The 94,291-nt window shown below is 64.6% G+C and carries 87 protein-coding genes and 1 tRNA gene (1 of these 88 only partly in view); 47 read left to right on the top strand and 41 right to left on the bottom strand.

The annotated features are described in order from the left end of the window. Positions 1-217: 217 nt before the first annotated feature. On the bottom strand, positions 218-508 hold the full coding sequence (locus GGQ90_RS14995) for a hypothetical protein (RefSeq protein WP_188082878.1): 291 nt from the start codon (positions 506-508) through the stop codon (positions 218-220). 40 nt (positions 509-548) lie between these two features. Between GGQ90_RS14995 and GGQ90_RS14990 the strand changes: the two genes are divergently transcribed. Beyond that, positions 549-7,376 (top strand): autotransporter outer membrane beta-barrel domain-containing protein, encoded by a 6,828-nt coding sequence (locus GGQ90_RS14990; protein ID WP_223178268.1) that lies wholly within the window; start codon positions 549-551, stop codon positions 7,374-7,376. A gap of 636 nt (positions 7,377-8,012) precedes the next feature. Here the strand turns inward: GGQ90_RS14990 and GGQ90_RS30005 are convergent. The 3 genes from GGQ90_RS30005 to GGQ90_RS14975 all read right to left on the bottom strand — a co-directional run bounded on the left by GGQ90_RS30005 (position 8,013) and on the right by GGQ90_RS14975 (position 9,576). Beyond that, a complete protein-coding gene (locus tag GGQ90_RS30005; protein ID WP_188082876.1) occupies positions 8,013-8,762 on the bottom strand; it encodes a hypothetical protein in 750 nt (249 codons plus the stop codon). 226 nt (positions 8,763-8,988) lie between these two features. Continuing rightward, the gene (locus tag GGQ90_RS14980) at positions 8,989-9,309 is read right to left on the bottom strand and encodes an Arm DNA-binding domain-containing protein (RefSeq protein ID WP_188082875.1); all 321 of its coding nucleotides are present in this window, start codon (positions 9,307-9,309) and stop codon (positions 8,989-8,991) included. A 190-nt stretch (positions 9,310-9,499) separates the two neighbouring features. Next, positions 9,500-9,576, bottom strand: a tRNA-Met gene (locus GGQ90_RS14975). Between the two features lie 296 nt (positions 9,577-9,872). Between GGQ90_RS14975 and GGQ90_RS14970 the strand changes: the two genes are divergently transcribed. The 4 genes from GGQ90_RS14970 (at position 9,873) to GGQ90_RS14955 (ending at position 13,953) form a co-directional block, all read left to right on the top strand. Beyond that, positions 9,873-11,282, top strand: coding sequence for a circularly permuted type 2 ATP-grasp protein (locus GGQ90_RS14970; RefSeq protein WP_188082874.1), 1,410 nt, complete (start codon positions 9,873-9,875; stop codon positions 11,280-11,282). Positions 11,283-11,373: 91 nt separating this feature from the next. Further along, a complete protein-coding gene (locus GGQ90_RS14965) occupies positions 11,374-12,306 on the top strand; it encodes an alpha-E domain-containing protein (RefSeq protein ID WP_188082873.1) in 933 nt (310 codons plus the stop codon). Positions 12,307-12,324: 18 nt separating this feature from the next. Further along, complete coding sequence (locus GGQ90_RS14960) at positions 12,325-13,188, top strand: transglutaminase family protein (RefSeq protein ID WP_188082872.1); 864 nt, start codon at positions 12,325-12,327, stop codon at positions 13,186-13,188. A gap of 27 nt (positions 13,189-13,215) precedes the next feature. Next, positions 13,216-13,953 carry a proteasome-type protease gene (locus tag GGQ90_RS14955; RefSeq protein ID WP_007706268.1) on the top strand — a complete coding sequence of 246 codons (738 nt, stop codon included), beginning with the start codon at positions 13,216-13,218 and terminating at the stop codon, positions 13,951-13,953. Positions 13,954-13,964: 11 nt separating this feature from the next. Here the strand turns inward: GGQ90_RS14955 and GGQ90_RS14950 are convergent, their stop codons facing one another. Then, on the bottom strand, positions 13,965-14,681 hold the full coding sequence (locus tag GGQ90_RS14950) for an alpha/beta hydrolase (RefSeq protein WP_188082871.1): 717 nt from the start codon (positions 14,679-14,681) through the stop codon (positions 13,965-13,967). Positions 14,682-14,885: 204 nt separating this feature from the next. Here GGQ90_RS14950 and trxB point away from each other — a divergent pair, with 204 nt between their 5' ends. After that, positions 14,886-15,848 (top strand): thioredoxin-disulfide reductase, encoded by a 963-nt coding sequence (gene trxB, locus GGQ90_RS14945; protein WP_004212146.1) that lies wholly within the window; start codon positions 14,886-14,888, stop codon positions 15,846-15,848. A gap of 189 nt (positions 15,849-16,037) precedes the next feature. Here the strand turns inward: trxB and GGQ90_RS14940 are convergent, their stop codons facing one another. Both GGQ90_RS14940 and GGQ90_RS14935 read right to left on the bottom strand, forming a co-directional pair. Further along, entirely contained in the window at positions 16,038-16,325 is a 288-nt protein-coding gene (locus GGQ90_RS14940; RefSeq protein WP_188082870.1) for an acyl carrier protein, read from the bottom strand. Between the two features lie 28 nt (positions 16,326-16,353). Continuing rightward, the gene (locus GGQ90_RS14935) at positions 16,354-17,358 is read right to left on the bottom strand and encodes a GNAT family N-acetyltransferase (RefSeq protein WP_188082869.1); all 1,005 of its coding nucleotides are present in this window, start codon (positions 17,356-17,358) and stop codon (positions 16,354-16,356) included. 47 nt (positions 17,359-17,405) lie between these two features. On the opposite strand from GGQ90_RS14935, the gene GGQ90_RS14930 reads away from it, so the two are divergent. From GGQ90_RS14930 to GGQ90_RS14835, 20 genes are all read left to right on the top strand, one after another. After that, on the top strand, positions 17,406-18,953 hold the full coding sequence (locus GGQ90_RS14930; RefSeq protein ID WP_188082868.1) for an acyl-CoA ligase (AMP-forming), exosortase A system-associated: 1,548 nt from the start codon (positions 17,406-17,408) through the stop codon (positions 18,951-18,953). Further along, complete coding sequence (locus GGQ90_RS14925; protein ID WP_188082867.1) at positions 18,950-20,182, top strand: pyridoxal-dependent decarboxylase, exosortase A system-associated; 1,233 nt, start codon at positions 18,950-18,952, stop codon at positions 20,180-20,182. Before GGQ90_RS14930 ends, GGQ90_RS14925 begins: the two co-directional genes overlap by 4 nt. 131 nt (positions 20,183-20,313) lie before the next feature. Then, positions 20,314-20,958 (top strand): XrtA/PEP-CTERM system exopolysaccharide export protein, encoded by a 645-nt coding sequence (locus GGQ90_RS14920; RefSeq protein WP_188082866.1) that lies wholly within the window; start codon positions 20,314-20,316, stop codon positions 20,956-20,958. 2 nt (positions 20,959-20,960) lie between these two features. Then, positions 20,961-22,481: an XrtA system polysaccharide chain length determinant gene (locus GGQ90_RS14915; RefSeq protein ID WP_188082865.1), complete on the top strand. Its 1,521-nt coding sequence runs from the start codon at positions 20,961-20,963 to the stop codon at positions 22,479-22,481. A gap of 14 nt (positions 22,482-22,495) precedes the next feature. After that, a complete protein-coding gene (locus GGQ90_RS14910; protein WP_188082864.1) occupies positions 22,496-23,434 on the top strand; it encodes an AAA family ATPase in 939 nt (312 codons plus the stop codon). Then, positions 23,431-25,035, top strand: coding sequence for a TonB-dependent receptor (locus GGQ90_RS14905; protein ID WP_188082863.1), 1,605 nt, complete (start codon positions 23,431-23,433; stop codon positions 25,033-25,035). Before GGQ90_RS14910 ends, GGQ90_RS14905 begins: the two co-directional genes overlap by 4 nt. Before the next feature lie 58 nt (positions 25,036-25,093). After that, on the top strand, positions 25,094-26,314 hold the full coding sequence (locus GGQ90_RS14900; protein ID WP_188082862.1) for an XrtA/PEP-CTERM system-associated ATPase: 1,221 nt from the start codon (positions 25,094-25,096) through the stop codon (positions 26,312-26,314). Between the two features lie 31 nt (positions 26,315-26,345). After that, entirely contained in the window at positions 26,346-27,194 is an 849-nt protein-coding gene (locus GGQ90_RS14895) for an XrtA system polysaccharide deacetylase (RefSeq protein WP_188082861.1), read from the top strand. Next, positions 27,191-28,261: a FemAB family XrtA/PEP-CTERM system-associated protein gene (locus GGQ90_RS14890; protein ID WP_188082860.1), complete on the top strand. Its 1,071-nt coding sequence runs from the start codon at positions 27,191-27,193 to the stop codon at positions 28,259-28,261. Before GGQ90_RS14895 ends, GGQ90_RS14890 begins: the two co-directional genes overlap by 4 nt. A 61-nt stretch (positions 28,262-28,322) precedes the next feature. Then, positions 28,323-29,396: a FemAB family XrtA/PEP-CTERM system-associated protein gene (locus GGQ90_RS14885; protein WP_188082859.1), complete on the top strand. Its 1,074-nt coding sequence runs from the start codon at positions 28,323-28,325 to the stop codon at positions 29,394-29,396. Further along, a complete protein-coding gene (locus GGQ90_RS14880) occupies positions 29,393-30,622 on the top strand; it encodes a TIGR03087 family PEP-CTERM/XrtA system glycosyltransferase (protein ID WP_188082858.1) in 1,230 nt (409 codons plus the stop codon). Before GGQ90_RS14885 ends, GGQ90_RS14880 begins: the two co-directional genes overlap by 4 nt. Beyond that, positions 30,619-32,154: an exosortase A gene (gene xrtA / locus GGQ90_RS14875; protein ID WP_188082857.1), complete on the top strand. Its 1,536-nt coding sequence runs from the start codon at positions 30,619-30,621 to the stop codon at positions 32,152-32,154. Before GGQ90_RS14880 ends, xrtA begins: the two co-directional genes overlap by 4 nt. 10 nt (positions 32,155-32,164) lie before the next feature. Continuing rightward, complete coding sequence (locus GGQ90_RS14870; protein ID WP_188082856.1) at positions 32,165-34,060, top strand: XrtA/PEP-CTERM system amidotransferase; 1,896 nt, start codon at positions 32,165-32,167, stop codon at positions 34,058-34,060. Between the two features lie 43 nt (positions 34,061-34,103). Further along, entirely contained in the window at positions 34,104-35,480 is a 1,377-nt protein-coding gene (locus GGQ90_RS14865; RefSeq protein ID WP_188082855.1) for an exopolysaccharide biosynthesis polyprenyl glycosylphosphotransferase, read from the top strand. A gap of 2 nt (positions 35,481-35,482) precedes the next feature. Continuing rightward, positions 35,483-36,610, top strand: coding sequence for a glycosyltransferase (locus tag GGQ90_RS14860; protein WP_188082854.1), 1,128 nt, complete (start codon positions 35,483-35,485; stop codon positions 36,608-36,610). 63 nt (positions 36,611-36,673) lie between these two features. Beyond that, positions 36,674-37,426: a methyltransferase domain-containing protein gene (locus GGQ90_RS14855; RefSeq protein ID WP_188082853.1), complete on the top strand. Its 753-nt coding sequence runs from the start codon at positions 36,674-36,676 to the stop codon at positions 37,424-37,426. Between the two features lie 14 nt (positions 37,427-37,440). After that, entirely contained in the window at positions 37,441-38,724 is a 1,284-nt protein-coding gene (locus GGQ90_RS14850; RefSeq protein ID WP_188082892.1) for a hypothetical protein, read from the top strand. Further along, positions 38,721-39,860: a glycosyltransferase family 4 protein gene (locus GGQ90_RS14845; protein WP_188082852.1), complete on the top strand. Its 1,140-nt coding sequence runs from the start codon at positions 38,721-38,723 to the stop codon at positions 39,858-39,860. The genes GGQ90_RS14850 and GGQ90_RS14845 overlap by 4 nt, the downstream gene beginning before the upstream one ends. Further along, a complete protein-coding gene (locus GGQ90_RS14840) occupies positions 39,857-40,603 on the top strand; it encodes an FkbM family methyltransferase (protein ID WP_188082851.1) in 747 nt (248 codons plus the stop codon). Before GGQ90_RS14845 ends, GGQ90_RS14840 begins: the two co-directional genes overlap by 4 nt. Continuing rightward, on the top strand, positions 40,603-42,345 hold the full coding sequence (locus tag GGQ90_RS14835) for an MFS transporter (protein WP_188082850.1): 1,743 nt from the start codon (positions 40,603-40,605) through the stop codon (positions 42,343-42,345). The genes GGQ90_RS14840 and GGQ90_RS14835 overlap by 1 nt, the downstream gene beginning before the upstream one ends. Positions 42,346-42,435: 90 nt before the next feature. On the opposite strand, the gene GGQ90_RS14830 is transcribed toward GGQ90_RS14835, so the two are convergent. Together GGQ90_RS14830 and GGQ90_RS14825 are read right to left on the bottom strand one after the other, a co-directional pair. After that, complete coding sequence (locus GGQ90_RS14830) at positions 42,436-44,139, bottom strand: amidohydrolase (protein WP_188082891.1); 1,704 nt, start codon at positions 44,137-44,139, stop codon at positions 42,436-42,438. Positions 44,140-44,147: 8 nt separating this feature from the next. Further along, complete coding sequence (locus GGQ90_RS14825) at positions 44,148-45,017, bottom strand: NAD(P)-dependent oxidoreductase (protein ID WP_188082849.1); 870 nt, start codon at positions 45,015-45,017, stop codon at positions 44,148-44,150. A gap of 97 nt (positions 45,018-45,114) precedes the next feature. Here GGQ90_RS14825 and GGQ90_RS14820 point away from each other — a divergent pair, with 97 nt between their 5' ends. The 3 genes from GGQ90_RS14820 to GGQ90_RS14810 all read left to right on the top strand — a co-directional run bounded on the left by GGQ90_RS14820 (position 45,115) and on the right by GGQ90_RS14810 (position 49,972). After that, positions 45,115-46,362: a threonine ammonia-lyase gene (locus tag GGQ90_RS14820; protein ID WP_188082848.1), complete on the top strand. Its 1,248-nt coding sequence runs from the start codon at positions 45,115-45,117 to the stop codon at positions 46,360-46,362. 123 nt (positions 46,363-46,485) lie between these two features. Next, on the top strand, positions 46,486-47,304 hold the full coding sequence (locus GGQ90_RS14815; protein ID WP_188082847.1) for an arginyltransferase: 819 nt from the start codon (positions 46,486-46,488) through the stop codon (positions 47,302-47,304). 121 nt (positions 47,305-47,425) lie between these two features. Beyond that, on the top strand, positions 47,426-49,972 hold the full coding sequence (locus GGQ90_RS14810; protein ID WP_188082846.1) for a sensor domain-containing protein: 2,547 nt from the start codon (positions 47,426-47,428) through the stop codon (positions 49,970-49,972). Here GGQ90_RS14810 and GGQ90_RS14805 read toward each other — a convergent pair. The 3 genes from GGQ90_RS14805 to GGQ90_RS14795 all read right to left on the bottom strand — a co-directional run bounded on the left by GGQ90_RS14805 (position 49,953) and on the right by GGQ90_RS14795 (position 51,862). Next, a complete protein-coding gene (locus tag GGQ90_RS14805; protein ID WP_188082845.1) occupies positions 49,953-50,330 on the bottom strand; it encodes a VOC family protein in 378 nt (125 codons plus the stop codon). The genes GGQ90_RS14810 and GGQ90_RS14805 overlap by 20 nt on opposite strands. Positions 50,331-50,397: 67 nt before the next feature. After that, on the bottom strand, positions 50,398-51,246 hold the full coding sequence (locus GGQ90_RS14800) for an RcnB family protein (protein ID WP_188082844.1): 849 nt from the start codon (positions 51,244-51,246) through the stop codon (positions 50,398-50,400). Between the two features lie 130 nt (positions 51,247-51,376). Further along, positions 51,377-51,862, bottom strand: a complete 486-nt coding sequence (locus tag GGQ90_RS14795) for a GAF domain-containing protein (protein WP_188082890.1) — start codon at positions 51,860-51,862, stop codon at positions 51,377-51,379. Between the two features lie 99 nt (positions 51,863-51,961). Here GGQ90_RS14795 and GGQ90_RS14790 point away from each other — a divergent pair, with 99 nt between their 5' ends. From GGQ90_RS14790 to GGQ90_RS14780, 3 genes are read left to right on the top strand one after another with little or no spacing between them, the layout of a single operon-like run. Continuing rightward, positions 51,962-53,194, top strand: a complete 1,233-nt coding sequence (locus GGQ90_RS14790) for a glycosyltransferase family 2 protein (RefSeq protein WP_188082843.1) — start codon at positions 51,962-51,964, stop codon at positions 53,192-53,194. 10 nt (positions 53,195-53,204) lie between these two features. Beyond that, positions 53,205-54,149: a glycosyltransferase gene (locus tag GGQ90_RS14785; RefSeq protein WP_188082842.1), complete on the top strand. Its 945-nt coding sequence runs from the start codon at positions 53,205-53,207 to the stop codon at positions 54,147-54,149. 2 nt (positions 54,150-54,151) lie between these two features. Then, entirely contained in the window at positions 54,152-54,544 is a 393-nt protein-coding gene (locus GGQ90_RS14780) for a GtrA family protein (protein ID WP_188082841.1), read from the top strand. A gap of 2 nt (positions 54,545-54,546) precedes the next feature. Here the strand turns inward: GGQ90_RS14780 and GGQ90_RS14775 are convergent, their stop codons facing one another. From GGQ90_RS14775 to GGQ90_RS14765, 3 genes are all read right to left on the bottom strand, one after another. Beyond that, positions 54,547-56,202, bottom strand: a complete 1,656-nt coding sequence (locus tag GGQ90_RS14775; protein ID WP_188082840.1) for a hypothetical protein — start codon at positions 56,200-56,202, stop codon at positions 54,547-54,549. A gap of 70 nt (positions 56,203-56,272) precedes the next feature. Then, entirely contained in the window at positions 56,273-56,698 is a 426-nt protein-coding gene (gene arfB, locus GGQ90_RS14770) for an alternative ribosome rescue aminoacyl-tRNA hydrolase ArfB (protein WP_188082839.1), read from the bottom strand. A 16-nt stretch (positions 56,699-56,714) separates the two neighbouring features. Next, the gene (locus GGQ90_RS14765) at positions 56,715-57,395 is read right to left on the bottom strand and encodes an RluA family pseudouridine synthase (protein WP_188082838.1); all 681 of its coding nucleotides are present in this window, start codon (positions 57,393-57,395) and stop codon (positions 56,715-56,717) included. Positions 57,396-57,481: 86 nt separating this feature from the next. On the opposite strand from GGQ90_RS14765, the gene GGQ90_RS14760 reads away from it, so the two are divergent. Continuing rightward, positions 57,482-58,441 carry an acyltransferase family protein gene (locus tag GGQ90_RS14760; protein ID WP_188082837.1) on the top strand — a complete coding sequence of 320 codons (960 nt, stop codon included), beginning with the start codon at positions 57,482-57,484 and terminating at the stop codon, positions 58,439-58,441. A gap of 65 nt (positions 58,442-58,506) precedes the next feature. On the opposite strand, the gene GGQ90_RS14755 is transcribed toward GGQ90_RS14760, so the two are convergent. The 4 genes from GGQ90_RS14755 to GGQ90_RS14740 all read right to left on the bottom strand — a co-directional run bounded on the left by GGQ90_RS14755 (position 58,507) and on the right by GGQ90_RS14740 (position 61,062). After that, on the bottom strand, positions 58,507-58,959 hold the full coding sequence (locus tag GGQ90_RS14755) for a hypothetical protein (RefSeq protein ID WP_188082836.1): 453 nt from the start codon (positions 58,957-58,959) through the stop codon (positions 58,507-58,509). Between the two features lie 143 nt (positions 58,960-59,102). Then, complete coding sequence (locus GGQ90_RS14750) at positions 59,103-59,657, bottom strand: hypothetical protein (RefSeq protein ID WP_188082835.1); 555 nt, start codon at positions 59,655-59,657, stop codon at positions 59,103-59,105. A gap of 89 nt (positions 59,658-59,746) precedes the next feature. Continuing rightward, a complete protein-coding gene (locus GGQ90_RS14745; RefSeq protein WP_188082834.1) occupies positions 59,747-60,607 on the bottom strand; it encodes a sigma-70 family RNA polymerase sigma factor in 861 nt (286 codons plus the stop codon). Further along, complete coding sequence (locus tag GGQ90_RS14740) at positions 60,607-61,062, bottom strand: carboxymuconolactone decarboxylase family protein (protein WP_188082833.1); 456 nt, start codon at positions 61,060-61,062, stop codon at positions 60,607-60,609. The genes GGQ90_RS14745 and GGQ90_RS14740 overlap by 1 nt, the downstream gene beginning before the upstream one ends. A 168-nt stretch (positions 61,063-61,230) precedes the next feature. Here GGQ90_RS14740 and GGQ90_RS14735 point away from each other — a divergent pair, with 168 nt between their 5' ends. Then, positions 61,231-61,416, top strand: coding sequence for a hypothetical protein (locus GGQ90_RS14735; RefSeq protein WP_004212193.1), 186 nt, complete (start codon positions 61,231-61,233; stop codon positions 61,414-61,416). A 119-nt stretch (positions 61,417-61,535) separates the two neighbouring features. On the opposite strand, the gene wrbA is transcribed toward GGQ90_RS14735, so the two are convergent. Both wrbA and GGQ90_RS14725 read right to left on the bottom strand, forming a co-directional pair. After that, positions 61,536-62,135 carry an NAD(P)H:quinone oxidoreductase gene (gene wrbA, locus GGQ90_RS14730; RefSeq protein WP_188082832.1) on the bottom strand — a complete coding sequence of 200 codons (600 nt, stop codon included), beginning with the start codon at positions 62,133-62,135 and terminating at the stop codon, positions 61,536-61,538. Between the two features lie 131 nt (positions 62,136-62,266). Further along, positions 62,267-62,986: a pirin family protein gene (locus tag GGQ90_RS14725; protein ID WP_188082831.1), complete on the bottom strand. Its 720-nt coding sequence runs from the start codon at positions 62,984-62,986 to the stop codon at positions 62,267-62,269. 109 nt (positions 62,987-63,095) lie between these two features. Between GGQ90_RS14725 and GGQ90_RS14720 the strand changes: the two genes are divergently transcribed. From GGQ90_RS14720 to GGQ90_RS29695, 3 genes are all read left to right on the top strand, one after another. Next, the gene (locus GGQ90_RS14720; RefSeq protein WP_188082830.1) at positions 63,096-63,989 is read left to right on the top strand and encodes a LysR family transcriptional regulator; all 894 of its coding nucleotides are present in this window, start codon (positions 63,096-63,098) and stop codon (positions 63,987-63,989) included. 288 nt (positions 63,990-64,277) lie between these two features. Then, complete coding sequence (gene ctrA / locus GGQ90_RS14715; RefSeq protein WP_188082829.1) at positions 64,278-64,985, top strand: response regulator transcription factor CtrA; 708 nt, start codon at positions 64,278-64,280, stop codon at positions 64,983-64,985. A gap of 156 nt (positions 64,986-65,141) precedes the next feature. After that, positions 65,142-65,759: a methyl-accepting chemotaxis protein gene (locus GGQ90_RS29695; protein WP_188082828.1), complete on the top strand. Its 618-nt coding sequence runs from the start codon at positions 65,142-65,144 to the stop codon at positions 65,757-65,759. A 91-nt stretch (positions 65,760-65,850) separates the two neighbouring features. Here the strand turns inward: GGQ90_RS29695 and GGQ90_RS14705 are convergent, their stop codons facing one another. Continuing rightward, complete coding sequence (locus GGQ90_RS14705; RefSeq protein ID WP_188082827.1) at positions 65,851-66,537, bottom strand: hypothetical protein; 687 nt, start codon at positions 66,535-66,537, stop codon at positions 65,851-65,853. Positions 66,538-66,636: 99 nt separating this feature from the next. Further along, positions 66,637-67,959, bottom strand: coding sequence for a S8 family serine peptidase (locus tag GGQ90_RS14700; RefSeq protein ID WP_188082826.1), 1,323 nt, complete (start codon positions 67,957-67,959; stop codon positions 66,637-66,639). 240 nt (positions 67,960-68,199) lie between these two features. On the opposite strand from GGQ90_RS14700, the gene GGQ90_RS14695 reads away from it, so the two are divergent. Both GGQ90_RS14695 and GGQ90_RS14690 read left to right on the top strand, forming a co-directional pair. After that, positions 68,200-68,688 carry an RNA polymerase sigma factor gene (locus GGQ90_RS14695; protein WP_004212209.1) on the top strand — a complete coding sequence of 163 codons (489 nt, stop codon included), beginning with the start codon at positions 68,200-68,202 and terminating at the stop codon, positions 68,686-68,688. Next, positions 68,685-69,371, top strand: coding sequence for an anti-sigma factor family protein (locus tag GGQ90_RS14690; protein ID WP_188082825.1), 687 nt, complete (start codon positions 68,685-68,687; stop codon positions 69,369-69,371). Before GGQ90_RS14695 ends, GGQ90_RS14690 begins: the two co-directional genes overlap by 4 nt. Before the next feature lie 145 nt (positions 69,372-69,516). On the opposite strand, the gene GGQ90_RS14685 is transcribed toward GGQ90_RS14690, so the two are convergent. The 6 genes from GGQ90_RS14685 to GGQ90_RS14660 form a co-directional block, all read right to left on the bottom strand. Next, complete coding sequence (locus GGQ90_RS14685; RefSeq protein ID WP_188082824.1) at positions 69,517-72,348, bottom strand: TonB-dependent receptor plug domain-containing protein; 2,832 nt, start codon at positions 72,346-72,348, stop codon at positions 69,517-69,519. Positions 72,349-72,466: 118 nt separating this feature from the next. Continuing rightward, positions 72,467-73,243, bottom strand: a complete 777-nt coding sequence (locus GGQ90_RS14680) for a metallophosphoesterase family protein (RefSeq protein ID WP_188082823.1) — start codon at positions 73,241-73,243, stop codon at positions 72,467-72,469. A gap of 33 nt (positions 73,244-73,276) precedes the next feature. Continuing rightward, positions 73,277-73,831 (bottom strand): dCTP deaminase, encoded by a 555-nt coding sequence (gene dcd, locus GGQ90_RS14675; protein ID WP_188082822.1) that lies wholly within the window; start codon positions 73,829-73,831, stop codon positions 73,277-73,279. A gap of 7 nt (positions 73,832-73,838) precedes the next feature. Then, a complete protein-coding gene (locus GGQ90_RS14670; RefSeq protein WP_188082821.1) occupies positions 73,839-74,312 on the bottom strand; it encodes a cytidine deaminase in 474 nt (157 codons plus the stop codon). Beyond that, positions 74,309-74,941 (bottom strand): GH25 family lysozyme, encoded by a 633-nt coding sequence (locus GGQ90_RS14665; RefSeq protein ID WP_188082889.1) that lies wholly within the window; start codon positions 74,939-74,941, stop codon positions 74,309-74,311. The genes GGQ90_RS14670 and GGQ90_RS14665 overlap by 4 nt, the downstream gene beginning before the upstream one ends. Before the next feature lie 64 nt (positions 74,942-75,005). Next, on the bottom strand, positions 75,006-75,488 hold the full coding sequence (locus GGQ90_RS14660; RefSeq protein ID WP_188082820.1) for a UPF0262 family protein: 483 nt from the start codon (positions 75,486-75,488) through the stop codon (positions 75,006-75,008). Positions 75,489-75,613: 125 nt separating this feature from the next. Between GGQ90_RS14660 and GGQ90_RS14655 the strand changes: the two genes are divergently transcribed. Continuing rightward, positions 75,614-77,098 (top strand): replicative DNA helicase, encoded by a 1,485-nt coding sequence (locus GGQ90_RS14655; protein WP_188082819.1) that lies wholly within the window; start codon positions 75,614-75,616, stop codon positions 77,096-77,098. Positions 77,099-77,135: 37 nt separating this feature from the next. Here GGQ90_RS14655 and GGQ90_RS14650 read toward each other — a convergent pair whose 3' ends face one another. From GGQ90_RS14650 to GGQ90_RS14605, 10 genes are all read right to left on the bottom strand, one after another. Continuing rightward, positions 77,136-77,531, bottom strand: coding sequence for an MAPEG family protein (locus GGQ90_RS14650; RefSeq protein WP_188082888.1), 396 nt, complete (start codon positions 77,529-77,531; stop codon positions 77,136-77,138). A 39-nt stretch (positions 77,532-77,570) separates the two neighbouring features. Beyond that, the gene (locus GGQ90_RS14645) at positions 77,571-79,460 is read right to left on the bottom strand and encodes a CocE/NonD family hydrolase (RefSeq protein WP_188082818.1); all 1,890 of its coding nucleotides are present in this window, start codon (positions 79,458-79,460) and stop codon (positions 77,571-77,573) included. Between the two features lie 76 nt (positions 79,461-79,536). Beyond that, entirely contained in the window at positions 79,537-81,348 is a 1,812-nt protein-coding gene (locus tag GGQ90_RS14640; RefSeq protein ID WP_188082817.1) for a DUF885 domain-containing protein, read from the bottom strand. 138 nt (positions 81,349-81,486) lie between these two features. Next, positions 81,487-82,272 (bottom strand): phosphoadenylyl-sulfate reductase, encoded by a 786-nt coding sequence (locus GGQ90_RS14635; protein WP_188082816.1) that lies wholly within the window; start codon positions 82,270-82,272, stop codon positions 81,487-81,489. Next, on the bottom strand, positions 82,265-82,705 hold the full coding sequence (locus GGQ90_RS14630; RefSeq protein WP_188082815.1) for a DUF934 domain-containing protein: 441 nt from the start codon (positions 82,703-82,705) through the stop codon (positions 82,265-82,267). Before GGQ90_RS14630 ends, GGQ90_RS14635 begins: the two co-directional genes overlap by 8 nt. A gap of 143 nt (positions 82,706-82,848) precedes the next feature. Then, positions 82,849-84,480 (bottom strand): nitrite/sulfite reductase, encoded by a 1,632-nt coding sequence (locus GGQ90_RS14625; RefSeq protein WP_188082814.1) that lies wholly within the window; start codon positions 84,478-84,480, stop codon positions 82,849-82,851. A 1-nt stretch (position 84,481) separates the two neighbouring features. After that, a complete protein-coding gene (locus tag GGQ90_RS14620) occupies positions 84,482-84,778 on the bottom strand; it encodes a DUF2849 domain-containing protein (protein WP_037520914.1) in 297 nt (98 codons plus the stop codon). Beyond that, entirely contained in the window at positions 84,775-85,563 is a 789-nt protein-coding gene (cobA, locus tag GGQ90_RS14615; protein ID WP_188082813.1) for a uroporphyrinogen-III C-methyltransferase, read from the bottom strand. Before cobA ends, GGQ90_RS14620 begins: the two co-directional genes overlap by 4 nt. A gap of 88 nt (positions 85,564-85,651) precedes the next feature. Further along, positions 85,652-87,085 (bottom strand): succinylglutamate-semialdehyde dehydrogenase, encoded by a 1,434-nt coding sequence (gene astD / locus GGQ90_RS14610; protein WP_188082812.1) that lies wholly within the window; start codon positions 87,083-87,085, stop codon positions 85,652-85,654. 246 nt (positions 87,086-87,331) lie between these two features. Then, on the bottom strand, positions 87,332-87,982 hold the full coding sequence (locus GGQ90_RS14605) for an RBBP9/YdeN family alpha/beta hydrolase (protein ID WP_188082811.1): 651 nt from the start codon (positions 87,980-87,982) through the stop codon (positions 87,332-87,334). A gap of 281 nt (positions 87,983-88,263) precedes the next feature. On the opposite strand from GGQ90_RS14605, the gene GGQ90_RS14600 reads away from it, so the two are divergent. After that, a complete protein-coding gene (locus GGQ90_RS14600) occupies positions 88,264-88,512 on the top strand; it encodes a hypothetical protein (protein ID WP_188082810.1) in 249 nt (82 codons plus the stop codon). 45 nt (positions 88,513-88,557) lie between these two features. After that, positions 88,558-88,806 (top strand): hypothetical protein, encoded by a 249-nt coding sequence (locus GGQ90_RS14595; protein ID WP_188082809.1) that lies wholly within the window; start codon positions 88,558-88,560, stop codon positions 88,804-88,806. Positions 88,807-89,172: 366 nt separating this feature from the next. Here GGQ90_RS14595 and GGQ90_RS14590 read toward each other — a convergent pair whose 3' ends face one another. Further along, a complete protein-coding gene (locus GGQ90_RS14590; protein WP_223178264.1) occupies positions 89,173-89,670 on the bottom strand; it encodes a YcxB family protein in 498 nt (165 codons plus the stop codon). Between the two features lie 323 nt (positions 89,671-89,993). Between GGQ90_RS14590 and GGQ90_RS14585 the strand changes: the two genes are divergently transcribed. The 3 genes from GGQ90_RS14585 to GGQ90_RS14575 all read left to right on the top strand — a co-directional run bounded on the left by GGQ90_RS14585 (position 89,994) and on the right by GGQ90_RS14575 (position 91,728). Continuing rightward, positions 89,994-90,305: a terminase small subunit gene (locus GGQ90_RS14585; RefSeq protein WP_188082807.1), complete on the top strand. Its 312-nt coding sequence runs from the start codon at positions 89,994-89,996 to the stop codon at positions 90,303-90,305. 258 nt (positions 90,306-90,563) lie between these two features. Next, positions 90,564-91,502 (top strand): right-handed parallel beta-helix repeat-containing protein, encoded by a 939-nt coding sequence (locus tag GGQ90_RS14580; RefSeq protein ID WP_188082806.1) that lies wholly within the window; start codon positions 90,564-90,566, stop codon positions 91,500-91,502. A gap of 31 nt (positions 91,503-91,533) precedes the next feature. Next, positions 91,534-91,728 carry a hypothetical protein gene (locus tag GGQ90_RS14575; RefSeq protein WP_188082805.1) on the top strand — a complete coding sequence of 65 codons (195 nt, stop codon included), beginning with the start codon at positions 91,534-91,536 and terminating at the stop codon, positions 91,726-91,728. Between the two features lie 56 nt (positions 91,729-91,784). Here the strand turns inward: GGQ90_RS14575 and GGQ90_RS14570 are convergent, their stop codons facing one another. Next, complete coding sequence (locus GGQ90_RS14570) at positions 91,785-93,182, bottom strand: protein adenylyltransferase SelO family protein (RefSeq protein WP_188082804.1); 1,398 nt, start codon at positions 93,180-93,182, stop codon at positions 91,785-91,787. Between the two features lie 37 nt (positions 93,183-93,219). On the opposite strand from GGQ90_RS14570, the gene GGQ90_RS14565 reads away from it, so the two are divergent. Together GGQ90_RS14565 and GGQ90_RS14560 are read left to right on the top strand one after the other, a co-directional pair. Next, complete coding sequence (locus GGQ90_RS14565) at positions 93,220-94,089, top strand: alpha/beta fold hydrolase (protein ID WP_188082803.1); 870 nt, start codon at positions 93,220-93,222, stop codon at positions 94,087-94,089. 13 nt (positions 94,090-94,102) lie between these two features. Then, on the top strand, positions 94,103-94,291 hold the beginning of the coding sequence (locus tag GGQ90_RS14560) for a glycosyltransferase (RefSeq protein WP_188082887.1). 945 nt of this gene lie beyond the right edge of the window; the window shows 189 of its 1,134 coding nt (coding positions 1-189); the start codon lies at positions 94,103-94,105; the stop codon falls past the right edge of the window.

Here is a 94,291-nt window from a genome sequence, read left to right as displayed (position 1 = left end):
GGCTGGCCGTGTAATAGATCCGACGACGCTGCTTCATCGCGACACTCCATCTTCCTCAAAAGATTAAAGTGTTGCCGTCACCCGTTGAACCCACCGTCAGGCGTTGGCTCCCGTTCGCCTCTTGACTCACATGGGATCACCTCGCCAGCGACTTAAGGCGCATAGTAGTTACATCCTCCGATAGATCCCAGGCAGTTTAAATGCTGCGACCAAATCACTAGACAAATACTTCATGGCTTTGCCATAGCGGCCTCATATGTTTTTTTTGGGGGGGTATTTGCATGCAATTTTCAGATAAGCTGCGTCGTGCCAGCGGCGTCAGCCTTCTTGTCTTGTCGGCAATGCTCACGGACGTTGCGATAGCCCAATGCCAGCCCGATCCGCCGGTCACAGGTGGGACGACCATTTGCGATGGCACCGATAATGATGGTGTTGTCATCACATCCGAGAATACGAGCGTCTCGCTATCCAGCGGTGCGCGTGTCTCTTCGTCCAGCAGCGATGCCATTTTGGTCCAGCGCGCGCATGGCGATGTCTACTCTAGCACCGTGCTGCTGAACATAGACGGTCATGTCGAGGGCGTAGGCCATGTCGGCGTCCGGTTTGATGCGGCAAGCCCCGTTTATGCATCCGACTATCTGGGTGTCGTGGTGGGATCCGGCGGTCGCATCGACGGCAGCACAGGCATTCTTCTGTCAAACGGGCCGGGCAATGCTTATGCCTCCATGACTCTGAATGTTGATAATAGTGGATCGATCACCGGCACCGATGGCTATGCCGTCCGGGATGACACCGCGAACACCGCCTACGCCTATATCAGCCTGGTCAATCGCCGGGATGGGGTCATGGGTGCGGTCAGCGGAAAGCTGACCCGATTGACCAATGACGGGCTGATCAATGGCGGGGCATGGAGTGCCATCGACGGCAAGATTGGCGATGGTTACGGCCCCAAGGCAGACCTGAACAATAACGGCATCATCCGCTCGGATAGCGCAAGTGCGACGATCGCCAACCTCGGTGCCGGGGCTGTTCTGGTAAACACCGGAACGATTGCCAATGGCAGCGGCGGCGCCGCGATCGAGGGCTATTATTATTCTGTCGATAACCAGACCGACGGCATTATCAAAGGCGGCATTATCGCGACTGGTGCGACGGCCAGTCTGCAATTGACCAATGCGGGTGTGATTGATGGCAATGTCATCACGCAGACTGCCTCCTCTCCATATTATTCGACAACGAGTAGCATCGATTCCCGCTTCGGCACGATCAACGGGGACTTGCTGCTGGGGGGCGGTCATGACTTGCTGTTTGCGACATTCGATCTGGTGGGCGGGTTGCATACCGGCGTCAGCGGGCGTGTCGATGGCGGCGAAGGGAATGACACGATTGATGTGCAGTTTGAGGCCGACGGCATCATCAATCAGCGCATCGCACTTCCCGGATTTGAACAAGTCCGCATCACAGCGCTGAACACGGCAAATGTTGCGCTAGTCGATGGTTTCGTCGCGAACGCTTCCCTGTTCATGGCCGGCAATGGAACTATCAGTAACCAGACCAGGATCATGCTGACGGAGCCGAACGCCACAATCTCGGCGGGCGACTATTATGGCTATGGCCTGACCTTCCGAAACGAGGGTATCATCAATGCCGCATACGCGGCCCCCTACACGACGGCTCTGTCGTTCGGTCAGATGACGTTCGACAATAGTGGATCGATCAGTGTCCAAGGCAATGCGCTGTCGCTCCATTCGACTAAATTCACCAATGAAGGCGATATAACCTCTACGAACCGGACGATCTACTTCGGATCGGGCAGCATGGTGAATTTCGGGACGATCCGTTCGACCAGCGATATCGCCCTGCACGTCGATACCTATTATGGTCCGTCCCTGATCAACAACGGACTGATTGATGGCGCCACCGCAGGCGTCTTGCTTAACGGCAGCCTCAAGAACAGCGGCACCATCTCCTCTCCCCAAATTGCGGTGGCGATGACCGGCGGCGGTTTGTTGAACGAAGCAGACGGTGTCATTTCGGGCGGGACTTTGGCGATTGGTCCGCAAAATTCCAACTATTCAGTCTATGGCAGCACGATTGCCAATGCGGGTACGATCAACGGAACCGTCAACCTCGCCAGCAATTCTATTTACGGCTATGGCAACAGCTACATTGCACTGCAGGGGGGGATCCTCAATGGCGACCTCATCCTGGGCAGCAGCGATACCCTCGCAGTGTCTCTACCGGTGTCGGGCGGCCCCATGTTCGATGGTTTCAACGGCACCGTCCATGGCAATGGCGCAAGTCTTCGTTACATGGCCGCAACCGATGCCAGTGCGACTCTCGGTCGCCTCGCCGGCTTCGGCGCGGTCAGCTATGAGGTCGCGCAGGATGCGACCCTCCTCCTCAGTGCGCAGGCAACACAAAGCGACAGTCTCGTTTTGGCCGGTCAAGGCACAGTCGAACTGGCTGCGGACTTCAATTTCGCGGAAGAGGGATTCCTCAGCATCGTTGATGGGATCAGACTGCCGGGCGAAAGCTACAATAATTCGGCACTGTTGGTCAGGAGCAGGGGGGCGCTGACGGCTATACGGAGCGCAACCGGCAGCTATCCTTCCTACGGCGCCATGGTCGCGCTGGGCTATGAAAGCAGCTTCATCAACGACGGCACGCTGACCTTCCAGAATTTCGCGATACCTCCATACGGCTATGTGGCCGCAATCAGTCGAGGGGTTGAGGTTACGAATAATGGCGTCATCCTTGTCGATGGCGCAGCGGCTATCAGCGGCGCGGGGCATGTATATAATAATGGCCTTATTGCCGAATTTGAAAACGGAACGACATCTGTTGGAGTTGTTGCACCATATTTGACCAATAGCGGTACGATCAGCATGAATGGTCGCGCCGTGGTTGCCGACTTTAATGCCACTAAAATCAACAACAACGGTGTGTTGCGCAGTACAAACGGGGTCGCGATCGCTGGCTCTGGATCGCTGGCTCTTGTTAACGGCGCCGATGGCACGATTGATGGCAAAAGCGGCGCGATCCAGGTCGGTAATGGCGGGTCGATCAGAAATGCGGGCATCATCACCGGCACTGTGGATATGGCCTACAGCGTTTACGGTCGCGGCTATGCCAGCGGCCTCTACATTTCCGATGGCGGTAGGCTGAATGGGGATCTGCTGTTCGGGGCAGCGAACGACATCTTTCTGTCAAAGGGGCAGGACATAGGCGTTTCGGGCATTATCGACGGGGGCGACGGATTTGACATTTTCGGCCAGACGTTTGAAAGCAGCGGGACTGTAACCCTCGGGACGGTATCGGGGGTGAATTTTGAAGCGCAGCTGGTTCGCGCGGAGGGGCTTGATACGGTTCTGACACTGGAATCAGCCGAACCCATCGCCAATGGTTTCGCGATTGGTGGCAACGGCCATATCGTCAATCGTGCGCAATCCGGCGGTGTCATAACCGGTAGTGTCTATGCTTATCCTTTCGAACTGGAGTTGGAGCCTTTAGCGAGTTTCTCCAATGAAGCGGATATTTCGGCATTTTCCGGTGCCGTGGGTGCCTTTGCAAACAGCGCGGTGATCGGAAAAGATGATACCGAATATGCGGGCGTGTCGATCACGAATATCAACACACTTTTATTTGGCAATTCAGGAATTATTAACGGCAACGATCATTACGGCCTGGCCGTTAGTTTGTATAGCAACCAACTGCGCGAAATAACCTTCAACAATGCAGGAGTAATCTCAGGTCGCGTAGAAGGCTATTTTTACGCTGACGAACCGGCCAATGTTGAAATCCGCAACGCAGGCAGGATCTCTACCGCGTTCGGGAGCGGGATAAACATCAGCCTTTCTTCCAGCAGTGCGGGAAGCGTTGTCGGTATCAGTAATAGCGGGACGATCGAATCCTCTGCCAAAGGGGGGGCGGCGATCAACCTGGATGACATCTTCGAATTAACCGGTAGTTTCATAGTTGCGAACAGCGGGGTATTACGTGCCAATAGTGGCGGTTCATTGATTTTCTACGACTATTGGGAGGATTATTTCTATACGGCACCTGCTTCGGCGATCAACGCTTCGGGGGTGTCCGGCTCGGTCTTGAAGGTCGCCAATGCGCAGGGCGGCGTCATCGAAGCGCTTGGCGATGCCTCGACCACCATTCTGTCGAGCCTGACAATCGACATCGACAACGGCGGCGAGATCAACGGTCGGACCGGGACGGTGCTCGCTTCGGACGATGGTCTGGCACTGCTGCTTGGCACGACACGTCTGGCCGGTGCGATCCAGAGCATCGGCGATCATGATGATCACCTTACCAACAGCGGCATCATCCGCGGCGATATCGACCTGGGCTTTGGCGACGATGTGATCGTCAACCGCGGCACGATCGTCGGCGATGTCTATCTGCGCGATGGCGATGACAGTTTCACCCAGCTCGCCAGCGCGATCATGCAGGGCATCGTCGATGGCGGCGCCGGCACCGACAGCTTCATCGTCGATGCCACCGGCGGCGGCGCGATCAATGCCGACCAGTTCGTCAATTTCGAGCGCTTCGCCCAGATCGGCGAAGGCGATGTCACCTATTCGGGCGACTTCAGCTTCGCCACGATCGGCCTTGACGGTGGCACGATCTCGGTGGCGGCTGGCGAAACGCTAAGCAGCGATGGTGCCTTCACCATCACCGGGGGCGCCGGCAATGACGGCGTGCGCAATGCCGGCACGATCAGCGGTGGCATCGACCTTGCTGGCGGCGATGACAGCATAGTCAATGACGGCGTCATCGGTGGCCCGGTCCTGCTCGGCGCGGGCAATGACAGCTTCACCGAAGGCGCCCGCAGCAGCGCTGGCCTAGTCGATGGCGGCGCCGGAACCGATCTGTACCGCGTCATGTTGACGGGCGACCACAGCGGCATCGGTGCTCAGGTCGGCTTCGAGCAATTGTCCGTGGAGGGACAGGGCACGCTGACGCTGGGGCTTGGCCAGGGCTATGATGCGATCACGCTGCTAGGCACGAACCTGAACCTGGCCACCAACGGCCAATTCGTCGGCCAGATATTGGGCAGCGACGGCCAGGAGCAGCTGCGCCTGACCGGCGACGTCAGTGCCGTGCAGTTCGGCGCCGGCAACGACGCGCTGACCTTCGACCTGACGCGTGCGGCAGGTCGCTATGATGGCGGCGTGGGCCAGGACAGTCTGACCTTCACCGCGCAGGGGCCGGTCACGCTGGCCGGTACCGCCATCGGCTTCGAGACCATCTCGCTGGCTGGCGGCCGCCTGACCGTCACTGGCCAGCTCGGCAGTGCCGATGGCGCGTTGCGCTTCGGCGAGACCGGCGAACAGCTCGACATCGCAGCCAGCGGCCGGCTGTTGGGGCAGATCGACATGGGTGGCGGTGACGATGTCGTGCGCCTCGCTGATGGTGCCCTGTGGCAGGGCATCTTGTCGGGCGGCGCGGGCCAGGACAGCCTGTCACTGGCGCTGGCCAATGCACGGACGCTGGACGGCCATAGCCTGAACGGGTTCGAGGCGCTCTTGGCGCAGGGCGGCGCTACGCTGACCCTGGTCAACGGCTTCACGCTGCAGAACCTGAGCGTGCAGGGCGACCTGACGCTCGCCACCGGCGCTTCACTGGCCGCCGATAGGCTGACCTTCGGCGACGGCGACAATCGCTTCACCATCAACGGCCTGTTCGCCGGCGCAGTGGATGGCGGCGGGGGCAGCAATCGCATCCTGCTCCATGGCGGCAGCGCCAGCGCCCCTGTGCGCTTCACCACCGTCAGCAATATCGCTGGCCTGGACATGGGCCGCGGCTATGCCACCGTGTCGGGCACCGCCGATCTCGGCGCGATCGACCTGAGTGGTGGTCGCCTGGTCGGTCTTGCCGGCTCGATCATCCGGGGCAGCAGCATCCTGGTGCGCCAGGGGGCGATCTTTGGAGCGGCGGGCACCGTGATTGGCGACATCCATGTTGCAGGCACGCTGAGCCCGGGCACATCGCCCGGCACGATGATCGTTACCGGCAATGTCGCCCTGGCCGGCGGATCGACCACCCTGATGGAACTGACGCCCGCCGTCTCCGATCAGTTGGTCATTTCCGGCACGCTGACGATTGCGCAGGGTGCGAGCCTGGTGTTGAGCGCCGATCAGCAAATCAAGCCCGGTACCACACTGGATCTCATCATCGCCCATGGCGGCATTTCCGGCAGCTACAGCGAAATCGTGAAGCCCGACACGCTGTTCGGTTTCATCGTCCAGGACGATGACCGCATCCGCCTGCTCGGCCAGTTCCTCAACAATGGCAGCTATACGCGGCAGGTCCAGCGGGCGATCGACTACACCAATGCCGTGATTGCATCGGGCACGGCCAGCGAAGGGCTGATCGAAGCCCTGCCCGTGCTGGCAACGGCATCGGGCGCATCCAGCGCGGCAGCCTTTGGGCGTCTGACCGCCGAACCCTATGCCTCCGCCAGCCAGATGGGCGTGGAGAATGGCCTTGCGATCGCCAATGCTGCGCGCAGCATTGCCCGCCTGTCAGCGGACGAAGCACCCCGCGCCTTCAGCATCGGCCAGTATCTGGGCGGCCTCGGTCGGATCTCGGCGGATGACCAGACCGGCCTGTCGGCCAGTCGTTCGCGCAGCTATGGCCTGCTCGGCGGCCTGGGCATCGGAACCGATCGCTGGTCGGTTGCCGGCTTTGGCGGCTATCTCGACTCCCGCCAGACGCTGCGCCAGCTGGGATCGCAGACCGATGCCGATGGTTGGCTGGCTGGCCTTGCCGGCAGCTATGCGCTGCGGGCGCTGCGGTTCGACGCGACGCTGGCCTATCACCAACTCGACGCCGACACCGATCGCCTGACGCCCGACGGCAGCAAGGCGCATGGCCGCTTCCGCCTCAAGAACTGGATCGGCGACCTGTCGCTTTCCTATGAGGCGGCGCTGGGCGGCGATTGGGCGGCAAACCCGGATATCGGTGTCACCTATGTCGCAACGACCCGCACGGGCCTCAGCGAAGGCAGCAGCAGCGTCTGGGCGCTTGACGTTGCCAAGGACGATCATGACGCACTGTTCGCCGACGCCGGCGTCGCCTTGGGACGCAGCCGCGCTTCCAATGCCGGCTTCCGTCCCTTCGTGCGGCTGGGCGTGCAATATCAGTTGCAGGGACGCAGTGTCGAAGCGCTGGCTGGCTTCTCCGGATCCGAGCAGGGATTGCTATCGCTGGGTGCCCGTCGGGGCGGCCTGGTTGGCAGCGTAAGCGGTGGCGCGGAAATGCGGGTAGGTTCGGCTCTCTCGCTCTTTGCCAACGCGTCGCAGACCTATAGCGAGGATGATCGCCGCGCTTCGGCCAATGTCGGGATGAAATTCGCCTTCTGAGATCGTGCCGATCGCAACATTGCAGCGGCGAGGCACTTTTCACGAATTTGCCTCGCCGTCTCCATGTTGTGCCAAGGCCAGCCGTTAGCAAACAATCCACCGGACCTGACCATAGACAATGGACCATGCCCGGCCGCTCCCGCCAGTGGTTGATGGTATATCTGCGAATGCCCAGTTCTGGGAACGGAGATCGGGCAATTAAATGGGGGCATGGGCGCGTTGCGGCCCTCAGTCCATCGGTGCGCCATATATGCTATGTCGGCTTATTCCGGTTCAAAACTTTTAAGCCGACGGTCTGCAAAGTCCCATTGTTTGCCGTTGGTAGTTTGGGCGCATGCCATCTGCCGATGCAAAAAATAACCCCGCCGGAGAAATCTCATCGGCGGAGCAATAGTTCAGGGAGGGGCGCTCCCCGGGGGGATGGGGGCGACAGGCCGCATATGGTGCGCTTTGATGGCATTTCAATGACATGGCGTGTCAGGCCGTTGACAGTCCCCATGGGATTGGGCGGTTCGGATGACATGTCCTGCTTGCTGCATTCTTGAAATTGGAGGCGAAATGCCTGCATGATCGCGGTCCGGACGTTGCTCGGTCGGCGGAGCGCGCAGGTGGATTCCCTTTTGTGAAACAATATGGTTAGAAGGAGAAATGAGGACCGACCTCGATTTCCTGCCTTCGCCCAAACAGCGTGAACTCGCGCATGCTGTGCGTGTGCTCTTCGAATAATTTGAGCAAGCCCAGGCTGGACGTAACCAGAAATGGAACAAACAGGCGTGTAGCCTGAAGATCGTGCTCTACGGCTCCTATGCGCGTGGCGGCTGGGTGGATGACCCGGTGGGCGGCTATAAATCCGATTATGACCTGCTGATCGTCGTCAATGACGAGCATCTGGTCGATTTCGAATTCTGGTCTGGCGCTGACGATCGGCTGATGCGGGTGCAGAGCCCGGCAGCCGATACTGTAGCACTGCGGACCCGGGCGCCCGATATCGCCATGCGCGACCTGGTGCGCTCGACCCTGCGCCCCGATCGCATCGACCCGTGGGGAGGGGATGAGCCAGCGCGCATTGGTCTGGGCGAGAAAACGTCCCCAGGCACCCAGCGCCACGAAGTTGGTTTCGCCATTCTTCGAGCGATCGGCAGGCAGCGTCCATAGCCAATTGGAGAATTCGCAGGCGCTTGCCCCGAAGAGCACTCCGCGCCGCGCAGCGGTCAGAAGGGGAAGGAGGAGCGCGCGGCGAACGTCGAGCGGTTCGGGCGCCAGCGCCCGGAGCCAGAGGCAGAGCTCGGGTTCATCCAGGAAGCGCTGGTTGGCTGCCGGCCCCGTATCGAACCAGTTGGAATTGAGCGTCGGGGCAGGGTGGGCGGCAAGCTCGATCGCCTCCATGCGTCCCTCGCGTACCGCGCACCATTTGAGAAAATAGCTCAGCTGCCGGCCATCTTGTTGGCGCGGTAGCGCGAACCCTTCGCCTTGTCATAGACCGCGTCCCAGCAGTCATTTTCCGTGAGTTCACTCAATATCTTCGCGCCGAGGCGAGGGCCTATGTCACGATCGTAGATGCCCTGTTTGTCACTGATCGTTTCTTGCGATCCCCGCGCCTGATGGCGGTGATTTAGGCCTGATGCGCCTTGTCGAGCGTCATCGCCGTGCGTACCGCTTCGGCGCGCTGGATCGCCAGAGGATTTTCGCCTCGCTGCGTCGCTTCATTGAGTTGCATTGCCCATTGGCGGGCCGCCGCTATGGAAAAGGCAGGAAATGCACCCAACTGCTTGGTTATGATCGTTTTTGCGCGCGCGATACGGCGTCTGTACCACCAGGTGCGCCGTCCCTTGTCGTCCACTTTTAGACACAGGCCGGGCACGGCGGGATCGGAATGGCGGCCTTGTCCCAACATTTCGATCTGCGCTGGAGCCAATGTTTTCGGGGTTTCCATGATGACCTCGATCGTCTCGAGGCGAAGAAAAGCATGACACAAATTTGCGCACAATTCCTGTCAAACCGGGGCCAAATCAGGCCAATCCAGTCCATCCGGGGCATTTGCGGGAAAATTCGACATAATGCTCAACATCGCCTGTAAGTCGCTGGAAAGCGACGGTTTTGCGATCATTTCGATGTCTTGGAAATGGTAGCGGAGGAGGGACTTGAACCCCCGACACGCGGATTATGATTCCGCTGCTCTAACCAGCTGAGCTACTCCGCCCCATGGGCCTCGCAGGGGGTGTTTCCCTGCGGTGAGGCGGCGCTATACGCAGGGGATGGACAGTGGTCAACGGGTCGATTGCAAAAATCTACATTCTTTTTTGAACGCTCGACCAGCGGCCCCGTCGCGCGCTCTTCTACGCGCGTATAAACGATCGGCGCGACCTATTTCCGCAATCCTGACATGGCCGAAGGAACGCTTTTTCGGCTCCGCCATTTTTGTCTTGCAATCGCAACGATGCGGCGCACTATTGTTGCAATGCACAACCGGCCGAGGGCCGAGGGAGGAACGACAACTTGCCCTTCCATGAAATGTTTGAGCCTGATGGTTCGCTGCGCCCCTGTTACGACGAAGTGCAGAAATGGGTGGAGCGGACAGGCATAGCCGGGCTCAATCGTCGCATGGATGAGGCGGAAGCGATCTTCCGGCGCATCGGCATCACCTTCGCCGTCTATGGCGAGGGGGGCGATCCGGAACGGCTGATCCCCTTCGACCTGCTGCCCCGCATTTTCACCGCGAACGAATGGCGCATCCTCGACAAGGGCATTCGCCAGCGCGCCCGCGCGCTCAATGCCTTCCTGCACGATGTCTATCATCGCGGTGAGATCGTGAAGGCGGGCATCATGCCGGCCGACATCATCTATCGCAACAGCGCCTATCTGGCAGAAATGGCCGACTTCACCCCGCCGGGGAAGGTCTACAGCCATATCGTCGGCATCGACATCGTGCGCACCGGGCCGGGCAGTTTCGAGGTGCTGGAAGATAATTGCCGCACCCCTTCGGGCGTGTCCTACATGCTCGAAAATCGCGAGATCATGACCCGCATGTTCCCCGAACTGTTCGCGCAGGGCGTGGTCGCGCCGGTCGATGACTATCCCGCCGAACTGCTCAAGAGCCTGAAGGAAGTCGCGCCGCCCGCCTGCAAGGGCGATCCGGTGGTGGTGGTGCTGACGCCAGGCTCGCTCAACAGCGCTTATTATGAGCACAGCTTCCTCGCTGACCTGATGGGCGTCGAACTGGTCGAGCCGGCCGACCTGTTCGTCGACAATGACCGCGTCTGGATGAAGACGACGCTCGGCCCCAAGGCGGTCGATGTCATCTATCGCCGGATCGACGACGAATATATCGACCCCCTGGTCTTCCGCCCCGACAGCCTGCTCGGCGTGCCGGGCATCTTCAGCGTCTATCGCAATGGCGGCGTGACGCTGGCGTCGGCGCCCGGATCGGGCATCGCCGACGACAAGGCGGTCTATATCTATGTGCCCGAGATGATCCGTTTCTATCTGGGCGAGGAGCCGATCCTCGACAATATCCAGACTTGGCAATGTTCGAAGCCCGACGAAATGGCCTATGTGCTGGAGCATCTGCACGAGCTGGTGGCCAAGGAAGTCCATGGTTCAGGCGGCTATGGCATGCTGATCGGTCCCAAGGCGAGCAAGGCCGAGGTCGAGGCCTATGCCGAGCGGATCAAGGCCAATCCCGGCGAGTTCATCGCCCAGCCGACGCTCGACCTGTCGACCGTGCCGACGCTCGGCCCGGCCAGCGTGGTCGGTCGCCATGCCGATTTCCGTCCCTATTGCCTGGTCGGCAAGCAATTGCGGCTGGTGCCCGGTGGCCTCACCCGCGTGGCGCTGACCGAAGGATCGCTGGTGGTCAATTCCAGCCAGGGCGGCGGGGTCAAGGATACCTGGGTGTTGCAGGACTGATGGGCGCGGCCGCTTCCTTCCTTCCGATATCCCTTGATGATGCAGGGGCGGGCGCAACGACGCCGGCCCCCACGGTGAAAAGAGCCAAGACATGCTGAGCCGGACCGCCGAAAATCTCTTCTGGATGGCGCGCTATATGGAACGCGCCGAGGCCACCGCGCGGCTGCTGTCGATGGGGCAGCGGATGGCGATCCTGCCGGGCGCCAATCATCGCGACGAATGGCGATCGGTGGTGCGTGCGACCGGGGCTGGGCATCGTTTCCCGGATGGTGTGCCGGTGACGGAAAGCGACATCGTCGCCTATCTGATGCTGGATCCTGACAATCCCAGCTCGATCCGATCCTGCCTGCTGAAGGCGCGCGCCAACGCCAAGTCGGCCCGCACCATGCTCACGCAGGACATGTGGGAGGCGCTCAATGATGGCTGGCGCAAGCTTGACAGCTATGATGTGGCCGAGGCGAGGGCGCACCTGCCCGCGCTGATCGACTGGGTGAAGACGCGTGTCATGACTTTCCGCGGCGCTGCCCATTCGGGCCAGCTGCGCAACGAAGGCCATGACTTCCTGCGCTGCGGTTCGGCGCTGGAGCGGGCGCAGATGACGCTGCGGCTGCTCGACGTGAAATATTATGTGCTGTTGCCCGAGACGGAGGTTATCGGCGGCAATCGCGACCATTATCAATGGACCTCGGTGCTTTACGCGCTGTCGGGCGCGCGGGCCTATCATCATGTCTATGGCGGCACCTACACGCCCTGGCAGATCACCGATTTCCTGATGCTCAACCGGCTGTTCCCGCGCAGCGTCGCCTATTGCTGCGATCAACTGGCCTATCGGCTCAACCGGCTGGCCGGCTGGCACAATGCGCGCGGCCCCTGCCATGACACGGTGAAGCAGTTGGTGAGCGAATTGGAGGAACTGGACAGCGGCGAGATCTTCCGCCGCGGCCTGCACGAAACCGTGCAGTATAGCCTGATGATGAGCAACCGGCTCGGCGTCGAAATCGCCGAAACCTATCATTTCGGCTGAGAGGGGGGAGAGACCGTCATGAAATTGCTCGTCCGTCACCAGACCGTCTACGGCTATCCCGCTTCGGTCGGTCGTGTCGCGATGCGGCTGAAGCTCATGCCGATCGATACGCCGGGGCAGAAGGTGCATGATTGGCAGGTCAGCATCAATGGCGAGGCGCTGACCAATTTTCGTCCCAACAGCTATGGCGAGATGGAGGCGGTGTGGGTTCGCCATGACAGCCTCAGCGAGGCGGTGATCATTGCCGAGGGGCTGGTCGAGACGCGTGAGACCCATGGTATCGGCGGGCTGCCGCACTGTCGGGTCGATGCCCGCTATTTCCTGCGCGACACGGCGCTGACCAAGGCGTCGGACGCGATCCGCGCCATGGTCGCCGCCCTGCCGGAAGGAGACGGGCCGCTGGCCCAGCTTCACGCGCTGTCGGCAGCGATCAGCGATATGGTTGATTATCGTCCAGGCGTGACCGGCGCCGACACCACGGCGGCCGAAGCCTTCGCGCTGGGCGCCGGCGTGTGTCAGGATCATGCCCAGATATTCCTCGCCGGCGCGCGCCTGCTCGGCGTTCCGGCGCGCTATGTCTCTGGCTATCTGCTGGCGGGCGAAGGGGATCTGCACGAAACCCATGGCTGGGCAGAGGCGCTGGTGCCGGGGCTCGGCTGGGTCGGTTTTGATCCGTCCAATCGGGTTTGCATCACCGAACGCTATCTGCGCCTGGCCAGTGGCCTGGATGCCGATGAAGCTGCCCCGATACGGGGCTCCGTTACGGTTGCGGGCGATATCAGCATTGACGCCGATGTCAGGATCGCGCAGGCGGAGGACGGAGTCGAGGAACGGCAATTGCAACGCCAGCAACAGCAGAGCACGCCCACGCCCCGCTCCTAGGGTAGAGATAAGCAGGACTTCGGGGCGATGACCTATTGTGTGGCGGTGCGCGTGGACCAGGGGCTGGTCATGCTGTCGGACACCCGCACCAATGCGGGCATGGACAACATCGCGCGCTTTCGGAAAAGCTTCACCTATCATGTGCCGGGCGAGCGGGCGATCACCTTGCTCTGTTCGGGCAATCTGTCGATCACCCAGGGGGTGAAGACGATGTTGTCGCGAGCGATCCGCGAGGCGGAAAGCGACCCCGAGGTCGAGACCATCCTCAATTGCGACACGATGCACCGCGCGGCGCAACTGGTGGGCGACGCGATGCGCACGATGCAGGGGCGCTATCGCGAGAGTATCGCGATGGACGGGGCCGCCGCCAGCGCGTCGATCATGATCGCGGGCCAGCGCCGCGGTGGCAAGCCGCGCCTCTATCTCATCTATTCGGCTGGTAATTTCATCGAGGCGACCGAGGACACGCCCTTCTTCCAGATTGGCGAGCATAAATATGGCAAGCCGATCCTCGATCGCATCATCCAGCGCGAGACGAGCCTGGAGGATGCGACCAAGGCGGTGCTGGTATCGATGGACTCGACCCTGCGCTCCAACCTGTCGGTGGGCATGCCGCTCGACCTGACGGTGATCGAGACCGACAGTTTCGACTTCCGTGTCCGCACCCGGATCGAGGCGGATAACGAGGAGTTCGCGATGATATCGCAGGGCTGGTCCGCCGCCCTGCGCAAGGGGTTCGAGGATCTGCCCAACGTCCTCGACTAAGGGGAGGGGGCCTAACCCGCCACCTCCAGCAGCATGGTCGCGACCGCGTCCGGCTCGGTGATCATCAGGTCATGGCCGGTGTCGATCTCGAAATTGCGATGGCCGTCCAATTGGCGCGCCCGCGCCTCGTCCGGGCTGTTCTGCAAGGCCTGGATGCAATTGATGTTGGTGCGTGGCAGGCGGAAGGCGGCGTCGCCATTTTCCAGCCGCAGCGGCTGGCCAAAGCATTTCCACGGATGCGGCGTCAGTCTTTCCTCGGTCCAGGTAACATCGGCCGGATCGGTGATGCCGAAAAAGCTGGCCATGCCGGGGAAGGGCCACATCACCAGTTCGATCCCGTCGACAGAGCGGCCCATGGCACGGGTCGGTTCCATCTGCGCCGGCGCCACTATTTGCAGCGATTCTCCGTCCCGCGGATGGGCCGCGTCAAGATAGACCAACTCGCGGATACGATCCGGCACGCGGTCGGCAACGCCGGTAATGACCATGCCGCCATAGCTGTGGCCGACCAGGATGATGTCGCTCAGCCCCTCGAACGTCATCAGCGCCACCACGTCCTGAATATGGGTGTCGAGGTCGATGTCGGCGTTCAGCAGATGGGCGCGTTCGCCCAGGCCCGTCAGCGTCGGGCAATGGACCTCATGCCCCGCTGCGCGCAGCCGCCGCGCGACCTTTTGATAGCACCAGCCACCATGTCCCCCGCCATGCACCAGCACGAATGTTGCCATGCCTGATCTCTCCTGCGCGTTATCGTTGGGGCTGTTTGTGATATATTGTGGATCATAGTGCAATGATGATCTTGTCATGTGGAAAGGCCCGCATGGGCCTCTGTCTTGGGCCGCCCCAAGCAAATCTCCTGCCCAACTCCTGCTTGCGCGGGGGCTGTCAGGGCCTATCTCTGGCGGCCACACGAATCGCAGCTGGAATTATCGATGACCGCCACCCACTCCACCCGCATGCTCATTCTCGGCTCCGGCCCGGCCGGCCTGTCCGCCGCCATTTATGGCGCGCGCGCGGGCCTCGCGCCGATCGTGGTGCAGGGGATGCAGCCGGGCGGCCAGCTGACCATCACCACCGACGTCGAAAATTATCCGGGCTTCAAGGATGTGATCCAGGGGCCTTGGCTGATGGAGCAGATGCAGGCCCAGGCCGAACATGTCGGCGCGCAGATGATGTATGACCAGATCGTCGACGTCGACCTCAGCGAACGTCCCTTCAAGCTGAAGGGGGACAGCGGCACCCTCTATGTCGCCGATACGCTGGTCATCTGCACCGGTGCCCAGGCCAAGTGGCTCGGCGTCGAGGGCGAGGAGCATCTGCAGGGCAAGGGCGTCAGCGCCTGCGCCACCTGCGACGGCTTCTTCTATCGCGGCAAGAAGGTCGTGGTCATCGGCGGCGGCAATACGGCGGTCGAGGAAGCGCTCTACCTCACCAACCACAGCCATGACGTGACTCTGATCCACCGCCGCGACTCGCTGCGCGCGGAAAAGATCCTGCAGCAGCGCCTGCATGCCCATCCCAACATCAAGGTGCTGTGGAACAAGGCGGTCGACAAGTTCGTCGGCGGTGGCACGCCCGAAGGCCTGGTCGGCGTCGACCTGATCGACACCGTCACCGGCGAGAAGTCGCATGTGCCGACCGATGGCGGCTTCGTCGCGATCGGCCATCACCCCGCGACCGAATTGTTCGATGGCAAGCTGCCGCTCGACGAAGGCTATATCGTGGTGGAGAAGGGCACGACCCACACCGCCATTCCCGGCGTTTTCGCGGCCGGCGACGTGACCGACAAGATTTACCGCCAGGCGGTGACCGCGGCCGGCATGGGCTGCATGGCCGCCCTCGACGTCGAGCGCTTCCTCGCCGAAGCCGATTTCGAGCAACTGGTCGAAGCGTAAAAGCCTGTTTGAAAAATCGCGAAAGGGCGATTTTTCAGTACGGTTCCAGCCCAACCACCCGACAGGATGATACCGGATCGGGCGGTTGGGCGGGGGAGCGGGCTGGAACCGGCTTTCTCAAACGGACTCTAAGAAAAAAGGGCTGGGCCAGAAATGGCTCAGCCCGAATTCCTTGGGGGAAAGTGGCGTTTAGCCGATCTTCGCGCGCAGGAAGGTGACCAGCGTGCCGAAGGTCTCGAACGTGTCGCCGTCGATATCCTCATCCTCGATCAGGATGTCGAAGCGATCTTCCATCTCGGTGAGCAGGCCGGCAACGGCCATCGAGTCCAGCTCGGGCAATGCGCCGAACAGCGGCGTGTCGGGATCGAAGGCATCGACCCGGTCCTGCGACAGGCTCAGCACGTCGCGCAGCAGCGCCCGTACCAGGGTTTCGATATCGTCTGTCCGGTCGACCGGCTGAGAATTGTGCGCCCGCATGATGGGCGGCTATCTAATGGCTCGCCGCCTATCCGACAAGCGCGGAAATACAGGTGCGTGCGGCGGGAAACCAGCTCGATGCCCGGCGCGGATTGAACAGGTCGATCTGATGGAGCGGAATGCGCTCGTCCATCCATTCGCGCTTATAGTCATTGTCACCGGTGCCATAATCGATCGTCTCGACCCGGTCCTGGTCGATGGCATGGGCGAACATCGCATGGCTGAGCAGGGTGCCGGGCGATCCTTCGTCATGGGCGCTGTCATGGGCCAGCTTGTGGATCAGCGCCATGCCATGTTCCACCGTCCATAACTGTGTCGCCACGGCGCGGCCATCCAGCCGGGCAAAGCCCAGCCGCAAAGTGCCGGCATCGCTTTCCCGCTGTGCCATGGCGCGCAGGAAGGGCAGGCCGGGCTCGGGCGCTTTCCAGCTATGCGCCTGCACATCAACATAATCCTGCCACAGCGCATCGGTCAGTCGGTCGCTGATGCTGAGGTCATAGCGGCTCTGCCGTGCCTTGCGGCGCACCTGGTTGCGCAGCCGGCCTGGGCGCTGCGCCCAATAGCTGGCGAAATCCCGACCATCGACATGGAGCAGATAGCGCCTGCCCATGCGCCGCTGCACCGCGAACCAGCCGGCGCGACGAAAGGCGCTGACCAGCGGTTCGGGTTGGGCAAGGGGGTATAGATCGATCTGTGCCTGCTCACGCAGCAGGTGGCGGGCGATATTTTCCAGCAGGCGCGCCTGCTGCTGCGCGTCCGGGGCGCCCAGGAAGACAGGGCTCCAGGCGAAGCTATACCAGTTGGCGAGCGCAGTCAGGCGGTGGGGAACGGGGGCGAGAAGGAACAACCATGCCTCGCAGGCGTCCTCTGTCTGGTGCAGCACCCGCAACGGTGTGTCGGCAAGGCAGTGGGGGTGCAATGTCTCGAACCAGTCCAGGCGATCGAACAGGCTGCGGACATGGGCGCGGTCCATCCGGCTACCCAGCACCGAACGCACTTCCGACAGGGTCCGATATTCCCTTGGGACGAGCAACCTATTATCTCCCGGTTCTTAGACGCCCTTAGGACCAAATTCTGGACATGATGTTAAGCGACCCCCTGTTGGCTTCCAAGGCGCCGATCGACCATGCTGATGTGCAGCCGATAGACCATCTGCTGCGGCATGGCGATCCGGCACGGCCGGCGCTGGCGGGCCGATCGGGCGCGCTGGATTATGCCGAGCTGGAACAGGCACTTGGCCGTCTGGCTGGATGGCTCGCCGGTTTTGGCCTTGCATCCGGCGCGCGGGTAGCCAGTTGGGTGGCCAAGGGGCCGGTTGCCGCGCTGATGCCGCTCGCCGCGCCGCGTGCAGGCCTTGTCCATGTGCCGATCAATCCGCTGCTCAAACATGCGCAGGTCGCCCATATCCTGGCCGACAGCGGCGCCGCGCTGCTGATCGGCACGGCCAGCCGCCTATCGACGCTGGCGCCCGCCGATGTCCCGGCCGACTGCCATCTCCATCGGGAAGATGATGCGGCGGCGGGGATGAGCGGTGGCGCGGCGCTGCCGCCGTCCGATGCCACGCCCGATGCTCTGGCCGCGATCCTCTACACCAGCGGATCGACCGGCCGGCCCAAAGGGGTGATGCTCAGTCACGCCAATCTTTGGCTCGGCGCGGTGTCGGTGGCCCATTATCTGGGGCTGGCGCCGGAGGACCGGACGCTGTGCGTGCTGCCCTTCAGCTTCGACTATGGCCAGAACCAGCTGCTTTCCACCTGGTATGCGGGCGGCTGCGCCTATCCGCTCGACTATCTGACGCCGCGCGATGTGGTGAAGGCGGTCGATCGCTGGGACATCACCACCCTGGCCGGGGTGCCGCCGCTCTGGGTGCAACTCACCGAACTGGACTGGCCCGTGGAGATCGCGGCCAAGCTCCGTCGCCTGACCAATAGTGGCGGGGCGTTGACCCGGCCGCTGGTGGCGCGGCTGCGCGGGCTGTTCCCGCAGGCCGATCTCTATCCCATGTATGGCCTGACCGAAGCCTTCCGCTCCACCTATCTGTCGCCTACTCTGGTTGACAGTCACCCGGATTCGATGGGGTCTGCCATTCCCTTTGCCGAGATATTGGTGGTTCGCCCCGACGGCAGCCTTGCCGGCGATGACGAGCCGGGCGAACTGGTTCATGCCGGGCCGCTGGTGGCGCAGGGCTATTGGCAGGATGCTGCGCGCACCGCCGAGCGCTTCAAGCCGGCGCCGTCAGCCTCCCGCCATGGCGGCATTGCCGTATGGTCCGGGGATACGGTGCGCCGCGACCCGGAAGGACTGCTCTATTTCGTCGGCCGCGACGACGCGATGATCAAGTCGGCCGGCAATCGCATCAGCCCGACCGAGATCGAGGAGGCGGCGGTTGCGGTCGCCGGCGTGGCGGAGGCTGTCGCACTTGGTGTCAGGGATGAGCGGCTGGGGCAGGCGGTGCTGCTGCTGCTGCGCGCCGCCGATCCCGATATATCCGCCGCCGTCGCCGCCCACCTGAAGGCCGAACTGCCCAATTTCATGCAGCCGCGCGAGACGCTAGTGCTTGCACAGTTTCCGCGTAACCCCAATGGCAAGATCGATCGAGTCGCACTGGCCAAGGAGTATGCGTCGTGAAACCCACAGGCCCCATCCCCGCCTGGTTCGCCGAGGAAGAAGGCATGCTGCTGATCGGCGGCTGCGGCGCGGCAAGCCTGGTCGACGAAGCGGGCGACACGCCGCTGTTCGTCTATGACATGGGGATCATCGAAGCGCAGGTCCGCCGCTTCCGCGAGGCGATCCCCAAGAAGATCGACCTTCATTATGCGATCAAGGCCAATCCTTATGCGCCGCTGCTGGCGCGCATGACGGGTCTGGTAGACGGTTTCGACATTGCGTCGGGCGGTGAACTGGCAATGGCGCTGGACGCGGGCATGGACCCGGCGCGCATCAGCTTTGCCGGGCCGGGCAAGCGTAATGACGAACTGGAAGCCGCCATCCACGCCGGCATCACCATCAACCTGGAGTCCGAAGGGGAGGGCGCCCGCGCGCTCACCGTGGCAGAGCGACTGGGCAAGGTGCCGCGTCTGGCCGTGCGGGTGAACCCGGATTTCGATCTGAAAGGCTCGGGCATGCGCATGGGCGGCGGCGCCAAGCCCTTCGGCGTCGATGCCGATCGCGCGGCCGCGCTGGCCCGCACGATGATCGATGGCGGCGCGGACTGGCGTGGCTGGCATATCTTCGCCGGCAGCCAGGCGCTCGACCCGATGGCGATCATCGAGACCCAGGCGGCGACCATCGATCTGGCGGCGCGCCTGTCCGATGCGGTCGGCGCGGCGCCGCCACTGGTCAATCTGGGTGGCGGTTTCGGCATCCCCTATTTCCCCGGTGACGAGCGGCTGGACATCCGGCCGATCGGTGTCGCGCTCGACACCGCGGTCAAGGCGCTGCCGGATATCCTGAAGGACAGCGCATTCGCGATCGAACTGGGCCGCTGGCTGGTCGGGGAGGCGGGGGTCTATCTGACCCAGGTCGTCGATGTGAAGACCAGCCAGGGGGAAACCTTCGTCGTGGTCGATGGTGGCCTGCACCATCAGCTTGCCGCCAGCGGCAATTTCGGCACGGTCGTGCGGCGCAATTACCCGATCGCGGTGGCCAATCGCTTCGGGCGTGAGCCATCGACCCAGCCGGTAAATGTGGTCGGTTGTCTCTGCACGCCGATCGACCGGCTGGGGGAGAAGCTGGCGTTGCCGCCGGTCGCGCCGGGTGATTTCATCGCGATTTTCCTGGCAGGGGCATATGGCGCGTCGGCCAGTCCGGCCGCCTTTCTTGGTCATCCAAGTCCTCGCGAACTATTACTTGGCTGATTCATGCGCGACAGCAGGCCTAACCCTATCTTTACCCTTTTCCGGCAAGACGAGGATGAAGCCATGGGCCTGCGTGCGACCATATCCTGTCGGTCGCCTGTCGGCTATGATGGTATGAAGGGGTGAATTTTATGCGTTTCCAGCGGATTTCCAGGCTCCTGATCGGTGCATCGCTGCCTGCGGTGGCCCTGTCGGGCTGCGCATCGACCGGTTCCGCGCCGCAGCTTCCCCCCGCATCCTTCGTCGCGACCCAGGAAGGGCCGGGCGAGGAATATATCATCGGCCCGCTCGACAATCTGACCATCTTCGTCTGGCGCAATCCCGAACTGGGCGCGAAGGTCCAGGTGCGTCCCGACGGCCGTATCACCACGCCGCTGATCACCGACATGCCGGCCGTCGGCAAGACGCCCAAGATGCTGTCTGACGACATCAAGCTGGCACTGTCGCAATATATCGAAAATCCGCTGGTGTCGGTCATCGTCGACAATTTTTCGGGCACCTACAGCCAGCAGGTGCGCATCGTCGGCGCGACCGAAAAGCCCGCTTCCATTCCCTATCGCGCGAACATGACACTGCTTGATGCCATGATCTCGGTCGGTGGCCTCAGCGAATATGCGTCGGGCAATCGCGCGCGGCTGGTCCGCTTCGACAAGGCCAGCGGCAAGCAGAAGGAATATCAGGTTCGTCTCGGCGACCTGCTCAAGAAGGGCGATACCAAGGCAAACGTCATGCTGGCGCCCGGCGACGTCATCATCATTCCCGAAAGCATGTTCTGATCATGGCGGGTCTGTACGACGAGCTGCTGGTCCTCCTCCACGGCATATGGAGCCGGCGCTGGATCGCGCTGGCCGTGGCCTGGGGCGTATGCATGCTGGGCTGGCTGGGCGTGTCGCTCATCCCCAATGGCTATGAATCCAAGGCGCGGGTCTATGTGAACACCCAGTCGCTGCTGGAGGACAAGATCGGTATCACCCAGGTCCAGTCCCAGCAGGATCTCGACCGGGTGCGCCAGACGTTGCTCAGCGCGGAAAATCTGGAAAAGGTCGTGCGTGGCACCGACCTGGCGCAGACTATCGCCGGGCCGCGCGACGTGGCGGGCAAGATCACTACCCTGCGCGAACATATCACCGTGCTGGCCCAGGCTGATCCCAGCATGATCGACATCAGCGCGACTTCGGCCGACAGCGGCCTGTCGGACGGCGCGAATGCGCGCATCGCCCAGCAGGTGGTGCAGAAGCTGATCGACATCTTCCAGGAGGAAAATCTGACCGGGGGTCGCACCGAAACCCGTCAGAGTCTGGCGTTCCTCGACCAGCAGATCGCCGGCCGCGGCAAGCAATTGGAGGTCGCCGACAAGCGGCGCGTCGAATTCGCCCAGCGCTATGCCAGCGTGTTGCCGGGGGCCGGAACGATCAGCCAGCGGATGGATGCCGCGCGGCTGGAAATCAACAACATCGACGCCCAACTGGTGCAGGCGCAGAGCGCGCTCAGCGCAATGAACGGCCAACTGGCCGGCACCCCGGCAACCCTGCCGGGCATGACGGTCGGCGGCGGTGTGTCGCCGTTGGCACAGGCCCAGTCGGACCTTGCGGCGATGCGCGCACGCGGCTGGACCAGCAACCATCCCGACGTGATCGCGGCCCAGCGCCAGGTCGACAATCTGCGTCGCCAGGGCGGCGGCAGCGCGGCGGCCGTGGGCGGTACCCCCAACCCGGCTTATCTCTCGCTGAAATCCATGCAGGCCGAACGCGCAGCGACGGTACAGGCGCTATCGACCCGCAAGGCGCAGCTTCAGGCCGATCTCAACACCATGACGGCGCATCAGATCGATGAGCCGGGCGTGGCATCCGAACAGGAAAAGCTGGATCGCGACTATGCCGCGCTGCAGACCCAATATGACAAGCTGCTCGCCGACCGCGAGGAAATCCGCCTGCGCGGTGACGTGAAGACGGAAACCGGGGCTGTCCAGTTCCGCGTCATCCTGCCGCCGAGCCTGCCGAACGCGCCCGCAGCGCCCAACCGGCCGCTACTGTTGCTGGGCGTGCTGATCGTCGGCATTGGTGCCGGCGTCGGCGTGGCCTTTGCGATCGGTCAGCTCAAGGGCACCTTCCCGACGGCCGCTCGTCTGGAGCGGGCCGTTGGCATCCCGGTTGCCGGGTCGATCACTCAGGTCGCCAGCACGGCCCAGGTCGCCCTCGACAAGCAGCGCATGAAATGGTTTGCGGGCGCCAGCGGCGGCCTGGCGGCCCTGTGTCTGTTGCTGATCGTCGTCGAATTCATCCAGCGCGGTACGGCGTGAAGGAGCCTGATCCCATGAACCAGCATAGCCCCATCAAGGGGCGCGGCTCGCTGATCGAACGCGCCACCGAGATTTTCGATTTCCAGGCCGCCCTGCGGGGCCGCGCTGCGCCGGCGGTCGATGTGCCGGCCGATGCACCGCCACCGCCGCCGATGTTCGATCCCGCGCCGCAGGCACCGGCCACGGTCGCGTCCGGCGAGGCGCCGATCTTCCGCGCCCAGGCCTGGACCAGCCCGGCCCAGCCGGTCGATCGCGCCCGGCTGACCGAAGCCGGCTTCCTGGTGCCCGGCGCGCCGGTCACCGCGATGAGCGAGGAGTTCCGCCTGCTCAAGCGCGGGCTGCTGACCCATCTTCAGGACAATCCGCGCGGCAACCGCATCCTCCTCTGTTCGCCCCATAGTGGCGAGGGGAAGACCTTCTGCGCGATCAACCTGGCGCTCAGCCTGGCGGCTGAACAGGATCGCGAAATTTTGCTGGTCGATGCCGATTTCGGCAATCCGGGCATCCCCGAAACGCTGGGCCTGCAGGCCGGGCCGGGGTTGATGGACGCGCTCGCCGATCCGCTGGTCGCGATCGAGGATTGCGTGCTTCGCACCGACATCCCCTCGCTGTCGGTCCTGCCGGCGGGACAGCGCAGCCATGCCGATACCGAATATCTCGCCTCCGCGCGCACCGAAATGCTGCTGCAACGGCTGACCGAGGGGCGGCGCGACCGCATCATCGTGTTCGATTCGCCGCCCTTGCTCGCGGCCTCGCCCGCCGCCGTGCTGGCCAGCCATGTCGCGGTCGCGCTGCTGGTTGTGCGCGCCGACAAGACGTCGGAAAGCGCGCTGCGGGAGGCGGCCGGACTGCTCAAGGGCGGGGCGCAGGTCCAGTTGCTGCTCAACGCCGTTCGCTATACCGGCGGCGCCCGTCGCTTCGGTTCCTATTATGGCAAGGGGGAGGCGGGATGACCGCGCGCGCCCTGATCGCCGGCACCTCGCTGCTGGTGCTTGCCAGTGTCAGCGCCCCGGCGCTTGCGCAAGGCACGTCGGCGTCCACCAGGAAGGTCGACGTCACGCCCTATCTGGGCATCGACCAGGTGGTGATGGTGCCGCTCAAGGGCGACGGCGACGTCGTGACCTATACCAATCTCACCGCCGGGGTGACGATGGAAGTCCAGACCCGCCGGCTCAACGCCGCGGCGGACGTCCAGTATATGCACAGTTTCGGCTGGGGGCACGCGACCGATTCCGACGTGCTGAGTGGGATCGCCAATGCCGGCTACAAGCTGACCCCGGAACTCACCCTGCAGGCCGGCGGAATCGCCTCGCGGGTGCGGACCGATGGCTATTCGGGCGCCGCGGCGATCGACAATCGCTTTACCAGCCAGATCTGGGGCGGCTATATCGGCCCGAGCTTTGCCACGAAGGTCGGCGATCTCGACATCAAGGCCTCCTATCGGCTGGGCTATGCCCGCGTCGATGATGATGTCGATGTGAATGCCCCCGGCGCCGCGATCGCCAATGGTTCTTTTGCACAAAGCTGGTCCCATGACCTCAAAGGCTCCGTCGGTTTCGCGCCAGGCACGATCCTGCCGGTCGGCCTGACCGCCAGCGCCGGCTATAGCCGCGAGGATGCCAGCCAGCTCGATCAGCGGTTCGAGGATGTCTGGGGCCGGGTCGATGCGATCATGCCGGTCTCGCCCACGGTCGCGCTGCTCGGTGGCATCGGCTATGAGGATATCGAGATCAGCCAGCGCGCGCCCTTGCTGGACGAGGATGGCGTGCCGATCATCCGCAACGGCCGCTATGTCACCGACAAGAGTTCGCCGCGCGCGCTTTACTATGATTTCGGCGACCTGATCTGGGATGTGGGCGTGCTGTGGCGGCCCAATCGCCGTACCTCGCTGAAGGCGACGGTGGGCGAACGCTATGGCGGCATGTCCTATCAGGGCCAGTTCACCTGGCAGGGCCGCAACAGCAGCATCGGCATCGCCGTGTTCGACGGCATCGAAAGCTTCGGCCGGATGATCACGGCGGATGCGGCGGCCTTCACCGGCACCAACCTGATCGTGCCGCGCAATCCCTTCACCGGCGATCTCACCGGCTGCGCCTTCTCGCCGACCGGCGGGGGCGAATGCTTCAACGATGCGCTGGCCGGCATCACCGGCGCCAATTTCCGTTATCGTGGCGTCGCCGGGCAATATTCCACCCGGCGCGGCCCCTGGGGCTTTGGCCTGGGCGGCGGCTATTCCAACCGCAAGTTCATCACGCCGACGACCCAGAGCGTGCTGATCAGCGGTACCCGCGACCAGAATTGGTATGGCAATGGCACCGTCACCTATGCGTTCAACGACCGCGATTCCCTAGATACGGCGGTCTACATCAATTATTTCGATGCCAGCGGCGCGCGCGCCGACGTCTTGAACTATGGTGCCTTCACAAGCTATTTCAGGGGCTTGACCAGGAAGCTTACGGCATCGGCCTCGCTTGGGGTCGATGCGGCGAAGGCGGATGATTTTGATACGCTGATCAACGCGATGGGCCAGGTCGGCCTGCGTTACAGCTTTTAAGGAAATTCGGGCTATAACGGCGTTCATGCTACGCCGGTCAGCCGGATGGAGACGACAGATGTACGATCAGTTCTATGGATTGCAGGGCCGCCCGTTCCAGCTGACGCCGGACCCGCATTTCTATTTTGAGAGCACGACGCATCGCAAGGCGCTGTCCTATCTGGGCTATGGCCTGGCGCAGGGCGAGGGCTTCATCGTCATCACCGGTGACATCGGCGCCGGCAAGACGACGCTGGTAGGCCATCTGATGAGCACGATCGATCCGGCGCGCCTGACCGCGACCAAGATCGTGTCGACCCAGGTCGAGGGCGACGACATGCTGCGCCTTGCCGCGCAGAGCTTCGGCCTGGCCACCGACGGCGTCGCCAAGGCGCAGATATTGCGCCAGATCGAGGCCTATCTTCAGGGCCAGGCCCGGGCCGGCCGCCGCTCGCTGCTGATCGTGGACGAGGCGCAGAACCTGCCCGTCTCGGCGATCGAGGAACTGCGCATGCTGTCCAACTTCCAGTTGGGCGGTCAGTCGCTGTTGCAGATATTCCTTCTCGGCCAGCCCGAATTTCGCGACCTCGTCCGCTCGCCCGAGCTGGAGCAGCTGCGCCAGCGCGTGATCGCGACCCATCATCTCGACCCGATGCTGCCGCAGGAGGTGGAACCCTATATCAGCCATCGTCTGACGCTGGTCGGCTGGACCGGCAATCCCTATTTCACCGATGATGCGCTCGACGCCATCTATGCCGCCACCGGCGGCGTGCCGCGCCGCATCAACGCGCTGGTCAGTCGGGTGCTGCTGCTGGGCGCGCTGGAGCAACTGACCGAGATTGACGGTCAGGCGGTCCAGGCAGTGATCGAGGATATGGGCGTGGACGAGGATGTCAGCGCCGAACCGATCGCGCCGTCCGTGCTGGATAGTGCCGGCGAAACCGCGCCGCAACCGATCGCACCGGCCGAACCGGTTGCCGCTGCCCCCGCACCGCAGGCGGTCGCCTGGCAGGCGCCGGCGCAGCCCGATCTCGTATCGCCCGCCGTGCATGAGGAGATCGAGGCGCTGCGTGCCGAGATCGCCGCCCTGCGCGCGATGCAGAACCATGCCTCCTACGCCGCGCCGACGGTCGACCCCGAAGCGCTCAAGGGCTGCTTCGCTCTGGTCGAGGAGCGCCTGTCGGGCCTCGAATTCCGCGTCGAGGAACAGGATGCGGCGCTGCGACGCGTGCTGACCATGCTCGTGGACTGGGTCGAGCGCGACGAGCGCGTCGCCGACCCGGAGCGCAACGCCGCCTGATCGCGCCCGCGCGCGCAACCGGGACAAGATCATGATGCACAATGCCCTGTCCGTCGATGTCGAGGACTGGTTCCAGGTCGGCGCCTTCGAACGGACGATCGACCGGTCCGACTGGGAGGGGCTGACGCATCGCGTCGAGCGTAACACCGATGCGGTGCTGGACCTGTTCGCGCAGGCCGGTGTCACCGCGACCTTCTTTACGCTGGGCTGGGTCGCCGAACGCTATCCCGCGCTGATGCGCCGCATCGCCGATGCCGGGCATGAAGTCGCCAGCCATGGCTATGATCATGCCCGCGTCTTCACCTTTACGCCCGAACAGTTCCGCGCCGACCTGCGCAAGTCCCGCGCGATCCTGGAGGATGCGAGCGGGCAGAAGGTGTCGGGCTATCGCGCGCCCAGCTTCTCGATCGATCCGCGCACGCCCTGGGCGCATCCGATCCTGGCGGAGGAGGGCTATGCCTATTCCAGCAGCGTCGCGCCGATCCGGCATGATCATTATGGCTGGCCGGATTCGCCCCGCTTCGCCTGGAAACCGGTGGCGGGATCGGACCTGCTCGAACTGCCCGTAACGACGGCGAAGCTTGGCCAGCGTACGCTGGCGGCGGGGGGCGGGGGCTTTTTCCGGCTGCTGCCCTATGGCTTTTCGCGCTGGGCGATCCGCCAGGTGAATGGGCAGGCGCAGCGGCCGGCGATCATCTATTTTCACCCCTGGGAAATCGACCCGGAACAGCCGCGCGTCGCCGGCGCGCCGCTGCGCTCGCGGGTGCGCCACTATACCAATCTGTCCGTCATGGCCGCCAAGCTGCGCCGTCTGACGCAGGATTTCGCCTGGACCCGCGTCGACGCGCTGGTCGCGCAGGAAGCGGCGCGAGTCGCATGATCGCGGGTAATAGGGCCGATCTGGCGATCACCACGCTGGACCTTGCCGATCCGGCACAGGCGCAGGCGGCCGATGCCTATGTCCTCGGTCATGGCGCCAGCACGCCGTTCCATCGCCCGGCCTGGCTGATCGCGATCGAGCGGGCGACCGCGAACCGGGCGCTGATGCTCGCAGCGGTCGCGCCCTCGGGCCAGATTTGCGGCCTGCTGCCGCTCCAGCATGTGCGCAGCCGCCTGTTCGGGCAGGCGCTGGTGTCCGCCGCCTTCGCCGTTGATGGCGGCATATTGGCCGATGATCCGGCCGTGATCGCCGCCCTGGCCGCTGCCGCCCAGAACGAGGCGCGGGCGCGCGGCGATGTGCCGGTCGAACTGCGCGGTGGTGTCGCGCCGGGGGAGGGGTGGCGCGTCTGCGCGGGCGAGCATGTCGCCTTCGTCCGCCCGCTCGCCGCCGATGACGAGGCCGAACTGCTCGCCATCCCGCGCAAGCATCGCGCTGAACTGCGCAAGGCGCTGGCCAATCCGGCGCTGACCGTCGATCATGGCCGCTCGTCGGCGCATCTGCGTGACCATTATCGCATCTATGCCGAATGCGTCCGCAACCTCGGCACCCCGGTCTTCCCCGCACGCCTCTTCCGCGAGGTGATCGCCGCCTTTGGCGCGGATGCCGACATCAGCATCGTGCGCGATGGCGATAGTCCGGTCTCGGCCGTGCTGACCCTCTATCATGGCGACCGGGTCATGCCCTTCTGGGGCGGCGGCGGCGCCGATGCCCGGCGGCTGCGCTCCAACGAACTCATGTATTATCGGCTGATGGGCCATGGCCGCGCGCGCGGCGCCGGCCGCTTCGACTTTGGCCGGTCCAAGGTGGGCAGCGGGCAGGCGGCCTGGAAGAAGAGCTTCGGCTTCGAACCGCAGCCGCTCGTCTATCATGACTGGTCGCCCTCCGGTCGCTTGCGCGATGTCAGCCCGACCAGCGCAAAATATCAGCGCCGGATTGAACTGTGGAAGACATTGCCGCTCCCGGTCGCCAATCTTCTGGGGCCGATGATCAGTCGGGGTCTTGGCTGATTACCATATATTCAGCCCTTCGGGCCTATGCCGGTGCCAGGGGTACTGAGGGAATGACCAGATGAATGCGATTGTCGATCTGAGCGTCATCGTCGGAGAGGCGCGCCTGTCCGATCCGGCTGTCGTGGCGGAAGTCGATGCCTGGGTCTGCGCCCAGCCGGGCTCGACGCCCTTTCATCGACCGGCCTGGATCATGGGCGTGGAGGCCGGCACCGGCCAGAAGGCGATCATGCTGGTCGCGCGCACGCCCTCGGGCGAGATCAACGGCGTGCTGCCGCTCACCCATATCCGCTCGGCCCTGTTCGGCAAGGCGTTGGTCGGCAGCGGTTTCGCGGTCGATGGCGGCATCCTCGCGTCCCATCGCAAGGCGATTGCCAAACTTTCCGACGCGGCCTGGTATCAGGCGGAAAAGCTCGGCTGCGACACGCTGGAACTGCGCGGCGGCGAAGCGCCCGGCGGCGCCTCATGGCAGAACAAGGCCGACGCCTATCTCGGTTTCTCGCGCGCGCTTGCCGTCGATGACGAAGCGGAACTGAAGGCGATCCCCAAGCGCCACCGCGCGGAAATCCGCAAGGGCCTTGGCAATGATCTCCAGTTCGAGACCGGCCGCGACCAGCGGCTGCGCGACATCCATTATCGCCTCTATTGCCAGAGCGTCCATAATCTGGGCACGCCGGTCTTCCCGCGCGCGCTGTTCGATGCGATTCTCGACCGGTTCGGGGCGGATGCGGACATCGCCATGGTATCGAAGGATGGCAAGCCGCTGTCGGCGGTCATCAGCCTCTATCATGGCGGCGCCTGCATGCCCTATTGGCATGGCGCCGGGCTGGAGGCGCGGGCAATGCGCTCCAACGAAGTCCTCTATTTCACCCTGATGCGCCAGGCGCGCGAGCGCGGCCTTACCCATTTCGACTTCGGCCGGTCGAAGGTCGGCACCGGCCCCGCCGCCTGGAAGAAGACATGGGGTTTCGAGGGCGATCCGCTCGGCTATCATCTGCGCACCGCGCCGGGCAAGGAGACGCGTGACGTCAATCCGCTCTCGCCCCAATATCGGCGCAAGGTGGAATTGTGGAAGAAGCTGCCGCTGCCTCTCGCCAATCTGATCGGTCCCCATATCGCGCGGGGCCTTGGATGACGGGCGAGCTTCTTTTTCTCTGCCATCGTATCCCGTTCCCGCCCGACCGGGGCGACAAGATCCGGTCCTATCATCTGCTCCAGCGGCTGGCGCAGATGGCGCCGGTCCATGTCGGCTGCTTTGCCGATGATGATCGCGACATGGGCTTTGCCCCCGACATGGCGCAACTGACGGCCAGCCAGTGCGTGCTGATGCGCGACCGTTCGCGCATGGTCGCCGGCCTCACCGGCCTGGCGCGCGGCCAGTCGCTGCTGGTGTCGCTGTTCGATCATCCGGGCCTCCATCGCTGGGTCGCGCAGGTCATGGCCGAACGGCCGATCCGCGCCGTCATTGCCTATTCGGCGCAGATGGCCCATTTCGTGCCCATGCTGCCGGCGGGGGTGCGCTTCCTGATGGATTTCGTCGATTTCGATTCGGCCAAATATGCCGCTTATGGGGCGCAGGGTTCCGGTCCGATGGGCTGGATCAACCGGCGCGAGGGGCGCGTGCTGCTCGATTTCGAGCGCAAGGTCGCGGCCCGCGCCGACATCTGCAGCTTCGTCAGCGAAGCCGAAGCGGCGTTGTTCCGCGACGCCTGCGACCTTGGCGCCGACCGGATCGTCGCGCTCGAAAATGGCGTGGCGCTCGACTATTTCGATCCGGCGGTCGATTTCCCGGCCGTCGAGAAGGGGGCGGGGCCACTGATCGTCTTCACCGGCCAGATGGACTATCGCCCCAATGTCGAGGCTGTCGAGAGTTTCGCGCGCCAGACGCTGCCCGCCATCCAGTCGGCACGCCCCGATGTGCGCTTCGCCATTGTCGGCCGCAACCCGTCGAAGCCGGTGCAGGCGCTCGCCGACCTTCCCGGCGTCGTCGTCACCGGCGGCGTGCCCGACGTGCGCGGCTGGTTGGCCGCTGCCGATCTGGTCGTGGCGCCGCTGCGCATCGCGCGCGGTATCCAGAACAAGGTGCTGGAAGCGATGGCGATGGCCCGCCCGGTCGTCGCCTCGTCGCAGGCGGCCGAAGGCATTGATGCGGTCGATGGCCGCGATTTCCTGGTCGCGGATGACCCGGCGGCCGAAGCCCAGGCGGTCCTGTGGCTGCTCGCCGATCCGGCGCGAGGAACGCAGCTCGGCTTTGCCGCTCGTCGCCGTGTCGAGGCGCGCTATCGCTGGTCGGCGACGCTGGGCGGTCTGCCCGACCTGCTGCTTGGCGCGCCGGGCAAGGCCGATCCGCAGGCGGCATGACCGATCGCGCCCGTCCCCTTGCCGACATGCCGCGCATGGGCCTTGCCGGCTGGCGTGGCCATCTGACCGCGCTGGGTGTGGTCGCGGCTGCCATATTGACGCTCTTCTTCGACGATCTCTATTCGATGGTCTCGATCTGGTGGAACGCTTCCACCTTCGGCCATTGCCTGTTCATCCCGATCCTCATCGCCTGGCTGGTGCAGCAGCGCCTGCCCGGCCTGCGCCAACTGGAGCCGGTCGCCTGGCCGCCGGGCCTGATCTGGCTTGGCCTGGGCGCCTTCGCCTGGCTGCTCGGCGCGGCGGCGGGCGTCGCGATGGTCCGCCATGGCGCCCTGGTCCTGATGCTCCAGGGTGCGGTGATCGCGCTGCTCGGGCCGATGGTGGCGCGCGCGCTGCTCTTCCCGCTCTTCTATGCCTTCTTCATGGTCCCCTTCGGTGAGGAGATCGTGCCGCATCTTCAGCTGGTAACGGCGCATCTGTCGATGATGTTCCTGACGCTGGCCGGCGTGCCCGCCCATATGGAGGGCATCTTCATCACCACCCCGACCGGCTATTTCGAGGTGGCGGAGGCCTGTTCGGGCGCCAAGTTCCTGATCGCCATGACCGCTTATGGCGCGCTGGTCTGCAATGTCTGCTTCCAGAGTTGGCCGCGCCGCATCCTGTTCATGGCCGGAGCGCTCACCTTGTCGGTGCTGGCCAATGGCGTGCGCGCATTCGCCACCATATTGGTCGCCCATCTGACCACGGTCGATGCCGCCGTCGGTTTCGACCATGTCGTCTATGGCTGGGTCTTCTTCGCGATCATCATGATCATCGTGATGGCGACCGCCTGGCCATTCTTCGATCGCAAGCCTGGCGACCCCTGGTTCGATCCCGCCCCGCTGCAGCGCACCGTCCGGCGGCAGGCGCCGGCCGGCATGATGGCGGCCATTGCGCTCGGCATCATCGTCGCCGCGCCGCTCTGGCTGGCGGCCACCGCAGCCACTGCCCGTCCGCTGCCATCGCGCATCGATCTGCCAGTGGTGCCGGGCTGGACCCGCACCAGTGCCGCCCAGACCTATCCCTGGAAACCGCGCTTCGATGGTGCCGATCATTTCATCGCTGGCCGCTACACCAACGCGCACGGACAGGTCGTGGACCTCGTCGTCGCCGCCTTTGACCGGCAGGAGGACAAGCGCGAACTGGTCGGTTTCGGCCAGGGCGCGGTCGATCCCGACAGGGAATGGACCTGGTCCTCGCCCGCACCGGCACCCGCCGACGCGCGCGGCGAGCAGATCACCGGTCCCGGTCCGCTCGTCCGCCATGTCGTCAGCTTCTATGTGGTGGGGCAGGGCGCACCGACCGGCAGCAAGCCGGAGGTGAAGGTGCAGACCATGCTCGCCCGGCTGCTCGGCCGCGATCCGCGCTCGGTCGCGATCCTTGTTTCCGCCGAAGAGCACCCCGGCTATCCCTCCGACACGGCGATCGCCGCCTTTCTGCATGATCTGGGCAATGTGAAGGAATTGGCTGACCGCAGCGCGGGCATAGGCTAGGACCGTAACAATGTGCGGAATTGCGGGCATCTTCCATCTCGAAACGGCCAAGCCGGTCGATCCTGCGCGGGTGCGCGCCATGCTGGACGTGATGCCGCATCGCGGCCCGGACGGCAGCGGTATCTGGACCGCGCCGGGCGTGGGCCTCGGGCATCTGCGCCTGTCGATCATCGATCTTGGCGGCGGCGCCCAGCCGATGCTGACCGAGGATGAAAGCCTCGTTGTCACCTTCAACGGTGAAATCTACAATTTCGCCGAGGTCCGCGCCGAACTGGAGGCAAAGGGCCATGTCTTCCGCACCGACAGCGATACCGAAGTCATCCTGCACGGCTATCGCCAATGGGGCGAGGAATGCGTCAGCCGCTTCAACGGCATGTTCGCCTTCGCCCTGTTTGACGCGCGCGCCCAGTCGCTCTGGCTGGCGCGCGACCGGCTGGGGGTGAAGCCGCTCCATTATGCGCTGCTGTCGGATGGCAGCCTGATCTTCGGATCGGAACTGAAGAGCCTGCTCGCCCATCCGCTGCTTCGCCGCGCGCCGGACCTGAGCGCGGTCGAGGATTATCTCGCCTATGGCTATGTCCCCGACGATGCCTGCATGGTCGCGGGCGTGCGCAAGCTCGGCGCGGGCGAGACGCTGCGCCTGGTGCGCGGCCGCCCGCTGCCCCATCCGCAGCGTTACTGGGACATCAGCTTTGCCGATCGCAGCAAGGCCAGGCCCGAGGCGCTGGAGGAGGAACTGGTCGCGCTGATGCGTCAGGCGGTGCGCTCGCGCATGGTGTCCGACGTGCCGCTCGGCGCCTTCCTGTCCGGCGGCGTCGACAGCAGCAGCGTCGTCGCGCTGATGGCAGAGGCGTCGAACCAGGCGGTCAAGACCTGCACCATCGGCTTCGATGTCGCCAGCCTGGACGAGACCGCCTATGCCGACCGGATCGCCCGGCGCTTCGCCACCGATCATCGCACCCGCATCGTATCACCCGATGATTATGGATTGGCCGACACGCTGGCCTTCCATTTCGACGAACCCTTTGCCGATGCCTCCGCGCTGCCGACCTACCGGGTCTGCGAACTGGCGCGCGAACAGGTGACGGTGGCGCTGTCCGGCGATGGCGCGGACGAGGCGTTCGCCGGCTATCGCCGCCACCGCTTCCAGATGCAGGGGGAAAGGCTGCGCGGCCTGATCCCCGCTTCGGTGCGTGAACCTTTGTTCGGCACGCTCGGCCGCTATTATCCCAAGGCCGACTGGGCGCCGCGCGCGCTGCGCGCCAAGTCGACCTTCCTGGAACTGGCCGGCGACGGTGGCGAGGCTTATGCCGCCTCGGTCGGGGTGACGCCCCATGCGCTGCGCCAGCGATTGTTCAGCCAGGACATGAAGAGCCGGCTGGGTGCCTATCGCGCGGAGGATCGCTATATCAAGGCGATGGCCGATGCCCCGGCGCGCGACCCGCTCGATCGCGCCCAATATGCCGATATCCGCATCTGGTTGCCTGGCGACATCCTGACCAAGAGCGACCGGATGAGCATGGCCGTCGGTCTGGAGGCGCGCGAGCCGCTGCTCGACCATCGGCTGGTCGAATTTGCCGCGCGCCTGCCGGTCGCCCAGCGCATTCGCGGCAATAGCGGCAAATATCTCATGAAGAAGGCGATGGAACCCTTCCTGCCGCAGGATATTCTCTACCGTCAGAAAATGGGCTTCGTTACGCCGATCAGCGCCTGGTTCCGTGGCGCGCTGGCGGGCGAGGCGACGGCGGTCGCGGGCGGCTCCGCGCTCGCCCGCACCGGCTGGTTCGACACGAAGATGCTGGCCAAGGTCGCGGCCGACCACAAGGCCGGCGTTTCCGACCATGGGCGCCTGCTATGGCAAATGGTGATGCTCGACAAGGCGCTCGGCCGGCTGTTCGGCGCGTGATCCCCTTGCAACCGGCCCAACCCGGTGCCAACGGGGCAGAATAATGATCATGCACAGCGCCTCATTGACCGTCTCGAAGGAAATTGTGCGGCTGCGCCTCTATGCGCTGTGCCTGGCGGGCGACATGGCAGGGCTGTTCATCGCCTTCCTTGCGGCCAACTGGTTGGTGGTAGGCGCGTTCTGGGGCGAGCCGGGCAAGCCCCATGGCCTGGTGATGTTCGCCATGGTCGCGCCGCTCTATGCGATCCTCGCGGTGCAGGGCGGGGCCTATGGCATCAACACGCTGGACCGGGTGCGACGCGGCATCTTCCGCGCGCTGCTCGCGTTGGCGCAAGCCGCGCTGCTGATGTTGCTGATCGTCTATCTGGGCAAGATCGCCGAACAGCTGTCCCGTCTGACCTTCCTGACCGGCCTGCTGCTCGGCGCGGCCACGCTGGCGCTGGTGCGCCTGGCGGTCGCGCGCCTCGCCGTCCGGGTGCTTGGCGATGTGCCGCATCTGACCGCGGTCATCATGGACGGGGTAGAGATCGCAACCGAGACCGGCGCCCATATGGATGTGATCCAGGCCGACTCTGCCAATCTCCATCCCGAACGCCATGATGCCGACATGGCTGCGCGCCTCGCCGCTGCCGTTGGCATGGCGGAACGGGTGATCGTCGCCTGTCCGCTCGAACGGATGGACGACTGGTCGGCCGCGCTCAAGTCGCTGTCGGCGCGGGGCGAAATCGTCGTCCCCGAACTGCTGCGCTTCGCGCCTGCGCGGGTCGACGAATTCGACGGCCAGCCCACGATCATCGTCGCCGGCGGCCCGCTGCAATTCCGCGATCGCCTGATCAAGCGGCTGTTCGACATCATCGTCGCCACCATCGCGACCATCGCCCTCTCGCCGATCCTGATCGGCGCTGCGCTGGCGGTGAAGCTGACCAGTCCCGGCCCGATCCTCTTCCGTCAGCCGCGCATCGGCAAGGACGCGCGACCCTTCTCCATCTACAAGTTTCGCTCGATGCGGACCGAGGTAAGCGACCACAAGGCCGCGACGCTGACGAAGCGCGACGATGATCGCGTCACCCGCGTCGGTGCCTTCCTGCGCAAGACCAGTATCGATGAACTGCCCCAGCTCTTCAACGTGCTGAACGGCGACATGAGCATCGTCGGCCCGCGGCCCCATGCCGCCGCAGCCAAGGCGGGCGACAGCCTTTATTGGGAGGTCGATGCCCGCTATTGGGAACGCCATTGCATCAAGCCTGGCATGACCGGCCTGGCCCAGGTGCGGGGACATCGCGGCGCCACCGATCATCATCAGGATCTGATCGACCGGCTGGGTTCCGACCTTGAATATGTCAGCGACTGGTCGATCTGGCGCGACCTGCGGATCATTGTCGCGACACTCGGCGTGCTGGTCCATCACAAGGCCTATTGACCGTGACCAACCTGCTGCTTGCCCTGGTCCTGCTGGCCTCGCTAATTGCCGTCGCCTGGCCCTTCCTCTTCTACCCGCTGATCCTGCGCCTGTTGCCGACCCGTGCGGAAACGCCGGTCGTTGGCCCGGTGCCCAGCGCCTCGCTGCTCTTCTGTGCCTATAATGAGGCGGCGGCGATGCCGGAAAAGCTTGCCAATCTGGCGATGCTGAAGGCGCGCCATCCGACGCTGGAAATTCTCGCCTTCGACGATGGATCGTCCGATGATACCGCCGCGCTGATCGCGGCGCAGGGCGATCTGGTCACGCTGCTGCGCGGGCCGGGGCGCAGCGGCAAGGCGCATGGCATGAAATTGCTCGCCGCCCGCGCGCGCGGCGACATACTGATCTTCACCGACGCCAATGTGCTGCTCGATCCTGACGCAATCGACAATCTGCTCGCCCGCTATGCCGATCCTGCCGTCGGCGGCGTCCTCGGCTCGCTCCATTATCTGGGCGAGGGGGACAGTGCGACCGCCGCCGTCGGCTCGCTCTACTGGCGGATCGAGGAAAGGCTGAAGGACGAGGAATCGCGCACCGGCAATGTGCTGGGGGCCGATGGCTCGATCTTCTCCATCCGTCGCAGCCTCTATCCCGAATTTCCCGATAGCGTGCTGGATGACCTTACCGTCTCCATGGCGGTGGTCTTTGCCGGCAAGCGACTGGTGAAGGCGAAGGATGTGATCGCGCGTGAACGGCTGGTGACGGGGCGCAAGGACGAATATCGGCGCAAGGTGCGGATCGCCGCCCGCGCCTGGCACACGCACCGCCATTTGCGCCCGCAACTGCGCCGCATGGCCGCGATCGACCGGTTCAAATATGCCTCGCGCAAGATCGTCCGCTGGTTCGGTGGCCTGTTCATCCTGACCGGCGCGATCGCCGCCGGGGTGCTGGCGCTGCGCCTGTCGCCGATGCTCTACATGACCGGCGCGATCGGCATTGCGCTGCTCGCCTGGATCGGCCTGCGGTCGCGCGGTGGGCCTCTGGCGGCGCTGGTCGACATACTGATCGCCTATGCCGCGACCTTGCAGGGCGTGCTCAAGGCGATGAGCGGCCGCACTGTCACGACATGGAATCCTGCCAAGTCACGCTGATCCCCCTCGCCAAAGCCGCGCCATATTGTATAGGCCGGAAGCTGATACCGAGCGGAGAATGGCGTGATTACTGTCCAGCGGGTGGCCAAGGCCGCCGGCAAGCATCTGACCAAATTGGGTCTCGACCTGCGCAAGGCACTGGGGGCTTCCGCCAATCGCGGCTGCCCGGCCTGCGGCATGACGGTCGTCGGCTTCTTCCGCTATGGCGACAATGGCGAATGGGGCTGCCCCAATTGCAACGCCTCGCCGCGCGAGCGGCTGATGAACTATTTGCTCATGAAGGGCGTGCTGACCGTGCCGACCGACGGCGCAATCCTGCACATGGCCCCCAATGAGGGGAGCCTGGTCAAGCGCTTCTCGGCGGCGGCCGACTATGTCCCGGCCGATCTCGACCCCGCGCGCTATACCGTGCCCGGCATGCACCAGGTCGACCTGATGGCACTGTCCGACAGCGATCGCTACGACCTCTTCTACGCCAGCCATGTGATGGAGCATGTGCCCGACGACATGGCCGTGCTGCGCAATATCCTGCGTGCCCTCAAGCCGGGCGGCGAAGCCTGGCTGATCGTGCCGCTGTGGGACAAGCCGACCGAGGATGGCAGTTTCGACATCCCTCCGCGCGAGCGTGAACGCCGCTTCGGCCAATGGGACCATGTCCGCCAGTACGGTCTCGACTTTGCCGATCGCATCCGCGCCGCCGGTTTCGAGTTGGAGGAAATTGACGCGCGCGACATCGACGCCGACACGCGCCATTTCTATGCGCTCGATGATCGGCTGTTCCGCGCGCGCAAACCGCTGGGAACAGCGACGCAGTGAGCATGCTTGCGCGGATGGAGGCATCCGCCCGCATCCTCGCGCTGGTCAAGCTCGCCAATGTCGGGCTGGTGATGATCTGGGGCTTCGCCGTCACCTTCGTCTTCGTGCGGGTGCTGCCGCTGGCGGAGTTCCAGGCATTCCTGCTGCTGGTCGCCTTCGGCAATTTCACCATTTCGGCGGAGTTCGGCCTCACCAGCATCATCTATGCGCGCCTGCGCCGCTTCTGGCTGGGCAGTGATGAGGAGGCGGCCGATGGCGGCTTCCGGCTGGAGGAAATGGGCGTGCTCTTCCTCTTCCTGGGGCTGCTGATTGCCGGCGCGGTCGTCCTCCTGCTCGGCGCGCTGGCGCTGGGCGGGCTGCATACTGCCATGCCGATGCTGTTCCTGCTCTTTTTCCTGACCGCCTGCCTCAACCTGCCGGCTTTGCTCGCCAAGCGGGCGCTGGCGGCGATTGACGGCAATTTTCTGTGGGAAGGGCTGGATTGCGCCCGCCGCGTGGTGACGATCGGCCTGCTGGCGGCAATCCTGTTCGGGCTCGATCCGCGTCTGTCGGTCGCGCTGCAACTGGCGATCAGCGTTCTGGTGATCGGCTATGCCATCGTCCATGTCCATCGCCGCCTCGGCATGCGCCGCAGCCACTGGTTCGCCTTCCGTGTCGGCGGCGGCCATGTGCGCCGCCATTATCTGCGCGACATCGGCGCGTCGGCTGCCTTCACCGTCTCCGACATCATCGCCTATAACGCGCCCTATTTCACCATCGCCATCGCCACCAGCGATGCCCGGCCGATGCTGCTCTTCGACTTCTTCTTCAAGATGTCGCGCTCGCTCTCGATGCTGGTGCGCGCCATGGTGGAGGCGGCCTTGCCGCGCATCACCCGCGCCTATCATGCCGGCGAAGGTGCGCGGGTGCGCCAGCTCCTGACCCGCGCGCTCGGCGCCGCGCTCTTCTTCGCGCTCGCCGGTTCGGCGCTGCTGATTCTGGTCGGCTGCTGGCTGTTCGACAAGCTGTTCGACGGCCGCGCCGCGATCGACCAGGCCGACCTTGGCCTTACCGCTCTGGCGCTGGTCGCGCTCTCGGTCGTCTGCGTCTCGGTCTATGTCCAGGCTGCGCTCGGCCGCTTTGCCCATCTGCTCCAGCGCTCGCTGCCCTTCCTTGCCGGATCATTGCTCAGCGTGCCGCTCGCCGGCGCGCTCTGGCCCGATCGCTTCGATCTCGGCTTCCTTGGCCTCTATGCCCTGACCCTGATGCTGGCCGCCGGCCTCCATCTCGTCTCGCTGCGCCGGCTGGTGCGCGCATGAAGATTGCCATGCTCGATCCCTCGCTCTTCACCGGGCGCTATGATGACGGGCTATGCGCCGGTCTGGCACAGGCGGGCGCGGACGTCACCCTGCTCGGCCGGCCGATGCGCGCCACCGATGCGATCGTGCCGCAGGGTTATAGCTACGCCCCGCGCTTCTTCCGCCACAGCGAGGCCCTGCGCGATCGGCTGGGGGAGGGGGGCGCCTTCCGCCTCGCCAAGGCGGCCGAATATGGCCTGACCTGCGCGCTCGGCAATCTCGATACGATGACCGGCGCGGACGTGACCCATGTCCAGTGGCTGCCTCTGGCACCGGCGGACAGGCTGATGCTCGATCGGCTCAAGGGGTGCACCGCGCTCGTCCATACCGTCCATAATGCCGATGCCTATCATGCCGACAGCGGCCTGCAGGGGCGCGGCTATCGCGGCCTGCTCGATCGGTTCGATGCGCTGATCGTCCATGGCGACACGACACGCGCGGCGCTGGTCGGACAGGGCGTCGATCCCACCCGTATCCATGTGACGCCGCATCCGCCGATGCGCCTTGCGCCCGCCACCCCGGCGGACCTTGCCGCCATCCCCGAACCCGCTGCGCCCCGCATCCTCTTCTTCGGCACCATCCGCCCATATAAGGGCGTCGACCTGCTCGTGGAGGCCTGCCTGTCGCTCTGGCGCGCGGGCCATCACTTCGAACTGGTGCTGGCCGGCAAGCCCTTCATGGATGTCGCGCCGATCCTTGATCCGGTCCATGCCGCCGGCTTCGGCGACCGTCTCGTCACCGATTTCGGCTTCCTCACCGAACCCCGGCTCGACGCGCACATGGCGAAAGCCGACCTGATGGCCTTTCCCTATCGCCATATCGATTCGAGCGGTGCCTTCCTGTCGGCGTTGCACCATGGCAAGGCGATGGTCACCTCCGACGCCGGCATGTTCGGCACCCTGCCGGACGGCATCACCACGCGGGTTCCGGCCGGAAATGCGGTGGCGCTCGCCCAAGCCCTCTTGCCGCTGATCGAAAGCGCGGCCATCAGGCAGGCAGCGGGTGCGCGGGCGCGCGCCTATGGAGATACTATGGGCAATTGGAAGGACATGGCCTTGGCGACGATCGATATTTACCGCCAGGTGCTGCGCGCATGAGCCGCTATGTCCGCGAATTGTCCGACCGTGCACTGGCCCTGCGCCTGGCGCTGGCCGGCCGCGTCCATCAATATCCCGAGATCCAGGCGCTCAAGCGCTTCCTGTCCGCCTTCGCGATCGACTGCCTGTTCGACGTCGGCGCCAATCGCGGCCAATATGCGACCATGGCACGCAAGGATGCGGGCTTTGCCGGCACCATCCTCTCCTTCGAGCCGAACCCGGACGTTTTCGCCGAATTGAGCAAGGCCGCCGCGTCCGACCGCAAATGGCATGTCTTCAACATGGCCCTGTCCGATTTCGACGGCACCGCCAGCTTCAACATCATGGCCGCCGACCAGTTCAGTTCGCTGAAGGCTCCCTCGGGCGCGCAGGACGCGATCTTCGCCGATCGCAACAAGGTGACGAAGACGGTGGAGATGCAGTGCCGCCGGCTCGACAGCCTGCTGCCCGAACTGCGCGCCGCCCATGGCTTCGCCCGGCCCTTCCTCAAGATGGACACGCAGGGCCATGACCTGTCGGTCTGCGAAGGGGCGGGCGCGGTCATCGCCGACATGGCCGGCATCCAGACGGAACTGGGCGTGCGTCCCATTTATGAAGGCGGCACCGGCTATCGTGCGATGATCGACTGGCTGGAGGCGCGCGCCTTCGTCCCTTCCGCCTTCTTCGCCAACAACAAGGGCCATTTCCCGCTGCTCGTTGAAATGGACGGCATCTTCGTCAACAGGGCATTGCTGGAAAGCTGATGCCGGGGGGAATGCCCTTCGTCAGCGCGCGGCGCCTGTTCCTCGCCGGGGCGATCGGTCTCGCCCTGTGGCTGGGCGCGACCTTCCTGTGGCATGTGACCTGGCGTCAGGGTGTCAGCCTCGCCGTCATCCTGTTCCTGGATCAGGATTTTCCGGCGCTGATGATCGGCCTGTTCCTGCTGGCGCTGGCTGCCCCCTTTGCGGAAGGGATGGGCTTTCGCCTGCCGCAACCGCGCGCACGGATCATCGTGCCGATCATCGTCCTGCTGGGGCTGGCCGCCTGGGCGGGCCATTATGCCCTGTTCCAGGATTATTCGGTTTCCCGCGATGAAGAGGTCGCGCGCTTCGCCGCCGCCTATATGCGCGAAGGCCTGTTCGCCCGTCCGATCCCGATCGAATGGGAACCCTATCGCCGGGCGATCATGCCCGAATTTTTCTCGCCCTTCGGCGCCGCCGACTATTGGACCGCAGCCTATCTGCCGGTGAACAGCGCGATCCAGGCCTTGTTCTGGCAGATGGGCGACCCCAATCTCGCTGGCCCGGTATTGCTGGTGCTCGGCCTCTTCTCGCTATGGCGGGTGGCGCTCCATCTCTTCCCTGACAGGCCCGATGCCGTCTGGGTGACGATGCTGCTCGGCCTGTCCTCGGCCCAGCTCTGGGTCACGGCGATGACCCCCTATGCGATGACCGGCCATTTCGCATTGAACATGGTCTGGCTGGCATTGGTGCTGCGCGGCGGCATTGCGGGGCATCTGTCGGCCGGCGTGGTCGCGCTGATCGCGGCGGGCCTGCATCAATGGCATTTCCCGCCCATCTTCATTGCCCCCTTCATCCTCTGGATGCTGCTGGCCCGGCGCTGGACCGTGGCCGCCTTCCACGCGCTGACCCTGGTGGCGATCGTCATCGTCTGGGCCAAGATCTGGCCCGGCTTCCTGCTCCACGCACTGGGCGCGCCGACCGATGTGCGCCCCTCCGCCGGCGTCGCCGACAAGGTCGGCAGCCTGTTCCAGCGCCTGGGCGACCGCTGGCAGCCGCTGGTCAATCTCAGCCGCTACGCCGCCTGGAACAACATCCTGATGGTGCCGCTCGCGGGCCTTGGCGTGCTGGCGATGCGCTGGCGCGATGCGATCCGCGGGCGTGAGATCGCCCTGCCGCTGGCGCTGGGATGCATCGCCGGCTGCGTGCTGGCGCTGGCGCAGGGCTATGGCTGGGGCTTCCGTTATGCCCATGGCTTCATCGGTCCCTTCTGCCTGCTCGGCGGCCTTGGCTGGGCGCGCTTCCGGCCACAGGGCGCGATGCGGCCGATCTTCATCGGCTTCGTGGTGACGCTGCTGGCCGCAGGCTTCCTGGTCTGGCGCACCCATGTGTTCGTCGAACCCTATGCTGCCAGCCATCGCATGATCGACGCCTCGCGCGCCGATGTCGTGCTGGTCGATCCGCGCGGCGGCCTTTACGTCACCGATCTGGTGCGCGGCCGCAACGGCGTGCCGGGCAAGCCGATGGTGATGAACCTTGGCATGCTGACGCTCGATCAGGTGGATGAACTGTGCAAGACCTATGTGGTCGAACTGTTCGACCGCGCCGAATTCCGTCCGCTCGGCGTGCCGCTGGCGCGCTGGAACCTGGGACGCATGGACACGCTGCGCGCCCATATGAAGCTGGCCGGTTGCGATCGCCCGGTCCAGCCGCCATTGCCCGAGACGATCGACGACGCGATGAACGCCGCCGATAACGCGATGTGACGCTGGCGGTCATTATCGAGCACAGATTAAGCCCGCGCGGCGTTTGAGCGTATCAAGCTGCTGATGCGTCAGCATCGCTGCAGCTTGCCATTACTGCCCCTTAACATAGACCCGCTTGCCGTTGATCCAGGTTTCCAGCACCTGCGTGCCGCGAATGTCGGTCGGGCTGGCCGTCTCGATATTGCGGTCGATCAGCAGGAAGTCCGCCCGCTGCCCCGGCACCAGGCTGCCGAATTTCTTCTCGGCAAAGCCGGCAAAGGCCGCCTGCCGGGTAAAGCCGTCCAGCGCCGCCTCGAAACCGACCTTCTGCTCGGGCAACCAGCCGCCGGCCGGCTCGCCCTTGGCATCCTGGCGCGACATGGCGGCGGCGATACCGGGGAAGGGATTGGGGCTTTCCACCGGCACGTCGGAGCCGAAGGCCAGCGGCACATGATTGTCGAGCATCGCCTTCCAGGCATAGGCGCCTTTCAGCCGGGCCTCGCCCAGCCGCGCCGTCGCCATGCGCCAGTCCGACGTCTCATGCACCGGCTGCATCGACGCGATCGTGCCATAGCGCGCAAAGCGCGGCAGGTCGGCCGGATCGATGATCTGGGCATGTTCGACCCGCCAGCGCCGGTCGCCGGTATAGGTGTCCGACATTTCCTGGATTGCATCGAGTATCTCGCCATTGGCGGCGTCGCCGATCGCGTGGACCGCGACCTGGAAATTGTCCATCGCTGCCCGGCTCATGATGTTGCGCAACTGCGTCGACGGGATCATCGGCAGGCCGCGCTGGCCCGGCGCATCGCTATAGTCCGACTTCAGCCAGGCGCCGCGCGACCCCAGCGCGCCGTCCAGCAGCAGCTTGATCCCCCCCATGCGCAGATGATCGTCATAGAGCCAGGGCGTGGGTTCCGGCCCGGCGATCAGCACCATATTGTCGAGGCCATAGGCATAGGACATGATCCGCACGCGCAGCGCGCCACGGTCGGCCGACCGGCGGAAGGCCTGCCAATCCTCGATGCTGGTGCCCATGTCGGCAATGCCGGTGATGCCGACCGCCAGCAACGCGCGCTGCGCCTTTTCCAGCGCATTGTCGCGATCCTTGGGGGCGGGGGCGGGCACGACCTTCTGGATCAGGTCCATCGCCTTGTCGACGAAGACGCCCGCCGGCTTGCCCGCCGCCATCTCGATCCGCCCGCCGGCCGGCGCCTTGGTCGTGGCGCTGACGCCGGCCGCGCGGATCGCGGCGCTGTTGGCCCAGCCGGCATGGCCGTCGACCCGCTCCAGCCAGACCGGAATGTCGTCCACGGCGGCGTCCAGTTCGGCGGCGGTCGGGAACCGGCCAAGGCCCCATGTCTCCTGGTTCCAGCCGGTGCCGATGATCCATTTGCGGCCGGTATTTTCCTGCGCATAGGCGCGGATCTTCGCCTGCGCCTCGGCCAGCGATTTCGTGTCGGACAGGTCCAGCGTGATGAGCGACAGGCCCAGGCCCATGACATGGCCATGCGCGTCGATCAGGCCCGGGATCAGCGTCTTGCCGCCCGCGTCCAGCTTGAAGCTCGGGCCTTTTGGCCGCTCGGGCCAGGGCTGGCCGCGCTTGGGCTTCTTGGGCTTATATTCGGGCTCCTGATAGCGGCCCTGGATCAGCTTCTCGACCTTGCCCTCATCGTCGATCATCAGCGCGCCGAAATGGACGATCTTGCCATCCGGCCCGATGGCGATACCGTTCACATTGTCGATCACGCCCGATGCATAAGCGGGCATGGGCAGGGCCAGAACAGTCAGGGCGGGCGCGGCGATCGCCGCCAGCATCATCTTCCTCATGCGCGGGTGATCCGCCGCACCAGCGCGCTGGTGTCCTGCCGGTGGCCGCCCATCGCCTGCACGTCGGCATAGAACTGATCGACCATCGCCGTCACCGGCAAGGTCGCGCCATTGGCCCGCGCTTCCTCCAGCGCCAGCCCCAGATCCTTGCGCATCCAGTCCACCGCAAACCCGAAATCGAAACTGTCCTGCGCCATCGTCTGCCATCTATTGTCCATCTGCCAGCTTTGCGCTGCGCCCCCCGAAATCGCCTCGAACACCTTGTCCAGGTCCACTTCCGCCGCCTGGGCAAAGCGCATCGCCTCGGCCAGGCCCTGCAGAACGCCGCCGATGCAGATCTGGTTCACCATCTTCGTCGTCTGGCCCGCGCCGGCGCCGCCGACATGGACGATGCGCGCGGCATAGGCCTGCATCACGATCGTTGCCGCCGCCACGGCCGGGGCCGAACCGCCGCACATGATCGACAACCGGCCATTTTCCGCGCCCGCCTGGCCGCCGGACACCGGTGCATCGACGCAGTGCAGGCCCAGACTCTCGCCCTCGACGAACAATTGCCGCGCGATCCGCGCCGACACTGTCGTATGGTCGATGAACAGGCCGCCCGGCTTCATCGTGCGGAACGCGCCTTCGCGGCCCAGCGTGATCTGGCTCAGGTCATCGTCGGTGCCGACGCAACTGATGACGATCTCCGCTTCCTCGGCCGCCTTGGCCGGGCTGATCGCGACTTCGCCGCCATAGGCCTCCGCCCAGCGCTTGGCCTTGCCGATCGATCGATTATAGACGGTCAGGTGGTGCCCCGCCTTGGCCAGATGTCCCGCGATCGGGGCACCCATGACCCCCAGGCCGATAAACGCGATATTAGCCATAAGCCTCGTACATTTCGTGCGTGCAGCCAAGCCATAGGGCCAGTTTTCGGCAAGTGCCAGTTTCTTCACCGGCAATTTTGCGTTAGGGGCCTGCGCCATGAACACGCTGAGCAAGATCGAGGGCGCGTTGCCGCTGCCCGTTTCCGTCGATGATATCCTTGCGGCCCGGACACGTATTTCCGGGTCGATCGTCAAGACGCCGACGCTCATTAGCCAGACCTTCTCGCAGATGCTTGGCTGCAAGGTCTTCCTGAAATTCGAAAATCTCCAGTTTACCGCCGCCTACAAGGAACGCGGCGCGCTCAATCGACTGCTGCAACTCGATGACGCGGCCAAGGCCAAGGGCGTGATCGGCGCGTCGGCCGGCAACCATGCGCAGGGCCTGGCCTATCATGGCAAGCGCCTTGGCGTGCCCGTGACCATCGTCATGCCCACGACCACGCCGATCGTGAAGGTCACCCAGACCCAGGGCCATGGTGCGACCGTCGTCCAATATGGCGAGAAGTTCGACGATGCCTATGCCCATGCCCGCAAGCTCGAGGTGGAGCAGGGCCTGACCTTCGTCCATCCGTTCGACGAACCCGAGATCATCGCGGGGCAGGGTACGGTTGCGCTCGAAATGCTGGAGGACGCGCCGGAAATCGACACGCTGATCGTGCCGATCGGCGGCGGCGGCCTGTTCTCGGGCGTCGGCACGGCCGCGCGCGCGATGAAGCCCGATATCCGCCTGATCGGCGTGCAGGCGGAACTCTATCCGTCGATGTACGACTTCATCAAGGGCGCCGACCTCGCCTGTGATGGCGATACGCTGGCCGAGGGGATCGCGGTCAAGCAGCCGGGCGAGCTTACCCGCCGCTTTGCCGAGCGGCTGGCGGACGACATATTGCTGGTCACCGAACGGCGGCTGGAAGAAGCCGTCAGCCTGCTGCTCCAGATCGAGAAGACCGTGGTCGAGGGCGCGGGCGCCGCCGGCCTTGCCGCACTGCTCAGCTATCGTGAACAATTTGTCGGCCGCAATGTCGGCCTGATCCTGACCGGCGGCAATATCGATACGCGCCTGCTGGCCAATGTGCTGCTGCGCGATCTCGCCCGATCGGGCCGTCTCGCCCGCCTGCGCATCATCCTTCAGGACCGGCCCGGCGCGCTTTTCCATGTTGCCCGCATCTTCGATCAGGAAGCGGTCAACATCCTGGAACTGTCGCACCAGCGCATTTTCACCAACCTGCCGGCCAAGGGGCTCAGCCTCGATGTCGAGTGCGAGACCCGCGACGGCGCCCATCTCCAGCGGCTGATCGCGGCGCTGGGCGCGGCTGGTTACGAGGTCGCGCCGATCGAGGTTGCCTGATTTTGGGACATGCTTAACCATCGGTAAAAATTTCGTGGTAAATGACCTTTTCATGGTTGGGCCGGGACGGCATAGTCCAATCATGAAAAGGCACATTCGCATGACTGAATCGGGGGGAGGAACATGAGCGCACCGTTCCGTTTTCCGCGCTTCTTCGTGACGAACCCCAGCCCTTGTCCCTATCTGCCGGGCAAGAGCGAGCGGAAGGTCTTTACCGAACTCAATGGCGACAATGCCTCGGAATTGAATGATGCGCTGGGCCGCATCGGTTTCCGCCGCAGCCAGAATGTCGCCTATCGCCCGAGCTGCGCGGATTGCTCGGCCTGCGTCTCGGTCCGCGTCGTCGCGCAGGAATTCAAGCCCAATTCGACGCAGCGCAAGCTGATCCGCCGCAACAGCGATCTGACTGTCACCGCCTGCAAGCCCTGGTCGACTGAAGAGCAGTTCGAACTGCTCCAGCGCTATCTGCGTGCGCGCCATCCCGGCGGCGGCATGACCGAAATGGACGAGATGGATTTCGCCGATATGGTCGAACAGACCCCGGTCGAAAGCCATGTCGTCGAATATCGCCTGCCCGGCGAGGATGGCCGTCCCGGCAAGTTGGTCGGCGCCTGCCTGACCGATCGCCAGGGTGACGGCCTGTCGATGATCTACAGCTTCTTCGACACCGAGCTGGAAGACCGCCCGGGCCTCGGCAACTTTATCATCATGGATCATATCCAGCGCGCCGCTCGCGCGGGCCTGGCCTATGTTTATCTGGGCTATTGGGTCGATGGCTCGCAGCGGATGCAGTACAAGATCCGCTATCGTCCGCTCGAAAAGCTCAGCCGCGCCGGCTGGGTCCGCTTCGATCCCGAGGAACAGGCGCAGGCGATCCGCGTCGTCATGCCGCGCGACGAGCCGCCGCTGCCGCTCGAACTGGCCGCCATATTGCGCCGCTGACGGGGCAGTTTCTGTAATTTACAGATTCCCGATCATTCCGGTTACGTGCAGGCTTGTTTAAGCTTTTCCTGCATCCTCCCTGCCATGGCGAACGGGGCGGCACGACAATCGGGGATGGGCGATGGATCGCTTCGCTGATCGGCGCTTTGTCGATGGTGCCCGCGAACTTGGCGGGCCGGCGCCGCATATGTCACCGGGCGATGGCGCCGGACGCCGGACATTATCACCTAAATTCAACCATATTGGCGCGCCGGTCATTCACTGGTTTGCGGATCATCGCGGCCGTCTGCTGACCTATTGGGTGGTGGGCAAGGTGCGGGGCGGCGGGCTTCGCACGGGGCTGCTTCGCCATGGTTGGCGCAAGGGCTTTGATTCGGTCGATATCGGGCTCATTATACGGGCCGCTGCCGCCGCGTCGCAGCCGGAACCGCTGGTCGTTCGCCTGCGTTGCGCAGACGGCGCAAGCCGATGGTGCCTGCTCCGCATGATGCGTCAGGCAATGCCTGCGGGGGCATGGCGCTGGTATGGAACGGTGGAGGATATGCATGATCGTCGCGAGAAACAGGCCGAATTGCTGGAATCCGCCCTTGCGGAAAGTCGCGAACATCATCGCTGGTCGGTAGAACTCAGCCCCCAGGTTCCCTGGACCGCCACGCCTGACGGCGCGATCGAGGAAGTGGGGCCGCGCTGGCGCGACCTGACCGGCACGTCGCCCGAACAGGCGATGGGGGCCGGCTGGATCAACGCCCTGCATCCCGACGATATGGACCGGACCCTGGCACTGTGGCGCGAACGGTTGCAGTCGGGCGATCCGGTCGATGTCGATTATCGTCTGCGCCTGCGTGACGGCAGCTATCGCTGGATGCGGGCTCGGGCCGCGGCGCGGCGTGACAGCCGGGGCGCGATCATCCGCTGGTATGGCACGCTGGAGGACGTCCATAACCAGAAGCTGGCGCAGCAGGCCGTCGCCGAAAGCGAGGAACATTTCCGCCTGGCGGTGCAGTCGGCGCGGCTGGGCATCTGGGACTATGACGCGCGGTCGGGCCAGCGCAGTTGGTCGGCGGAGTTTCGCGCGATGCTGGGCCTGACCGCGGATGCCCCAGCCACCACCGAACTGGCCCTGTCGCTCGTTCACGCGGATGATCGGCACAAGCTCAAGGTGATGATGGACGGCGTCGCCGCCAATGTCCTGCCGCCGCATTTCGAGGCGACCTTGCGCGTACATCGCGCCGACAGCGGTGCGATGCGCTGGATCCGCAGCACCGGCTGGGCGACCCGCACGGAAGTCGGCCAGTTGCGCCGGATCATCGTCACTTTCCTCGACGTCACCGAACAGCGCGATGCGGAGGAGAGGATCCGCTGGGCCGCTACTCATGATCCCATGACACGCCTGCCCAACCGGACCTTGTGGCAGGGCGTGCTGGAGGAACTGGCGGAGCAGGCGCGCGCTAACGGCATGGGTTTCGGTCTGATGCTGTTCGATATCGATGATCTCAAGCGGATCAACGATTCGCTCGGCCATGATGCCGGGGATGCCCTGCTTTGGGGCTTTGCCGAACGACTGGCGGCGGCGGCGCCCGCCGATGCCGTGGTCGGCCGCCTGGGCGGCGATGAATTCGGCCTGATTGCCGCCTCGCTGGCGGATAGCGACGCGGTTCAGGCATGCAGCCAGGCGATATTGGAAAAGATGCGGGCGCCCTTCGCCTATCAGGGGCAGTTGCTGGAAGCGGGCGTCAGCGTCGGCGGCGCCGTGTTCGGGGAACATGGCGATGACGCGCACGAATTGTTCAAGGCGGCGGATCTTGCGCTCTATGCGTCGAAGGCGACCGGCCGCAGCCGCCTCACCATGTTCCATTCCCAGTTGCGTGCCGATGCGCAGCAGCGCAGCTCGATGATCCATATGGCGCGCCAGGTGATCGCCGAACGGCTGGTGGTGCCCTATTATCAGCCCAAGGTCGACATGCGCACTGGCCAGGTGCTCGGCTATGAGGCGTTGCTCCGCTGGCAGCATCCCCGGCTCGGCGTCCAGGCGCCCGCCACCATCGCCGCCGCCTTCGAACATGGTGAGCTTGCCGTCCGCCTGACCGAATTGATGCTCGATGCCGTGCTGCACGACATGCAGGCCTGGCTCGGAGCGGGGTTCGACCCGGGCCGGGTGGCGGTCAACGCGTCGGCGGCGGACCTGCAGCAGGGCGACTTTGCCGACCATGTCCTGACCCGGCTGGAGCAGCATGGGGTGCCGGCGGAACATTTCGAGATCGAGGTGACCGAATCGGTTTTCCTGGGGCGCGGCGCGGGGCAGGTCGCCCGTGCGCTCGATCGCTTCGCCCGGGGCGGGGTGCGCATCGCCCTCGACGATTTCGGCACCGGCTTCGCCTCGCTCAGCCATCTCAAACAATATCCGGTCAATGTGCTGAAGATCGACCGCAGCTTCGTCAGCCATGTCGATCGCGATGCCGGCGACGCGGCCATCGTAGACGCCGTCATCAAGCTGGGCAGCAGCTTCCGGATGGAGGTGGTGGCCGAAGGCGTGGAGACCGCCGAACAGGCCGCGTTGCTGCTCCAGCATGGCTGCCATATCGCCCAGGGCTATCATTATGGCCGGCCGCAGCCTGCCGCGTCGGTCCTGGCGGCGCGGAACGCCCCGCCTATCGCGCTGAAAAAGTGACCGCCTCGATCTTGTTGCCATCGGGATCGCGCACGAAGGCGCCATAATAATGATCGTCATATTGCGGCCGCACGCCCGGTGGCCCGGCGTCGGTCCCGCCCAGTTCCAGCGCCAGCCGATGAAATCCGTCGACCGCGCCGCGATCGGCGGCGACGAAGCAGATATGGACGCCATTGCCCGCGCTGGCAGGAGCGCCATCGACCGGCGTCTCCACGCTGAACACCACGTCGGTCACGCCATAGTCGAGCGAATGGGGATGGTCGCGCAAACTGCGATAGCCCAGCAGCGCCATCAGCGGATCGTAGAAGGCCCGTGCCCGCGCCACATCATTGGTGCCCACCGATACATGATGCAGCATTGCGCCACTCCCGTCACCTGATCCCGCCCGTCAACGCACTGACCCATGGTCGTGGTTCCGCCAGGGCTCAGCGCGGGCTGGCTTCGGTCGCGTAACGCGTGCTCGACTGCGTCGTGCCATCAGGATTGATGATGATGGTCGTCACCAGCGGCGGCGGATAATAGAAGCCGCCCGATATATAGCCGCCGGGCGGCAGGCCGGGCACCGGCGGCGGCGCCGCCACGACGGTCGTGGTCGCCGGCTGGTTCGACCAGTGCGTGCCGCTCGTCGCCGCCACCGGAGCTGCCGGAGGCGCCGGTGCCGCCGCGACAGTCGTCACGGTCGTGGCGTTCGGGCTGACGGCGCTGCTGGCATAGGCGGGGGCATCATAATCCACGCCGGGGCGACCGGCTGGGACGGGCTGCGGCGCGCTGCTATAGGTCACGAGGTCATCGGGCGCACCATAGCCGGGGGTGCTGCCGGAACCGGCAACGGTGGCTGGCTGCGGCGTGCCTTCTTCATAGCCGCCCTCGTAGCGCGACCAGTCGATGCCGCTGCGCATGTCGCGCACCCGGCCATATTGGTCGGTCATCACCGCATCGTCATAATAGCGCGACCAGCCATAGCCGGTGGTCGGCGCCGGCAGGCCATAGACGCCATAATTGGCGATGAAGAAACGGGGGTGGACCCAGTAGGCGGGCAGGGCAAAGCCTACGCGCGGCCGCTGATAGCTTTGCCAGCCGCCCGGCGCGGACCAACCGGCATACCATCGCCCGTCATAGCGCGGTCCCCAGCGATGGGCGGTGGCGGTCGTTGTCGTGGTGCGGACCACGCTCGTGCCGGACGCGGCGGGTGTCTGCGCGGCAACCGGCCCCGCAAGGCCGGCGATCAGCGCCATGGCGCTGCTGGCGAAAAATATCCGGGCGGCCATCATCATGCTCCCTGTTCCTGCAGGGGCGTCAGGCCGCCCGCACGGTCATCATGCTAACGTGGAAATTAGCATGACGATCCGGGCAACGCCATGTTCGGCTTGCCAAATCCTGTCCCGGAACGGGGCAGGGCGGCGATCAGCCGATGCGGCCGGCGATCCGCGCGACCAGCGCTTCCAGCCCCTGTTGGTCGGCACTGTCGAACCGGGCGGGGCGGGGGCTGTCGAGGTCCAGCACGCCGATCAGCCGGCCATCATGCACCACTGGCACGACGATCTCGGACGCGCTCGCCGCGTCGCAGGCGATATGGCCGGGGAAGGCATGGACGTCGGCCACCAGCTGCGTCTCGCGCGTCTGGGCGGCCGTGCCGCACACGCCGCGGCCCAGCGGGATGCGAATGCAGGCCGCCTTGCCCTGGAAAGGCCCCAGCACCAGCTCATCCTCGACCATGCGGTAGAAGCCGGCCCAGTTGAGGTCGGGCAGGAACTGCCAGATCAGCGCCGACAGGTTCGCCATATTGGCGACCGCATCGGGTTCGTCGCGGGTCAGCGCATCGGCAGCGGACAGAAGGTCTGCGTAAAGCGTCGCCTTGTCGGCGGCGGCGGTGGGAGCGAAATCATACATGGCGTGCATATAGGATGGCCCGCCCGGCTCGGCCAGAGGCAAGGAAGCGTTAACCAAAAGCGTTTATCGCCATTGGAGACCGGCAAAAGAGGGTGTCCGATGTTCGTAGAAGCCACGCGTTCGCTGACCGACCTGCGGACCGACGCGCGTGCGATCGATGTGTCGATCATCATGCCCTGCCTCGATGAGGCGATCAGCCTGCCACATTGCATTGCCAATGCGCGCGAGGCGCTCAAGCGGATCGAGGAACAGCATGGCCTGTTCGGCGAGATCGTGATTGCCGACAATGGCTCGACCGACGGCAGCCAGAAGATCGCGACCGATCTGGGCGCTCGCGTCGTGCCGGTGGCCCGGCGCGGCTATGGCGCGGCGCTGATCGGCGGCGGCGAAGGCGCCTATGGGCGCTATCTGCTGATGGGGGATGCCGACGGCAGCTACGACTTCACCAATGGTGTGGCGATGATCGGTGAATTGCTGGCGGGCGCAGACCTGTGCATGGGGTCGCGCTTCAAGGGCGGCATCGCACCGGGCGCCATGCCCTGGAAGAACCGCTATATCGGCAATCCGGTGCTGACCGGTATCCTCAACCTCTTCTTCCGCTCCGGGATCAGCGACGCGCATTGTGGTCTGCGCGCGATCACCAGGGATTGTTTTGCCGCGCTCGGCCTGTCGGGCAGCGGCATGGAATTTGCCAGCGAGATGGTGATCAAGGCCAGCCTGCGCGATTTCCGCATCACCGAAGTGCCTGCGACCCTGTCGATCGACCTGCGTGACCGCGCCCCCCATCTGCGCCCCTGGCGCGACGGCTGGCGCCATCTGCGCTACCTGCTGATGCTGAGCCCGACCTGGCTGTTCGGCGTGCCGGCGGTGGCGGCGTTGACAGTGGGTATCATGCTATTTGCCATGGCGATAATTCAGGCATTTGCTCCCGGTAGTTTCCCTGCCGTAGGCAATTATTGGGTGGTTCTAGCCGCAGCCCTACTTTCGGGAGGGCATCTGTCGGCTGTCCTTGCGTTTGCGGGCAAGCTTTATGGTTTGCGCGCTGGCTATCGTGTCGCTCGCCCATGGGAAATATTCATGGGCGAACGGCTTTCACTCGAAGCCATGTTGATCGTTGGATTCGTTTTTGCCGCTCTGGGGGGAGCGGCACTGCTCGCTGTTTTTTGGCAGTGGGCAGAGAGAGATTTTGGCGCGGTCTATAGTATCCTGCCTGCGATTATCGGAACGAGCTTGATCAGCATTGGTATGCAGACTGTGCTGGGCGGTTTTCTGATGGCCATGATCGGGGGCAACGAATCGCGCTTTTATCGCGCGGCGCCGTTGCTGGTATAGGCACCGGTTGATGTCGCTGCGTCTTTCCGTAGTCATGCCGCTTCACGAGGGGCAGGCTTATTTCGATGCAGCTCTGTCCAGCTTGCCGGATGATCAGTCGGGTTTGCTTGAAGTCATAGTGCTTGATTCAGGCAAGCGGTCCGATTGCGCAGCAATTGCATTAGCGCATAGCGGGCGCCTGACGATACGGTATCAGCATTGCCCGGATGTTCCGTCATGGACGGAAAAAACCAATATCGCGGTGCGTATGGCCCGAGCCACTCATGTAGCAATGCTGCATCAGGATGACCTGTGGTTGCCGGACCGGCTCGACGCGGTGATCCGTGCGCTCGACACGGCGTCCGATGCCGTATTATTTCTCACGGCGGCCTACATCGTGGATGAAGACGGACGGAGATTGGGTATGTGGCGCTGCCCGCTTACGGCGCGGGCTGATTGGGATGGTGCCAGCGTTGTTGAAAGGCTTCTGGTCCAAAATTTCGTCGCTCTGCCGTCGGTGGTTATGCCGCGGGATATCTGGCTTCGCACGGGTGGCCTGGACGAAGGGCTCTGGTACACGCCCGACTGGGATCTCTACATGAAGGCGGCGATGCTCGGTCCCGTTCATTATATTGCGGAACCAACCGTGGGCTTTCGTATCCATAGCGGGTCGCAGACGATGCAGGGCAGTCGATCGCATGCCGATTTCCGCGCGCAGATGGAGATGGTCATGAACCGCTATGCCGACCGCGTGCATGGCGCCCAGGCGTCGGCTGTCCGACGTGTCGCGGCCGCCTCCGTGCGGATTAATGGTTTGCTGGCGGAGGCTATGCATGGCCGCAAAGGAGCGCTGGCGATAGCGCTCGTTGAACTGCTGCGCCTGGGTCCCCTGCATATGCCTCGCTATTTCCGTGATTCTCGGATCGTTGAAAGGGTGTTGCCCCGGCTAAGGGCACGCCTGCGGAGCGCAACTTGAATATGGCGAACTTATTGTTGTTAGCTCGTTTCGGGATTGCAGGTGGCAGTGTGACGCTCATAGGCTATCTCGTCTTTCTGACCAGTGTCGCTATGGGTCTGCACTATATTCTTGCCAGTATCGGAGCATGGGTAGCCAGTGTCTGCATCGGCTTTTTTGCGCATCGACACCTGACCTTCAGCGGCCATGCCATCCGGCGAAGCCCTATGCTGCGCTATCTGGGTATCTGCCTTATGCAGTTGTTGGTCGGAACCGCTACTTTGGCTCTCATGATCGACGTCTTCGGTCTGGTTCCCTGGATCGCCTATCCAGCCAATGTCCTGTTGACCGCCACGATCAGCTACGTACTCATGAGGCGCGCCATGTACATGGCTCATCCCGCGAAATCACTCTGAAGTCAGGGGCGGGACGGCGTACAGACGCTCCTCAGCCGTCGGAAGCGCTGTTCCTCAACCGGCTCGGCATCCAGTATCCGGCGTATAGGCTGCAACTGCGTCGATCCGACAAAGGCGACGCGATGGTCCCGGCACAGCGTGGCGACCTGCGCCACTGTCATGTTGCCGCCGAGCAGCCGGATCGGCCGGTTGGACAGATCGGGCCGGTTGACGACCAGGTCGCTGCCGAAGGCGACCGCGCCATCATCGACGATCACGATATCCGCCGGCATGGCATCGATCTGCGCCGATATCTGCGCATAGGGCAGGGTGAGCCAGGCGGCCATCGCCATATGCAGCGGCAGCAGCAGCAGGAAGGTCGCGCCATTGCCCCAGGCCCAGAGCCGCGTGCCCGGCCAATGGCCGCGCAGCGCGATCCAGCCCTGTGCGGCCAGCAGGCAGAGGCTGCCGATCAGCCCGTGCAGATAGCGATAGCCCCAGCCATGCCCCTGGAAAGCCAGCAATAGCCCGACCAGCATGATATGCAGCACGACGCCCGCCATCAATGGCCGGACCAGCGGCGCGCGCCAGGCAAGGCCCACGCCCGCAGCCGCGAGCGGCAGCAGCAGCAGATGCTGCCAGGCGATGAAGCGCAGCAGGTTCATCGCCATCAGCCACAGGCTGACGGGGCCGAACCCGGCCAGCATGTCGAAGATGCGATCCGCATAGCTCAGCCGGTCGCCGGTGCTGGATAGCGCCTCCATCGGGCCGCCGGCCCATTGCGCGATCAGATTGGGCCAGGCGAGCCAGAACAGGCCGATGACGGCATAGGCCGCCCCGTAAAGCAGCGCCAGCGGCCAGCGCCGCTGCAACAGCAGGCCGGCCAGGATCGGAAATACGAACAGCGGGTGGAATAGCGGCTGATGCAGGCCGGTCGCCAGAAAGCCGATCAGGATCGCACCGGCGTGGCTCCATCTGCCGCGCAGAAACAGCAGCAGCCAGAGCAGATTGAGCGCCAGATGCCCGGCCATGGCATGGGCCGTCATGCCCTGGATCACGACCTGCGACGATCCGGCATAGAGCAGCAGCGCCACGGTGCGGGCAGCGACATCGCCCGGCCAGAGCCGGTCCGCGATCCGCCACAGCGCCAGCGCGCCGACCCCGGTAAACAGCGGACTGGTCAGCCCGGGATCACCCGACATGCCGATCAAGGCCCGCGCAGCGGCATTGATCGGCAGATAGCTCGATACCCAGGCCTGCCGATCGGCGATCGGCAGCATGAAGAACTGGTTGAGCGCCTCGGCGATCGGCCGCCAGGCGGGCGCGATCGGCCAGAAGAGGCGTCCCTGCGCGAACATCATGGCATCGAAATTCGCCATCTGTTCGTCGCGGGTCAGGTCATAGCCGCGCAACAGCCAATGATGGCCAGCCCAGCAGAACAGGGCCAGCGCGAGGGCGATAACCCATGGCCGCTGCGCCAGCCGGTCCATCCAGCCGATCCGCGTCTGTGGCCCGATGCTCAGCCCAAACCGGCACAGCAGCGCGATCAGTATCGCCGGTGCCAGATCCTGGCGGATGAAGAGGAAGGCGGTAAACTGGCGCTTGTCCTGCACCGGGTCGATCATCACGCCCGCGAGCGCGATCGCCAGCAGCAGCCCGATCCCCACGGGCAGGATCATGGCCGCACGCCGCGACCAGGCCGCTATGGCGCCGCCCCTGTCTTCGTCCAGTCCCCCCAAAATACCCCCTTCAGTCCATCCTGACGCGGCCGCGCCCCTGCTTCACCACTGCGCGCTTGGTCTTGCCATCGACGCGGCGCTTCTGCGATGCCTTGGTCGGCTTGGTCGGGCGCCGCTTCTTGGGCACGATCGTCGCCTCGCGGATCAGCGCGAACAGCCGCTCGCGCACCTCCTGCCGGTTGAGCAACTGCGATCGCGCGCCTTCGCTGCGCAGGATCAGCACGCCCTCGCGGGTCATGCGCGATCCGGCCAGGTCCGCCAGCCGCAGCTTCACCGCCTCGGGCAGCCCCGGCGAGGCGGCGACGTCGAAGCGCAGCATCACCGCGCTGTCGGTGGTGTTCACATGCTGGCCGCCCGGCCCCGACGCGCGCGCGAAGCTCTCGACAATCTCGTCGCTGTCGATCGCGATGGAGCGGGTGACGGGGATGGCGACCATGGCGAAGGGCCGGGGCTTACAGCCCGGCTTCCTCCAATATCTCCGGGCCGAAGCCTGCATCGACGAAGCTCTGCGGCAGCGGCGCGGTCGCCTGTGCGGGGGCCTTGTTGTCGCCGCGCGGCACGCTCAGGAACCGGCTGTGCAGCAGCATCGCGCCCTGTCCGTCGCCATAGACCGGGTCGCCGACGATGCCGAAGCCCAGCCCATGCTGGGCATGGACGCGGATCTGGTGGGTGCGGCCGGTTTCGGGGGTGAAGGCGATCAGCGCGCGGCCGTCCTTCACCGCCAGCTTGCGCCAGTGGGTGACGGCCGGCTTGCCGGCCTTGGCCGCGATCATGCGCCAGCCCTGTGCCTGGGTGCTCACCTTCTTGAGCGACAATTCGATCGTGCCTTCGTCCGCCTCGGGCACACCCTCCAGCACCGCGACATAGCGCTTCTCGACCGTGCCGGCCTCGAACGCGGCGGCAAAGCGCTTGTGCGCCTTGGGGTTGCGCGCCAGCAGCAGGCAGCCGCTGGTATCGCGGTCCAGCCGATGGACCGCCAGCGGCCAGCGCTGAAAGCCGAAGGTCAGCGAGGCGAGATGGTTCTCCAGGCTGATCGATCCGTCGCGCGGCGCGTCGACCGGCAGGCCGGCGGGCTTGTCGAGGATGATGGCCTCGCCATCGATGAACAGCACTTTGTCGCTAAGCAGGGTCAAATATCAATCCGATCGGGAAATCTGGCATCCGGGTAATCTGGCTGGGCGATTGACGCCCACGCGCCATCCTATAGGGCGTGGAGCCGATGGAGAATAGGGGCCTTGCCTATCAACATGCGCCGCAGCGGCTCGACTGGGTCGATGTCGCACGCGGCATCGGCATCATCGCCGTGGTGGTCGGCCATGTCTGGACCCGCGGCGCCCTGCGTGACGGCATGTACAGCTTCCATATGCCGCTCTTCTTCCTGCTCTCGGGCATGCTCTCGCGGCCGCATCCGGTCGGCCCCTTCACCCGGCGGCAACTGGTCAGCCAGATGCGCCCCTATGCGATCTTCCTGGCGCTGCTGATCCTGGCCGATCAGGTCATCGAACCGGCCAAGGGCAATCTGCCGATCTTCCACCAATGGCCGCGCGATCTGCTGCCGATCCTGCTCGGCGGCTATTGGCTGCGCGGCCCCTATACCATCTTCTGGTTCGTGCCCTGCCTGATGATGGCGCGCATCCTGTTCAACTTCGCCCTCAACCGCTGGCCCGATCCGCGAGACCGGCGATGGGCGTTGCTGCTGATCCCGATGCTGCTGCTCGCCTATGGCATCGGCCGTGCAACACAGGCCTCGCCGCTCGGCCTCCTGAGCGTGCCGATGGCGATGATCCTGCTCTGGGTCGGCGCGCTCTGGCCCCGGCTGCACTGGCGCAACCGCTGGATAGCGCCCCTCGGCCTGCTGGCGCTGGCGGGCCTTGCCGGCTGGCTGCCGACGCTCAACATGAAGGCGGCCGACTATGGCTGGCCCTTGCTCTCGATCGCATCGGGCATCGCGACGTCGCTGCTGCTCTTCCGCCTCTCGGCGCGGCTCGCGCCAGTCGCCGCCCCGCTCGCCGCGCTTGGCCGGGCGTCACTGGTCATCATGTATCTGCACGTCGCGCTCATCCATTATGGCACGCCCTATCTGGCCAGGCCCTGGCTGCTGGTTCTCGCGCTGCTGGCACCCTTCGCCCTGTGGCACCTCATCCGCTTGTCCCCGCGCCTCAGCCGCTGGATGCTCTAGGCGGAGCCCCATCGCTGCTAGGTAAGGGGGGAAGGGGGACTGGCGGTTTCGAGTTCGATTAGCTGTTAAAAGCGCTTTATCTCTAGCGCCCATTCCGTCAGGCTGTGATCGATCGATGCCTGTTTGAGAAGCTCAGACAGTCCAGCAATGTCCTGCTCATGCTTCCACTCATTCCGCGTTTCAACTTTGTTATTTGGGCCCTCGCCTTCGGAAACGCAAAATGTCTCTTGCTCGAAATAGCGGGGGATCAAAATGTGCGCGAGTTCATCGTAACGCATCGGACCGCCTGTTCCCCAAGCGAAATCGCCAATCCACTCCTCGAATAGCTCAGTCTCAAGGGGTAGTTCGCCATACAAATATACAGCCCCAAAAGCCAAACAGTCGAAGGTGGTAAAGGTGGCTGCCGAACGTCGTATGTATGGGTTGATCTCTCCGATCGGTTCAACAGCAAGAGCGCTTCTTAGAGGAGCGTTCAAATGCCGCGCAGCAACGATCAGAAAAGTGCGTAGTTCATGCATATATTTGCGCCCATAACATTACTTCGTTTCTGAGCCTCTAATGTCCGCAGGTGGCAAACACTACGGCTAGCCTCAACGACCAAAAATGGTCGCTTCCTGCCATTCCCCAATCCGTCATGCCGGGCCTGACCCGGCATCCCGCTTCACCCCTTCTGGATCAGCGACAGGCGATGATCCTCGCCGGCGCGGGCGACCAGGGCATAGGCGGCCTGGGCGATGACCTGCGCCTGGTTCAGCGCGGCGGCGTTCTCCTGCTGGGCGGGGGCGACCGGGTCGGCGACGGCCGATGCCGCTGGCGACGCATAATAGCCCGCGTCGGATAATTGCGTGTCCAGCGTGGTTTCCGGCACGGCGACGGCCTGCGATCGCGGCGCTGGCGTGGGCGCGCTATAGGTCAGGGGCGACAGCGAAGGTGACAGGGAAACGCTGTCGCTGGCGACGACGGCTGTTTCGCTCGCGATCACCGGCGCCGGCGCGGTCGCTGCGGCAGTAGGTGTCGTTTCGACCGCCGGCTGGACGCTGGCGACCGGCTCGCTGGCCGCAACCGGCGTGGTGGCCGCAGGCGTGCTTGCCTCTGTCACTTTCGCTGTCGTGCTGCCGCCATTCTGGTTCGCCTGCCGCGCCTTTTGGGCCAGCTCTTCCATCGCCTTCTTGAACTGGCCCCAGCCATTGCCCGAGCCGCCGATCGCACCAACCATCTCTGTTTCGCTCCCGGTCCCCGATCCGGCCATGGCGCCGCAAGGGCTGCGATTTTCCCAAGGAACGGGCTTATCCGGCGGTTAAGCAATCAATGGAGATGGCGCAGCTTGTCCGGGTTGCGCATGATGTAGATGGCGGTCACCTGGCCGTCCTTTATGTCCAGCGCGGTGGTCTGCAACTCGCCATCGGCCTCGCGCGTGACGAAGCCGGGCAGGCCGTTGACCATGCAGGTGCGCAGCAGGGTCGACCCATATTTGCCGAACAGCACCGCCAGCGCCTTGTGGACCTGCATCACCTGGCCATGGCCGATCGCCGGGCGGATCGCGGCCGGGCGCTTGCCGCCGCCATCGCTGTGGAAGCTGACATCCTGTGCCAGCAGCGCGCCCAGCGCACTCATGTCGCCGCTGCGCGAGGCGGCGAAGAAGGCGCCGGCAATTTCCAGCCCGCGCTGTTTCTCGACCTGGAAGCGGGGGCGGGCGTCGCGCACATGGTCGCGCGCGCGGGCGGCGAGTTGGCGACAGGCGGCGGCATCGCGCTGGATGGTCCTCGCCACCTCGTCAAAGGCGAGGCCGAACACATCGTGCAGCAGGAAGGCGGCCCGCTCCAGCGGCGACAGCCGCTCCAATGCCAGCATCAGCGGCAGGGTGACGTCCTCTTCCTCATCTTCTTCCTCGACCACCGGTTCGGGCAGCCAGGGGCCGACATAGGTTTCGCGTTGCGCCCGCGCCGACTTCATCTGGTCCAGGCAGAGCCGGGTCACGATGCGGCGCAGAAAGGCTTCCGGTTCGCGCACATCGCTGCGGTCGGAGCCCATCCAGCGGAGGAAGGCGTCCTGGACCACATCCTCGGCATCGGCGACCGATCCGAGCATGCGATAGGCGACCCGGATCAGGCGGGGACGCAGCGGGTCGAAGCGCGCCGCCGCGTCCATCTGCGTCCCCCGCGCCATCAGGCCGCTGCCTTCATCGGCATGTCATACCAGAGGTTGAAGCCGACGGCGATGCGGTTCCAGCCATTGATGATGTTGATCATCAGGGTCAGCTTGACCTGCTCCTCCTCGGTAAATTCCCAGTTGAGCGCCTCCTTGGCGGCCTCATGGGCATGGCCCTTGGCGATTTCGGTCAGCGCCTCGGTCCAGCCCAGCGCGGCGCGCTCGCGGTCGGTGTAGCAGGGCGCCTCGCGCCAGGCGGACAGCAGGTAGATGCGCTGTTCGGTCTCGCCCTTCTCGCGCGCTTCATAGCTGTGCATGTTGATGCAGTTGGCGCAGCCGTTGATCTGCGACGAACGGATCTTCACCAGTTCGATCAGGCTCGGCTCCAGGCTGTCGGCGATCGCGGTGGAGAGCGCGGTCCAGCTCTTCATCAACTGCGGCGCGGCGGCATAGGGATTGATCTTGTCGGTCATGATACAGCTCCTTTGCTTGCTATTGCTGACATGACGAGACGGCCGCGCCCGATGTGACATGGGCGGCGACTTTTTTCGCGAGGACCGAAAATATTTTGCCGATTCCGGCTCTGGACAGGGGCAGGGGGCACCCGCTAGCCGCCGCCTATGTCTATCATTGCCACCATCATGAACACGGCCACCGGCCAGCCCATCCAGAAAATGAAGTTCGAGCGCATGCCCAAGCCCTGGGTGTCGCTGAACCTTGAAAATGGCGAACTGGTCACCGCCGACCGCGTCGTCGTCGGCAAACCCGCACCGGGCAAGTTCATCACCCCGGTCGAAGTCTGGGTCACGCCCAAGACGCTGGGATAATTCAAATAAAAAGGAGCTGGCGCGCAGTCCCGGCGTGCCAGCTCCCTACAACCTGATGGCGCACCCATGCGACCGAAGAACGCAGCCAGGCTGCGTTCCCCAGACGGCGCGCGCGGCGATTACCCGTGCAGCTTGATCGCGGTTTCGGCGATCCGGCGGCCCTGATAGCGGGCGCCGTCCAGCTCTTCCTCGCTCGGCTGGCGGCTGCCGTCGCCATCGGCCAGGGTGGTCGCGCCATAGGGCGAACCGCCGCGTACCTTGTCGACGCCCATCTGGCCGGCAAAGCCATAATCCAGCCCGACGATCGTCATGCCGAAATGCAGCAGGTTGGTGATGATCGAGAAGAGGGTGACTTCCTGGCCGCCATGCTGCGACGCGGTCGAGGTGAAGGCACCGCCGACCTTGCCATTGAGCGCACCGCGCGCCCACAGTCCGCCGGCCTGATCCAGGAACGCGGCCATCTGGCTCGACATGCGGCCAAAGCGGGTGCCGGTGCCGACGATGATCGCGTCATAATCCGCCAATTCGGCGACGGTTGCGACGGGTGCGTCCTGGTCCAGCTTGAAATGCGCATTCTGGGCGACTTCCAGCGGCGCGGTTTCGGGCACGCGCTTGATGTCGACCTGCGCGCCGGCGGCGGAAGCGCCTTCGGCCATGGCCTTGGCCATCGTTTCGATATGCCCGTAGGACGAATAATAGAGAACCAGAACCTTAGCCATTGTCATGTCTCCTCATCTGAAACTGAAAGATTGAAGGGGGTGGTCGCCCGCACAAGGGAGGGAGCATGCGGGCGACCGGGGCCGGTCCGTCTGGGGGAGGGGGGTGACGGACCGGCGTGTAAGCGTCATGTCTATTCGCTGTCGACCAGGACGATTTCGCTGTCCTCGACCGCAGTGATGGTGATGGGCGCGCCGCCGATGATGGCCGCGCCGTCCCGTGCCTCGAAGACCTGGCCATCAATCTCGATCCGGCCCGTCGCCGGGACCAGATAGAGGTGGCGGCCTTCTGCGCTTTCATAGATCACGCTTTCACCCGCCTTGATCGTGCCGCCCAGCAGCCGGGCGTCGGCCCGGATGCGCAGCGCTTCCTTGTCCTCGTCATGGCCGCTGGCCAGCACGACCAGCTTGCCGGCGCGATCGCCGTTGGGGAAAGGCTTGGCGCCCCAGCTGGGCGACCCGCCGACCGACCGGGGAATGACCCAGATCTGGAACAGGGTGGTGGTCTCGTCCTCCAGATTATATTCGGCGTGCCGGATACCGGTGCCGGCCGACATGACCTGGACGTCACCCGCTTCGGTGCGGCCCTTGTTGCCCAGGCTGTCCTGGTGGGTGATCGCGCCGGTGCGGACATAGGTGATGATCTCCATGTCGCTGTGGGGGTGCGGCGGAAAGCCCGCGCGCGGACCGATCTCGTCGTCGTTCCATACCCGGATCGCGCCCCAGCCCATGCGGGCGGGATCATAATAATTGGCGAAGGAAAAATGATGCCGTGCGTTCAGCCAGCCATGGTCGGCATGGCCGAGCGACGCGAACGGGCGGCGCTCGATGCGGCTCGCGGTTGTCGTGCTCATGGGGTCTGCCTTTCGAATGCGAATGCCGGAAGCTTCCGGCTTGCTTTCCGACAATCTAGCGATCAGGTTCGTTTCTTGAATAAGCAGTGTTGAAACGGATTGTTTCCTTATGCGCCTACCCGATTTCGAGGCCTGGGCGATGTTCGCCGCCGTGGTCGAACATCGCAGCTTTACCGACGCGGCCAAGGCGCTCAGCGTCTCCAAGGCCACCGTGTCCAAGGCGGTGACCCGGCTCGAACAGCATCTCGACACCAGCCTGTTCAGCCGCACCAGCCGCCGCCTGGCGCTGACCGAGAGCGGCCGGCGCCTGGCGGACCACGCTCAGCGTATCCTGGCCGAAGGACAGGCGGCGGAGGAGGCCGCGCGCGACGAGACTGCCGAACTCTCCGGCACGGTGCGTCTGGGCGCACCGATGAATTTCGGCCTGCTGCGGATCGCGCCGATGATCGCGCAGTTCACCAAGGAAAATCCGCTGGTCGATGTCGACCTGCATTTGTCCGACGCAAAGATCGACATCGTCGAACTCGGCCTCGACGCCACCATCCGCATCGCCGACATGCCCGACAGCTCCTTGCGCGCGCGCCGGCTGGCCGATGTCCATATGCATGTCGTCGCCTCGCCTGCCTATCTGGCCGAACGGGGGCACCCGACCCATCCGTCCGACCTCGGCAACCACGACTGCCTCTGCTATTCCAACGTCACCGCGCCCGATGTCTGGCGCTTCACCGGGCCGGGGCAGCAGAATGTGACGGTGCAGGTCCGCCCGCGCATTACCGTCAACAGTGGTGAGGCGATGATGCCCGCGCTGCGCCTTGGCGTCGGCATCGCCCGCCTGCCCGATTTCATCGTCGGCGACGCGATCCGTTCGGGTGAGCTGGAGGAGATATTGCTCGACTGGCGGCCGCCGCCCTTCGGCCTGCATCTGGTGACGCCGCCCTCGCGCCTGCGGCCGGCACGGGTGGAGGCGCTGCTCGATTTCCTGACCCGCCACCATGGTTGCTGAGGCTGGTTTACGAAGTGCAAATTTCTGCCTTGTGATCGGCGCGGATCGCTCCTGCGAAAGGCGGAACCAGGGCAGGACTTTGCTCGTTCCGTCCCGTAATCCAGCTTGACTCGGCGGGCTTCGTTACGGGGTCAACGCTTTGTAAACAGATTCGTTTTTATACGACTCGCGGATTCCTGCGGGTTAGCGAAAAATTAACCTTTGTCCTTCAGAAGTTTTTTGGTTAATGATTGCGAGCAGAAACCGTTCTGGTGGGGTGAACGGACCTGCGACACGAAGGGGCTTCCAATGCGCGTGCTGCTGATTGAGGACGAACCAACCACCGCCAAGGCGATCGAGCTGATGCTCACGACCGAGGGTTTCAATGTCTACACCACCGATCTTGGGGAAGAGGGCCTCGATCTCGGCAAGCTGTACGACTATGACATCATCTGTCTGGATCTCAACCTGCCCGACATGCACGGCTATGACGTGCTCAAGAAGCTGCGGGCGGCGCGGGTGCAGACTCCGGTGCTGATCCTGTCGGGCGTCGCCGAAATGGACAGCAAGGTCCGTTCCTTCGGCTTCGGCGCCGACGATTATGTCACCAAGCCGTTCCATCGCGAGGAACTGATCGCGCGCATCCACGCCGTGGTCCGCCGCTCGAAGGGCCATTCGCAGTCGGTCATCCGCACCGGCAAGCTGGCGGTGAACCTCGACGCGAAGACCGTGGAAGTGGACGGCAACCGCGTTCATCTGACCGGCAAGGAATATGCGATGCTGGAGCTGCTCTCGCTCCGCAAGGGCACGACCCTGACCAAGGAGATGTTCCTCAACCATCTCTATGGCGGCATGGACGAGCCCGAACTCAAGATCATCGACGTCTTCATCTGCAAGCTGCGCAAGAAGCTGGCACTGGCCTGCAGCGGCGACAATTATATCGAGACCGTCTGGGGTCGCGGCTATGTGCTGCGTGATCCCGATGAGGTCGAGGCGTTCGAAACGCGGGTTGCCTGATCGACCGCTGATTCTATGTCAGGGGGTGGAAAGGCCGGCGGTCCGAAGGGATCGCCGGCCTTTTCCGTTGGCGCCATATTGTTACAAATCATGTAATTTCTGTAGAATTAAGCCGCTATTTACCATCCGTGCCTAGGCCGGGGGTGAAGGAGTTTTATGTTCATGGGCCAGGCCATTCACCCCCATAGCCGCGATGCCGTCTGGGACGCCATTTGCCGTTCGCAGGCGGTGATCGAATTTGCGCCGGACGGCACGATCCTCTGGGCCAATGACCTGTTCCTGGCGACCATGGGCTATGCCCTCGGAGAGATTGTCGGGCGCCATCATCGCATCTTCTGTGACGAAGGGCAGGCGCGTTCGGCCGCTTATGCCGCCCTGTGGGAAAAGCTGGGGCAGGGCGATTTCGATGCCGGCGAATATCGTCGCCTGGGTAAGAATGGGCAAGAGGTGTGGCTGCAGGCCACCTATAATCCGGTCTTCAATGCCGAAGGTCGGGTCGAGCGCATCCTCAAGATCGCGACCGACACCACCCCCTCCAAGATCTTGCGCGCGGAACTCAAGAGCACCGTCGACGGGCTGGTCGACATTGTCGACACGATCAGCGGCATCGCCAACCAGACCAACCTGCTGGCGCTCAACGCCACGATCGAGGCGGCACGGGCCGGCGAGGCCGGGCGCGGCTTCGCGGTGGTCGCGGCCGAGGTCAAGAAACTGGCGGGGGACACGCGCGCGGCGACCGATCGCGCCCGCGCCATGGTGGTCGCGTCCAGCTGATCCCGTCGCCCGATTGCGGACATGATGCGGCCGGCGATCCATGAGGATCGCCGGCCGTTTCCGTCAGGTCACGGGATACGGGGTTATGGGGTCAATCCGTCGCCTGATCGGAAGAGGAAGGGGTAGCGGCCTCGCCCTGCGGCTGGCTGGTGCTGCCATGGGTCTCGCCGCTGCCCGAAAGCTGGCCGCTGGCGTCGATCGACGCGGCGCTGCCGATGGCATGGGTCGCGTTGCCCGCGACATTCCCCGCCGTCGACCGTGCGCCGCTGGCCGTCGAGCCCGCCCGATCCCGTGCGGTGGCAACCGTGCTACCTGCCCGGTCACGGGCCGATGCCACGGTGCTGCTCGCCCGGTCGCGCGCCGTCGCGACGCCGCTTTCCGCCCGGTCTCGTGCGGCGCCGGCCGTGTCGCCGGCCCGGCTGCGCGCCGCATCGGTTGCGCCGGTCACATCGCTGGTGCCCAGCGTATCGACCGCCAGATTGCCGCCGGTCGATCCCGATCCGCTGGCCGAGCGGCTCTTGCCATGACGGCTTGCCGATCCTTCGGCGCGGCCATTGCCGTTGCCGCTGGCGCCGACCCGGCCATTGTCGAGGTCGATGCTGCGATCCAGGCTACCCGATCCGCCGAACGAACCGCCCAGCGTGCCGCCCAGGCCGCCGGTGATGCCACCCAGGCCGCCACCACCCAAGGCGCCGCCACCGCCCAGCAACTGGGCAGAGGCGGGGGCTGTGGTGAGCGCCGCGAGGCAGGCGGTTGCGATGATAATCTGCGTCTTCATGGACCGTCTCCTTGGTCATCTTGATCCGATGACAGGACAACGGCGGGGCGTTTCGCTTTAATCCCGGAAGCCAGAAATTTTCTTACAAGCTACGGTAATTCAATCCATATTTCTGCACGCGTCGCACAATATGCCGGCGCCATAGCCCTTGCCGCGAGCGGGTTTTGCCTCCCGCCGCAACGCCTCGACCGATCCGCCAGCCATCAGCCGCCCGGCCACCAAAGGCGCCGCAAAGGATGTGCCGCGCACCTTGTCCCGGCCGCCCGCCATGTCGGCGGCCATCATGTCCGCGCCGGGCGCAGCGAAATCGACATGGGCCGCGCGACCGGCCTCGGGCAGCAACCGGCCGCGCCCGTCCACGCCGGTCACGGCGATCACCTGCGGGTAGGATGCGGGGTAGGCGGGCGGGGCGGCCGGGCCGTCATTGCCGACTGCCGCGACCAGCATCACCCCCTTGTCGCGCACCAGGCGGATCGCCCCGGCCAGCAAGGGATTGTCCGGCCCGACCAGGCTGATCGTCACCACCTTCGCGCCGCGCGCCGCCATCCAGCCCAGCGCGCGGACGATGGCAAAGCTGCTGCCGCCGGCCGGATCGTCGCCATAGACATCGGCGACCAGCAGCGGCGTGCCCGGCGCGGCGCCCTTCACGCGGCCACTGCCGCCGATCAGCGACGCGACCGCCGTGCCATGGGCGCTGGCCCTGGGTGCGCCGGCGACGAAGCCACGCTGTTCGATCGCGCCCGCCAGCGCCGGATGTGCGGCCACGCCGCCATCGATCAGCCCGGCCGCGCCGCGCCCGACACTGCCATGGCTCGCCAGTGTAGCGGATCGCCCCTCCGCAGCCGCGCCGCTCGGGAAATAGAGATTGTCTGCGCTCGCCTGCGCCTGCGGGGCGATCTTGCGCACGCTGCGCAGCGCCCGCGCCAGGCTCTGGCCGTCGGGCACACTCAGTCGGGTGATCGCCATGTCGATCCCCTCGGCCTCGACCCGTTCCACCCCATAGCCGGCCGCCCGCAGTTTCTCGATAGCGGCCGCATCCGCCCCGGTCAGCAGGATGATGCCGCGCCTTGCGGGTTGGCGTTGGTCGTCCAGTTCGACCGCGTCGCCATGCTGGCGCAACAGCGCGTCGATCCGCGCCGCGCGCGCCGCTGCCAGGCGATCGGCCAGCCGCGCCGGCGACAGCCGATCCAGGTCGCTCTGGTCGACGATGCCGCCCAGCCGGTCGAGCGTGTCGGGCACTATCTGGCCGACCCCGCCCAGCGCACCGCCCCCCAGCGCACCGGCGGCCGGCGCCGGCAGCAATTGCGCCTGCGCACCCGGTGCTGCGAGCCACAATCCCGCGATCAGCAACGGGCGCGTCCATCTCATCTCTGTCTCTTCCCGCCGGTCATCGCCGGCCTTTTCAGCGTCAAAATCGTCCATCGTCAAAAAAATTCCGGTTGCTGGACTTTCTGAAGGATGAAACGGCCGGGCAGGGACGTTTCATCCCTGAAGTGGTCGTTTGTAAATCCGATTGAAACCGGATTTGCTGCACCGGCCCTCTCCCCCACCCGGCCACCCAACGGCTATATTCTATGGGTGGCCGGGTGGGGGAGAGGGCCGGTGCGGTACTGAAAATGCGCTTGGGCGCATTTTCCAAACGAAGAATATTTTGGAGAAACCATGTCGTTCGAGCGCGACCTGCTGGCGATCCTGCCCCGGCTGCGGCGTTTTGCCGCCAGCCTGTCGCATGATCGCGCCGATGGCGACGATCTGTGCCAGGCGGCACTGGAAAAGGGGCTGCGCGCCCGCGACCAGTGGCAACCGGGCACGCGGCTCGACAGCTGGATGTATCGGATCATGCGCAATCTTTGGATCGATGAGGGTCGCGCCCGTCAGCGGGCCGCCAGAACCTTCGCGCCGGAAGAGGCGGGGGCCGACGTCGGTTATGCCGGCGACAAGGCGGTGGAACAGGCCATGACCCTGTCCGACGTCGACCGGGCGATGCAGGCGCTGCCGCCCGAACAGCGCGAGGCGATCGCGCTCGTGCTGGTGGAGGGGCTGTCCTACAAGGAGGCGGCTGCGATATTGAACATACCGATGGGCACGCTGACGTCGCGGCTGGTGCGCGGACGCGGCGCGCTCATCGAACTCTTGGGGGAAGCGGCATGACCGACATTGACGAAGCCATGCTGATCGCCTGGGTGGATGGCGAACTGGATGAGGTGACCCGGCGGCGCGTTGACCGCGCGGTGGCGGACGATCCCGCGCTGGCCGCCCGACTGGAGCAGCATCGCCGGCTGCGCGCGCGGCTGGCCGGCCATTTCGCGCCGATCGCGCAGGAGGATGTGCCTGCGTCGATGCAGGCCATGCTCGCCTCGCCGACGGTGGTGCCGATCGCGCGACCCTCGCGACGCTGGAGCTGGGTTACGGGCGGCGCGATCGCCGCCAGCCTGCTGCTGGGCTTGGGTATCGGCCATATGTCGGGCGGACAAGACGGACCGATTGCGGTCAGGAATGGCGCGATGCTGGCGCGGGGATCGCTCGCCACCGCGCTCGACAGCCAATTGGCCTCGGCCGGGGAGGGCGGTTCCATTCACATCGGCCTCAGCTTCCGGCGCAAGGGCGGCGGCTGGTGCCGCAGCTTCGACGGCGCGGCCATGGCCGGTGTCGCCTGCCGCACCGATGCCGGCTGGCAATTGCTGCAGGCGGTGTCCGGCAAGGGCCAGGCGAGCGAATATCGTCAGGCTGCCTCGGCCGATCCGCGCCTTCTCGCCACCATCGACGGCCTGATCGACGGCGCCCCGGTCGATGCGCAGGGCGAGCGGGCGGCGCAGGCGGCCGGCTGGCGCTAACTGCCGCTTCGCTGTCGCCTGACTGTTGCTTCCGTGTCGCTTCACCGTCGCTTCGGTGGCGCGTCAGGGAAGCCTGACAGGCGCGCTAGGCCGCAAAAACGGCCGATTTCGCGTTGCACGACACTGTGAACTTTCAACTGTCGCGTCAGAATTCCAGGTTCAGCCGCCCATAATAGAAACCGCCGCTGATCCCATAGGGGGCATAGCCATTGTAGAGGCTGCCGGCCGTCCGGTTCACCGGCCTCAATTTGTTGGGATAGGTGTTGAGCAGATTATTGGCCCCGACCGACAGCTTGACGCCCCGCGTCAGTCGGTAGCCCAGTTCGAGGTCGAGGATCGTCTTGGGGCTCAGTTTCTCGTCGACATAATCATAAAGGCAACCGGTGCTGCCTGCCGTGCAGCTTTGAAAATCCTCGGTATGATAGACGGCCGCACTGGCCCGCTGATAGATTTTGCCATAGCGGGTGGCGCGCAGGTTCAGATTGAAATCACCCTTTTCCCACAGGATGTTGCCGATCAGCTTGTCGCGCGGCGTCCCTTCGGAAAGGTCGCCCTGCTTGGCCCGGCCGATCAGCACCAGCCCGGATGCGGCGATCTCGTCGGGGACCGGGTCGATATGGGTGAAGATGGTCTTGTTGAAATTGGCGGACAGGCTGATCGTCGCGGTGCCAAGGTCGCCCAGCCCCGCCCGATAGGTGCTGACGATATCGAGGCCGCGAGTGCGCGTGTCGGCCGCGTTGGAGAAGATGAGGCCGCCGGCAATGCCCTGTATGCCCGCTGCCGCCAGCGCATTCATGACCACCGGGCCGCTCAGCGTTTCGGACAGCAGGATGCGGTCCCTGACCTTGATCTGATAGGCGTCGACCGTGACGTTGAAATTGGGCGCCGGGGTCAGGACGATGCCGGCGGAAAAGTTGGTCGACTTTTCCGGCTTCAGCGGCTGCGCCCCCAGCGCCCGCGCGGCGACGCCGTCTACCGGCAGCGCCTGCACCGGCAGCAGCTGGTTCACGCCGTTGACGGTGACGTTGATCGTGGAGGAGGACGCATAATGCTGCTGCTGCAGCGTCGGCGCGCGAAAGCCGGTGCTGGCGGTGCCGCGAATGGCAAAGCCGCGAAACGGCTCGAAGCGCAGCGACGCCTTGCCGGTATCGGTGGTGCCGAAGTCGGAATAATCCTCGTGCCGCCCGGCCAGGCCGAACTCCAGCCCCTCGATGATCTCACCTTCCAGGTTGAGATAGGCGCTCCAGTTGTCGCGGTTCCAACTGCCGGCGCCTTCGGGGACAAAGCCGGTGACGCCCTGCGACCCGACCCCGGTGCGCGTCGCCCCCGCCCACCAGCTGCCGGCCGGCGAGACATAGCCGCCATCGATATAGGATTCCGGGTCGCCTCGCCCGATCAGGAACTTGTTCTTCTTATACTCGGCACCGACCGCGACCGAAAGCGGCCCGGCGAGGCCGATGTCCAGTTCCTTGCTGAAGTCGAGATTGCTGGTCCATTCGTCGAAGCGGATCTTGCCGAGGTAGAAATGGGTGGGGCTGGCCGGCCCCATGGAGGGGTTGAGCGAGGTGGTCTGCGCATATTTGACCGCGTCCTGCGCATAGCTGGTCGACAGGTCGACATGCACCCCGCCGCCAATCTCGCCACGCAGCCCACCGGCGACCTGAAAATCCTCGTCATAGACGTGGATGCGCGGAATATAGCCTTCGGGGTAGATATCCAGGATGTTGTTGAGTGCCGCCGGGTTGCGATAGGTCAGCCAGCCGGCCGCATGCCGCTTGGAGTAAGTGCCGAAGCTGTACATCTCCATGGTCCCGCCGACCGGCATCATCGCATCATAGCTGGCATTGCCGCCGATGACCTGCGGCTGGCCATATCTGGCGCGAATGCGGTCCGGATCGGCATTGCGCGCGTCGCCGGTGGGATAGAAGGGATTGCTGGTGATCGGGCTGCTGTTCACCACCGTATTGTCCTGGAGCACGCCTTCGCCCGACAGGTGGATATAGCCGCCGTCCGGGCCGATCGCGAAGCCCTTGTCGATCTGCCAGCGGCCCTGCCAGCCGCCATTGTCGGCGGTGCTGCCCATGGTCAGCGCCGCGCCGCCCTGGGTGTCGTTCTTCAGGATGATGTTGACGACGCCGGCGATCGCGTCCGACCCATATTGGGCCGATGCGCCGTCGCGCAGCACCTCGATCCGCTGGATCGCATTGCCGGGGATCAGGTCCAGGTCCGGCGGCGACTGGCCATTCTGGACCGATCCGTTGATGAACAGGGTGGCGGTATTATGGCGCCGCTTGCCATTGACCAGCACCAGCAACTGGTCGCCGCCCAGGCCGCGCAGCGACAGGGTGCGCACCGCCCAGCTGGCGCCGGCGCCATTGTTCGACACGTTGATCGACGGGACGAGCGTGCCCAGCAGGTCGCGCACCGACTGCTTGCCGCTCGCTTCCAGATCCTTTTCGCCCAGCACGTCGATCGGCGCCAGGCTTTCGGCGACGGTGCGGGTCGTCTGGCGGGTGCCCGTGACGATGATGGGGGCGGATTCGGCCGCCGGCTCGGGCGCCGGGGCCATGGCCAGGCCATCGAGCGTGGATGAACCGCTGGCCTGCGCGAACTGGATCGCCAGCGGGCGTCGCCGCACGGCGCTGCGGTTTTGCGGGGTGACGAGCGCGATGACGCCTGCGCCGGCCGGGGAACGGCGCAATGCGGTGCCGGCGAGCAACTGGTTCAGCGCTTCGTCGGTGCTCAGCCATCCTTCGACCCGACGGCTGCGGATGCTCGCGACCTCGTCATAGGGGAAGAGGATGCGAATGCCGGCCTGCGCCGACAGCGCCCGCAGCGCGCCGCTCAGGGGCTGGGACGGGATAGAGAATTTGTGCCGCTGCGACAGGCTGGTGTCCGGCGCAGGGGCGGCAAGCAGTTGGGTCGGCGCGAGGCATGTAGCGAGCGACATGCCCGCCAGAACATGGCGTATCTGCATGATATGTCCCCTGCTGATCGGCGCTTTCTGCCGTTTGTCATGGGAACGAAATATCAGGGATGATCCGCCATCGGCTGGCAACAAAAGCGCGGGGCCACGGCGGTCTCGACGAACGGAATCAATTCTCGCCGGTCTGCAGGAACCAGCGATCCGCGCCCTCCAGGCCGATAGCGGTCAGGCGCCCGGAATAATAAGCGCCGGTGTCGATGCCGATGCGGTTTGTGAGATTTTCGACCTCGGGCGTGATGCTGTGGCCATGAACGACCATCTTGTCGTGCCGGCCGGCATGGTTGAGGAAATCGCCGCGTATCCAGCGCAGGTCGGACGGTCGCTGCTCGGCGATGGCCACCCTCGGACGGATGCCGGCATGGACAAACAGATAGTCGCCGACCGTCATATGATCGACGAAGCTGTCGAGGAAGTCGACATCCGCGCGCGGAATATGGTTCAGCATCCAGTGGGCGATCGCCTGGTCGTCCATGTCTGCGCTCAGCGAAGGGGGCAGGCCGTAGCTGGCGAGCGTTTCCACGCCGCCGATGCGGCGGAAAAAGCCGACCGCACCCTGGTCGCCGCGCGCGGCCATGACGAAAATCTCTTCATGATTGCCTTTGACCAGCCCGATATTGCCGCCCGATCCATGCAGCGCCCGGACCCGCTCTATGACCTGGGCGGAATGAGGCCCCCGATCGATGAGGTCGCCTAGCAGGATAAGGCGGCGCTGCTTGGTCGGGCGCAGTGCATTGTCGGCGACCAGCATGCCGAGCAACTGGTCGAGCAAATCCAGCCGGCCATGAATGTCGCCGATCGCATAGATGCGCCGGTCATCCCCCACGCTGGGGGGCGTCCCGTCCACGCCATCGGACCGGCGCAGGAATTTCAGCATCGGGAGGACCATGGGCGATTCATGGCCCGCGATGCTGCCACAGCATCACAGGCGCGGCAATGTCACGCCCTGCTGTCCCATATATTTTCCGGCCCGGTCGGCATAGCTGACCTCGCAAGGCTCGTTGCCCTTCAGGAACAGGAACTGGCAGGCGCCTTCATTGGCGTAGATTTTGGCGGGCAGCGGCGTGGTATTGGAAAATTCCAGCGTCACATGGCCCTCCCAGCCCGGCTCCAGCGGCGTCACGTTCACGATGATGCCGCAGCGGGCGTAAGTGGACTTGCCGAGGCAGATCACCAGCACGTCGCGCGGCACGCGGAAATATTCGACCGTGCGGGCAAGGGCGAAGCTGTTGGGCGGGATGATGCAGACGTCGGTCTTGCGGTCGACGAAGCTGTTGGCGGCAAAATCCTTGGGATCGACCACGGCGCTGTCGACATTGGTGAAGATCTTGAACTCGTCGGCGACGCGCGCGTCATAGCCATAGGAGGACAGGCCATAGCTGATGCAGCCGTCGCGGCGCTGGTTCTCGACGAACGGCTCAATCATGCGGGTCGACAGGGCCTGTTCGCGGATCCAGCGGTCGGAAAGGATGGACATGGGTCTGTCAGCTCTTCTGAGTAGGAGTGATGCCAAGGTCGGCCGGGCCGAAGGCGTGGGGCAAAAGGCCGGCAACGCTATGCTGGACCAGGCCGTCGCCTTCGGGCGCGATGCAATAGATGGCGAGGGTGCGGCCGGCCATCTGTTCGGCCTCGTTGATGACCTGGCGGCACCGGCCGCAGGGGCTGACGATTGCCTCGCCGCCGACGCTGCCGTCCGCCGCCATGCCGCCGCCGACGACGGCGATCTCCGCGACATCGGTCAGGCGTCCCTGGGCATTGACGGTGGCCAGTGCGACCGTTTCGGCGCAGAGCGACAGGCCGTAGCTGGCATTTTCGAAGTTGCTGCCGGTGACGATGCTGCCATCGGTCAGGCGCACGGCGGCGCCCACGGCAAAGCGGCTATAGGGCGCATGGGCATGGGCCATGGCGCCGCGTGCTGCCGCGACCAGCGCGGCGATATTCTTGTCTTCTGCACTCATGGTGCCACCACATCCCATCTGATCGGTCCGTCGACGCCGTCGATATGCCGCATGTCGCTGGCTGTCCACATCACCCATGGCCGTTTGGCATAATCGGGCGCGAAGAAATTGCCATCGACCCACAATGTCCGGTTGATGCCGCTCGCGATGTCATATGTCGCGTCGAAATCGGGGCTGATGTTGAGCAGCGCGGGCTTGCCGGCATGGCTTTCGACCAGATTGACCAGCGTGTTGAGTTCCGACAGCACCTGGTCGCGGCCGGGGCGCGTGGCACAGGAGGGATCGAACCCCAGCCGGATGACCGGGGGCAAGGCGGCATTGTCGCGCGGCACGGTGGTCATGAACTGGGTGGCCTGGTCGACCGCCTTGGCGCACAGGCTATAGTCCAGCGCGGCACCATAGCGCATGCCCGCGCCGCGCGCGCCGCGCCAGTTGGCGGCGAACAGGGGGTCGCGCATGCTGGCGCCCCGGGCCGCGCGAATATAGGCGAAATCCGCCCCCTGGGCCGCAAGCGTGCCCCATTCGACCAGGCCAGTGTCGGATGTCACCGACACGCCCTGGGTCGGATATTCGTCGCGGTTTGGTGCCCATCCGCGTGCATAGATCCATAGTGCCGAACCCAGCACCATGATGATTGCCAGAACCGCCCCCAAGCGGACCAGCAAGCCCCCCAAAGTCAAACGCCCGATGATGTTACCCCTTGATATGCAATACGCAGATGAGTGTGAACAGGCGGCGCGCGGTATCGAAATCGACCGCAATCTTCCCCTCCAGCCGCTCCTTCAACATCTCGGCCGCGTCGTTGTGAATGCCTCGCCGTGCCATGTCGACGGTTTCGATCTGCGCTGGCGAGGCATTGCTGATCGCCTGATAATAGCTGTCGCAGATGGCGAAATATTCGCGGATCGGCCGGCGAAAACGGCCCAGGCCCAGGATGATCGCCTCCAGCGGGCTGTCATCCGCACGGTTGATCTCGATGACCAGGCGCCCTTCCTCGACCCGCAGCACCACTTTATAGGGTCCGGCATAGCCGTCGGCATGGGCGCGTTGCGGCGCGAAATGATTGTCCTCCAGCAGGTCGAAAATGGCGATGCGCCGTTCCTGCTCGACATCCGCGTTGCGCCACAGGATCGTGCGCTCGTCGAGCTTGATGTCTATGATGCGCGGGTCGGCCATGGCGGGTCTGCTGTCAGTGCGGCGACGGGCCACGAAAAGCAAGCGCGACTTGTGGACGAGCGCGATGTGCGGTCGTTTCAACCTTCGCCCTTGCGCGACCCGCGTGGTGGCGCGATGAGGGCGCCATGGTCGAACTGGTGAAACTCAATGCAGCCCCCGAAGAGGGCGGGCTGGAACTCCCCCGCAATGTCGAAGCGGAGGCCGCCCTGCTGGGCGCGCTGATGATCGACAACCGGATTGCGGAGGATGTGCAGATCAAGCTGAAAGCGGAGCATTTCTTCGAGCCGCTGCATGGCCGTATCTATGATGCGGTGATGCGCCTGGTCGAGCGCGACATGATCGCCAATCCAGTGACGCTCAAGCCGATGCTGGAACAGGATCCGGCGCTCAAGGAGCTGGGCGGCGCGGCCTATCTGGCGCAGCTGACCGGCAATGGTGCGGCGCTGCTGGGCGCACGCGACTTCGCGGCGCAGATCTATGACCTTGCCCTGCTCAGGCAGCTGGTGAATGTCGGCCGTGAACTGGTTGAAAATGCGATGGACACCAGCGAGGATGTCAATCCGCGCGAGCAGATCGAGCAGGCCGAAGTCTCGCTCTACAAAGTGTCCGAAGGCGAGGGGGAGACCGGGTCGGTCAAGAGCTTCCTGTCCGCCTCGACGGCGGCGGTGCAGGTGGCCGAACGCGCGCTCAACAGCGGCGGCCATGTGTCGGGTATCACCACCGGCATCAACAGCCTCAACGAGAAGATCGGTGGTCTGCACAATTCCGACTTGATGATCCTGGCCGGGCGTCCGGGCATGGGCAAGACGTCGCTGGCGACCAATATCGCCTATAATGCGGCGTCGCGCTGGCTGCGGGACAATAGCGACGGCATTCCGCCGGAAAAGAATATGGGCGCCAAGACCGCCTTCTTCAGCCTCGAAATGTCGGCCGATCAGCTCGCTACCCGCGTTCTGGCCGAACAGTCGGGCATCAGCGGCGAAGCGTTGCGCATGGGCAAGATCAGCCGGGCGGACTTCCAGAACCTGTCGCGCGCCGCGCGCGACCTGCAGGAACTGCCGCTGTTCATCGACGATACGCCGGGCCTGACGATCGCGGCGCTGCGCACCCGTGCCCGTCGCCTCAAGCGCCGCCATGATGTCGGCTTCATCGTGGTCGACTATCTCCAACTGCTGCAGGGCACCGGCAAGGGCGACAATCGCGTCAACGAAATTTCGGAAATTTCCCGTGGTTTGAAGACCCTGGCGAAGGAACTTAATTGTCCGGTGCTGGCGCTGTCGCAGCTTAGCCGTGCGGTCGAACAGCGCGAGGACAAGCGCCCGCAGCTGTCCGACCTTCGCGAATCGGGCTCGATCGAGCAGGACGCGGACATGGTCTGGTTCGTGTTCCGCGAGGATTATTATGTTGCCGCCAAGGAGCCGGGCAACAAGGAAGGCCCCGAGCATCAGGAATGGGTGCAGGAGATGGAGCGCATCTACGGCCTCGCCGAAGTGATCGTCGCCAAACAGCGTCACGGTTCGACCGGGCGTATCCGCATGAAGTTCGACGCCAAGATCACCCGCTTTTCGGATCTGGCCGAGGGCACGTCCTATCTGGAAGACCTGGAATAGTCAGGCGTGGCGGCGGGTGCCTCCGCCGCCACCCCGGTCAACCGGCGACGAATGCCTTGAAGATGATGCACAGGCCTATCATGCTGGCGAGATAGGCGAGCGAGCGGACCACCGGCACGCCCAGGCCATAGAGCGGCAGATAGAGCGCGCGCGAGACCAGCCATAGCCAGCCGCCGATCGCGGTCCATTCGCTGGTGCGGTCCGCCACGACCACGCCGAACAGAACGATGATCGCGATCGGGAAGGTTTCCAGGAAATTAGCCTGGGCACGGACTAGCCGCCCGCCGACGGGATCGAGCGGGGGCAGGTTTTCATCCCGCGCTCCGGTATTCCATTTCAGGCCATATTGCTTGGTCTTGAGGTGCGCCGCCGCAAAGATATGGACCAGCAGCAGGACGCAGGCCCAGGCTAGGATCTTCAGTTCAACTGCCATCATGCCCTCCCTTGATCGCGGCGGCGCATTGCCATCCGCTTATTTGACGATCGGCAACCATATCGCGCTGGCGCCCGCCGCGCCATATTGCACGCTCTGGGTCGCCGGCTTGTAGTCGCCCGGCTTCGCATCGAAGATCGAGGGCACATAGGTCTGCGGGTTGCGGTCATAGACCGGGAACAGGCTGGACTGGATCTGCACCATGATGCGGTGGCCCGGCTTGAACACATGGTTTACGTTCGGAAGGCCAAACTTGTAATTTTCCGCCTTGCCCGGCGTCAGCGCCTGCGGCTTGTCGAAGCCATGGGCATAGCGACCCCGGAAGATATCGATGCCGATCGGCAGTTCATAGCCGGCCATCACCGGATTGGCGGTATTTTCCTCCGGATAGACGTCGATCAGCTTCACCACCCAGTCGCTGTCGGTGCCACTGGTGGCGGCGAACAGGTCGACCATCGGCTGGCCGGCGATATGGACGTCCTTGTCCAGCACCGGCGTCACATAGGTCAGCACATCGGGGCGGCCATCGACGAAACGCTGGTCCTTCACCAGCCAGGTGCGCCAGGCCTCATTCTGGTCCTGATGGATCGGCCGGGGCAGATAGGGGACCGGCTTGGCCGGATCGGACACATAGGAATCGCTGCCGGCGGCTGCCGGCTTGGCCCAGGACAGGCTGTAACTGGCGCCGAGATAGAGCGGGGTCGGTGTGCCGCCGGGCCATTTGGCGCGGGTTTCCCACTTGTCGATGCCAGTCGCATAGGTGAGCGAGCCGGGCATGGTGTAGCCGGCCGGCGGATTGTCCTTGAGATAATGGTCGAGGAAGGGCTTCATCGTGCCGACGCGGAACTGGCGGCCGGTATCCCCCTCGAACTGGAGGTCGCCCAGGCTCCGGCCCTCATAATTGACGCCGCTATGGCGCCAGGGACCGATCACCAGGCTGACCATGTCGTTCTTCTTGTCCTGCGGTTCCAGCGCCTTGTAGACCGCTGGCGCGCCATAGCTGTCCTCCTGGTCCCACTGGCCCACGACCAGCATGGTCGGCACGGTCAGCGTGCGCCTGGCCAGCAGCTTGTCGACCGCCTGTTCCTGCCAATAGGGGTCATAGGCGGGGTGTTCGAGCAGCTTGCGGACCGAGGGGAAGGCGTCGAGACCATAGGCGCGGGCGAAGTCGCCGGCCGATCCGGCGTTCAGCATCGTCGTATATTCGTCGCCATTGCCCATCGGGATCGCGCCGCCGCCCTTCTTGGCGGTCTGCGACAGGCTGTAGCCGAAGCCGAAATTGCGGAAGGCGCCATTGTGGAACCAGTCGTCGCCCATCCAGCCGTCGACCATCGGGCTCTGCGGCACGGCGGCCTTCAATGCAGGGTGCGGATCGATCAGCGCCATCAGCGAGGTGAAGCCGGGATAGGAGGAGCCGGTGATCGCGACCTTGCCGTTGGTTTCCGGCACATTCTTCACCAGCCAGTCGATCGTGTCATAGGCGTCGGTGCTGTTGTCGACGTCGGTCTTGTTGAGCGGGCCACGCAGCGGGCGGGTCATGACATAGTCGCCCTCCGACCCCTTCAGGCCGCGCACGTCCTGATAGACGCGGATATAGCCGTCATTGACGAAATCCGCGTCCATGACCGGCAGGATTTCCTCGATCTTCTGGCTGCGGTTGCGGCTGGTCGCCTTGCCCGCATCATAGGGGGTGCGGGTCAGCAGGATCGGGCCATGGCTGGTGCCCTTGCGCATGACGATGACGGTGAACAGCTTCACCCCGTCGCGCATCGGGATCATCACTTCCTTGCGCACATAGTCCGCCTGCGGCCGCGCCGGATCATAGACATCGACCTTGTCCGGGGTCATCGGATCGGTCTGCGCGGCGATCGGCGCGGCGAGCGCAGCGATCATCAGGGCGGCAGCGGAAATCTGTGCGGCACGAAGCATGGCGATACCCCTTTGTTCTTTTGCGATCATGCAACGGGTCCGGCCTTGAGGGAAGGCCGGACCCGCTTGTCTTTTATCAGGCCTGAATGAGCGCCCGGGCGCGATCCTCGATCCGCTTTTCCAGGATCGACAGCGGCATCGCGCCTTCCTCAAGAACCGCGTGGAACTGCTTGATATCGAACTTGTCACCCAGCAGCGCCTGCGCCTTTTCGCGCGCCTTGGTCCAGCTGCCATGGCCGACCTTGTAGCTGGTCGCCTGGCCCGGCTGGGTGCAATAGCGCTCGACTTCGCGTTGGCAGCGGGGGCGAGCGAAGCCGGTCTTCTCGACCATGTAATCGGTCGCCTGCTTGACGCTCCATTGCTTGGAGTGGATGCCGGTGTCGACCACCAGGCGGGCGGCGCGGAACAGGAAGGACTGGAGATAGCCGGCGCGGTCGATCGGCGTCGCATAGCCGCCCAGTTCGTCGGCCAGTTGCTCGGCATAGAGCGCCCAGCCTTCGCTATAGGCGCTCATGAAGGCGATCTTGCGCAGCATGGGAACGTCGCCGGCGGTCTGTGCGGTCGAGATCTGGAGGTGATGACCCGGCACGCCTTCATGATAGGTGAGCGCGGGCAGGCCATATTTCGGCCAGTCGCCGACATCCTTCAGATTGATGAAGTAGATGGCCGGGCGCGAACCGTCGAGCGCGGCGCGGTTATAATAGCCGTTGGAGGCGCCGTCCTGGATCTCGACCGGCACGGCGCGGATTTCGAGCGGCGTGTTGGGGATCGTCGTGAACGCCTGGGGCAGCTTCGCCTTCATCGCGTCGAGATCGCGGTTGAGCTGGGCGAGCAGGGCGGCGCGGCCGTCCGGGCTGTCGGCATAGAGCTGGGCCGGGTCGACATTGAGCGCGGCGAGCTTTTCGCCGACGCTGCCCTTGGTGAAGCCGGCATCGTTCAGGATCACGTCCAGCTTGGCGCTGATGTCGGCAACCTGCTCCAGTCCCATGGCGTGAATCTGGTCGGCGCTAAGGTCAGTGGTGGTCGCCTGCTTCAAGGCGGCGGCGTAGATTTCATCGCCGCGCGGGGTCCGCCACACGCCGTCGCCTGCGACGGTCTTGGGCTTCAATGCCTCGATCGCGGCGATCTGCTCGTCGAGTGCGGGGTAGATCGACTTTTCGACGATCGCGGCGGCCTGTGCCTGCCAGTCGCCGGTCACGCCCTTGGCAGCGGCGCGCTTCACCAGCGACTGGACCAGGCTGCTGGTCGCGGCCGGCTGGCCACGCAGCTTCTTCATCTGGCCAAGCGTCAGGTCGAGCGACCAGCCCGGCGCCAGATAGCCGCGCGCGGCTTCGTCCCGCTGCAGCGCGGTGTCGGTCCGCAGGTTGCGGGCGAAGGCGTCGAGCCGGGCGACATAGGCCTCACAATCACCGGCAGTGTTGATGGTGTGGGCGGTGTTCAGGAAATCGGGCGTCTGGAAATAGCTGCCGCCCTGCTGGAAGATGCGATAGGGGCGCTGGACGCTGTTGAGGCCGAACTTGGCCGGGGCGACGGTCTGCTGGTCGAGCGAATAGAGGATCACCTCCAGGTTCAGGCGCTGCGCATCCGACAAGGCGGCGCCCTCATATCCCTTGAATTCCTTGATCACGGCCTGGGTCGCGGCCAGCTTCTTCATCGTGCCCGACTTGCTGTTGTCATCGAGCTGGCTCTTGGCGGCGGAACGCGCACCCTTGTCGAGGCCGAGGCTGGTGACCATGGCGGGCGACAGGTCGAGCTGGCGCTCGAAGGCGGTGGCGAAGGCTGCCGACAGGCGCGCATCATCGGCGCCAGCGGCTTGGGCCAGCGCGCGGGGCGCAGCGGTGGCGAGCGCAACCGCGCCCGAGGAAAGCAGGAATTGACGACGATCCATGGAGCGACTCCCTTAAGTCCCGTGGGAAAGGGGGGAGTGTATTGCGCTGCTGACACGACAGGTCCAGCGCGCGCCCGCGCTTGTTACGCAATGTTACAATAAGATAGGGCCGGTCGCCCCGCAGGGCGCCCGGTCCGATCAGAAGGCAGGCAGGTTTGCCGGGTCTTCGGGATCGATGACGGGAATAGGCGAAATCGGCGAATGGATGCCGCATTCCACCTTGTCCCAGCCACGCCAGCGACCGGCGCGGGGATCTTCGCCCGGCAGAACCTTGGACGTGCAGGGCTCGCAGCCGATCGACAGATAGCCCTGCGCCTCCAGCGGGTGGCGGGGCAATTGTTCGGCCTCGAAATAGGCTTCCAGATCGGTTTTGGTCCAGTCGCCCAGCGGATTGATCTTGAGCCGGCCGTCCTCGACCTCGAAGCGCGGCAGGTTCTGGCGCGTCACCGACTGGAACGCCTTACGGCCCGAAATCCAGGCGTCCAGGCTTGCCTTGGCGCGCTTCATCGGCTCGACCTTGCGGATTTCGCAGCAGCCGTCGGGATCATAGGACCAGCGCAGGCCGGTCTCATCCTTCTTGGCCAGCACCGCCGCATCGGGCGCGACCACGCTGCTGTTGGTGAAGCCCAGCCGCGCAACCAGCGTGTCGCGATAATTGAGCGTCTCGGCGAACATCTTTTGCGTATCGACGAAGATTACCGGGATGGCCTTGTCGGCCTTGGCCACCAGATCGAGCAGCACCGCGCTTTCCGTGCCGAAGGAAGAGACGACACCGACATTGCCGGCGAGGCCTTCCGCAAACACGGTCTTGAGCATGGTCAGCGTATCGACGCCCTCGAAACGCGCGTTAAGCGCGTCGGCTTGCCCCTGGGTAAAGAGGGGACGGGCATCGATCACATCGATCTGGCGGGCAGGTTCAGCCATCAATTTTCTCCGGATGCCGTTTCGCCCAGACGGGCTGACGGCCATCGATCGTCTTCTGATAGACGTCGGCATAGCGGGTGAGCGCACGCTCCACGGCGGCGTCATCCAGGGCCTTGGCGGGGTGGAAACTGTCGAAGCCGCAGCGGCGCATGGCGTTGATCTGGTCGACCAGCACGTCGCCCACGGCGCGCAATTCGCCCTGATAGCCTGATTCCCGCAGGATACGGGCGGCCGAATAGCCGCGCCCGTCACCATAGGCCGGGAAATTCACCTCGACCAGCGAGAGGCGATCGAGGTGGGGCAGCAGTTCGCGCGCATCTTCGCCCGGCTCGATACGGACGGCGGTGGCGTTGGACTGCCCGGTGAAGGATTCGACCGTGACGGCCGGTTCCTGGCCGGATTCACCGTCGCGGAACGAGAGAAATTCAACCATATTAAAAATTCCGTTCGGGCTGAGCGAAGTCGAAGCCCTTCAAGCGAGTCACGTGCCTCGCTTGAACTGAGCGGAGCGAAGACACCTCACTACGTTCGGTGGAGCCCTTCGACAGGCTCAGGGCGAACGGTTGTTGTTTGCACTCAACCATAGATCGCCTCCTTGAAGGGCTTCATGCCGATGCGGCGATAAGTGTCGAGGAAACGCTCCCCGTCGGTGCGTTCGGCGAGATAGATGTCCGTGACCTTCTCGATCGCGTCGACCACGCCGTCCTCGGAGAAGCCGGGGCCGGTGATCTGGCCGAGCGAAGCATCCTCTGCGCCCGATCCGCCGAGGAGAAGCTGGAAATTCTCCACGCCCTTACGGTCCACGCCCAAAATGCCGATATGGCCGGCATGATGGTGGCCGCAGGCGTTGATGCAGCCCGAAATCTTGAGCTTCAGCTCGCCCAGTTCCGCCTGACGCTCGGCTGCGGCAAAGCGCTGCGCGATCTTCTGCGCCAGCGGGATCGAACGCGCATTGGCGAGCGCGCAATAATCGAGGCCAGGGCAGGCGATGATGTCGGTGATAAGGTCAAGATTGGCCTCGGCCAGACCCGCTTCCTCCAACTGCTGCCAGATAGCGGGCAGGTCGGCCTTCTTCACATGCGGCAGGACCAGGTTCTGCGCATGGGTGACGCGCAGTTCGTCGAGCGAATATTGCTCGGCCAACGACGCGACCAGTTCGATCTGCTCGGCCGACGCGTCGCCGGGGATGCCGGTCAGCGGCTTCAGGCTGATATTGACGATCGCATAGCCCGGCGCCTTGTGCGCTGCGACCTGACGGTCGACCCATAGCGCGAAGGCCGGATCGGCACGGTCGATGTCTTCGCTCAGGCCCGTGTCATAGGCCGGATTGGCGAAGAAGGCGCGGATGCGGTCCAGTTCTTCGGTCGGCGGGTTGAGGCCCAGTTCGCGCATATGCGCAAACTCTTCCTCGACCTGACGCTTATATTCCTCGACGCCGATCTCGTGCACCAGGATCTTGATCCGCGCCTTATATTTGTTGTCGCGGCGGCCGTAGCGATTATAGACGCGCAGGCAGGCTTCCAGATAGGAGACGATCTCCTCTTCGGCCACGAAATCCCTGATCTGCGGCGCGACCATCGGGGTGCGGCCCATGCCGCCGCCGGCATAGACTTCGGCGCCGATCACACCATCCTTCGACACCAGCTTAAGGCCGATATCGTGGAGCTTCATCGCCGCGCGATCATCGTCGCTGGCGATCACGCAAATCTTGAACTTGCGCGGCAGATAGGTGAATTCCGGGTGGAAGCTCGACCATTGGCGCAGCAGTTCGGCCCAGGGGCGGGGGTCCGCCACCTCGTCGGCGCTGACGCCGGCATATTGGTCCGAACTGATGTTGCGGATGCAGTTGCCGCTGGTCTGGATGGCATGCATCTCCACGCTCGCCAGTTCGGCGAGGATGTCAGGCGCATCGGCCAGCTTGATCCAGTTATATTGCAGGTTCTGGCGCGTGGTGAAGTGGCCATAGCCCTTGTCATATTTCGCCGCGATTTCGCCCAGCTTGCGCATCTGTTTGCCGCTGAGCGTGCCATAGGGAATGGCGACGCGCAGCATATAGGCGTGAAGCTGGAGATAGAGGCCGTTCATCAGCCGCAGCGGCTTGAACTGATCCTCGGTCAGCGCGCCGGTCAGGCGGCGCTGCACCTGATCGCGAAATTCATCGACGCGGGCGTCGACGATGGACTGGTCATAGCTGTCGTAGCGATACATGTCAGATCACCCAGTTGCCGGCGTCGGCGTCATTCGGTTTCAAATTGAGGTCGGGACGCACGGTCGGGCCAAGGGCGCGGATGCGGTCCTTGATATGGGCCGGGCGCACGCCCTCGTCCGTGACGGTCGCGTCGATCACATAGGCGCCGACGACGCGCAGCGCCGCTTCCTCGGTGCGGACGAGGTCGTCGCCCTGTTCGCCGACATCGGCGCTGTCGCCGACCTGGCGCGACCAGCCATCGCCGGCCCACCAGATGACATCGCCGGTCACCAGATCATTGCCCGTCAGGATCTTCACGAACGCATCTCCGAAATATTCTCCCCTTTTGCCGCCCAGTCCGCCAGCACATCATGTGCCAGGGCATGGGCTGCCACGTCGCCGACCACGATCAGGGCCGGGCTTTTGACTTCTTCACGCACCACCATGTCGCCCAGATCGGCGAGCAGGGTGCGCAGGCTGCGCATATTGGCGCGCGTGCCATTTTCCAGCACCGCGACCGGGATTGCCGGCGACACGCCGTCGGCGATCAGCTTGTCGGCAATGTCGGCGGCGGTCGCGACGCCCATATAGATGACGAGCGTGCGGCCTTTTCCCGCAAGGCCGGACCAGTTCTGATCGGCAAGACCCTTGCACTGGCCGGCGACGAAGCTGACCGCGCTCGACGCTTCGCGATGGGTCAGCGGCAGTTGCGCCTGGGCGGCGGCACCGATCGCGGCGCTGATCCCCGGCACGACCTCGACCGGGACGCCGGCAGCGCGGCAGGCGTCGACTTCCTCGCCACCACGGCCGAAGATAAAGGGATCGCCGCCCTTCAGGCGGACGACCGGCTCACCAGCCAGGGCGAAGCGGACCAGCAGGGCGTTGATCGCCTCCTGCGGCATGGAGTGGCGGCTGCGCTGCTTGGCGACCGACACCAGTTCGGTCTGCGGCCCGGCCAGCGCCAATATATCGTCGGACACCAGCCCGTCATGCACGATCAGGCGCGCGTCGCGGATCAGGCGCACGGCCTTGATGGTCAGCAGTTCCGGGTCGCCCGGTCCCGCGCCCACCAGGTGGACGGTAGCAGGTGCAATGTCAGCCATGCTCGCCACATGGCGAAAGGGCGGGCGGAGTTCAATTCAGAATGGATATGGAGGGGCTTAGGAAATGTTTTGTCCAGTAGCCGGGTTGTCAATCACCCATGGCGCTGACGTCGATATCCTTGAGGCCGATGCCGATGGTGGCGCGGGGCTGTTCGATTTCGGCCGATGCGACCGGATAGGCGCAATAGTCGGCCGCATAATAGGCGCTGGGGCGGTGGTTGCCGGACACGCCGACGCCGCCGAACGGCGCGGTGCCCGATGCGCCGTTGGTGGGCCGGTTCCAGTTGATGACGCCGGCGCGGACATTGCCCCAGAATTGCGCATAATGTTCGGGATTGCCGCCGACCAGCGCGGCGGACAGGCCGTAGCGGCTGCTATTGGCTTCGGCGATGGCGGTTTCGAAATCCGGCACGCGCACGACCTGAAGCAGCGGGCCGAACAGTTCGACATCGGGCCGTTCCTTCATCGCGGTCACGTCGATGATCGCGGGCGTCAGGAAGGGCAGGCCCTTTTGCGGGCGGACCATATGCTTGATCGGCCGGCCGCCATGGCTCATCAGATAGAGGAAGCTTTCGGTCAGGCCATCGGCGGTCGGATTGTCGATGACCGGCCCCATATAGGGCTGCGGATCGGCATGGGGATGATCGACGATCAGCCGGTCGGCGAGCTTCTTGACCTCCGCGATCAGGGCGTCGGCCATGGCGTCGCGGACGATCAGCCGGCTGGCCGCGGTGCAGCGCTGGCCGCTCGACAGGAAGGCGGACTGGATGACCAGCGCGGCGGCGGCGCCGATCTCCGGCGTGTCCCACACCACCAGCGGATTGTTGCCGCCCATTTCGAGCGCCAGGATCTTGCCCGGCTGGGTGGCGAACTGGCGGTTGATGGCGATGCCGGTCTGGGCCGATCCGGTGAACAATATGCCCGCGACATCGGCATGGGCGGCGAGCGCCTTGCCTTCCTCCGCGCCGCCGAGCAGCAACTGGACGGCATCGGTCGGGACGCCCGCCTCATGATAGAAGCGCACCAGCATCTCGCCCACGGCCGGCGTCTTTTCCGATGGCTTGAAGATGACGGCATTGCCCGCCAGCAATGCCGGGATGATGTGGCCGTTGGGCAGGTGGGCCGGAAAATTATAGGGGCCAAGCACTGCCATCACGCCATGCGGCTTGTGCCGCACCGACTGGCGGGCGCCCAGATTGGCCTCCAGCCGGCGCTGGCCGGTGCGTTCGGAATAGGCGGCGACCGACGTGTCGATCTTGGCCATCACCGCCGTCACCTCGGTCCGGGCGTCCCATAACGGCTTGCCGGTTTCCCGCGCGATCAGGTCGGCCAGTGCCTCCTCATGGGCGCGCACGACATTGACGAAGCGGCGCAACGTTTCGATGCGGAAGGCGACCGGCTGGGCGGCCCAGCGCGGCCAGGCGGTACGGGCGCGGGCGACGATATCGTCCACGTCGCCGCTTTCGCCCTGCCACAGCAGGGCGCCGGTCGCGGGTTCATGGGACGTCAGCGAGGCGGGCATGGTGCAGGATATGGCCGAAAATGGTTAACGAAGGAAGAGCGCGGTGTGGAGGGCGCCCGTCTACGTTCGGCCCATAGGAAATGTTCCGCTTAACTTCCCATATTTCCCGCAGATTTCGACATTTAAGAACCGAAGTTGGAAATTTTATGATGCCGGGTCGATCCGGCCGGGATGGGCGCCCATGCCGGATCGATCCTGTAGCATCCCGCTGCCGAATAGGACAGCGCTGCCGCCTGTAAACGGCGCTCAGAAGCCGTAGCGGATCGACATTTCGGCGCTGCGCCGGGCCTCTTCGCTGCGGACGGCGGCAAGGTCGGTCGGCGCTGTCCGATCGGTCAGGCGATTGAGCAGGAACTGGCCGAAACTCCATTCGCCCAGATCCGACGCCGCGTTGATATGGCCGCTCTCGCCTGCGTCGGCGAACTGGCTGCCCCAGAATTGGGCGAGCCGCCGGGCGCTGGCAAAATCGATATAGGGATCGTTGCGGCTGGCGACGACGATCGAGGGAAAGGGGAGCAAGTCCTTGGGCGTGGGGCCAAAGCCGACCAGCCGGCGATCGACCGCGCCGCTGTCCACTTCGGGTGGGGCGACCAGCAGGGCGCCGGCCACCTTGTCCCGCAATTGTCCGGTTTCGAACGCTGCCCACCAGGCGACCGCATGACAGCCAAGGCTGTGTGCGGCAAGAATTACGGGGCCGTCGACCTGGGCGATGGCATGGCCCAGATTGGTGATCCAGGCGTTGCGATGGGGCACGTCCCAACTGCCCAGTTCGACCCGATGGCAATCGGGAAGCGCCTGTTCCCAAAGGCTTTGCCAATGATCCGGGCCGCTGTTCATCAGGCCGGGAACGGTCAGGATGGTGGGGGTCTGGTCATGCGACTGGGCGTGAATCGTCATCTGCACCTCCAAATCTATGGAGCGATATTATCACTACTCATTTGATTGACAATAAAGCTTTGCTGATGCGTGGCGAAGGTGGGTTGAGTGGATGTGTGAATGAAATACCAAATATAATAATATGGCACCGACTATTGGTGTAATTTTCATGAGATTAATATGAAATGCGTGACGATGGGGCCAATTTTCCGGGCTTTCGGCAAATTGGCACGACCCCTGCAATGCTCCTGGCATGACCCGATCGGGGTCATGGATCGAGATTTCAGGGAAGGAATTTACACATGAAGACCATCGCCATCATCGCCGCCGCTGCCGCCATGACCGTCGCCGCCGCGCCCGCCTTCGCCCAGCCGGCAGGCAAGTTCGGCAACGCCACTGTCCGTTACGAAGAAAAGACCGACCGCTATTGCTTCCGCGAAGTGCAGCCCAGCACGCTGGTGCCGCGCGTCGATTGCCGCAGCAAGCAGGACTGGGCTGAAGCCGGTCTGGCCATCAGCCGCAAGCCAGCCGTCCAGCTTGCCCAGCGCTGAGATACTGCGCGTTCGATCAAGCAAGATCAGGGAAGGAATTTACCGATGAAGACCATCGCCATCATCGCCGCCGCTGCCGCCATGACCGTCGCCGCCGCGCCCGCCTTTGCTCAGCCGGCAGGCAAATTCGGCAACGCTACCGTTCGCTACGAAGAAAAGACCGACCGCTATTGCTTCCGCGAAGTGCAGCCCGGCACACTGGTGCCGCGCGTCGATTGCCGCAGCAAGCAGGACTGGGCTGAAGCTGGTCTGGCCATCAACCGCAAGCCGGCTGTCCAGCTTGCCCGGCGCTGAGCCGCAATGCCTCCCGGCAATACGAAGTCGGGCGGCTACCCGAATGGGCCAGGCTTTGCGGCAGGTCGCGCCAGGCCCGCGATCAACGCCGGAACGGTATCGCTCCCATGCCGTTGGTTCGTCGGACGCGGCCCGCGCATGGTTATCACGGGGCGGCCTGCGACCGATGGAGCGTCCCGTCCCGCCTTCCGGGGCAAAGGCGGGACGCTTTTTCTGTTTGGGACATTGACCAGGCCGCGTGGACAAGTCCGGTGCTCGCCCAAAGGCCGGGATGGCGGAGTTGGGTGGATTGCGGATCGTCTGCTTTCAGGCAACCAATACAAGAAAGCAGACCTGAGCTTGGATGCTATCTGAGCAGTAAGCGGTTCACACCGTCACCGGAAACGAATCTAATTGCTCCTGTGACAGCGCCCGGCTGGGGATAAAATTCATGAGGGCATCGCTTTGACGAAGGATAATGGTGTCCTGCCCCTTCACGATTTTCACGAAATCTGACCATGAGAACTGAGAATGGCCACGGGATGAAGTAAACGAGACGCCACTTTCCGACCATTCTACAGTAGTATTGTCGTGCAAGGACTTCTGTTGACCGAAGATGCGTCTGACTTGGCAAGGAAGCCGCAGATAGGCCGAAAAAAATATCAATGAAAGGAACGCAATCCAGTACCCAAGACCAATTGCAGCGGCAATTGGAACGGAAACAATATCCCATTGCCAAGCAGCTGCCATCGCCATCGCGGCAAGTGTTGCACCCCCACCAACATAGGCTCGGATCACCCGTTTTGACTTGAGTGTCACTCGGAAATTGAGCCTATAGGCTCCGAGCAAGTCTTCTGGTGTGGCTTGAAATGAGACCGTTTGCATTGCCAATTAAATGCCGACGTTCGAAAGGCCATGCAAGGTCCGCTTTTTGGCAAATCAATTGCCGGGGTAATGGGCAACTTTTGGTCGCTTCCTGCCATCCCCCAATCCGTCATGCCAGGCTTGACCCGGCATCCCGCTTTTCTTCGTCCAACAGAAAAGCAGTGGGATCCCGGCTCGAGGCCGGGTTGACGTTGGAAAATGGTCGCTTTCGGCTCGTTCGAATTTTTCCATGCGGGCCAAAGGCCGTAACCAGAGTGGGCGTGAGCGGTGCGGCAGAATCTGCCCTCTTTCAAAATAGGATTTCGTCTGATCTATCCTTGTCGATGGAACAGCAAAGCCCCAAACCGCCCGCGCTCGGCGCGATCCCGACCATCAGCCTGCCCGCCGAGCGCGTCCGCTGGACGCCGGAGCGGCAGAGGCTCTTTCTCACCAGCTTGCTGGCTACCGCCAATGTGACGCAGGCTGCGCGGGCGGCCGGCATGTCGCCCGCCAGCGCACATCGCCTGCGCAAACGGCTGGCCGGCACGCCGTTCGATCGGACATGGGCGCGTGCGCTCGCGCTTCATGCCCAGAGTCTGGCTGATCCCTTTGCCGATCCGGCGGCCCGGGCCGTGACCACGCCGGTGCGTCGCTGACGCGTCGCCGGCGCGTGACTGTGCCCCTGGGGGCGCACCGGCCTGACCCGACTGGCGCACGGGCGACGCGTCGCAGGCGCAGGAGCGTCATTTTTCCCCATTCTTGCGCCGCATCAACGGTGTGAACTTTGCCAGAATGACCCGATGATGACCCTGATCCGTGCCTCTCCCGATCCCCTTTGTCCCATTGCGGGGCAAGCGCGATTGGACGGTCCGAGTGCCTTGGCCTGCATCCGATATCGGCCTATCGTTCCGGTCATGCGCATCCTCTCGACCCTGCTGCTGGTGTCCGCAGCCATCACCGCATCGGCCTTTGCGCAGAGCGCGCCGGCCCCGTTCACCCTTGCCGAAAATGGCCGGGGCTTCGCCTCCCTGTCCGATGCGATCGGCGCGATCGGCGATGGCAAGGGCACGGTCATCGTCGCGCCCGGCACCTATCGCCAGTGCGCCGTGCAGAATGGCGGCGAGGTGACGATCAAGGCGGCGACGCCGGGCAGCGCGATCTTTGACGGGGCAATTTGCGAGGACAAGGCGGCCTTGGTGCTGCGCGGCCGGGCCACCATGGTCGATGGCCTGATCTTCCAGAATCTGCGTGTCCCCGACGGCAATGGGTCGGGCATCCGCCTCGAAAAGGGCAATCTCACCGTCAGCAACAGCCTGTTCCGCAACAGCGAGCAGGGCATATTGAGCAATGAGGATCGGGTGGCCACGATCCTGATCGACAAGTCGACCTTCCGCCACCTTGGCCGTTGCGACCGTGATCTCGACTGCGCCCATGGCATCTATATCGGCCGGGTCGCGCGCCTGACCGTCACCCGCTCGCGTTTCGACCAGGGCGATGGCGGCCATTATCTCAAGAGCCGCGCCGCACAGGTCGACATTCGCGACAATAGTTTCGACGACAGCGGCGGCCACCTCACCAATTACATGATCGACCTCAGCAACGGGGCGAACGGCCAGATCGTCGGCAATGACATGGTGCAGGGCAAGGACAAGGATAATTGGTCCGCCTTCATCACCGTCGCGCCCGAGGGCCGCGAGCATGACAGCAGCGCCCTGGTGATCGAGGGGAACAAGGCCGGCTTCGTGCCGGGCCTCGCACGCGGTTCGACCTTCGTCGCCAATTTCACCGACGATGCGGTGCGGATCGGCCAGAACCAGCTCGCCCCCAGCATGAAGATCAAGGATCGGCGCTGACGTGGTCGCGCCGATCTGATAGGGAGGAGCCATGCGCACCACCTATGACAACGCGACCGTCCGCCTCTATCATCTGGGCGACGACGGCGCGGCGATGACCATTATGTATGGCCCCTTGAGCGAGGCCCTGCGCGTCGCCGAGCAACAGCCGCAGGAGGTGCAGGAGGGGCTGTTCCTCGCCACCGACAATGATGTCGTCGCCTATCTCGACCTGATCGAAAGCTGACCCGCCTGCCGCGTCCTGGATGAGGGAGCGATATATTGCTTCGCTCGTGCCCCCTCTCACGGCAGGTCCGGGGCTGCTCCATGCGCCTCGCCCATGCGGCGGATGGCAGCGACCTTGGCCTGGAGCGGGGACCAGTCGTCGGACTGGTCGATCGCGCTCCAGATCGCTTCGACCTCGTCGATATGCATGGAGCAGGGCGTTTCGTCCGACCAATAGGCGTGGTCGCGGGCGCCGGGAGTGGGCGGGTGGTCAGCCAGCGTGTCGCGCAGTTCGGCCCAGATCGGCGCGCTGTAGCGGGCGGGATCACGGGGCGTCCCGCCGCGCCAGTCGTGGAAGAAGATGTCGATCGGCGTCGCGGTGGTCATCATCGCGCGCACGGCGGTTTCGGTCATGGCGGCGCTGTCCGCACCCGGCCGGACGCCGAGGCGCCAGCAGAAGCGGCGCTGCATCGCCTGCGCATAGAGGGCGGGGAAGCGTTCGAGCTGTTCGATCAGCGGCGGCGCCTGCGTCAGCGGGCGCAGCGATACGGCGAGCTGGGCGACGTCCCAGTGGATCGCCTCGGCCTGGCGCGCGAAGGCGTAGAGGCCGGCATGGTCGAAATAGGCGGCGGTGAAGCCGGCGTCCCAGAGCGGCGTGAAGCGCCAGGGGCCATAGTCGAAGCTTTCGCCGGTGACATTGATATTGTCGCTGTTGAGCACGCCATGGACGAAGCCGGCGACCATGTAGCTGGCGGCAAGGTCGGCGGTGCGATCGACCACGCGGCCGAGCAGCTGGGCGGGCGGATTGTCGCCGGGCTGCTCCCCATAGAGGCGGGTGAGGGCGTAGTCGGTCAGCTTTTCGAGCAACCTATTATCCTCGATATAGGCGGCGCGCTGGAAGCTGCCGATGCGGATATGCGAATGGCTGAGCCGGACCATCGCCGCGCCGCGCGTGGGCGAGGGTTCGTCATTGCGCTCCAGCGCCTCGCCGGTCTCGATGATCGAGAAGGTCTTCGACGTGTTGACGCCGAGTGCTTCGAGCATCTCCGTCGCCAATATCTCGCGCACGCCGCCCTTGAGCGTCAGGCGCCCATCGCCGAAGCGGCTATAGGGGGTCTGGCCCGATCCCTTGGTGCCAAGGTCCAGCAGGCGGCCGTCCTGGTCACGCAGTTGGGCGAAGAGGAAGCCGCGGCCGTCGCCGATGTCGGGATTATAATGGCGGAACTGATGACCATGATAGCGCAGGGCGAGCGGTTGGGGGAGTGTGTCGGGCAGGGGCGTAAAGCGGCCGAAATGGGCGATCCACTCTTCGTCGCTCAGATGATCGAGGCCGACCGATGCGGCGGCGCGGTCATTGCGGAAACGCAGCAGCGTCTGGGGAAAGTCCGCAGCATGCACCGGATCGGCGATGTCGGGCATCAGCGCGGTGATTTCCGTGGCGGGGCTGTAATTGGCGGCTTGCGGCTTGTTGTCCATGCGGCGATATGGGGGAGTATGGGCGGAAGGATCAAGCTTGACCGGCTATAGTGACGGATATTGGTGGTCCCCGGATGGACTGCGGCTGCATTATCGCGACTATGCGGGCGGCGAGGACGGGCGGCCGCCCTTGCTGTGCCTGCCGGGGCTGACCCGCAATGCGCGCGATTTCGAGCCGCTGGCGCAGCGGTTGGCGGGCGAGTGGCGGGTGATATGCCCGGATATGCGCGGGCGCGCGGAAAGCGCCTATGCCAAGGATCCGATGAGCTATGTGCCGCTCACCTATTTGCAGGATATCGGCCGGTTGCTGGCGGACCTGGCGATCACCCGCTTCGTGGCGGTCGGCACGTCGCTGGGCGGGATCATCACGATGCTGATCGCTGCGACCCATCGCGAATGGCTGGCGGGCGCGGTGCTGAACGATGTCGGCCCGACGCTGGACGAAGCAGGGCTGGAGCGGATTCGCGGCTATGTGGGCGTCGGCCAGTCGCACCCGAGCTGGGTCCATGCGGCCCGCGCGCTGGAGGAGGCGAATGGCGATGTCTATCCGGCTTATGGGCTGGAGCAATGGCTGGCGATGGCCAAGCGCCTCTATCGGCTGAACAGCGGCGGGCGCATCGTGCTCGACTATGACATGCGGATTGCCGAGCCGCTGCGCGCGCCGGGCGGCGAGGCGGGTGTCGACATGTGGCCGGTGATGGCGGCGTTTCAGGGCATTCCGACCCTGTTGCTGCGCGGGGACCGGTCGGACCTGTTGAGCGCGCCGACGGCGGAGCGGATGGCGCGCGAGGTTGGGGCAAGCGTGGAACTGGTGACGGTGCCCGATGTCGGCCATGCGCCGGCTCTGGATGAGCCGGAGGCGGCGGCCGGGATCGACCGTTTGCTGGAACGCGTCCTGCGTGGCTGATGGCGGCGGCGTGATGCGGGGCAATCCGCCGCGCATCCTGCATATCCATGGCAGCTTCACGCTGGGCGGCAAGGAAGCCCGCGCGATCCGGCTGATGAACATCTGGGGGGAGCGGGCACGGCACAGCATCGTCAGCGCGGCGCCCGAGGCGCTCAGTGCCCGCAGCGCGATCGAGCCGCAGGTCGCGGTCGATTTTCCCGCT

The organism is Sphingobium scionense (assembly GCF_014197035.1).
In the GTDB taxonomy this organism is placed as follows: domain Bacteria; phylum Pseudomonadota; class Alphaproteobacteria; order Sphingomonadales; family Sphingomonadaceae; genus Sphingobium; species Sphingobium scionense.
Note: the sequence above shows the minus strand (reverse complement) of the source record. Positions and strands in the feature narration are given on the sequence as shown.

Coding starts and splice junctions, on each gene's coding strand:
- GGQ90_RS14995 (WP_188082878.1), bottom strand. CDS start 508: ATGGCATCGCTGCTGGACGAAGAGACACGCGCACCGCTGGATAGCGAG.
- GGQ90_RS30005 (WP_188082876.1), bottom strand. CDS start 8,762: ATGGAGGCGATCGAGCTTGCCGCCCACCCTGCCCCGACGCTCAATTCC.
- GGQ90_RS14980 (WP_188082875.1), bottom strand. CDS start 9,309: ATGGAAACCCCGAAAACATTGGCTCCAGCGCAGATCGAAATGTTGGGA.
- GGQ90_RS14965 (WP_188082873.1), top strand. CDS start 11,374: ATGCTGAGCCGGACCGCCGAAAATCTCTTCTGGATGGCGCGCTATATG.
- GGQ90_RS14960 (WP_188082872.1), top strand. CDS start 12,325: ATGAAATTGCTCGTCCGTCACCAGACCGTCTACGGCTATCCCGCTTCG.
- GGQ90_RS14955 (WP_007706268.1), top strand. CDS start 13,216: ATGACCTATTGTGTGGCGGTGCGCGTGGACCAGGGGCTGGTCATGCTG.
- GGQ90_RS14950 (WP_188082871.1), bottom strand. CDS start 14,681: ATGGCAACATTCGTGCTGGTGCATGGCGGGGGACATGGTGGCTGGTGC.
- trxB (WP_004212146.1), top strand. CDS start 14,886: ATGACCGCCACCCACTCCACCCGCATGCTCATTCTCGGCTCCGGCCCG.
- GGQ90_RS14940 (WP_188082870.1), bottom strand. CDS start 16,325: ATGCGGGCGCACAATTCTCAGCCGGTCGACCGGACAGACGATATCGAA.
- GGQ90_RS14930 (WP_188082868.1), top strand. CDS start 17,406: ATGATGTTAAGCGACCCCCTGTTGGCTTCCAAGGCGCCGATCGACCAT.
- GGQ90_RS14920 (WP_188082866.1), top strand. CDS start 20,314: ATGCGTTTCCAGCGGATTTCCAGGCTCCTGATCGGTGCATCGCTGCCT.
- GGQ90_RS14915 (WP_188082865.1), top strand. CDS start 20,961: ATGGCGGGTCTGTACGACGAGCTGCTGGTCCTCCTCCACGGCATATGG.
- GGQ90_RS14910 (WP_188082864.1), top strand. CDS start 22,496: ATGAACCAGCATAGCCCCATCAAGGGGCGCGGCTCGCTGATCGAACGC.
- GGQ90_RS14905 (WP_188082863.1), top strand. CDS start 23,431: ATGACCGCGCGCGCCCTGATCGCCGGCACCTCGCTGCTGGTGCTTGCC.
- GGQ90_RS14900 (WP_188082862.1), top strand. CDS start 25,094: ATGTACGATCAGTTCTATGGATTGCAGGGCCGCCCGTTCCAGCTGACG.
- GGQ90_RS14895 (WP_188082861.1), top strand. CDS start 26,346: ATGATGCACAATGCCCTGTCCGTCGATGTCGAGGACTGGTTCCAGGTC.
- GGQ90_RS14890 (WP_188082860.1), top strand. CDS start 27,191: ATGATCGCGGGTAATAGGGCCGATCTGGCGATCACCACGCTGGACCTT.
- GGQ90_RS14885 (WP_188082859.1), top strand. CDS start 28,323: ATGAATGCGATTGTCGATCTGAGCGTCATCGTCGGAGAGGCGCGCCTG.
- GGQ90_RS14880 (WP_188082858.1), top strand. CDS start 29,393: ATGACGGGCGAGCTTCTTTTTCTCTGCCATCGTATCCCGTTCCCGCCC.
- xrtA (WP_188082857.1), top strand. CDS start 30,619: ATGACCGATCGCGCCCGTCCCCTTGCCGACATGCCGCGCATGGGCCTT.
- GGQ90_RS14870 (WP_188082856.1), top strand. CDS start 32,165: ATGTGCGGAATTGCGGGCATCTTCCATCTCGAAACGGCCAAGCCGGTC.
- GGQ90_RS14865 (WP_188082855.1), top strand. CDS start 34,104: ATGATCATGCACAGCGCCTCATTGACCGTCTCGAAGGAAATTGTGCGG.
- GGQ90_RS14850 (WP_188082892.1), top strand. CDS start 37,441: ATGGAGGCATCCGCCCGCATCCTCGCGCTGGTCAAGCTCGCCAATGTC.
- GGQ90_RS14845 (WP_188082852.1), top strand. CDS start 38,721: ATGAAGATTGCCATGCTCGATCCCTCGCTCTTCACCGGGCGCTATGAT.
- GGQ90_RS14840 (WP_188082851.1), top strand. CDS start 39,857: ATGAGCCGCTATGTCCGCGAATTGTCCGACCGTGCACTGGCCCTGCGC.
- GGQ90_RS14835 (WP_188082850.1), top strand. CDS start 40,603: ATGCCGGGGGGAATGCCCTTCGTCAGCGCGCGGCGCCTGTTCCTCGCC.
- GGQ90_RS14830 (WP_188082891.1), bottom strand. CDS start 44,139: ATGCTGGCGGCGATCGCCGCGCCCGCCCTGACTGTTCTGGCCCTGCCC.
- GGQ90_RS14825 (WP_188082849.1), bottom strand. CDS start 45,017: ATGGCTAATATCGCGTTTATCGGCCTGGGGGTCATGGGTGCCCCGATC.
- GGQ90_RS14820 (WP_188082848.1), top strand. CDS start 45,115: ATGAACACGCTGAGCAAGATCGAGGGCGCGTTGCCGCTGCCCGTTTCC.
- GGQ90_RS14815 (WP_188082847.1), top strand. CDS start 46,486: ATGAGCGCACCGTTCCGTTTTCCGCGCTTCTTCGTGACGAACCCCAGC.
- GGQ90_RS14810 (WP_188082846.1), top strand. CDS start 47,426: ATGGATCGCTTCGCTGATCGGCGCTTTGTCGATGGTGCCCGCGAACTT.
- GGQ90_RS14805 (WP_188082845.1), bottom strand. CDS start 50,330: ATGCTGCATCATGTATCGGTGGGCACCAATGATGTGGCGCGGGCACGG.
- GGQ90_RS14800 (WP_188082844.1), bottom strand. CDS start 51,246: ATGATGATGGCCGCCCGGATATTTTTCGCCAGCAGCGCCATGGCGCTG.
- GGQ90_RS14795 (WP_188082890.1), bottom strand. CDS start 51,862: ATGTATGATTTCGCTCCCACCGCCGCCGCCGACAAGGCGACGCTTTAC.
- GGQ90_RS14790 (WP_188082843.1), top strand. CDS start 51,962: ATGTTCGTAGAAGCCACGCGTTCGCTGACCGACCTGCGGACCGACGCG.
- GGQ90_RS14785 (WP_188082842.1), top strand. CDS start 53,205: ATGTCGCTGCGTCTTTCCGTAGTCATGCCGCTTCACGAGGGGCAGGCT.
- GGQ90_RS14780 (WP_188082841.1), top strand. CDS start 54,152: ATGGCGAACTTATTGTTGTTAGCTCGTTTCGGGATTGCAGGTGGCAGT.
- GGQ90_RS14775 (WP_188082840.1), bottom strand. CDS start 56,202: ATGATCCTGCCCGTGGGGATCGGGCTGCTGCTGGCGATCGCGCTCGCG.
- arfB (WP_188082839.1), bottom strand. CDS start 56,698: ATGGTCGCCATCCCCGTCACCCGCTCCATCGCGATCGACAGCGACGAG.
- GGQ90_RS14760 (WP_188082837.1), top strand. CDS start 57,482: ATGGAGAATAGGGGCCTTGCCTATCAACATGCGCCGCAGCGGCTCGAC.
- GGQ90_RS14755 (WP_188082836.1), bottom strand. CDS start 58,959: ATGCATGAACTACGCACTTTTCTGATCGTTGCTGCGCGGCATTTGAAC.
- GGQ90_RS14750 (WP_188082835.1), bottom strand. CDS start 59,657: ATGGTTGGTGCGATCGGCGGCTCGGGCAATGGCTGGGGCCAGTTCAAG.
- GGQ90_RS14745 (WP_188082834.1), bottom strand. CDS start 60,607: ATGGCGCGGGGGACGCAGATGGACGCGGCGGCGCGCTTCGACCCGCTG.
- GGQ90_RS14740 (WP_188082833.1), bottom strand. CDS start 61,062: ATGACCGACAAGATCAATCCCTATGCCGCCGCGCCGCAGTTGATGAAG.
- GGQ90_RS14735 (WP_004212193.1), top strand. CDS start 61,231: ATGAACACGGCCACCGGCCAGCCCATCCAGAAAATGAAGTTCGAGCGC.
- wrbA (WP_188082832.1), bottom strand. CDS start 62,135: ATGGCTAAGGTTCTGGTTCTCTATTATTCGTCCTACGGGCATATCGAA.
- GGQ90_RS14725 (WP_188082831.1), bottom strand. CDS start 62,986: ATGAGCACGACAACCGCGAGCCGCATCGAGCGCCGCCCGTTCGCGTCG.
- GGQ90_RS14720 (WP_188082830.1), top strand. CDS start 63,096: ATGCGCCTACCCGATTTCGAGGCCTGGGCGATGTTCGCCGCCGTGGTC.
- ctrA (WP_188082829.1), top strand. CDS start 64,278: ATGCGCGTGCTGCTGATTGAGGACGAACCAACCACCGCCAAGGCGATC.
- GGQ90_RS29695 (WP_188082828.1), top strand. CDS start 65,142: ATGTTCATGGGCCAGGCCATTCACCCCCATAGCCGCGATGCCGTCTGG.
- GGQ90_RS14705 (WP_188082827.1), bottom strand. CDS start 66,537: ATGAAGACGCAGATTATCATCGCAACCGCCTGCCTCGCGGCGCTCACC.
- GGQ90_RS14700 (WP_188082826.1), bottom strand. CDS start 67,959: ATGGACGATTTTGACGCTGAAAAGGCCGGCGATGACCGGCGGGAAGAG.
- GGQ90_RS14695 (WP_004212209.1), top strand. CDS start 68,200: ATGTCGTTCGAGCGCGACCTGCTGGCGATCCTGCCCCGGCTGCGGCGT.
- GGQ90_RS14690 (WP_188082825.1), top strand. CDS start 68,685: ATGACCGACATTGACGAAGCCATGCTGATCGCCTGGGTGGATGGCGAA.
- GGQ90_RS14685 (WP_188082824.1), bottom strand. CDS start 72,348: ATGCAGATACGCCATGTTCTGGCGGGCATGTCGCTCGCTACATGCCTC.
- GGQ90_RS14680 (WP_188082823.1), bottom strand. CDS start 73,243: ATGGTCCTCCCGATGCTGAAATTCCTGCGCCGGTCCGATGGCGTGGAC.
- dcd (WP_188082822.1), bottom strand. CDS start 73,831: ATGTCCATCCTTTCCGACCGCTGGATCCGCGAACAGGCCCTGTCGACC.
- GGQ90_RS14670 (WP_188082821.1), bottom strand. CDS start 74,312: ATGAGTGCAGAAGACAAGAATATCGCCGCGCTGGTCGCGGCAGCACGC.
- GGQ90_RS14665 (WP_188082889.1), bottom strand. CDS start 74,941: ATGGTGCTGGGTTCGGCACTATGGATCTATGCACGCGGATGGGCACCA.
- GGQ90_RS14660 (WP_188082820.1), bottom strand. CDS start 75,488: ATGGCCGACCCGCGCATCATAGACATCAAGCTCGACGAGCGCACGATC.
- GGQ90_RS14655 (WP_188082819.1), top strand. CDS start 75,614: ATGGTCGAACTGGTGAAACTCAATGCAGCCCCCGAAGAGGGCGGGCTG.
- GGQ90_RS14650 (WP_188082888.1), bottom strand. CDS start 77,531: ATGGCAGTTGAACTGAAGATCCTAGCCTGGGCCTGCGTCCTGCTGCTG.
- GGQ90_RS14645 (WP_188082818.1), bottom strand. CDS start 79,460: ATGCTTCGTGCCGCACAGATTTCCGCTGCCGCCCTGATGATCGCTGCG.
- GGQ90_RS14640 (WP_188082817.1), bottom strand. CDS start 81,348: ATGGATCGTCGTCAATTCCTGCTTTCCTCGGGCGCGGTTGCGCTCGCC.
- GGQ90_RS14635 (WP_188082816.1), bottom strand. CDS start 82,272: ATGGCTGAACCTGCCCGCCAGATCGATGTGATCGATGCCCGTCCCCTC.
- GGQ90_RS14630 (WP_188082815.1), bottom strand. CDS start 82,705: ATGGTTGAATTTCTCTCGTTCCGCGACGGTGAATCCGGCCAGGAACCG.
- GGQ90_RS14625 (WP_188082814.1), bottom strand. CDS start 84,480: ATGTATCGCTACGACAGCTATGACCAGTCCATCGTCGACGCCCGCGTC.
- cobA (WP_188082813.1), bottom strand. CDS start 85,563: ATGGCTGACATTGCACCTGCTACCGTCCACCTGGTGGGCGCGGGACCG.
- astD (WP_188082812.1), bottom strand. CDS start 87,085: ATGCCCGCCTCGCTGACGTCCCATGAACCCGCGACCGGCGCCCTGCTG.
- GGQ90_RS14605 (WP_188082811.1), bottom strand. CDS start 87,982: ATGACGATTCACGCCCAGTCGCATGACCAGACCCCCACCATCCTGACC.
- GGQ90_RS14600 (WP_188082810.1), top strand. CDS start 88,264: ATGAAGACCATCGCCATCATCGCCGCCGCTGCCGCCATGACCGTCGCC.
- GGQ90_RS14595 (WP_188082809.1), top strand. CDS start 88,558: ATGAAGACCATCGCCATCATCGCCGCCGCTGCCGCCATGACCGTCGCC.
- GGQ90_RS14590 (WP_223178264.1), bottom strand. CDS start 89,670: ATGCAAACGGTCTCATTTCAAGCCACACCAGAAGACTTGCTCGGAGCC.
- GGQ90_RS14585 (WP_188082807.1), top strand. CDS start 89,994: ATGGAACAGCAAAGCCCCAAACCGCCCGCGCTCGGCGCGATCCCGACC.
- GGQ90_RS14580 (WP_188082806.1), top strand. CDS start 90,564: ATGCGCATCCTCTCGACCCTGCTGCTGGTGTCCGCAGCCATCACCGCA.
- GGQ90_RS14575 (WP_188082805.1), top strand. CDS start 91,534: ATGCGCACCACCTATGACAACGCGACCGTCCGCCTCTATCATCTGGGC.
- GGQ90_RS14570 (WP_188082804.1), bottom strand. CDS start 93,182: ATGGACAACAAGCCGCAAGCCGCCAATTACAGCCCCGCCACGGAAATC.